The organism is Micromonospora sp. NPDC048909, assembly GCF_040649635.1.
GTDB lineage: Bacteria > Actinomycetota > Actinomycetes > Mycobacteriales > Micromonosporaceae > Micromonospora.
The window spans coordinates 288,358-382,754 of the sequence record NZ_JBEZFU010000007.1 but is presented as its reverse complement, the minus strand read 5'-3'; the positions used below and the strand labels follow the sequence as shown (position 1 = coordinate 382,754).

The window sequence follows — 94,397 nt, the reverse complement described above, 5'->3', positions numbered from 1 at the left end:
GTGACCTCGTGGCCGGCGGCGGCCAGGGCGACGGAGAGGGCGTGCACGTGCCGGCCGAGGCCACCGACGAGCACCGGCGGGTACTCCCACGACAGGATGAGCACCCGCTGGTGCCGGGCGGGGTGGATGTCGATCACGTCAGCGTCAGGTGACATGCGGCCCCCTTGGAGTTGTCCCCGGGCGCGCGCCGACCGACACCCGCGGTGGTGTCCGTCGTCGCGTCTGGATCGGGGCCAATCCTGCCGCGACCTGGATAACCAGTGGCGACGCCGCCGTTGCGGTCGTGTAAAGCGCTAGGGGCCGGTGCGGCGGACGCGTAGCAACTCGGCGACCGACCACGCCTGGAACGGGCAGCCGGTGGCGCCGTGCGGCGGCAGACCGTCGGCCGTCTCGCTGACCGACCCGAGCCCGTATTCGGTGAGGTGGGCCTCGAGCCCCACGAACAGCTCGTCGACCGGGATCTTGGCGCGCCGGGCGGCGTCCACGTACGGCCCGAACAGCCACGGCCAGACGGTGCCCTGGTGGTAGCCGCCGTCCCGCGCGGCCGGGCCGCCCCGGTGCCGGCCGACGAACTCGGGGGCGTCGGGGGAGAGGCTGCGCGGACCGAGCGGGGTGAGCAGCGCGCCGCCGATCCGGCGCAGGGTCGCCTCGTCCGGCTCCAGCGGGGCGTACGGCAGGGACCAGGCGAGCAGCTGGTTCGGGCGCAGCGAGTCGTCGTCGTGGTACGCGGCCCCACCCAGCGGGTACGCCGGGGCGGGCGCGTCCAGCACGTCGTGCAGCCAGCCCGCCGGCGCCGGGTAGCGCTCCCGGAACGAGGCGGTGGCCTGCCGGTGCAGCCGCCACAGCTCGCCGGCGTCCGCGCCGGCCAACTCGGTCAGCTCGGCCAACCCGGCCAACCCGTTGATCCAGAGCGCGTTGACCTCGACCGGCTTGCCGGTGCGCGGAGTCACCGGCACCCCGTGGACCCGGGCGTCCATCCAGGTGAGGGCGGTCTCCTCGGTGCCCTGGGTGAGCAGCCCGTCGGCCGGGTCGACGGCGATGCCGTAGCGGGTGCCGGCCCGGTGCGCGTCGATCACCGCGTGCAGCGCCGGCAGCAGCTCGTCGCCGAGGTCGGTGTCGCCGGTGACGGTCACGTGCCGGCTCACCGCGTGCAGGAACCACAGCGTCGCGTCGACCGTGTTGTACTCCACCCGGCCGGTGTCGGCGGTGTTCGCCAGCATCCCCTCCGACAGCGTCGCCGCGTACGAGCGCAGCAGCTCCCGCCCCAGCTCGGCCCGGTTGGTGCTGAGGAAGAGCCCCTCGTACGAGATCATGGTGTCGCGCGACCAGGCGCCGAACCACGGGTAGCCGGCGACCACGTCCACCGGGGCGTCCGCGGTGCGCACCACGAACGCGTCGGCGGCCAGGGCCAGCGTCGCCTCGACGTCGTCGGCGGGCTTCGCCTGCGCCACCACCTGCCGGTTACGCCGCCGGGCCACCTCGATCACCTCGGTCGCCGGCGGCGGCTCGACCTCCAGCGGCGCCGCCCAGGCCAGCACCGAGACCGTGTCGCCGGGCCGCTCCAGCGCGCCGCTGAACCGACCCGCGTACCAGAGGTCCTCCTGCGGGTGCAGCCCCCGGGCCGCCTCCTCCCGGTGGTGCACACCCAGCCACCACTGCCCCTGCGGCGTCCAGCCCGGCCCGGAGAGCCGGAACGCGCCCTCCACCACCGCGCCGCCGGCCACCTGCTCCACGGTGGGAGCCGGACCGTCGGCCCGGCGCTCGCCGTGCGCGTCGCGCCAGGTGCAGGCCGCGGACAGGTCGAGGCGCACCGGCCCGCCGGAGACCAGCCGGTGCACCACCGCCACGCACGACCGGCCGGGGAGCATGGCCAGCTCCCGCTCGATGACCACGTCGCCGATCCGCCACCGCCACCGCGGCACCCCGTCGACCAGCCTGAACTGCTCCAGCAGTTCGAACCCGCGCGGGTCGACGTTGCCGGAGGCCCACTCGTGCGCGCCGAGGCGCACCTGCGCCCCGGAGGGGAGCAGCACGGCCGGGTCGAGACTGACCAGTCCCACGCGTCGGGACGCGGGCGTGTCGCCGGCAACCACCAGCAGCCCGTGGTAGCGGCGGGTCCGCAACCCGCTGACCGTGCCCATGGCGTAGCCGCCGACGCCGTCGCAGACGAGCCACTCCCGGGTCGCTGCGCTGGTCAGCTCGGTGCAGACCTGCGGGCCGAAGCGAATGTCGATCAACTTTCCTCCACCGGCGGCGGCGTGCCACACGCCACGACGAGAATGGCTGCTGTGGTCAAGTACCCGAACGGCGTCGAAGATGTGCAGGTGATCACCGACCGTTCGTCCTCCGACGCGCCGGCCCCCGACGCCGAGCGGATCCGGCTCGCCCAAGCCGACTCCGGGGAGCAGGACTGGCGCGCATGGGGTCCCTATCTGTCCGAACGGGCGTGGGGAACGGTACGGGAGGACTACAGCGAGCACGGTACGGCCTGGGACTACTTCCCGCACGATCACGCGCGGTCCCGAGCGTACCGATGGAACGACGACGGCATGGCCGGCGTCTGCGACGACCGGCAGACCTTCTGCTTCGCGCTCGCGCTCTGGAACGGCACGGACCCGATCCTCAAGGAGCGGATGTTCGGTCTCGGCGGCGACGGCGGCAACCACGGCGAGGACGTCAAGGAGTACTGGTGGTACGAGGACTCCACCCCGACGCACTCCTGGATGCGCTGGCGCTACCACTACCCGCAGGCCGCCTTCCCCTACGACGAGCTGGTCGCGGTGAACGCGCTGCGCGGCCGGGACGACACCGAGTACGAGCTGGTGGACACCGGCATCTTCGACGACGACCGGTACTGGGCGGTGACCGTCGACTACGCGAAGGCGTCGCCGACGGACATGTGCATCGTGATCACCGTGGCCAACCGGGGCGACCAGGCAGCCACCCTGCACGTGCTGCCCACGCTCTGGTTCCGCAACACCTGGGCCTGGGGGCTGCCGGGCGCCGACCGGGTGCCGCGGCTGGTGGGCGACGGGTCGCGGCTGGTCGGCGAGCACTGGGTGCTCGGCCAGCTGCTGCTGGAGGGTGACGGGGCGCCGACCCCGCTGCTCTGTGACAACGACACCAACGCCGAGCGGCTCTGGGGCCTGCCGGGTCGCTCGCCCTACCCGAAGGACGGCATCAACGACCACGTGGTCGACGGGGCGGCGACGGTCAACCCCGACCGGGAGGGCACCAAGGGCGCGCTGCACTACGTGCTGGACGTGCCGGCCGGCGGCAAGCGTCAGATCCGGCTGCGGCTGACCCGTACCGCCGGGCCGCCGGCGGGCGACCCGCCGCCCCCCGCCGACCTGGGCGGCGGTTTCGACGCGGTGTTCTGGGCCCGCCGGGCCGAGGCGAACCGGTTCTTCGCCGGCGTGATCCCGGCCGAGGCCACCCCCGACGAGGCCCTGGTGGCCCGGCAGGCCATCGCCGGGCTGATGTGGGGCAAGCAGTTCTACCACTTCGACGTCAAGCGGTGGCTGGAGGGCGATCCCGCATCCTCGCCGCCGCCGGCCGGACGCCGGCACGGGCGCAACAGCCACTGGTGGCACATGACCAGCTTCGACGTGATCTCCATGCCGGATCCGTGGGAGTACCCCTGGTACGCGGCCTGGGACCTGGCCTTCCACTGCGTCAGCATCGCCCGGGTGGACCCGAGCTTCGCCAAGGCGCAGCTGCTGCTCCTGCTGCGCGAGTGGTACCTGCACCCCAACGGGCAGATCCCGGCGTACGAGTGGGCGTTCGGCGACGTGAACCCGCCGGTGCACGCCTGGGCGGCGCTGAAGGTGTTCGAGATCGACGGCAGCCGGGACCACGAGTTCCTCGCCCGGGTGATGCACAAGCTGCTGCTCAACTTCACCTGGTGGGTCAACCGCAAGGACACCGGGGGCAACAACGTCTTCGAGGGTGGCTTCCTCGGGCTGGACAACGTCGGGCCGTTCGACCGGTCCGCGGCGCTGCCGGTGGCCGGCGTGCTGGAGCAGTCCGACGGCACCGGCTGGATGGCGATGTACGCGCTCAACATGCTCGACATGGCCATCGTGCTGGCCGAGCACGACCGCACCTGGGTGGACACCGCCACGAAGTTCTTCGAGCACTTCACCTACATCGCCGCGGCCGCGTACTCGCAGGGGCTCTGGGACGACGAGGACGCCTTCTTCTACGACGTGCTGCGGCTCGCCGACGGCAGCAAGGTGCCGCTGAAGGTCCGCTCGGTGGTCGGCCTGCTGCCGCTGGCCGCGGTCACCCGGCTCAGCGCCCGCACCCTGCACCACCTGCCCGAGCTGGGCGCCCGGCTGCGCTGGTTCCTGACCAACCGGCCCGAGTACGCCGACGTGGTCGGCGCCCGCCGGCTGGGGCCGGACGGCCGCCAGCAGCGGCTGCTCTCAATGGTGGGGCCGGAGCAGGTGGTCCGACTGCTGGCCCGGATGCTGGACAGCGACGAGTTCCTCTCCGATTACGGCCTGCGCACGCTCTCCCGGGCGCACCTGGACAAGCCGTTCTCGGTCACCCTCGGCGGGCAGGAGTTCTGCGTCGGCTACGAGCCGGCCGAGTCCACCAGCGGCCTCTTCGGCGGTAACTCCAACTGGCGCGGCCCGATCTGGATGCCGACCAACTTCCTGCTGATCAGCGCGCTGCGCGACTACGCCGCCTTCTTCGGCGACGATCTTCTCGTCGAATACCCGACCCGGTCCGGGGTGAAGCTGACCCTCAACGAGATCGCCGACGACCTCTCCGCCCGATTGATCGCGCTGTTCACCCGCGACGGGTGGGGCCGCCGACCGATCTACGGCGCGGCGCAGCTCTTCCAGACGCACCCCGACTGGCGAGACCTGATCGCCTTTCCGGAGTACTTCCACGGCGACAACGGCGCGGGCCTGGGCGCCTGGCACCAGACCGGCTGGACGGCCCTGGTCGCCGACCTGATCCTCACCCTGCGCCGCTGACCCCGCGCTGTCCCAGTCGGCTGGTGTTGGTGGAACCCGGCGAGGCGTGACACTGCGGGGGGACGCGATCCACCGGTGTGGTCGAGAATCGACGCCGTGAAAGACGTGGATATCTCTCAGGACTGGGTCCGGTTGCTGGGCCAGCTTGACCGGCACGTGTCTTCCGGGCTGCTTTCGCCGGACACGGCGGCGTTGTCCGACCTGATGAGCATCTATCAGGTGCCGGGGGTCAGCATCGCCGTCGGGCACGTGAGCGGGCGGCTGTGGGCGGCGGGGTATGGCGTCACGGGTGGCGAGACGTCGACGCCGGTGACCGCGGGCACCGTGTTTGCGGCCTGTTCGATCAGTAAGCATGTTGCCGCCTTCGGCGCATTGCTGCTGGTCCAGGACGGTGCCCTGGATCTGGACACCGACATTCGCGAGTACCTCACCTCGTGGCAACTACTCGACCGCGAGGGTCAGCAACCAGGAGTTACGTTGCGCCAATTGCTGGCGCACACGGCGGGTTTGTCCGACACCTGGTATCGCGGCTATGCCGCGGATCGCGCCCCGTCGCTGTTGCAGGTCCTGGAAGGCAGCGGCTCGACGACTACTCCACCGGTTCGGTCGACCCTGTTGCCGGGTAGCCGTTTCCGGTACTCGGGCAGTCACTACTCCGTGCTCCAGCAGCTGATGGTGGACGCGACCGGAACCCCGTTCGAGGACCTGATGCGAACTCTGGTGCTGGAACCGTTGGCCATGGCCGACAGCAGCTTCGACCAGCAGTTTCCGCACCAGCGACCGCATCTGGTGGCTCGTGGCCATCACGGTGGCGGCACCGGGATCCCCGGCGGTTGGCGCGTGCAACCGGAGACGGCCGCAGCTGGACTGTGGGGCACCCCGACCGACCTGCTCCGGCTCGACCTCGAGATCGCCCGGGCGACCTCGGGAGACTCGAAGCTGCTCGACAGCGACCTGGCCACCGAGATGTGGACACCGCAGGTTCCGGGCGGCACCTACGGGCTGGGCACTCAGGTCGACGACCGCGCCGGGCTCCGACGTTTCGGACACACGGGGTTGAACGTTGGCTATACCTGCTTTTCCTACGTGTGGCCCGACAGCGGCACCGCGGTCGCTGCGATGACCAACTCTGAGGATGGATGGGAGCTGCTGGCCAGCATCCGCGCCGCCGCGGACCGTCGGTACGCCACCAGCACCACAGCCGCGCCGCTTGGTGACGTGGCGGGCCGCTACGTCCTACACGACGACTACCCGATCGACATCGCGATCACCGACGGCCAACTGACCTTCTCCGCCGCTGCCCAGCAACCGGTTGTACTACTGGCAGAACCAGACGGTCGCTACCTGCACCCAGGACTCGATCTGGAAGTCCGGTTCCTGCCGACCAACGACCAGCCTTACATCCTGGAACTGCGACAGGAAGGAGTCACGCAAACCGCGAAACCATCAACCAATTAACCAAGATGCACCCTGCGGAATGCGTTGTTGCCGCCGCAGCGCGCAACGCTCATGCCGCGATCCGCGCGCTACTCGGCGTTACGACGTGCCGACTCGGCCGGCACACGCACATGCCGATGTGCGAGCGCCGGTGACGGGAGACGGCTCGGCCCAGTCCTAGGGCTGACTCGATTGCGAGGAGTTGCCGAGAAGCACCTCGTAACGGAACAGGTCACCGTCGGCACCCGACTGCCGGAAACCCGCACGTTCGAGGGTGCGTTGGGAGGCGACGTTGTCTCTGTCGGTGTCGGCAACAACCCGGGGCACGCCGTGCTCGGCCGCGACGGTCAGCAGAGCGGTCAGCGCCTCTGCCGCATAGCCCTGACCACGAGCCGACGGTGCCAGGCCGTAGCCGATCTCGACACATCCGTTGTGCGGTCGGCCTTTGTAGCCGATGCCGCCGATGGCCTGCCCGTCGGCCTTGCGAGTGATCCGATAGTGCCCGAACGGCCGTGGATTCCCATGGGCTGAGGCGGTCCTCAGGAACGCTGTGACACCGATGACGTCACCGTCGAAAGGGAAGTCATCTGCCCAGACGTCCGTCGCTCCGGCATGGCGCGCGATTATGCGTTCGCCCTCTGCTGTGTCGATCGCGTGCAGGGTGAGTCGCGGCGTGTGAAGTTCGGTCACAGCCGCAGCCAAGCAGGGCGCCCCGGCTGCCACAAGCTACTTTTCGCGTCCGGCGCACCCGAGCCGGTTGGGCCGGTGGCGGAGACGACCGAGCCTGCCGTAGTCGCCAATCCGTCATGGAGCGACTACGGGCGGTGTGCGCCACTAGGCTCGTGGCGTGTCCGGACCTGAAGAAGGGGCCGCCGAACGAGATCTGCGTGACCGCATCGTCACGGCTGCCCGCGAGTTCGCCGAGGCGGAAGGCTGGGCGGGGGTGAGCATCCGGCGGTTGGCCGATCGGGCCGAGATCGACATCGGTGATCTCTACCGGCACTTCGCGGATCTGGAGGCGCTGGTCGCCGCCGTCGCGGTGTGCGCCTTCGCCGACATCGCCGCCGATCTGGCCGAGGCCCACGCCGAGGCGACCGACGGGCCGGAGGGCGCCTGGCCGGCGGTGGTGAGCGCGTACTTCGACTTCGCGTACGCGAATCCGGAGGTCTACGACGCGATGCTCGTGCTGACGCCCGACCTGGCCCTCGGCGTTGACGGCGTGCCGGCGGCGCCCCGGGCGGTCTTCGCCGAGCTGCGGGCGGCGCTCGCCCCGCTGGCCGCGGGGCGTGACCCGGACACCCTCGCCGAGGTGGGCTGGAGCCTGCTGCACGGGGTGGTCATGCTCACCCGGGGTGGCCGGCTGCGCCCCGAGGCGCAGGAGGAGCGGGAGGCGATGATCGCGGACCGGCTGCTGCGCTGGCCCTGACAAGCGACGGGCGGGCGCGACGCGCCGCTGGGCCGGAGCGGAAAGTCACTGCGCACACCGCGCCCGGTGCCCTAGAGTCCCGGACCGTTCGGGTGAGCGTGAGGAGGCGGCGGCATGACGGTCGACGGGATGGCAGGGCGGCGCGGGCAGGTGTTGGTCTTCGACGCGGACGACACGCTCTGGGAGAACAACGTCGTGTTCGAGCGAGTGATCGACGACTTCCTCGCCTGGCTCGATCACCCCACTCTCGACCGGGCCGAGACCCGGGCCATCCTCGACGACATCGAGCGGGCCAACGCGGTGGCGCACGGCTACGGCAGCAAGGTCTTCCTGCGCAGCCTGGGGGAGTGCCTGGAGCGGCTGCGCGAGCGGCCGGCCACCGACGGCGAGCGCCGGGAGATCGACCGGCTCGCGGTGGCGCTGGTGGAGCACAAGGTCGAGCTGATGCCCGGGGTGGCCGAGGCGTTGGACGAGCTGGCCGGCCGGCACGAGCTGCTGCTGCTGACCAAGGGCGAGCGGGAGGAGCAGCAGCGCAAGCTCGACGCGTCCGGGTTGCTGCACCATTTCCGGGCTGCGCACATCGTCGCGGAGAAGGACGTCGACACCTATCGGTGGCTGGTCCGCGAGCACGGCTTCGACCCCGCCCGCGCCTGGATGATCGGCAACTCCCCGCGCTCGGACATCCGCCCCGCCCGGGCGGCCGGGATGAACGCCGTGTTCATCCCGAACGAGAACACCTGGGTGCTGGAGCATGACGACCTGGACCCGACCGACCTGGGCGTGCTCCGCCTGGCCGCCTTCCCCGACCTGCTCCGGCACTTCTGAGCAGCGCCGCTCACCCGGCGTCGCCGCCGCGACGGGCGTACGGTTGTTGTGCCGGTGGCGCCGCTCCGCGCGCTCGCCGCCGGCGCAGTGGCACCCCGACGCCGACCAGCGGCACACCGAGCGCGGCACGCCCGGCGGCGAGGTCGTCTCGACCAGAAACAGCGTTCACGAGAACCGTCGTGTTACGCCGACATGCCGCTTTTCAACGTTGATATCAATCACCCTTCTCCGGCCCCGAGCCTCCTTGTCCAGCCTGGAGAAACGCGCCTAACCTGAGCCGGCGCTCGCGCCTCTTCGGGGTGAGACGGGAGCGCGCCGAAGTCCGGTCGTTGGGCACCGTGGAGCTGAGTGCAGGCGGGCCGGCTCGTCGTGTTGAGCCCGGAGTGGGCGGCGTGCCACGCCCGCACGTTCAATACGACGATGTCCGCTACCACGCCCGGACGGTGGGGGTCAGGACCGGGGAGTTGCGGACCCGGTCCTGACCCGTTATCTGTTTCCGTTTCGGCGCTGACTGATCCCGGTGGCGTCCGACTCGTCATTTCCGTTACGCCGACTCTCCGCGTGGGAAACCGACGTTCCTCACTATTTCCGGGGCACCGGAAGTGGCTGCGGCCTGTCATCATCCTTCGAATGGAACGCAGACATATCGCTGCGGTGTCGACGCGGGCGGGTCGGCCGTGAGCGGGCGGGGGCGGCCGATCCCGCCGCCGAACCGGGCCTCCGCGCTGACCACGCTGCCCGATGCGACCAACCAGGTCGTCATCGTCACCGGCAACGGCTACAGCACGACGTACGCGACGCTGGAGACGTTCGCGAAGGTGAGCGGGCACTGGACAGCGGTCTCGGCGCCCCTGCCGGCGCGCATCGGCTCCAAGGGGTTCAGCGACAACCACGTCGAGGGTGTGCCCACCACGCCGACCGGCGTCTACTCGTTCGGCCCGACCATGTACGGCATCGGCGCCGATCCGGGCGTGCGGTTTCCGTACCACCGGGTGGTGACGTACGACTGGTGGAACGAGAACGTCAATTCACCGCTGTACAACACCTTCCAGCACAGCACCACCAACCCGGGTGGCTACAGCGAGGCGCTCTGGCAGGAGATCCCGGCTTACACCCACTTCGGCGTGATCACGTACAACATGCCGCCGAACGTGGCGAAGCCGGTGCCGGGCGTCGGCAGCGGCATCTTCCTGCACGAGTTCAGCACCGCCAGCGGCAACGCGACCGCCGGTTGCGTCAGCCTCTCCCACGCCAACCTGGTCAAGGTGCTCACCTGGCTCGACCCGGCCCGCTCGCCGCGGATCGTGATGTGCCCGGTGCAGAACCTCGGCCGCTACTGACCACACCCGTCTCGACAGGGCCGTCCCGCACGTCGGGGCGGCCCTTCGTCGTGCCCGGCCGTCGATACCGTCGGGAGATAGCCGGACGATAGCTGTCGGTGTATGTCCTCTCCCTAGCTTCTACCCGACGTATTGGCCCTTGACCGGAGGGTAACGGGTGAGAAGAAAGCTACGGGGACCGCTGATCGCGGCCCTGGTGGTGGCCCTGGCGGCCACCCTGGGCGGGACGCAGGTCCTGTCCGAACAGAGACCGGAAGGCGCCGCGAGCGCCGACGACGACGGAAAGGGTCTGCTCGACCGGCTCGGGGGCGCCGCCCGCGGGTTGGTCGGCGACGGGCCGGACCGGCCCCGGCCGGAGGTCATCAGCGCCGGGCTGTCGGTGCAGGAGAACACGCCGGCGGGCAAGGCGTGGCCGGCGCAGAAGCGGGTCAAGGAGTTGACCGGCAAGCGCACGGCGAACGGCAAGACCTACCAGCTGTCCGACGGGCGCACGCAGGCGGAGATCTCCGCGGTGCCGGTGCACTACAAGGACTCGAAGGGCCGCTACCAGCCCATCGACACCACCGTCCGGCCGACCAACGACAAGGGCTACGTCCAGGGCAACCGGACGAACGCCTTCACCAGCCTCTTCGGGGACAGCTCGGATGAGCTGGCCCGGTTCGAGCAGGACGGCCGCAGCATCGAGCTGGGGCTGGCGGGCGCGCCGCAGGCGGTCACGCCGAAGGTGTCCGGCTCGACGGTGACCTACGCCGGCGTGGCCGGTGGCGCGGACGTGGTCTACGACGTGACCAGCACCGCGCTCAAGGAGAAGATCGTCCTGCGTAAGGCCCCGGCCGCGCCGGTGTCCTACACGTTCACGCTGGACACCGCGGGGCTGGTCGCGCAGCAGCGCGAGGACGGCTCGATCGCGTTCGTCGGTCGGGACGGCGGTCGGACGTACTTCGAGATGCCCGCGCCGTTCATGTTCGACGACAAGGACGACAAGGCCTCGCCGCACGGCAAGGTGTGGAGCGACAAGGTCACCCAGAAGGTGACGCAGTCCGGCGCCACCACGACGGTCACCGTCACGCCCGACGCGGGTTGGCTGGCGGACTCGGCGCGGGTGTACCCGGTGGTGGTCGACCCGACCATCAAGGTCCAGCCGGTGCCGACCGACGCGCAGGACGTCGCGATCTACTCCGGCGCCACCACCACGAACTACAACGACACGTACCAGCTGAAGGTGGGCACGGACGCCTCCCAGTCGTGGCGGTCCCTGGTCAAGTTCGACGTCAGCTCGGTCCCGGCGAACACGCCGATCGACGACGCGCGGCTGGACATGTACTACTCGCAGACCCACCACGCGTGGGGCTTCGACGTGGCGATGGAGGCCCGGCGGGTCACCCAGCCGTGGACGGAGAGCACCGCGAACTGGTCGAACATGAACGCCAACATGGCCGCACAGCCGGCCGGCAACATGGTCACCAAGGACGACGGCGACTCCGGCACGTCGATCAGCGGCACCTGGCCGTACTCGGCCAACGCCGATCTGACGCCGCTGGCGATCAACGGCGACTACCGCTACAACAGCGACACCACCGCCGGGAACACCCACACGTGGGTGCCGACGATCACCGAGTCGGGTGATTACCAGGTCGAGGTCCACTACGTCTCCGAGGCGGACCGGCCGACCAACGCCCCTTACACGGTCTACTACAACGGCGGTTCCAAGACCTACAACGTCGACCAGACCGGCAGCGGTCTCGGTGAGTGGAAGACCCTCGGCGTACACCCGTTCGTCGCCGGCACCACCGGCAAGGTCGTCCTCGGCGACGTGCTCGGTAAGTCGGTGATCGCGGACGCGGTCCGCTTCACCCGCTGGGGCGTGACGACCAAGAAGGCCGCGGTCTCCAACGTCTGGAGCTCGTTCCCGGTCCGCAACGCCGTGCAGGAGTGGGTCAACAAGTCCCAGCCGAACTACGGCTTCATGGTCAAGGCGGTCGACGAGGCGAAGAAGGGCCGCGGCGGCCCGATCTTCGAGGCCTCGGAGTTCGCCTACAACAACGCGCGGCGGGACTACAACCTGCCGAAGCTGGTGGTCACCTGGGGCACCCCGGGCATCGCGGTGAACCCGCCGACCACGATCACCTCGACCGGTGCGGTACTGGACTGGCCGGCCTACCCGGGCACGGACATCGCCGAGTACCAGGTGCACCGCAGCATCTTCCAGGAGTACACGCCGTCGGCGGCCACGCTGGTCGCGCCGGTCTCCAGCGGCACCCGCACCTACCAGGACACCACCGCGGTCCCCACACCGGCGGACAACACCGACCCGTTGGCGCGGAAGTTCTACTACTACATGGTCGCGGTCAAGACCAAGGACGGGCGGCTGATCGCGGGTCCGACGCAGTCGGCGATCCTGCCGAAGGCGGGTCAGATCACCCGGATCTACCGCACGGGCACCACGGACACCACGCTGGCGCAGAGCCGGCCGACGGAGAACGTGGACGTCTACGACGGTGACCCGTACGTCAGCCCGGGCAACAACTCGCCCTACTACGGCGACACGCACGGTCTGCTGAAGTTCCCGACGCTGACCGGGATCCCGACCGACGCCCAGGTCGTCGACGCCGACCTGCGGCTGTACAACACGTCGCTTTTCCCGGGCACGGACACCGACGAGTACGTCGACGTCTACAAGCTCAAGCGGGCGTTCACCGAGACGAAGGCGACCTGGAACACCTACGACGGTGTCAACGCGTGGACCACGGCGGGTGGCGACTACGACACCACCTGGAAGGCCGGCGCCACCGGGTTCACCAACGACCCGGAGTGGGCGAGCTGGGACATCACCGCCGCGGTGAAGGGCTGGGTGACCACCCCGACCAGCAACAACGGTCTGCTGCTGCGCCAGCGCGACGAGGTGAACCAGACCGCGCGGGCGATGCTGCTGTCGTCCGAGGCGCAGGAGCCGCTGCTGCGCCCGACGCTGGAGGTCACCTACCTCGAGCAGAATGCCGAGTCGACCTACTACGCGGCCTCGACGCCGGCGTTGACGACGCCGAACGCCACGTACACGGTGCCGGTGACCCTGTCGAACCCGACCCTGGCGGCGTGGAACCCGACCGACTGGGAGCTGGCCTACGACTGGAAGCGGCCCGACGGGATCACCGACGGCGCGGACGCCACCTTCGAGTTGAAGACGGCGCTGCCGAAGAGCGTCCCGGCCGGCGGCACGGTCGACGTGGCCGCGCAGGTGAAGACCCCGCCGTCGTCGACGGACGGGAACAAGCGCACCGACTACGTGCTGCAGTGGGATCTGCGCAACAAGCTCACCGGCAAGAAGCTGTCGGAGACCACTCCGGCGATCCAGCCGCTGCCGCAGAACGTGGCGGTGGAGGAGCCGACCTCCGACCAGCTGGGTCTGGAGAAGTTCTACTCCTACGCGGGGAAGAACACCGGCGCCGGTGGCTCGCTGATGAACAACCTCTACTCCGGCAACACGGTCTGGTCGTACAACGCGATCAACAACCCCTCGCGGGGGCTGTCGACGTTCGTGCGGCTGGCGTACAACTCGCTGGACACCAGCGACTCGGTGGCCGGCTTCGGCTGGTCGCTGCAGGCGTCGTCGATGATGCGCCTGGGCACGCCGCTGGACTTCCATCCGAACCCGAACCCGACGAAGGTCACGCTGACCGACGGTGACGGTACGAGCCACTGGTTCACCTGGGACGCGGCGGCCAACGAGTGGAAGAGCCCGAAGGGTGTGCACCTCTACCTGCAGAAGTACAGCAGCGTGGACTGCAAGCCCAACACGCAGGAGCGCAAGGCGTGGGTGCTGACCCGGCCGGACCGGACGCAGTTCTTCTACGACTGCGAGGGCTTCCTGTCCAGCATCGTGGACAACAACCAGAACGAGATGGTGTTCACCTACGAGGAACGGAAGTCGAACAACAAGCCGACGAAGTTCCTCAAGTACATCACCGACGCGACCGGCCGTAGGACTCTGACCGTCGAGTACTTCGCGAAGGGTCAGACCTACGACTACATCGACGATGTCACCTGGACCCGTAAGACCGGGACCGGCCTGACCAACCCGAAGATCATCGACCACATCTCGGCGATCACCGACATCTCCGGGCGGAAGCTGAGCTTCGCGTACACCGACAAGGGTCTGCTCGGTGAGCTGATCGACGGTGCCGGCTCGACCGACGGCACGCCGAAGACGTTCAAGTTCGCCTACGACATGACCCAGGGCAACAAGAACGTCAAGCTGGTCAAGACCACCGACCCGCGGGGCAACGCGACCAACCTGGTCTACCACTACCCGCAGGCCGGCGACGACCCGAAGTGGCACTGGACCACCAAGTCGTACACCGACCGGCTCGGCTACCTGACCCAGTTCGGCTACGTCGACCCGGACGGCCCGCAGGGCAACAACATCAACGCGACGGTCACCGACGCGGAGAACCACGCCACCGCCTACCAGATGGACGGCTACGGCCGGGCCTACCAGACCACCAATGCCAAGAACGAGACCACGAAGTTCGGCTGGGACGACGACCACAACGTGGTCCGGCTCGAGGAAGCCAACGCTGCGGTCTCCACCTGGGCGTACGACGCCAAGACCGGCTACCCGACGCTGGTCAAGGACGCCGAGGCGGTCAAGAACGGCTGGCCCGGCACCGCGCTGACCTACCAGCGCCAGCTCAACGGGTACGTGGCCGAGGTGGTCACCAAGACCAGCTCGGAGGGCCGCAAGTGGACCTTCACGTACACCGCCGAGGGTGACGTCGAGTCGGTCACCGACCCGCTGGGCAACACCACGGCGACCGCCGGCGACTACACGAGCACGAACACCTACGACGAGTGGGGCCAGCTCCTCGCCGCCAAGGACGCCAACGGCAACACCACCAAGTACCTCGACTTCCACCCCAGCGGATACCCGCGGCAGATCGAGGACGCCGGTAAGGGCCTGTCGTACTTCGCGTACGACGACCGGGGCAACACCCTAGAGGTCAAGAACGGTAAGAACGCCAAGGTCACCCAGGCGTACGACACCTTCGGTCGGCCGAAGGTGAAGGTCGAGCCGTTGGACGCAGCGAACAACCGTTTCATCACGACCAAGGCCTCGGTCTACGACGCCAACGACAACATCACCACGGCATACGCGGCCAACGGGGCGGAGTCGACCTCGGTCTACGACAAGGCCGACCAGGTCACCGAGTCGTACGCGCCGAAGGACGTGTCAACCGACCCGGAGCGCAAGACCACCACGACGTACGACAAGGTCGGCAACGTCCTGAGCGTCACGGAGCCACAGGGCAACCTGACCTCCACGGTCGGCGACTACACGACGACCACCAAGTACGACGCGATCTACCAGCCGCTCGAGGTCAGCAACGGCCTCGGCCAGAAGGTTGTCTGGGAGTACGACAACGTCGGCAACGTCACCGTCCTGTACGACGCGAAGAAGACCGCCAGCGCGGCGGACGACTTCACGTCCAAGTACGAGTACGACTGGAACCACCGGGTCGTCAAGACCACCGACGCACTGGGCAAGTTCACCACCGCCCGGTTCGACAAGGACGGCCTGACCCTCGGGACCACCGACGCGGAGGGCAACGAGTCGCTGGCGACGTACGACGCCCGTGGCGCGCTGGTCGAGTCGAAGGTGCCGCACAAGAAGGACGCCTCCGGCAACAATGTCTACCGGACGAGCAAGTACGAGTACGACCAGGTCGGCAACCAGACGAAGGCGATCACGCCACGCGGCGTGGACACCGCCGACGACGCCGACGACTTCGCGGTGGTGACCGTCTACGACGCGCTCAACCGTAAGAAGGAGGAGTGGTCGTCCTACGACAAGGACGACAGTCGGTACAACACGCCGGACAAGACCTTCTACACCTACGACGAGATCGGCAACCTGGCGAAGGTCAGCGCGCCCCCATCGGACGGGCAAACGGTCCGCAACGACACCGAGTACACCTACTACGACAACGGGTTGACGAAGACGTCCAAGGACCCGTGGGACATCGTCAACTCGTACGACTACAACGACCTGGGCCAGCAGACCAAGAACACGCTGAGCTCGGCCGGTGGGTCGACCACCCGGACGATGACCTGGGACTTCTACCCGTCGGGCAACGAGAAGGGGCGGTCGGAGGACGGCCTGCCGGTCGGCAAGGACGTGGTCCTGGTCGACAACTCCGACTCGAACAACACCGCCGCCCAGGGCAGCTGGACCAGCGGCGCCGCGACCGGGAACTACGGCTACGACGTGGCCACGGCGCCGGCGGGCAGCGGGTCGGCGCAGTTCAACTGGCAGCTGAACATCCCCCGGGACGGCAACTACGAGGTGTTCGTCCGGCACCCGCAGGTCAGCGGTGCCGCGACGGACGCGAAGTTCACCATCACCCACAACGGCGGCAGCGTCGTCAAGACGGTGAACCAGACCCAGAACACCGGTAGCTGGATCAGCCTGGGCAGCTACCCGTTCGTGGAGGACGGCGTCCAGAAGATCACCGTCACCGACCAGGCGACGGGCAGGGTGCTCGCCGACGCGGTCAAGCTGGTGCGCGACAACGCCGGTGACGTGGACAACGAGAAGAAGGAGTTCACCTACAAGTACAACCCGAGCGGGATGCTGGTCGAGGTCAAGGATCTCAGCCCGGGTGCGAAGATCGGCCGGTACGACGTCGCCTACGATCAGATCAACCAAATCTCCACGGTGAAGGAGTTTGTCGGGGCTACCGACACGACGCCGAAGAACACCACGGAGCTGACCTACGACGAGAACGGCAACCCGCTCACCTCGAAGCACGACCTCACGTGGTCGAAGATCGAGTACGACGCGCGGGACATGGTCGCCAAGGTGACCAACGCCGACTCTCCGACGGCGGGCAACCAGCAGATCTCGACGTTCACGTACACCGCTCGCGGGCAGCTGCTCAAGCAGACCAAGCCCAACGGCAACACCGTGGACCTCGAGTACTACCTCGACGGCGCCACCAAGCACCAGCTGGAGAAGACCTCCGGCGGGGCGACCGTCGCGGAGCACACGCTGGAATACCAGGCCAACGGGCACCCGTCCCGGGACGTGCTCAAGCTGATGAACGCCGACAACTCGTCGGATTACATCGACAACACGTACGTCTTCAGCTACGACCCCCAGGATCGAATCGCCAAGCTCGACAAGACCGGCGACAAGACCTCTACGGAGTCGTACGTCTACGACGCCAACGGCAACACGGTCTCGCAGACGGTCGACGGTACGACGAGCACCAGCAAGTACGACCGGAACCGGCTGCACTCCACCAGCAGCGGTGGCGTGACGTCGACGTACAACTACGACCCGTTGGGTCGACTCGACACCGTGTCGGTCGGCGGCGAGCGGGCGCAGAAGTACTACTACGACGGCTTCGACCGCACGGCGAAGACGACCGCGGGTATCGGCGCCAACGCCAAGTCGACCACCTACGTGTACGACCCGTTCGACCGGACGGTGTCGCAGACGACCGCCGGTAAGACGACCTTGTTCACGTACCTGGGGATGGACAACCAGGTGCTGCGCGAGGAGGTCGCCGGTAAGGCGACCAAGTCGTACCAGTACGCGCCGTGGGGTCAGCAGTTGACCCAGATCAAGCACAAGGACGATGGCAGCCGGGAGTACTCGCAGTTCATCTACCGGCCGCGCGGCGACGTCATCGGTATCACGAAGGATGACGGCAACACCCGGGCAACGTACGGCTACACGGCGTACGGCAAGGACGACGAGTCGCAGTTCACCGGTGTGGACAAGCCGGGTGCAACGCCGGAGGGCGAGGAGCCGTACAACGCGTTCCGGTTCAACGCCTCTCGGTGGGACGCGGGCTCGGGCACGTACGACATGGGTTTCCGCAACTACGACCCGGGCCTGAACCGGTTCCTGACGCGGGACACCTACGGCGGCGCCATGGCGGACATGGGTCTGGCCATGGATCCCTTCACCGGCAACCGGTACGCCTTCGCCGGTGGTAACCCGATCAGCTTCGTGGAGTTGGACGGGCACCTGTTCGGGATGTCGTGGTCGGACATCGGTCACGCCGCCCTGGACGTCGCCGGCATGGTGCCGGTGATCGGTGAGGTCGCCGACGTCGCGAACGGCATCTGGTACGCGGCCGAGGGCAACTACGTCGACGCGGCGATGTCGCTGGCTTCCGCTATCCCGCTGGCGGGTAACGCGGTGGCCGCGGCGAAGCTGGCGAAGACCGGTAAAAAGATCGCCGACGGAATCGACACCGCCAAGGACGTCAAGAACGGTGTCGAGGCGACCACCGATGCCACCAGGGCGGCACCGAGCAACACGCCGTCGACCACTCCGACGAAGTGCAACAGCTTCGTCCCGGGCACCAAGGTGTTGCTCGCCAGCGGTGGAACCAAGGCCATCGAGGACTTGAAGCTTGGCGACCAGGTTCTGGGTGCGGACGTCGAGTCGGGTGAGAACCAGAGCCGCAAGGTAACCAATGTCCGGAGCCACGAGGGCCGCAAGACGCTGGTAACGATCACGGTCGACGTGGACGGCAAGTCTGGTTCGAAGACCGGATCGATCACCTCCACGGCCGAGCACCTGATTTGGCTGCCCGACGCAGGTCAGTGGGTCACCGGTGGTGACCTCAAGCCTGGCATGTGGCTCGAGACCGCAACCGGCACCTGGGTGCAGATCACCGCAGTCACCAGGACGGATCGGCAGGAGCGGGTGCACAACCTCACCGTCGAGGGCATCCACACCTACTACGTCCTCGCCGGCGACAGCCCGGTTCTCGTCCACAACTGTCCTGGCGGCGTCGGCCCCGATGGCAAGCCGTGCAACTGCCAGAACACCACCGACGGTGGGGGCGGGGTGAAGCCGGTGACCAAGAAGACCCACTACACGGAGACTGAGGTGTACGGGCCGGACGGGGACCTCCTTCACACGATCAACCGAACCCGCAGTGGAGACCAGACGGGTCCGGAGCGTGTGCTGGGCTTCCCGGACAACATGAACGCCTCACACACGGAATGCCGTGTCTGTCGGGCAACCGGCGCCCCATCCCAGGTCCGGGGTAACCCGATCGTGAATGACACAATCCAGGGGACCGCGCCGGTGCCGCCTGGTGGTTACGTGATTATCAAGGGGACCAGGCCCCCGTGTGGTTCGTGCCGCACCCAGATGGAGGACGCAGCCCAGGCAACGAGCGCTACCTACGTCTACATCTGGAACAAGGGTAAGAGTTGGTGGCAGTCGGGCAGTCCGCTTGGGTGAGCCAGGGAAGGTAATGGACAATAGAGTCGATCCGATCGACATAATCGGAAGAACCGGCGGTGTCTACGCCGCGTCTGAGGATTTTGAACGAGCCCTGGACCTATGGTGTTACAAGGCTGAAAAGGAAGGTTGGTCCGTGTCGGTGCTCGACCGTGAGCGCGACTCGGGCAGAGACGGGCGATGCGGGACGGTCGAGGTCGAGGGCCTGAGATACGAAGTGCGTTACGGACCGCGGACCCGCACGACCCTTATCGACGACAGCACTGGAGAGGATGTCGAACGACCTGCCTTTGCGTACACCGTATGGGCTGAACCGGTCGTACTAGAAATATTCCTGGTCGACGAGTAACACGCACCGCAGCGGGTGCCTCTGCCGAATTGCGGCAGGGGCACCCGCCGCCTTGGAGAATCGCCGAACGCCGTCGCTACCTGGAAAAGTGGTCGTAATGCTGGACAATGCCGATCTGCATCGGTCACTCGAACACCTGACTCCCGAACAACGAGTCGCCTTCACGAGCGCCTGTCTGGAAGGACTGGTCAGGCAATTCGGTGAGTCGGCCCGGGGGAGTCAGCTCCTTCCGAAGTATCTGCTGACGCAGTCCGTTGCGCTCAGCTGGCGGTTCGTCCCGGTCGTCCCGAACGACCTGTCTGAGGTGGAGCGCTTATACAAGGAGTCCGAGAGCATCATCGAGGAGAGTGGCGACGAGGGGGGTGGACTGTTCGTAGCGGAGCATGTCCTTGCAGGTATCTGGTATGCGCTTCGTGCAGTCGAGTTGCGTAGTCCGGATTTCGGCGTCCTGGTGGCCACCAACTACTACGAAGCCGCGGATTATGCCATCACCATCGAGGATCCGAATCTGTCGGACGAGGAGATACTCGCGACGCCCTTGGTCGCAGGCGTGCTTCGAGTGATCTCCGAGATCCTCTCCGAGGTTCGGACGTTGAGCGCGACGGATCTTGACGCGGTGAAGGAATTCCGCGAGAAAGTAGCCGCTATATACGGAGATCAAATCAGTTCGTAGTGCTGAGTCCGGTAGTAGCTACGGCCTCGACTGTCGGCGGCTGACCGGATTCCCTCAAAGGAGGCCGGCCAACTGGCAGCGATTCTGACTGATCGGCGGGGTGCCACCGGATCCTCGGCCACGGGTATCTTCACGAGTCCAGGGGAGGGCATTGCCCGCTCACTGGAGACAGCGTTGCCAGGCGGGGACATCGAGAGGCGCGCCGCCAGTGGCTCGGTGAAAGGGAGGTTGCCTGTGTTGTCGCAGTCACTCGAGGCGCTGTGGGGTCACTTGGCTACAGCCGGTCGACCGGTGGTTGCCGCACGTGTTTCCGGCCCAAGCCTGGAAGACGTAAAGTCTACGTTCGACGAGCCGATCCCGGACGTGGTGGCTCAGTGGTTCAACTGGAGCAACGGAGTCGCTGACACGCCCGGGCAGACGCAGGATGACGCGTCGGTCATACCCGGTTACTGGCCGCTATCGATTGCCGAAGCGAAGTCGATCATGTCTGGGTACATCGACGACGACGCGGTGTTGGGCGATCACTGGGTGCCGCTGCTGGGTTCCGGCGGTGGTGACTTCTACGCCGCCGTCTTCGACGAGTCGCTGCACGAAGTGGGTGTCTTCAGCGTCATGTCCGGCGGCGACATAGAGATTTCCTTCCGCTCGGTCGAAGAGATGGTTGATGGGTTCCTTGAGCTCTATCAAACCGGTGTCTTCTTCGTGGATGACGACGGCACCCTCGAAGCCGACGATGACCGCTGGGTGGAATATGAGTCCAGAGTTGGTGGTGCCGCGTAGTCGATGAAGACGAAGGCAAAGTTTGAGCAATCGTTGATTGAGTGAAGGGCCATTCCTGGCGATAGGGGTGGGCCTTCACCATTTGCGGAAGCTGTGAAAGGCACCTACATCTGGGACGGGACAAGAGTTGCTGGCAATTTCAGCGTGCGCTCGGGGTGCGGCAGGGAAGCTAATGGATAAAAGAGTCGATCCGACTGACGTAATCGAAAGAACTGGCGGCATCTACGCCGCTCCTGAAGATTTTGAACGAGCCTTGAAACTTTGGTGCTACAAGGCCGAAAAGGAAGGCTGGCCCGTGTCGGTGCTCGACCGTGAGCGCGTCCCGGGCAAAGACGGACGGTGCGGGACGGTTGACGTGGAGGGCCTGAGGTACCAGGTGCGTTATGGACCCCGAACTCGCACGACTGTTATCGACGACAGCAATGGACATGATGTCGAGCGACCTGCCTTTGCGTACGCCGTATGGGCTGAACCGGTCGTGCAAGAGCTATTCCTCGTCCAAGAGTAGCGCGCACCGCAGCGGATGCCTCCGCCTAACTACGACGGGAGCACCCGCCGCTTTGGGCGTCACCACAAGCGGTAGTGGTGGGCAGGGGGCAACGCGCTCCATGCGCGCTGCGGCGTAGAGCGTCGTCGGCGTTCTAGAAGCGCCCGGTTCGAGTCGCCGTCGACCGCGTGGCTCACGCCTTCTCGTGGACGTTCTTGGCCGCGGCTTGCGACGTGCCGTGACGGGACGGGCGTCGACAAGGCGGCGTTAGTAGCGTCCGGCATCCTCGTCGGAATAGCCGCTGGCGATTACGCCCGCATAGGTCCGCGCGAACGCCTCACTACGAAGGAGTAGGACGGGGTCCCGATCCGAAGCCTCCTGCGCTGATCTCACCTCACTCAAGTCCAATAGCCGGATCTCGCCCTCCAGGCGACGAAACTCGTCTACTTGTGCATCTTCAGACGAAGATTCATCAGTCGCCATGTCTTCAGCTGCCTCTGCGAGTTCCTCGGCATGCTCGAAGACACGTCTCAACCGGTCTAGATCCTCTGGCCCGGCCAAGTAGTCGAAGACCTCCGTTGCCAACACTAGATGGTCAACGATCTCCGTCTCGAAGGGAGGGCCGTCTGGATCGCTAGACTCCAAAATACGCTCGACCACTTCCCTTACCTGTCGAAATTGCTCGGTGGGTACCTCGATGCCAGCACTCGCCCAACGGTAGACATGAGCGCCGAGGGCCCGCACCTGCGACAGTGCTTCCCGATGTTGTTCGAACCAGGGCGAGAACTTCTGATCCTGATCGAAGCCAAAGTATCGGACGAGGACGAGAGCGGCAGCACTCTGACGAGCGGCAAAGCCGAGCAGAGACGCCTGGCGCATGTGCTCCTCCAGGTTCGTCACCGGAGTTTCCTCTCGCTCATGTGGTTGAACTCCTATCGAGCTATTCGAGCATGTGCGACTTGGGTTCCATCGGCAGGGAGCCGAGATTGCTGACCACGGCGAGTGCGACGAGGTGGCGGTGCGGTAAGCGGAATACCCGCAGCAACAGCCGGACCAAGGCCGTGCCCAGCGCCGACACGGCCAGGTTCTCCGAGGATCACCAGGATTTCGGCCTCTCCCACTGGACGCACGTGGGCCGCTGCCCGCCGGACAGACAGAACTCTTTGACCGCACGGCGCAGCAGATCGATCGGAATCTCCGAATTCGCTGGGAACTCCGTCACTTGACTTACGCAAGAATAACGAACCTCAGTGCGGCCCGCTTTTGGCCCTGCGGTCGTCCAGTTTCCGCTGGCATCCATGAACTCAAGAACGCCGACCTGAAGCCTCTGGTCGGCACCGACCAACAACTCATGATCGGGAGTCCGGAAGGTAGAGGTGACCGTTCCAGGGAATGCAGCTCCGCTAGATTCTGCTGAGTCGGCCCCGCCAACAGTGAATCGATCAGCCCGTCTACATCCGCTGACGCGGTAAGCAACTCACGCTTGTCGTCATGCTGCGGGCGATAATAGGCCTCTACCCGGAACTGCATCAACAACCCTCCTGCAACAGGCGATTCTGGTATCACCGCCCCCCCCGCCCGCGAGGATCATCGGCTGCGGGCCACCCCGGACATCGGGACAGCTAGGCGGTGGGTGGAGACTTCGAGATCCGCCATTCGAAGTCCCCGCGTCGCGGATGACCGTCAAGGAGAGTGACCAACGCCGACGTCGGAGCCGCGGGGACGGTCACGGCAATCACACGTGCGGCGTGTGCGTCGATCTCGCCTCCGACCTCGGCGAGCCGCGATTCCATGTCCCTGAGGTCCTCAAGTTCCAGGTCTCGGCGGTAGTAGATCTGCAGCGCGTAGTGGTCGCCGTCGCGAACCACCTGGTAGGTCCGCCCGCCATTTTCAATGCGAATGGTATCGCCGCGAGCTACACCATCCGCCATCAGCGGTGAACGTTCCAGCACATACAAGTCCGAACCGAGGGGGGTGACGAGCAGCGATTCGAAGGAATCCTGACCCGCCCGTGTCGTGCCGATCAACACCTGAACGACTTCCGCCAAGGAACAAGTCCGTTCTTCCGTACGGGCCCCCCGCGCCTTCCCCGGTCCGCGCAGGACGGCCTGGTTTCGGAGCGCCCAGAGTTCCGAGCAGTGAGGTTACAGCCTGCACTCCGAGCGGACGTTGATCAAGGTCACGGTGCCGCGCTGGAGCCAGAAAGTGGTCAACACCTGGCCTTCGTACGGTATGCGGCCGCCCGTCGTCGTCGGGCGCCGCGCGGGACTGTACGAACACCATGGCAGGTGGTTGGGTACCTCTCGGGTGTTGGATCAAGACGTGGATGAGGCTCAACGGTGGCGACTCTGTGGGACCGGGAGGTGGCCGACGAGATCCCTCTCCTCGGACGGCTGGACTACGGTTCGCAACTCAACCTGATCGTGCGGCTGCTGGAGTGGACGGTCGAGGTTCTGCCGTCCGGGGCGCGTGAGCTGCTGGAAGGGGAAGGCCGTGGCGCCGTCGAAGCAGCGCTTGACTACGTTCGCGCGGCTGCGGCGGGGTCGCCACCGGATGTCGAGTCGGAGACGTTCGAGGAACTTGAGGACCACCTGTCAGTACTGGCCGACGAGGTCGACCTTCAAGACCTCTGGCAGCTCTTTGTCGCGCTGAGTGACTCTGTCGGAGTGCCGGCGGAGGACGTCACGGTGGACTTCACGCGGACGATCATGTCGGCCTGCTGCGACGTCGGTGACTGCGAGGACCTGCCGGAACTCCCGCTGGGAACCGCGGAACCTGTCATCCTCGACGCCGAGCGCGCTAACGCCAACTGCATGCGTGCGATCGAGTATCAGAAGCAACTCGTCCGCACTGCGGCGCAGGATTAGGTGGACGCCGACACGGGATGCTGCGGTGGGTCGGAGCCCTGGCCGATAGCCGGCACGTCGGATCGCGAGGTGTGCTTGTTCATGAACGCCGATCAGTTCGCGGGCGTTGCTTCCCTCCAGCAGGCGGCCCTGTTCGCCGCCGACTGTGCGGAGCGGGCCTGCGGGGTGCTCTTCTGGGCGGTGTCCGAGGATGATCGGCGCGATGACCTGGACCGCTACCACGAGGCGTTGGAATTGTTGTGGCGCCCGCTTTCGAGCGACGTCGCGCGGTACTCGTCGACCCGGTCCGGCCTCGAGGGGATGCGCGAGATGCGCTTCGGGGACGAGCTTGAGGGGTCTGCTGCTCATGCTCTCTACGCAGCGGTTGTCCTCCACTCGGCGTTGGGGATGCTTGCAAGGCGATCGCTTGACGGTCTGGCGGAGTGCTCCGCGGCGGCGCGGAACGGTGCCTTCAGGATCGGGGCCCGGACCGGGCATCACCTCGTGCTCGACTTGGAGGAGCGTTGTCAGGCGGAGGACGTCGAGCGTCTGCTCGACGGGGGAAGTGCAGACGAGCTTCGGGAGTCCGCCCGACTCCGCGGGCGTGAGAGGCTGCGCCTGCTGTACGAACACCATCGCCGGTGACGTCGGGGCTGTGCGGCCGATGGTTCGGCTGGCGGGACCTTCTTACCGGGTTCAACCGCGTTTGGAGGACAGCGTGCTGCTGTGGGATTACGAGATGAAGCCCTTGCGGGATGAGCTGCCGACCATCCCGCCTGCACGGAGGCTTGCTGTGGCCGTGTCGGTGCTGGACTGGACGCTTCAGGCCGCGGGCGAGATCGAGGACGCGGAGGTCCGGAGCTACCTGGCGGAGGGGCTGAGGATCGGCCATGAATCGGTCCGGGCCGGCCGTGACGAGATGATCCTCCCCGAGGACATGCTCGATGCGTACGAAGACGTCTACGACAGTTCGGATGAGCCCGGTACGGCGCACTTGATGTCGGCGATTCTGGCCTGTGCCGACGCGCTCGAGGGCCTGACCGGCGAGGTGCTCTACGGCGTTCTCTCCTCCTGCTATGAAGGCCTGCTCGACCGGGAGGGGCTGCCGATCTGGACCGTCGAGGCGGAGCGTGAGAACGCCAGATGCCTTGAAACCATCGCGTACCAGAAGAGGATCGTTGGCGAAGCGCTGGGACGCTGAGAGCGTCACGAGATGGTCGTCCCACCAGGCCGCCGTCATCCGCCACGAGCGCGCCCGCGCGTTCCTCATCCAGCAGGGGCTGCCCCGGCGGTCGCGGCTGTTCGAGGCGGCCGAGCCGACAGGTCGTAGGCAGATTCGGCGCGGTCAGGTCTGCGTGTTGCTGGGCAGCTATGACGACGGCGAGCAGTTCTTCCTCGACGTCGAGCGTGGGCAGGTTCTGTTCGGCGCGGAAGGATTCGACGAGGCCCATCCGGTCAACGCCACCGTCGAGATGTTCGCCCAGTGCCTGCTGGTGTCGGAGCGTGCGTACCCCTACTACTCGTCGGCCGAGGAGCCTTCGGCCTTCGTGTCGGTCGCGGGGCGACTGGAGGCGCTGTTCGCCGCGGTCGACCCGGCGACCTACGGGCTGGTGGGCTCGTTCTGGAAGACCTTCGTCCACGACGTGTCCGTCGGTGACTTCGCGATCGAGGACGTGGACTGGTGGAGCCCCTGACCGGGCCGGTCGTGCGGGAGCAGCTACTGCTCCCGCCACCTGAACTCGGTCAGGAGTGCCGGCACGTCGTGGGCGAGCCGCAGCGCGGCGATCCCGGTCTCCGGCCGCACCAGCGCGCCGGCCGGGACCCACGCCTCCTGCCCGCACAGCAGGATTTCCACCAGTTTCGCGGACGGTGACTCCGTGAGCCAGTACCAGGTGCGGTCGTGAAGCAGCGAAACGGTGCTGTACTCGTCGTGCAGCGAGACGATCAGCACGTCTTCGCCGCCGTCGCCGTAGCCGAACACCGGCTCGTGGTCCGGAACGTACAGGCCGGGCAACTCTTCGAGCGTGATGACGCGGGATGCCGCGTACGGCAGGTACGTCTCCATCTCGTAGCGCACGCCACCGAGGGTAGGGCCAGGTCGCCGGAGACCGACCGGTGCGGGCCGAGAAGCAGCGACAGCCGAATGCGGGTGCCGGCGGCCACACGGCGGACGAGGGCTGCGGTAGCCGCTCGGTGCCGGAGGCGACCGCGATATCGGACGGCGGGCGCGCCGCCAGGGGGAGCGCCGGCCACCCGAACGGCCAGGTCACCGGCCGGATCGGCGGTGATCACCGAGCCGTACGGGGATTGGCGGTGGGGCCGTCGGCGGTGTGTGCTGATGGGACGATCCGGCGCCGGATGTTGGTCCGGTCGTCATGGCGGGTTTCCCGCCGCTCGGGACGGGGTAGGACCGGTGCCGCGAGCCATCGATGCGGCGATGACCATCGATGTGGCAGGTCGAGGGCGAGCACCTGTGGGAGCGTTTTCCGACGGGATCCCGTTACGCTGACACGCCGTCTCAGGACATTGACTCTCGTCACAATAGCCGAGCGGTTGAATCGCTTGTTACCTGCTCCGATGTCCGTTTAGCCTGAGCGCGCTCAAGGTGCAACGGGGGAGCTACGACATGCAACTTCAGATCCGGCTACTGGGCACAGTGGAGCTGAGTGTCGACGGCCGGATCGCCACACCGGGCCCGGCGAAGCGGCGCGCGGTGCTCGCCGGGCTCGCCCTGGAGGCCAACCATCCCGTCTCGCTGGCCCGGCTGACCGGGATGGTGTGGACGGAGGAGCCGCCGGCGTCCGCGGTGGCCAACCTCCGGTCGCACGCCGCGGCCCTGCGCCGCGTGCTCGGCGACCGGCTGATCGCCCGTCCCAACGCGTACGAGCTGAGCCTGGGACCGGACGAGCTGGACATCACCGAGTTCCAGCGGCTGGCGGGGGAGGGGCGTGGCCTGCTGGCCGGCGGCGAGCCGGACGCCGCCGCGGGCCCGCTGCGCGCGGCCCTGGACTGCTGGCGTGGCGGCCAGGCCGGCGACGGCCTGCCCCGCGGGACCGCATTGGACAACCGCTGGGCGAGCCTCGACGAGCAGCGGCTCCAGGTCTTCGAGGAGCTGACCGAGGCGCGGCTGGCCGTCGGCGAGCATCGACCGCTGTTGTCGGAGGTCCGGCGGCACCTCGCGGCCCACCCGCTGCGCGAGCGGGCCTGGGGCCAGCTGATGCTGGCGCTCTACCGGTGCGGTGAGGTGCCCGCCGCGCTGGCCGCCTACCGGGACGCGCACGCCATCCTGCACGAGCAGCTCGGCATCGACCCGGGTGAGGACCTGGCCCGGTTGCACCGGGCCGTGCTCGACCGGTCACCCGACCTGGCCCACGTCCCGCCGGCCACCCCGATCGTCGTCGCCGCGGCCGCCCCGGTCACCCCGGCCGCGGTCAGGGTCCCCCGCGAGCTGCCGGCCGACCTGGTCACCTTCGTCGGTCGTACGCCCGAGGTGGCGCACGTGGTCGCGGCCGTCACCGGCGGGACGCCGGCCGCCGTGGTGGTCAGCGGGCCGGCGGGCAGCGGCAAGAGTGCGCTGGCGGTGCGCGCCGCGCACGCGGTCGCCGCTGACTTCCCGGAGGGACAGGTCTTCGTCGACCTCGGCTACCGGGCGACGGTGACGCCCGACGAGGTGCTGGCCCGGGTGCTGCGCGCGCTCGGCGTCCCGGCCGCCGAGGTACCGGCCAGCGTCGACGAACGGGCCGGCTGGGTCCGGTCCCGGATCGCCGGGCACCGTCTCCTGCTGGTGGTCGACGGGGTCACCGGGGCCGAGCAGGTGCGGCCGCTGATCCCGGCCGGGCCCGGCCCGGCGCTGATCATCGTCGGCCAGCGGCAGCTGCGCAGCCTCGACGGCGTTCGGCGGGTGGACCTCGGCCCGGTCGGCGCCGTCGGGGCGCGGGCGCTGGTCGCCGCGTTCACCGGCGCTGACCGGCTCAAGGCGGATCCGGCAGCCACGGCCGAGTTGGTGCGGCTCTGCGCCGGCTCGGTGCTGGCGCTGCGGATCACCGGCTCGCGGCTGGCCAATCGGCCGGACCTGTCGGTGGCCGCGCTGGTCGACCAGTTGCGCGACCGCCGTGATCGGCTGGACCTGCTGGTCTACGAGGACCTGTCGGTGCGGGCGAGCCTGGCCCTCGCGGTCGCCGCGCTGCGCTCCGGCGACGAGCTGCTCGGTCGTCTGCTCGAGCTGCTCGGCGAGTCACCGGACGCGCCCGCGCTGCCCGAGCGGACGGCGGCTCGGCTCGGCGTCTCCGCGCAGCGGGCGCGGCACGCCCTGGAGGAGTTGGTCGACGCGCACCTGGCCCAGCGGACCGATCCGGGCGGCTACCGCCTGCCGGCGTTGGTCCGCGACTACGCGGCGGAGCTGGCCGGCCCGCCGGCGCTGCTCGCCGCGCACCCGTTGACCGGCTGGCGGGTCGACCCGGTCGCCGCCTGAGCGCCGGTTGGCGATCAGCCGTGGTCGGCGCGGACGATCGCCACCGCAACCCGGCAGAACTCGTCCATGTCCGGGTTGAAGCCGGCCGCGATGTCGGGGTGCAGCCCCGAGCGGGTCTCGTCGAGCAGCCGCTGGCAGACCTGCTCGACGGGCTCGCCCGCGTAGCCGGCGCGGACCCGTTCGGTCGCCGCCTGGAGCGCCGAGGTCAGCTGATCCTCCAGCGGGCCGCGCAGCTTCTGCTGCACGGGATCGAGCCCGCGGGGGTCGAGCGTGACATGTGGCTCCGACATCGGCGCTCCCTTCGTCGGCGTCCGCGGTACCCCGCCGCGGTCGTCGGTCAAACCACGTTCGGTACGGCGGCCACCCGCACCTGGTACGAGAACTCCTCGGCCGGTTCCTCGGTGTACGACAGCCGGCGGATCTGCCGGTCGTCGTCGTAGAGGGCGACGTCCACCAGGACGCCGAGGTGGGCCAGGCCGATGGTGGCGACCCGCTTCTTGTCCTGGAGCACCGCGCACACCCCACCGAGCAGGGTGCTCGCGTCGGAGGTGCGGTGCCCGGGCGGACAACGGAGAACCAGGTCCACCTCGATCGGCCCGGAGAGCGGGGTCCAGCCGGTACGCTGGGCCGCCGCGCAGGCCGCCTCGAGCAGGGCGCGGACCCTCGTCGCCTGCCGGTGCCCGGCGGCGAAGATGGACAGCGCCTCGGTCTTGACCGGTGGCAGGCCGCTCACCTCGAATGTCAGGGCGAGAGCGCGGGTGTCCTGCACGACGGCACCTCCTCGTTGCGGACGATCCTGCCCAACCGATGGACCGGGGGAGGGCGTTCCCGCGAGAACCAACCGAACGGGCGGGTGGGGGTCGGCCGGAGGCGTATCGACGTCGACGGCGTACGCGCTGGCAGCGGAGCTATGAAAACGCTAATGCAACCGGCCGGCGCTGGGTAGCTCCGCTGCTCACTGGGTGGGACGCGGCGCGAAGGCGCAGAACTCGTTGCCCTCGGGGTCGGCCAGCACCCACCAGCTGATCGCGTCGTCGGGCTCGCGCAGCAGGGTCGCGCCGGCCCGGATCAGGCCGGTCGGATCCGGGTCGGTCAGGTCGACGTCCCAGTGCATCCGGTTCTTGACCGTCTTGCGCTCCGGTACCGGGTTGAAGACCCACTCGTCCCACGGGAAACCGGCCCCGCCGACCAGCGAGGCCGCGTCCCAGCCGGTCATCTCGACCTCACCGCCGAGCACGCCGGCCCACCACTGGGCCAGCCGCTGCGGCTCGACGGTGTCCACCACCAGCTCCATCGGCCCGGGCGAGGTGTCCGGTCGGGCGGCGAAGGCGCAGAACTCGTTGCCGTCCGGGTCGGCCAGCACCCACCACTCGATCTCGTCGTCGGGCTCGCGTACCACCCGGCCGCCGGCGGCGAGCAGCGCCGCGGGATCGTCGCCGGCGAGGCGCAGCTCCAGGTGGACGCGGGTCTTGACGGTACGCGGCTCGGGCACCCGGTTCACCCAGATCGACTCGGGGCCCGCGCCGTCCGGGCCGGCGTCGACCCGGGTGTCGCCGTCACCGGTGTCGACGACGCTCCCGTCGAGCACCCGGGCCCAGAAGGCCCCGAGCCGGGCGGGGTCGGCCGCGTCGATACAGAGGTCCTTGAAACGAGCGATCACCGGAACATCATGCCGCTCGAGTGCGACGTTCCGCCGGAGCCGGTGCGGCCGAGGCGCGGCCAGCGGGGCACTCGGGTCTGGTCAGAGCCAGGTAGGAGCTGGCCGAGACGAGCAACCCCACCCCCCACAGCGTGTAGCTGGCCAGCGCCACCACCAGGAACCAGTCCGGCGCGACCATCCCGGTCGCCACCGCGGTCCCGCCGCCGATGCCGAAGTAGCTGGTCAAACCCGCCCCGAGGAACAGCGCCGGACCCAGCACCAGCCAGCGCGGCACCGGCCGTCCGGCGAGCGGCCCCACCCACGCGGGCCAGATCCGGCCCCAACGGTGCACCAGCGCGAGCGGCAGTAGCGTGCCCGCCAGGACCATCAGCGCGACGAAGGTCAGCAGGAACGTGGCGGATGTGCCGGGCGACGTCCGCCACAGGGCTCCCCTCGGCACGGCCGCACCGAGGCGGACCAGGCAGGCGGCGATGGTGAGGTAGGCGGCAAGGTAGGCCCAGAGCGGCGAGGGGGCGCCGCGCTTTTCGGGGGAGCGGCCGTGGACACGACCGCAACGCGCGCAGGCAGCCCGGGCGCGGCGCTGTGCCAGGACGGCGATCGCGGACGCCAGCACCCCGGCCACCGCGCCGGCGCCTTGGGCGAGCAGGACGACCAGATCGGCCCGGCTGACCGGCTGGCCGAAGAGCGCGCCGAGCGCCATCAGGAGGCTCAGCGGAAACATGAAGGCGTAGAGCAGCAGCGCGATCCCGCACGACCAGGCCAGCACCGCCAACACCCAGCTCGCCGGCCGGGACGGAGCCGCCCTCGTGCCGGCCAGCGCCGCCACGATCGCGGCCGACGCGGCCGGCACGACCGGCGTCCAGCCCTCCGGCAGGAACGACTCACCGAGGTCGCCGAAGTCAGGCGCGTCGCCGATCGCCCAACTCGCGTGCACGATCGCGTACACCGTGCACCAGACAACCGTGAGCGGGGGCGTCCACCGTATCCATCCCGGCTCTGTCATGGCCGCAGCCTCTCCCGTGCCGAATGCCGCGCGACTCCCCGCATAGGGGGATTCGGCCCGTTCCGGTCTCCCCGGTGTGAGGGAGCGCCGGCGAATCCCGCGTCCGAGCGGCAGGTGATCCAGGGCACACCGCCGCCGTGACATCCGGTCCCGTCGCCGGCAGGTTTCGCGACTTCGCAGGTCGGGCAGTGTTGGGACCACGAAACGTCCGGGGTCCGTCACTCGCCTGTCAGAGCCCGACCGTCTCGCCGTGCGCCGGGGCACGGTGACCTTCCCCGGCTGTTGGCCGATCAGAGGGGAGGGGTGATGAGCGACCCTGACGAGGCCGGACGTCGACGTCGACCGCGGGTGCGCGCGGTCGCGGCCGCCGCCGCGGTGGCGCTGGCGGCGCCCTTGGCGGGCTGCGGTTCCGGTGGGGACGGCGGCACGCCCACGATCAACCTGTACTACCCGCCGGAGCAGAACCTGCAGAAGGTGGTGGACAACTGCAACGCGCAGGCCGGCGGTCGCTACGAGATCGTCTACCGGGTGCTGCCGCGGCAGGCCGACGACCAGCGGGTGCAGATGGTCCGCCGGCTCGCCGCCGAGGACAGTGGCATGGACGTGCTCGGTCTGGATGTGACCTGGACGCAGGAGTTCGCGAGCGCCGACTGGATCCGGGAGTGGACCGGGGCGGACAAGGCCGAGGTGGAGCAGGGCACCCTGGCCGGCCCACTGGAGACCGCCCGCTACCAGGACAAGCTCTACGCGGCGCCGAAGAACACCAACGTACAGCTGCTCTGGTACCGCAAGGACCTGGCACCGGACCCGCCGAAGACCTGGGACCAGATGATCGCCGCGGCGCAGGAGCTGAAGCGGCAGGGCAAGCCCTACCAGGTGCTCACCATGGGCGCGCAGTACGAGGGCCTGGTCGTCCTCTACAACACCCTGGCGGAGAGCGCCGGCGGGAAGATCCTCAGCGACGACGGCAAGAAGGCCCTGATGGACGAGGGCACGGTGAAGGCGCTCGACCAGCTGCAGAAGTTCGCCTCCTCCGGCGTGACGTCGCCGTCGTTCACCAACGCCACCGAGGACCCGGTCCGGTTGGAGTTCCAGTCCGGCAGCGGCGCCTTCCAGGTGAACTGGCCGTTCGTCTATCCGGCGATGCAGGAGGCCAACCCGGACCTGGCCAAGCAGGTCGGCTGGGCCCGGATCCCCGGCATCGACGAGAACACCCCGAGCAAGGTCACCATCGGCGGGGTGAACATGGCGGTCAGCGCCTACTCGAAGCACCCGGAGCTGTCCTTCGAGGCGGCGAAGTGCATCCGTAACGAGCAGAACCAGAAGTTCTCGGCGATCAACGACGGCGTGCCGCCGACGATCGAGTCGATCTACGCCGATCCGGAGATGGAGGAGGCGTACCCGATGAAGGAGACCATCCTCGAGGAGCTGAAGGAGCCGGCGGTGCGTCCGCTCACCCCGGCGTACCAGAGCATCTCCACGGTCATGTCGGCGATCCTGTCGCCGCCGTCGGGGATCCGCCCACAGCAGACCGCGGACGAGCTGCGCGGCGCCATCGCCGACGCGCTCCAGTCGAAGGGGGTGCTGCCGTGAGCCTGCCCGCCACGCCCACCGGCGCCGAGGCGACCGCCGCCGAGACCGCGAGCGGCACCGGCCGGCACGCCGCCGTGCCCGCGCAGCGCAGCCGGCGCGGACGGCCGCCGCTGAGTGAGAACAAGAAGGCCGAGCGCCGGCTCGGGTGGCTACTCTGCGCGCCGGCCGCGCTGGTCATGCTGGCGGTGACCGCGTACCCGATCATCTACTCGGTCTGGCTGTCGCTGCAGCGCTTCGACCTGCGCTTCCCCGATGAGCGCGAGTTCATCGGGTTGGAGAACTACGCCACCGTGCTGAGCAACGAGTTCTGGTGGACCGCTTTCGGGGTGACCGCGCTGATCACCGTGGTCACCGTCGCGGTCGAACTGGTGCTCGGCATGGGGCTGGCCCTGATCATGCACCGGACCCTGGTCGGGCGCGGCATCGTGCGGACCGCGGCGTTGATCCCGTACGGGATCGTCACGGTGGTCGCCGCGTTCTCCTGGCGGTACGCCTGGACGCCCGGCACCGGCTACCTGGCCAACGTGTTCAGCGACGGCGCCCCGCTCACCGAGCGGGCCAGCTCGCTGGCGATCATCATGCTGGCCGAGATCTGGAAGACCACGCCGTTCATGGCGCTGCTGCTGATGGCCGGGCTGGCCCTGGTGCCGGAGGACCTGCTCAAGGCGGCCTCCACCGACGGGGCGACGTCCTGGCAGCGGTTCACCAAGGTGATGCTGCCGGTGATGAAGCCGGCGATCCTGGTCGCGCTGCTGTTCCGCATGCTCGATGCGTTCCGCGTGTTCGACAACATCTTCGTGCTGACCGCCGGCGCGAACGAGACCTCGTCGGTGTCGATGCTCGCCTACAACAACCTGATCCGGGGCCTGAACCTCGGCATCGGGTCGACCATGTCGGTGCTGATCTTCATCACCGTGGCGATCATCGCGTTCGTCTTCGTGAAGCTCTTCGGCACCGCTGCCCCCGGCAGCTCGGACGACGAGAGGCGTTGAGATGGCTACCGAAACCACCACCCGGGCGAGACTGCGGTGGGGCCTGCTGGACGTCATCGTGGTCGTCTTCGCGCTGATCCCGGTGCTCTGGATCGCCTCGCTGTCGTTCAAGACCCCGGCCACTCTCACCGACGGGAAGTTCATCCCGCGGGAGTGGACGCTGGAGAACTACCGGACGATCTTCGACACCGACCAGTTCGTCCGCGCCCTGGTCAACTCGATCGGCATCGCCCTGATCGCCACCCTGATCGCGGTGGTGCTCGGCGCGATGGCCGCGTACGCGATCTCCCGGCTGGACTTCCCCGGCAAGAAGCTGCTGGTCGGCGTCTCCCTGCTGATCGCGATGTTCCCACAGGTGTCGCTGGTGTCACCGCTGTTCGAGATCGAGCGGCAGTTGGGGCTCTTCGACACCTGGCCGGGGCTGATCCTGCCGTACATCACCTTCGCCCTGCCGCTGGCGATCTACACGCTGTCGGCGTTCTTCAAGCAGATCCCGTGGGACCTGGAGAAGGCGGCGAAGATGGACGGCGCCACCCAGGGCCAGGCGTTCCGGCGGGTGATCGCGCCGCTGGCCGCTCCCGGCCTGTTCACCACGGCGATCCTGGTCTTCATCTTCTGCTGGAACGACTTCCTCTTCGCCATCTCGCTGACCTCCACCGAGCGGTCCCGCACGGTGCCGGTGGCGCTGTCGTTCTTCACCGGCGAGTCGCAGTTCGAGGACCCCACCGGGGCGATCTGCGCCGCCGCCGTGGTGATCACCATTCCGATCATCCTGTTCGTGCTCTTCTTCCAGCGCCGCATCGTCTCCGGCCTGACCTCCGGCGCAGTCAAGGGATAGGTGACAACAATGGCTGACATCGTGCTGGACAAGGTGAGCAAGCGGTTCCCGGACGGGACCGTCGCGGTGCAGGACGTCGACCTGGAGATCGCCGACGGCGAGTTCGTGATCCTGGTCGGCCCGTCCGGCTGCGGCAAGTCCACCACCCTCAACATGATCGCCGGGTTGGAGGACATCAGCTCCGGCGAGCTGCGCATCGGTGGCGACCGGGTGAACGACAAGGCGCCCCGCGACCGGGACATCGCCATGGTCTTCCAGTCGTACGCCCTGTATCCGAACATGACCGTGCGGGAGAACATGGCGTTCCCCCTGCGCCTGCAGAAGCTGGACCGGGAGACCATCAACGCCAAGGTCGACGAGGCGGCCAAGGTGCTGGAGCTGACCGCGCTGCTGGACCGCAAGCCGGCCAACCTCTCCGGCGGGCAGCGGCAGCGGGTGGCCATGGGCCGGGCGATCGTGCGGCAGCCGAAGGCCTTCCTGATGGACGAGCCGCTGTCCAACCTGGATGCCAAGCTGCGGGTGCAGATGCGCACGGTGGTGTCTCGGTTGCAGAAGCAGCTCGGCACCACCACCGTCTACGTCACCCACGACCAGACCGAGGCGATGACCCTCGGCGACCGGGTGGTCATCATGCGCGGCGGCGCGGTGCAGCAGGTCGGCCCGCCGCAGGAGCTCTACGACCACCCGCGCAACCTCTTCGTGGCCGGGTTCATCGGTTCGCCGTCGATGAACTTCCTGCACGCCGCCGTCGAGGACGGCCGGCTGCGGACCGCGCTGGGTGACGTGCCCGTCGGCGACCGGCTCCGCCGCGAGCTGGAGGCCGCCGACGCCCCTCGGGAGCTGATCCTCGGCATCCGCCCGGAGCACTTCGAGGACGCCGAGCTGGTCGACGAGGAGACCCGGCGCCGGGGCATGGAGTTCGAGGCGCCGGCGGAGATCGTCGAGTCGATGGGCTCGGACAAGTACGTCTACTTCACCGTGGAGGGGGAGCGGGCCAGCGCCGCCGAGCTGGAGGAGCTGGCCGCCGACGCGGGCGCGGCCGACCTGACCGGGGCGGGCGCCAACCTGGTGACCCGGTTGTCGGCGGAGTCCCCGGTGGCCGAGGGGCAGCACCGTCGGGTCTGGTTCAACCTGGAGAAGATCCACCTCTTCGACCCGGCCAACGGCCGCAACCTCACGCTGCACGAGGGTCGGGCCGCCGGCGCGCTCGCCGACTGAGAACCTCCACACGCGGGGCCGGCGGGGCACGAAGCCCCACCGGCCCCACGCGTTGCCCCCGTCGCGCTGTCACCGTGAACCATGAGATCGAGTCGGGCGGGGTCAGGCCGGCCAGTCGACCCGCAGCTCCAGGCCGAGGAACTCGGCGTAGCGGCCGAGGGCGTGCTCGACCCGGGGCCGGTCGACCGGTGCCAGCGGGCGCACCACGACGGTGACCCGATCACGCCCGACGCTGCGCTTCCAGGTGCCCACCACCCGGCCGTCGAGCACCACCGTGGCCTGGAAGACGCCGTTGCCGCCCGGCACGATCGCGTCCCGGTGCGCCGGGTCGAGCATGAGCCCGCGGTCCTTGTAGCCGAGCAGGTATTCGTCGAACCCGGGCAGCGCCAGCAGGTCGTCGACCGGCGCCCGGGGCGCGTCCAGCAGAGCGGCGTCGACCAGCATCTCGACCTCGTCGACCCGCACGGCGGCGAGGGCGTCGCCGGCCGCGGCCAGGCCCCGCCGCGCGTCGGTGAGGGTCAGCCCCGTCCAGCCGGCGAACTCGCGGTCGGTGACCGGGCCGTGCGAACGCACATAGCGGTGGGCGAGGGTGGCGAGCGCGGCATCACGCTCGGGCCGGTGCGGCTCGGGCGCCCACTCGTCGAGCAGCGCGAAGGTCTGCTCGGTGCCGATGCTCGGCGCCAGACAGGTCACCCCACGCACGCTCGCGTACCAGAGGAGGTGGTAGCCCCGCTGCCCGCTGGTGCCGATGCCGGCGGCGTCCAGGGTGGCCAGGCACTGGGCCCGGGTGAGCCGGCCCCCGCCGGCCAGCGCGCTGCCGAGCAACTCCACCGCCCGCTCCGCGTCGGTGTCGCTGAGGCCGAGTTGCGCGCGGCGGGTGGCGGCGGGGGCCAGCGACCGTACGCCGGTGAGCTCCAGCATCCAGCGCGCGTCGCGGGGCGGGACGAGGTGCACGGTGCCCCGCATCGGCCAGGTGCGCAGCGCCTCCCGCCGTTCCAGCGCGGCCTGCACGTCGACCTGGGTGATGGTGGGCAGTCGGGCGCCCAGTGACCAGAGCCCGCTGGCCAGATCCTGGGCCTGCATGGCGCCGAACCACTCGACCACCTCGGCCACCGTGCCCGGCCCGGCGGTGGGATGGGGGCGCAACAGCAGGCTGGTCATCCGCAGGGCGAGCGCCTCGCTCGCCGTGAGCTGCACGGGCATTGGCCGCCTCTCCCCGGTGGTGCCGCCAGCCTAGGCCTGCCCACCGACACTGCTGGGGAGGCATATCGGCCGGGGGAGTGGGGATGCCGCGGCGGAATGCGCGCGTCGCGCGTGCGGAAGGGAGAGCCATGACTGCGTCCAGCGAACCGATGCGGGGCGGCGCGCCGGCCCGTTCCCGGGCCGATCGGGGCACCCCGGCCAAGACCAGTGCAGCTGCCACCTTTTCCCTGGTCTTCGGGGTGGCCGCCCTGGTGTGCACGCTGACGGCCATCCTGGCGTGGGCAGGGATCATCCTCGGCATCATCGGGATCATCGTCGGCATCTTCGGGCTCCGGATGGCCGCCCGGCCGGGTGTGACCGGGCGGGGGGTGACCATCGGGGGTCTCGTGCTCAGCGTTCTCGCGCTGATCCTCGGTCTGGTGTTCATCGCGGGGGTGGCCACGTTCCTCAACAACGAGGGGGCCGTGGACCGGTTGCAGCAGCAGGTCGACGACCTGCGCGGCCGGGTCACCTGATCCGTGGGGGAAGTGCGTGACGGGACCGGACGTCCCGGACGGGTGCGCGGGTGGCGGCGCCTATCCGTCGCCGCCCCGCAGCCCCTGATCGCGCTACGCCGGCCTGATCGCCGGCGGAGCGCGATCCCCCGTTCAGGTTCACCGGCGCGGGGCGGCGGGCGGCTCCCACCGGCGCCGGTGCGATCAGGATCCCCGAGTGCCGGGCGCCCGAGACCCGGCACACATCGGAACTTGCGGAAATCTTGAGTAACAGCAAGCAACGCTCGCGTGACGGAGGGCGACGTCGTGCGGCGTTTGTCGGGGCAGGTGACGGGTAGTCGCGGGAGCTGACCGAGTCGGAAGGGGACACATCTGATGGCTGCCCAGACCAAGGTGGCGGTGATCTACTACAGCGCCACCGGCATCACCTACCAGATGGCGCAGGCCGCCTGCGAGGCCGCCGGCGACGCGGGCGCGGACGTCCGGCTGCGAAAGGTGCGCGAGCTGGCGCCCGCCGAGGCGATCCGCTCCAACTCCGGCTGGCAGTCGCACCATCTGGAGACCCAGGACGTGCCGGAGGCGCAGATCGACGACGTGGCCTGGGCCGACGTGGTGATCTTCGGCTCGCCGACCCGGTACGGCATGGTCGCCGCCCAGCTCAAGCAGTTCATCGACACGACCGGGCCGCTCTGGGCGCAGGGCGCGCTGGTCAACAAGGTCTACTCCGCCTTCACCTCGACGGCGACGTCGCACGGCGGCCAGGAGACGACCCTGACCTCGCTCTTCTCGGTCTTCTACCACTGGGGCGGGATCGTGGTCACCCCCGGCTACACCGACACCAGCCAGTTCATCGCCGGCAACCCGTACGGCGCGTCGCACACCAGCAACAACGGCGAGATCGCGCCGGACGACATCGCGCTGACCGCCACCACGCTCACCGCCCGGCGGGCGGTGCAGATCGGCGCGGCGCTGAAGAAGGGCCTCGCCGGCTGAGCAGCCGCTGGCCCGGCGGCGCCAACCGGCGACCCGCCGGCACGTCGACCCGGTGACCGGACGGGGGCTCTCGACCCGTCCGGCCACCGGTCGACCCAGCCGTACCCGCGTTCGGGCCGGACTATGCCGCCCCGGGCACCGACGGACCGGCGCCGGTGAACCCCGTCGGCACCGGCGTGGGCGCCGCCGGCAGCAACCGCCCCAGCAGTTCGGCCAGCACGGCCAACCCGTCCGGGCTGAGCACCGACTCGGGATGGAACTGCACCCCGGCGAAACCCGCACCGCGCAGCGCGTGCACCGCACCGTCCGTGGCGTCGCGGGCCAGCTCGACCGGGCCGTACCCACTCTCCAGCCGGTCGCTGTCGGCGCGAGCCGTGAAGGTGGCGTAGAAGCCCACCCGGCGCGGCGTGCCGAAGACCTGCACCTCCCGCTGCAAGCCCTGATACGGCGCCGCACGCCGGTGCAGGGGCAGGCCGAGCAGCCCGGCGAGCAGCTGGTGCCCGAGGCAGACCGCGAGGACCGGGCGTCCCGCCGTGAGCAGCCCGGCGAGCAGCCCGCGCAGCGCCAGCATCTTCGGCTCGGTCCCGCTGCCCGGGTCGCCCGGCCCCGGGCCGACCACCACCAGGTCGTGGTCGTCCGGCTGGCCGGGCGCCGACCACGGCCGTACCGTCACGGCGAGGCCGAGCGCCCGCAGCTGGTGGGCCAGCATGCCGGTGAAGGTGTCCTCACCGTCGACGATCAGCGCCGTGCGGCCGGCCAGCCCGGGCAGCGCGGCGGCGCCCGGCGCCCGCTGGTCCAGCCAGAAGCGGGACAGCGGCGCGTTGCGGGCGGCGAGCGCGGCGCGTACCGCCGGATCGTCGGCGAGGCGGACCGTCGTCCCCCGGCCGGCGCCGTGCGCCTGCGGGCCGAGCCCGAGCGCGGCCAGCACCCCGGCGGCCTTGGCGTGCGTCTCCGCCACCTCGCCCGCAGCGGTCGAGTGCCGGACCAGGGTGGCCCCCACCGGCACCCGCAGCGCGCCGGTGAGAGAGATCTCCGCGGTGCGGATCAGGATCGGCGCGTCCAGGGTCTGCCGCCCGGCGTCGTCGTGGCCGAGCAGGGCCAGCACTCCGGCGTAGTAGCGCCGCCCGGTGTGCTCGTGCCGGGCGATCACCCGGCAGGCGTTCTCCATCGGGCTGCCGGTGACGGTGGGCGCGAACATCGTCTCGCGCAGCACCTCCCGCACGTCCCGCGAGCCCCGACCGGCGAGCAGGTACTCGGTGTGCGCCAGGTGGGACATCTCCTTGAGGTACGGGCCCACCACCTGGCCGCCGTGCTCGGCGACCGTGGCCATCATCTTCAGCTCCTCGTCGAGCACCATGTACAGCTCCTCGACCTCCTTCTGGTCGGCGAGGAAACGCAGCAGCGCGGCGCGGTCCGGCGCCGCGCCGGCGTGCCGGAAGGTCCCACTGATCGGGTTCATCATCACCAGGCCGTCGTCGACGCTGACGTGCCGCTCCGGGCTCGCTCCGACCAGCACCCGGTCGCCGGTGTACACCACGAAGGTCCAGTACGCGCCGCGCTCGCGCAGCAGCAGTCGGCGCAGCGCGGCGAGCGCCGCCGCCAGCGGCGAGCCCTGCACGGTCGCGGTCAACGTCCGGTGGATGACGAAGTTGGCGCCCTCGCCCCGGCCGATCTCCTCGGCCAGCACCCGGCCGACCGTGGCGGCGTACTCGTCGTCACTGACGTCGAACGCCGCGTCGACCGTACGCACCGGGGCGTCCGGCAGCGCGGCCAGTGCCTCGGTCAGGCCGACGCGCTCATGCCCGGTCACCAGCAGGCACTGCAGCGGCGCACCGTCGTCGACGCAGGCGAAGCCGCGTTCGGTGATCTGCCGGTAGGGCACCAGGGCCAGCGTCCGGGGCCCCGGTGCGTCGTCGGGCAGCGGGATCTCGGCCAGCCGGTCGACCGTGCGAACCGGGCCGGTGAACAGTTCCACCTGGTCGGCTTCGGCGCGGCGGACCAGCGCGAACGGGCCAGGGTCGGTGCCGCCGGACACGGCGGCGAGCAGGTCGGAAAAATGGTTCATCGGAGTCTCCTGAGGCCGGGCGCCGCCGGCGGGGCGGCCCCGGGGCCGGGAGATCCGGCGACCGCCTCGACGGGCGGCCGCGTGGGAAAGCTACGCGCGGAGGGTGGCCGCCGGGTCGGCGGGCCACCAGCAGGTCAGATGCGCGAGCATGCGACCAGCCTACGCGGCGGACCGGCCGCGGGGAAGCCGATCCGGCGTACCCCGGGGCGGACGCGGCTTGGGCGCGGCGCGCAGCGGGTAACTTGACCGGCGATGAACACTCTCGCGCTCGACCTGGGCACCTCCTCGGTACGCGGGCTGGTGCTGGACGAGGACACCCAGCCGTTGCCGGGTGCCCTGGCGCGGCGCAAGGTGAGCCTGGCCATCGGCGACGACGGCACCGGCACCCTGAACGCCCGCGCCTACTTCGCCTGCCTGCTGGAGTGCCTGGACGAGTTGGCCGACGCCGGGCACCTGCGCGACGTGACGCTGGTGGCGGTCTCCGGGCAGTGGCACTCGGTGATCCCGCTGGACGGCGGGGGGCAGCCGCTCGGCCCGGTGCTCACCTGGCTGGACACCCGCCCTGAGCCGCTGCCGTCGGCCACCGGCCCGGCCGACCCCGACGACTACCACCAGCGCACCGGCACCTGGTGGCACCGCACGTACTGGTCGGTTCGGCTGCCCTGGCTGCGCGAGCGCGCCGGCAGCCGGGTGACCCGCTTCGCCGGCCTGGTCGAGTACGTGCTGGGTGAGCTGCTCGAGGCGGCGCCGATGTCCATCTCGCAGGCCTCCGGGACCGGCCTGCTCGACCTGTGCACCCTCGACTGGGACGACGAGGCGCTCGCGTTGGCCGGCGCCGGCCTTGGCGAGCTGCCCGAACTGGCCCCGCTGGACTGGCACGGGCGGCTGCGCAAGGAACACGCGAAGCGCTGGCCCGGGCTGGCCGAGGCCCGCTGGTCGGCGCCGGTGGGCGACGGCGCGGCGTCGAATGTCGGCTCGGGGTGTGTCGACCCGACCCGGGCGGCGGTCACCGTCGGCACGTCCGCGGCGGTGCGGCTGATGCAACGGCTGCCGGCCGGCCAGGCGCAGCCCCGGCTGCCCGAGCGGCTCTGGCGCTACCGGGTCGACCACGACCACGTGGTGACCGGCGCCGCGTACTCCTCCGGCGGCAACCTGTTCGCGTGGGCGAAGCGGGAGCTGCGGCTGCCCGCCGGCGCCGAGTTGGACGCGGCGTTGGCGCTGGTGCCGGCCGGCGGGGGCCTGCCGGCCGACCCCCGTCTGGGCGGTGACCGCCCGCCGGGGCTGGCCCCGGCCGGCTCCGGTGAGCTGCGCCGGCTGAGTTTCGGCACCACGGCGGTGGACATCCTGGCCGGGCTCATGCAGGGCCTGTGCGAGATGGTCGCCGAGGACCTGCGGGTGATGGAGTCCACCATCGACCGGCAGGTCGCGGTGGTGCTGGGCGGCGGCGCGGTGGCCGCGTCGGTGTGGTGGCGGCAGGCGTTCGCCACGGCGCTCGCGCCGCGGGCCGTGTCGCACCAGCGCAACCCGGAGATCGGTGCGACCGGTGCGGCTTTGGTGGCGCTCGGACGGTTGGGAGCGGCGGTCGACCTAGCCGACATCGGCCGGACGGATGAGCTGGTCCTGCCGACCACGACAGGACCGTCCCGCCCGCAGTATCCTTCCTGAACACCTGCCTCGGTCGAGCCGTTGACACGGCCTCCCGGCCTGGTTGGATGGACTCCGCTCCCCAGGCGCGGCGGACGCGAGGGGCGGAGGAGGCAGGTGTGGGCGTAGGTGCGGACCCGGCGCGCGGCGCGGTGTCCAACCATCGCCGGCGTCGCTTCGACGTCCGGGTCGTACCGCACCGGCGCCGCTCGCCCTTGCGACTGCGCGACTGGCGGATGCGGACGAAGCTGGCCACCGTCCTGATCGTCCCCTCGGTGGCGTTCCTGGTCCTGGCCGGTGTGCAGACGCAGGCCCTGGTGGGGCGGACCACCGCGCTCGGCGACTTCGCCGAGCAGGTGGGCATCGGTCGGCAGATCACCGTGGCGGTGCACCGGATCCAGCAGGAGCGCGACCGCTCGGCGGGCGAGCTGGCCGAGCTGCGCCGGGTGGGCGGCGTGGCCGACCGCGACGCCGCGATCGACGCGCTGGAGCCGCTGCAGACCGCCTCCGATCAGGCCATTCAGGACCTGCGTCGGGCGGCCGTGCCGTTGGCCGACGCGGATGCGTCCTGGCGGGTCGCGTACTCGGAGGTGCTCGAGGCGTACGACCAGGTCATCTACATCCGGCCCACGGTGCCGCCGGCGGTGCTGAGCAGCGACACGATCCTGAGCAACTACCACCGGGCCATCGACGCGCTGCTGAACCTGCTGGCCGAGCCGACGCCCGGGCCGGACCGCCCCGCGCTCAGCGACGCGGTGCTGCGCTACGTGCAGCTGGCCCGGGTCAAGGAGCTCTCCTCCCGGATCCGCGCCGAGCTCTACGCGGCCGCCCGGGCCGGCCGGTACGGCCCGGAGGACCAGGTCGTCCTCTCCGATCTGCGCGCCCAGCAGCTCACCGCGATCGGCGCGTTCCGGGTCGCCGCCAGCAGCGACCAGATCCGCCGCTACGACCAGACCTCGGTGAACCCGGCGTTCGTCGCCGCCGCCCGGCTCGAGGAGCAGAGCCTGCCGACCGGTGACGCCGCGCCGGCGGTGCTGCCCGCCTCGCAGTGGTGGACGGCGAGCGAGGAGCGGCAGGAGCTGCTCCAGCAGGTCGAGGCGGGGGTTCTGGACGACGCGGTCCGGCAGGCCGACGAGGCCAGCTCCGGCCAGCTGCGCGCCACCCTGCTGGTGGTGGGCGGGATCGTCGCGGTGCTGCTGGTCGCCCTGCTCATCTCCATCCTCATCGGCCGATCGCTGGCCCGTTCGATGCGGCTGCTGCGCAGCCAGGCCCTGCGCATCGCCCAGGTCGAGCTGCCGGACGCCCTGGACCAGCTGCGCACCGTCACCGGCGGGGTGCCCGACATCGAGGTCGCGCCGGCGGTGGTCCGCTCGCTCGACGAGATCGGTGAGCTGGCCGAGGCGTTCGTCGCGGTGCACCGCAGCGCGGTCAGCGTCGCCGTCGAGCAGGCGATGATGCGGCGCAACGTCAACGCCATGTTCGTCAACCTGGCCCGGCGCAGCCAGGTGCTGGTGGAGCGGCAATTGGAGCTGCTGGACGACCTGGAGCGCGAGGAGAGCAACCCGGACCAGCTGGAGAACCTGTTCAAACTGGACCACCTGGCCGCGCGCATGCGCCGCAACGACGAGAGCCTGCTGGTGCTGGCCGGCACCGAGTCCACCCGACGGTGGCAGCAGCCGGTCGGCCTCGGCACGATGCTGCTCGCGGCCGCCGCCGAGATCGAGCAGTACCAGCGGGTCCGCCACGAGTCCGTGGCCGAGCTGCACATCGTCGGTCACGCGGTGGGGGAGCTGGTGCACCTCCTGGCGGAGCTGCTGGAGAACGCGACCGCCTTCTCCCGGCCGGACACCACGGTCTCGGTCACGGCCCGCTCCGTAGGGGCCGGCGCGGTCATCGAGATCGTCGACCGGGGCCTGGGCATGAGCCCGGCGGCCCTGGCCGAGGCGAACGCGGTCCTCGCCAGCCCGCCGGCCGCCGACGTGGCGACCGTCGAGCGGATGGGCCACTTCGTGGTCAGCCACCTGGCGGCGCGGCTCGGCGTACGGGTGCGGCTCGACGGCGGGCAGGACGGGTTGGTGGCCGTGCTCAGGCTGCCCGCGCAGTTGCTGGCACCGGCTCCACCGATGTCGTTGGACCAGCCGGTGCCGGCGCGGATGCTGGCCACCGCGGCGGAGACCGCCACCCAGTCCGACCTGCCGGTGGCGGGTCGCCGACCGGCGGTGCCCCGCCAGGTCCGACCGGTGCCGGTGCGGGCCGAGAACGTGCTCGCCCCGGCCGCCGAACCGGCGGGCGGCAGCGGCTGGTGGTCCCGGCAGGGCACGGCCGCGGCGGCGCAGCCGGCACCGGCCACGCCGCCGTCGACCCCGGTGACCGGCGGCACCAACGCGCGCGGTCTGCCGGTCCGGGTACCGATGGCGCAGCTCGCCACGGTCACCCGGTCGGCCCGCCCGGAGCCGGCGCCGTCCCGGCACGAACCGGACCCGGAGGCGGTCGGCGGCATGCTCTCCCGCCTCTACGGCGGGGTGCGGCGCGCCGAGGCCGAGGACACCACCGAATTACCCGTGCCGCCGCTGGGCGAGCACAGTGAAGGAGGACGACGACAGTGACGACGTTGAGTCAGGAGGCGCGGGACCTCAGCTGGCTGGTCAGCGGCTTCGCCGAGCGGGTGCCCGGCGTGGCGCACGCGGTGGTGGTCTCCTCCGACGGACTGCTGGTGGCGATCTCCGATCACCTGCCCCGGGACAACGCGGACAAGCTCGCCGCGGTGACCTCCGGGCTGATGAGCATCACCTCGGGTGCCGCGCAGATGTTCGACGGGGACGTGGTCAAGCAGACGGTGGTCGAGATGGGCCGCGGCTACTTCCTGGTCATGCAGGTGCGCGACGGTTCGATCCTGGCCACGCTCGCCGCGGCCGACGCCGACATCGGCGTGGTCGGCTACGAGATGGCCCGGCTGGCCAAGCAGGCGGGGGAGATGCTCACCCCGGCGCTGCGCGCGGAGTTGCAGCAGGCGCTGCCCCGCTGACCGGAGCCGGTCCCGGGTCGGTCGGACCCGGGACCGGGCAGCGCTCTCTCAGACGCTGCTTGATCCGTACGTGCATGTTGTCTGCCGATGAGAGTGCGTGTGACGGCGGTCCTGCCGTGAGGCGAATCGCGGTTTGGGCTACGCCGGGTCCCGGCTGAACAGTTGCACCCAGGCGCGGTGGGTGAAGCGCCAGCCGGTGTCGGTGCGGACGAACTTGTCGTGATCCTCGCCGACGAGCCAGGGCGTGCTGATCGGCCGGCCGTGGGCGTCGTCGAGGTACACGGTGAGCACCGTGAGCCCTTCGGCAGTGTCACGTCCGTCGGTGTCGACGCCGGTGGCGACGAAGCGCATGTTGGACGCCAGGTGCCGGATGCCCGGGTAGGGGTTGTTCCGGTCGAGTTCCTGGCCCCAGGCGCGGATCGCGTCACGGCCCCGGTAGGGCTTACCGATGTCGAGCACGCCGTCTTCGGTGAAGAGTTCGAACAGGGTGCCGGCCTGGCCGGCGTCGACCCGCCAGCCGCTTTCGCCGACGAGGCGGGACAGGCTCAGATGGTCGGCGTCACCGACGAGACCGGGCAGGAGGGATCGCTGGTCGCTCATGTCGCTCACCACGTCTGCTCCGCTGCCCAGACGAGCATCTCGTTGACCGCGAGGTGTCGTTTGCGGGTGACCAGGTAGGCGACGGCGTCGGCGATGTCCTGTGGGCGTAGCAACACCATGTCTCCGATCTGCCGCACGACCGCCTCCCGTACGCCATCGCGTAGCTGCGAGGTCAACTCGGAGTCCACCGTTCCGGGCGCCACCAGGCCGACGCGTACCTGGTCATTTCGGCATCCTCCGACAACACTCTAGAAGCGGAGGGCCGTCCGCATACACGTCAAGCACAAGCGGAGCGTGCTCCGGTAGTAGGGCACGGTGGAGGACCGGGTGATCGAAGAAGCAGGGGGTCGCCTGCGACGCGAAGATCAGACATCGGCGACGCGGGTCAGCGCGGGGCATTCGGTGCCACCCCGCACCAATCCGCAGGTCGCCAGGCTGGACGCTCGCGCCCTTGCCTCTCAGCAATGGGGCGACGATGTTCTCAGAGACCGTTGTCGGCGATCACCGCGCGGTACCAGTGGGCGCTGCGCTTGAGGATTCGGCGCTGGGTCGGGTAGTCCACGTACACGAGGCCCCAGCGCTGGTCGTAGCCCTCGGCCCACTCGAAGTTGTCCAGCAGCGACCAGACGTGGTAGCTCTCCAACGGCACCCCGGCGGTCAGAGCCCGGTGCACGGCGGCCAGGTGGTCGCGCAGGAAACTGATCCGCCCGGCGTCGTCCACCGTGCCGTCGGCGTCGAGGGTGTCCGGGGTGGGCAGACCGTTCTCGGTGACGGTGAGCGGCACCGGCCCGTAGTCGCGGGTGACCCGGGTCAGGATGTCGTACATGCCGTCGGGGTAGATCTGCTGCCATTCGGCTTCCGAGGTCGGCCAGCGTGGCAGCGTGCCGCCGTCGGCGGTCACGTAGATCGGGGTGTAGTACTGCACCGCGAGCAGGTCGACCGGGGAGGCGATGACGGCCAGGTCCCCGTCGGCGATGCCGCGGGCCAGCCGGCTCTGCGGCCCGAGGTCGGCCAGCACGTCCTCCGGGTAGCGGCCGGTGAAGACGGGGTCGAGGTAGAGGCGGTTCTCGTAGCCGTCATAGAGCCGGCTGGCGGCGGCGGCCTCGGGCGAGTCGTCGGCCGGGTAGCAGGGGTGCAGGTTCAGCGCGGGCCCGATCCGGGCGCCAGTGGCGGTGGCTCGCAGCGCCCGTACGGCCAGCCCGTGGGCGAGCTGGAGATGGTGGGCGACCAGGTAGGCCGCGTCGGGGTCCTGCCGGCCCGGGGCGTGGTGCCCCTGCAGGTAGCCGTTCTGCACCACCGTCTTCGGCTCGTTGATGGTCAGCCAGTTCGGCACCTGGTCGCCGAGGGCGCGGAACACGGCGTCGGCGTAGTCGGCGAACCGGTACGCGGTGTCGCGCGCCTCCCAGCCGCCGGCGTCCTGCAACGCCTGCGGCAGGTCCCAGTGGAAGAGCGTGGCCATCGGGGTGATGCCCCGGTCGTGCAGACCGTCGACGAGCCGGCGGTAGAAGTCCAGGCCGCGCTGGTTGGGGGCGCCGGTGCCGTCGGCCTGGATGCGGGGCCAGGAGATGGAGAACCGGTAGCTGCGCAGCCCGAGGTCGCGCATCAGGTCGAGATCCTCGCGGTACCGGTGGTAGTGATCGGCGGCCACGTCGCCGGTGTCGCCGTTGCGGGTACGCCCCGGCGTGCGGCTGAAGGTGTCCCAGATGGACTCACCCCGGCCGTCCTCCTTGGCCGCCCCCTCGATCTGGTAGGCCGAGGTGGCCGCACCCCAGCCGAAGCCGGGCGGAAAGCTCAGGACCGTCATGGTTCTCCTCGTGGTTACGGGCCCCCCGCCCGAGGGCCGGGAGCGCTCCCATCATAGGGCAGCCGCCGCCGGCCGGGCACCCGGCGGGGGCTGGGCGGGTGCGGCGGCGCGCTAGGAGGTCGGGAGCCCGGACAGCGAGCGAGGCCGGCCGGGCGGCGCGGTGCGCCTGTCCCGTCGGCCTCTTTTCCCATCGTGTACGGGCGGTTAGTGTGGGGACGGGGGAGGGCAACCCCCGTCCCCACCATTGCTGCACACGCACGGGCGGAATTGGCGTCCTGCCGTACGTGTCGCGCGGGAGCCGGGCCACGCGAGTGGCTTCGGATCCACCTCCCTCCGGTTGGCGGGATGATGGCTGACGGCGGTGTCCGGGCTGGCCCGCCGTCGGCCTTCGGGCTGGTCCCCGAGCCCGTCAGAGACGAACTCGACAATCTTCCAGTTGGACCGTCATCGATGGAAGCGCTCCCATCGATGATGCTGCGACTGTAACGCCCGTCACGGCTTTGTGAAAGACCCAAAACGAGATCGAAACATGGAGCTGGTGGAGAGCCTCTGCGGCTTGTTGTGGGAGCGCTTCCATGCAACACTGTCGATTCAGCGCGACAGGGAGCCAGTTCGCGCGCAAAGGCGGGTTCGCCGAGGGCAGCCGGCAGATCCGGTACGGCAACCACGCAGCCGGCGGGACCGGTGTCCCGGTGAGGGCCGCCCCCGCCGCACCCCCGACCGGGCCGGGGCGACCACCTACCCGGGCGACCGTGACCCCACCGCACGCCACCACCCGCGCGGCACGGCGCCCCGCCGGGGCAGCACCCCGGCCTGGCCCGAGGAGACACCGCGCACATGAGAAACCTGGCCCACCGCCGCCGGCTGGCGATGCTCGCCGCCGCCGCGCTGGCCGTCGTCGGGGTGACCGTCCCCGCCGGCGCCGCCCAGGCCGCACCGGCCTGCGACGTGGTCTACGCGACCAACGACTGGAACAACGGCTTCACCGCGAACGTGACCATCAGGAACCTCGGCGACCCGATCAACGGGTGGACGCTGCAGTTCGCCTTCCCTGGCGACCAGCGGGTCACCCAGGGCTGGTCGGCGCGGTGGAGCCAGACGGGCAACCAGGTCACCGCCACCAGTGAATCCTGGAACGGCAACCTCGGCACCGGCGCCAGCACCAGCGTCGGCTTCAACGGGTCGTACACCGGCAGCAACCCCAAGCCGACCTCGTTCTCGGTCAACGGCGTGACCTGCGGCGGCACTGCCCAGCAGCCACCGACGGTCGGGCTCACCGTGCCGGCCGGCCCCTTCGAGGCCCCCGCCGACGTGCCGCTGACCGCCACCGCGAGCGACCCCGACGGAAGCATCGGCAAGGTCGAGTTCTACCGCAACGGCCTGCTGGTCAACACCGACACCACCGCCCCCTACGGCTACACCCTGGAAGACCTGCCGGCCGGGTCGTACACCGTGCAGGCGAAGGCGTACGACAACGCCAACCTCAGCGCCACGGCCGAGCGGTCGTTCGCGGTGTCGCCGGCGTCCGGCCCGGTTCTGGTCGCCACCCCGTCGGCGGTGAGCGTCACCGAGGGCGGCACCAGCACCGTCACCCTGAAGCTCAGCGCCGCGCCGCCGGCCAACGTCCCGGTCTCGCTGACCCGCACCGGTGACGCCGACCTCAGCGTCTCGCCGGCGAGCGTGACGTTGACGCCGGCCAACTGGAGCACCGGGGCCACGGTGAGCGTCGCCGCGGCCGAGGACGCCGACACCATGGGCGGCACCGCCACCCTCACCGCCTCGGCCACCGGGTACGCGCCGCTCGCGATCACCGCCACCGAGATCGACAACGACACCCCGGGTGGTGGCGACAACGAGTACACCGAGCGGTTCCTCGACCAGTACGGAAAGATCAAGAACTCCGGCTACTTCAGCCCCGAGGGGGTGCCGTACCACTCGGTGGAGACGCTGATCGTCGAGGCGCCCGACCACGGGCACGAGACCACGTCCGAGGCGTTCAGCTTCTGGCTCTGGCTGGAGGCCCAGTACGGGCGGGTGACCCAGAACTGGGCACCGTTCAACAACGCCTGGACGGTCATGGAAAAGTACATAATTCCGACGCACGCCGATCAGCCGACTGCCGGCGCGGCGGGCACCCCGCAGTACGCCGCCGAGCACGACCTGCCCAGCCAGTACCCGTCGGCGCTGGAGGCGTCGGTGCCTGTCGGCCAGGACCCGCTGCGCGGCGAGCTGCAGTCCACCTACGGCACCGGCGACATCTACGGCATGCACTGGCTGATCGACGTCGACAACACCTACGGCTTTGGTCGCTGCGGCGACAAGACCACCCGTCCGGCGTACATCAACACCTTCCAGCGCGGCACCCAGGAGTCGGTCTGGGAGACCGTTCCGCAGCCGTCCTGCGACACCTTCACCGCCGGCGGCCGGTACGGCTACCTCGACCTCTTCGTCAAGGAGTCGGCCGCGCCGGCCAAGCAGTGGAAGTACACCAACGCCCCGGACGCCGACGCCCGCGCCGTGCAGGCCGCGTACTGGGCGCTGACCTGGGCCAAGGCGCAGGGCCGGCAGGCCGACGTGGCGGCCACCGTGGCCAAGGCCGCGAAGATGGGTGACTACCTGCGGTACGCCATGTTCGACAAGTACTTCAAGAAGATCGGCAACTGCGTCGGGGCCAGCAGCTGCCCCGCCGGCAGCGGCCGGGACTCCGCGCACTACCTGCTCTCCTGGTACTACGCCTGGGGCGGCGCGTACGAGACCAGCCAGAACTGGTCCTGGCGGATCGGCTCCAGCCACAACCACTTCGGCTACCAGAACCCGTTCGCGGCCTGGGCGCTGACCAACACCCCGGAGCTGAAACCGCAGTCGCCGACCGCGGTCACCGACTGGACCAAGAGCTTCGAGCGGCAGCTGGAGTTCTACACCTGGCTGCAGTCCGCCGAGGGCGGCATCGCCGGTGGCGCCACCAACAGCTGGGGCGGCAACTACGGCCAGCCGCCGGCCGGCACGTCCACCTTCTACGGCATGTACTACGACGTCGACCCGGTCTACAACGACCCGCCGTCCAACCAGTGGTTCGGCATGCAGGCCTGGTCGATGCAGCGGATCGCCGAGCTGTACCTGCAGACCGGCAACACCCGGGCCAAGGCGCTGCTGGACAAGTGGGTGCCCTGGGCCATCACCAACACCACCCTGGGCGCCAACTGGTCGATCCCGTCCGACATGCGCTGGACCGGCCAGCCGACCACCTGGAACCCGACCAACCCGCAACCGAACACCAACCTGCACGTCGAGGTCATCAGCAAGGGCCAGGACGTCGGCGTCGCCGCCGCGTACGCCCGGACCCTTATCGCGTACGCGGCGAAGTCCGGTGACGCGGCGGCGAAGACCACCGCCAAGGGGCTGCTCGACGCCCTGCACGCGGCGAGCGACGCCGAGGGCGTCTCGACGGTGGAGAAGCGCGGCGACTACCGGCGCTTCGACGACGTCTACGACGCGGGCACCGGGCAGGGCCTCTACGTCCCGCCGGGCTGGACCGGGACGATGCCCAACGGCGACGCCATCGCCGCCGGCAAGAGCTTCCTCGACATCCGCTCCTTCTACAAGAACGATCCGCAGTGGCCCAAGGTGCAGGCGTATCTGAACGGTGGGCCGGAGCCGGAGTTCAGCTACCACCGGTTCTGGGCCCAGGCCGACGTCGCCATGGCGTACGCCGACTACGGGGCCCTGTTCCCCAACGGCTGACCCCCGAGCCGGGGTGGGCGGCCCAGGCGCCCGCCCCGGCACCGGTCGGGGCCCCGGGGCACGCCGGGCCCGACCGGCGGGCGGCCTGACACCCACGGTCAGGCCGGGGTGGGCCGGCCATCCGGCCGACGCAGCGGGTCGGCCGGCCCACCCCACCGCCCGGACATGAACCCGGCGCGAAAAAGCCCGCAAAAAGAGGCCGTCACGGGATCACGCGTCGGACCGTGACGGAGTAACGTACGTCACCGGAGAGGCCGCTCCCCCCGTGGCGGCCTCTCCCTTTATGTGCTGGTCCCCGCGCTGTTCTCCCCGTGACGCCCGCGCAGCCGGGTCGACGGCCGGCCGTCCGCCGTCAGCGGCTTTCCGCCGCCTGCTGGTCGCCGTCGGTGGCGGTGACCGGGTGCCGCAGCCCGGGATGGCCGGGCGGCAGCGACCGCCGCACCACCACCCAGCTCAGCGCCAGCGCCGCCGCCACCAGCGGCCAGGTCAACGCGACCCGGGCGACCACCAGCGCGACCACCTGACCGCCGAGGTAGAGCGGCACGAACACGGCCACCCGCAGCAGGTACGTCGCGGTCCACACCCAACTGCCCCGCCCGTACGCGCGCAGCAGCGCCGGATCCCGCCGCCACCGGCTGCGCTGGCCGAGCGCTGCGCCCACCACCACCCCCAGCAGCGGCCAGCGCAGCACGATGCTGACCGCCCAGGCCAACGCGCTCGCCGCGTTGGAGAGCAACTGGAGCAGGAAGAAGTCGGCGGCCCGACCGGTCCGCAGGGCGATCAGCGCGGCCACGCAGACGGCGAGCAGCCCGATCAGCACCGAGCGCGGCCGGTCGCCCCGGCGCAGCCGCCAGCCGGCAACCGCGGCGCCGGTGACCACCGCCGCGCCCACCCCGGCCCAGATCGACTCACCGCCGAGCAGCCAGCCGGCGGCGAACGCCACCGGCGGCAGGGTCGCGTCGATCGCGCCGCCCCGGCCGCCGAGCAGATCCGCGAGCGACTCCGGCCGGCCGGTATCCGGCTCCGGCGGGCGGGCATCGTGCTCCGGTGTGGCGCCCACGTCACCTCCTCACGTCGCCTAAAATTTAGCGGTCGGCCCACTGGCCGGTCCGGGCCGGCCAATCGCTACGGTGTGCGGGTGCGAGCGACGGCGCGGGGTTGGACAGCGGTCTGGTTGGTCCTGTTCGCCCTGATCCAGGCGGCCGCCTTCCTCGCCGTGTGGCGGGTGGCCATGCACACCGGCGTCGGGCAGTGGCTCGACACGGTGGCGCTGACCGGCAACCGGATCGGGCAGGACCGCATCGACGGTCCGGTCGACCAGCTCCTCAACGCCATGTCGGTCGTCTCGCTGCTGGCCGCGACCGCGGTGATCGGCTTCATCGCGCTGATGCGCGGCCGGATCGCGTTGGCGATCACCGCGACCCTGCTGATCGCCGGCGCCAACGTCACCACCCAACTGCTCAAATGGGGCCTCTCCCGCCCCGACTTCGGCATCGACCTGGAACGCGTGTACGCGGGCAACAGCCTGCCCAGCGGGCACACCACGGTCGCGGCGTCGGTGGCGGTGGCCCTGGTGCTCGTCCTACCGGCCAAGATCCGGGCGGTCGGCGCCTTCATCGGCGCCGGCTACGCGGCCGTCGCCGGGGTGGCGACCCTCTCCGCCGGATGGCACCGGCCCAGCGACGCCGTCGCCGCCTTCCTGGTGGTCGGCGTCTGGGCGGCGCTGGCCGGGCTGGTGCTGCTGATCACCCAGCGCGAACAGGCCCAGTTCTCCGCCGGCGACGCACACCGGGCGGCCGCGACGGTGCTCGGCGTGGGCGGCGTGCTCGCCCTGGTCGCCTCGGGGGTCGCCCTGGCCTGGCTGGTGGACCTGCGCGGGGTCGACCCGGACGAGCTGGGCCGACGCGCGCTCTTCGCCGGCTACGCCGGCAGCGCCACCGGCATCGCCGGAACGATGGCCGTGGTGATGGCACTGGTCCTCGCCGTGGTGCACCGGCTGGTGCCCCGCCACAAGGGTTGAGGCTGCTCAGCGGGCGTACAACCCCACCACGGTCCCGCTGGCGAACTCGTGGCCGGTGATGGCCTGGTGCACGTCCGCCGCCTGCGGCGCGTCCGGCAGTTCCAGCGGGCGGTTCAGCGCCCAGAGCCGGAAGAAGTAGCGGTGCGGGTCGTCGCCGCGCGGCGGCTGCGGCCCGCCCCAGCCGATTTCCCCGAAGCCGTTGGGCCACTCCCGGCCGCCCGAGGGCACCACGCCCTCGCCAATCCCGCCGGAGACCGGCCGGATGCCGGTGACCAGCCAGTGCAGGAACGGCTCACGCCCGGCGTCGCGATCCTCCACCAGCAGGAGCAGCTCGTTCGCTCCCTCGGGCACCTGCCCCCACTCCAGCGGCGGCGACACGTTGCCGCCGTCGCGGGCGAAGCGGTCCGGCAGCAGGTCGTGGTCGTTGAACGCGGTGCTGCGCATCATGATCCCGGCCATCGGTGGCGCCCCCTCACTCGGTCCCGGTCGCGCGTACCCGCCGGATCGGCGCCGAAACGGCCGGAGCGCGGGGCGCGGCGTCGTGAGAGGGTACGGGCGGCAGCCGGACGGGGGGAGCAACGGTGGAGACGGTACGGGCGGCGTTCCGGGACGAGTGCGCGCGACTCGGCGAGGTGCTGCGTGGTCTCGCCGAGGCGGACCTGGACCGGCCCACCGACTGCCGGCCCTGGACCGTACGAGAGCTGCTCGCCCACGTCCGCACCGGCGCCGGCCGACTCACCGACATGCTCGCCGCGCCCGCCCCGGACCGGGCGGAGGTAAACGCCGCCGGCTACTTCGGCGCACCGAAGTTCACCTCCGACGTCGACGCGGCCCGGATCGACAGCGGGCGGCGGGAGGCGCGACAGCTCGACGGCCCCGCGCTGGTGGCCGACTTCGACCGGGCCTGGCGGGCCGCCGACGCGGCGGTCGCCGTCGCGCCTGCCGACCGGGTGGTCCGCACCCGGCACGGCGACGCGATGAGCCTCACCGAGTTCCTGCGTACCCGGGTGGTGGAGGTCGGTGTGCACGGCCTGGACCTCGCCGCGGCGCTGCACCGCGAGCCCTGGTTCACCCCGGCCGCCGCGGAGGTGGTCGCCGACCTGCTCGCCGGAGGGCGACCGGTCCCGGTCGAGCTGGGTTGGGACCGGCTGACGCTGATCCGCAAGGCGACCGGGCGGGCGCCGCTCACCGACCGGGAACGGGCGGTGGTCGACGCCGCCGGCTTCCGCTGGCTCTCCTTCGGCGGCTGAGCGGTTTCTGTCCGCCCCGGACGACGGACGTCCGTCCGCGCCCAGGTCGAGGCAGGCCCGGGGCGAAGCCATTGATCAGGTGGGGTTCGACTTGATCACCCCGGTATCGCTAATCGCCTATTCGGTATGTAAGCTCGCTGACCGAGACCTACCCCTCCAGCTCATGCCATCTCGCCCAATAGCCCCGGGTGACGCTGGCCAGATCGGAGCAACATGGGCTGCTCACACGCTCAGGGCTGTCCGCTCTTCCCGCTGCTCAACGCAAGCTTGCGTAACTGGCGCGACCACTACTGCGACAGTGCCGAGGGTTGGCAGACGTGCGCTCGGTACCAGCTGTCCAGGACGGGCCGGCTCGTGCCGATCACCCTCCTCCCGAACGGTTCCGACGCGTTGCACCTGCGAGGCGCCGCCGCCGCTGGCTCGGCGGGGACCAAGACGCCGCAGACACCGACGTCACGGCTCGGTCCGGGCTCCTCGCAACGGTTCGAATCGCCGGCGGTGCCGGCCCGGCAGCCCGACCCGGTACCGGTACCCACCCAAGGCCTGAACACCGGACCAGCCCCGCAGGGCCCCCACCCCGCCGGAACCCCATCGACCCCACCGGCGCCTCGGCGGGTCCGGTGGTGGACCCGACTAACAGATTGGCTGGCGACCTCCGCATGACTGGATACTGGCCGTGGTGGGCGGGGGCCGCCGGGCTCGCCCTCACCACCATCAACTACGCCGTGACGACCGATCGATCCTTCGGGGTGTCCGGCGCGTGGGACCGTGTGCTGCACTGGCGCGCCGAACGCCGTGTCGAACGGGTGAACGCCCAGTTCGCCGACGAACGTGTCCTCGCCGACGCTCTCGCCGTGGCCACCGCCGACCAGTTCGGAGCGGGTTCGCCTGCGCCTGCCGCGCCTCCCGCTCCGCACGGAGACGCGCGGACACCGGGACAGGAGGTGCGACCGCCGACGGCGGTGAGCTCCTCGATGGCGAGCATGCTCCCGGCGCCCTTGGTCAGCCAGGCCGCCCTGCTTCTGTCAATCTTCGTCGGCGGGTGGGTAGCGGCCGTTACCGCCGGCAGATTCCAGCTCCGCCTCGACATGGGCGACGCCTTCGGCCGGATCGTGACCGACAAGCCGATCGCAATGATCGGCACACTGTTCGTCGGCGGTGTGCTCGTCGGCTTCGGCACCCGTCTCGCCGGAGGGTGCAGCAGCGGTCACGGGCTCAACGGCTGCGGCCGACTACAGCCGGTCAGCATCGTCGCCACCGCCGTCTTCTTCGGCACCGGCGTCCTCGTGTCATTTCTGCTGTGGAAGGTGATCTGATGCGTACCCGGGGCGGGATACTCGTCGCCAACATCATCGCCGGGCTTGCCCTCGGCTTCACCGTCACGAACATCGGCTTCGCTGACTACGCCGAACTGAACCGCATGTTCACCTTCCAGGATCCTCGCATGTTCCTGGCCTTCGCCGGCGCCGTAGCGATCATCGTCGTGGTGTTCGCCGTACTGCGTGTCCGCCGCAACCCGGGACGCATCCACGCCGGCGTGATCCCCGGCGCGGTGCTGTTCGGTACCGGCTGGGCGATCTCGGGTGGCTGTCCGGCGATCCCGATCGTGCAGGTCGCCAGCGGGTACCTACCCGCCCTGGTCACGATCGCCGGCGTTGTCGTCGGCATCCGGCTCTGCCGCTGGGCCAACACGAGGTACTTCCACCTCGACAGCGGGTCCTGCGAGCGGTAGCCGGCAGGGGCTACTCGACCGACACCGCCATCGCGGCCGAGTCGCGCCGCTCGGGCTAGGATCCAGCCGTGCCCCTGATGGCGAACGACGTCGACCGGTTCGAGGCCTTCCGGCCCCGCCTGGAGGCCATCGCCTACCGCCTCCTCGGCTCCGCCGCGGAGGCCGAGGACGCCGTGCAGGAGACGTTCCTGCGCTGGCAGGCCGTCGACGTCGACCGCATCGAGGTCCCCGAGGCCTGGCTGACGAAGGCCCTCACCAACCTGTGCCTCAACCAGCTCACCTCCGCGCGGGCGCGCCGCGAGACCTATGTGGGCGAGTGGCTCCCCGAGCCGCTGCTCGGCGGGGACCCGATGCTCGGCCCGGCCGACTCCGCCGAGCAGCGCGAATCGGTCTCGTACGCGGTCCTCACCCTCATGGAGCGCCTCTCGCCCAACGAGCGGGCGGTGTACGTGCTGCGGGAGGCCTTCGACTACCCGCACCGGGAGATCGCCGAGATCCTCGACATCAGCGAGGCCGGCAGCCAGCAGATCCTGCACCGTGCCAAGAAGCGCATCGCGGACGGCAAGGCCCGCGCCGAGATCGACAAGGCCGCCGCCCGGCGGATCGTCGAGGAGTTCATGGCGGCCACCACCAGCGGCCAGATCGAGCCGCTCGTACGCCTGCTCACCGCGGACGCCGTTTCGGTCGGCGACGGCGGTGGAAAGGTCCCGGCCCGCGCCAGGGCGATCGAGGGCGCCGTCGCGGTCGCGAAGTTCCTGCGGGGCCTGTTCAAGCCCGGCGAGGCCAAGCGCGTCCTGCTCGGCGGCGCGGTCGAGATCTACGCCTGGACCGCCAACGGCGACCCCGCCGTCGTGGCCGTCGTGGACGGCCGGGTCATCGGCGTCATGTGCCTGGAGGTCACCGCCGAGGGAATCGCGGCGTGCCGCAACCAGGTCAACCCTGACAAGCTCGAACGCGCGACCGCGCACTGGGCGGCCGCCGAGCACGGGGAGCCCCTGTTCCGGGCCTTCTGACCCGTACGTGAGCTGCTTCACATCGCGCTGCTGTCAGGAAACGGCGGGCCGCCCGGTTCATAGGGCAAGCCCGCGCAGACAGGAGCAGCGAAATGCAGCACCGGATCATCGTCCTCGGAGCCGGATACACCGGAGCCATCGCCGCCGGCCGTCTCGCCAAGCGGCTCCGCCGCGAGGACGTCGCCATCACGCTCGTCAACGCCGAGCCCGACTTCGTCGAACGCGTCCGCATGCACCAGCTGGCGACCGGCCAGGACCTCAAGCCCCGGCCATTCCGCGAGATGTTCGCGGGCACCGGCGTCGAACTGCGGCTCGGAAAGATCACCGGCGTCGACGTCGACCGCAGGACCGTCGCCGTCGTCGACGCGAACGGCGCCGAGGAACTCGCCTACGACACGCTCGTCTACGCCCTCGGCAGCGGCTGGAACGCCCAGGGCGTCCCCGGGACCGCCGAGCACGCCTACGAGATCGCCAGCCGCCCCGGAGCGCTCCGGCTGCGCGAGCGCCTGGCCCGACTCGACGCCGGGCAGAGCGTGGTCGTCGTCGGCGGCGGGCTCACCGGCGTGGAAGCCGCGACCGAGATCGCCGAGGCTCGCCCGGACCTCGACGTCGCCCTCGCCGCCCGCGGCGGCCTCGGCGACTGGCTCTCGCCCAGGGGCCGCGCGCACCTGCGGAAGGTCTTCGGCAGGCTCGGGATCACCGCGCACGAGCACACCGCCGTCACCGGCGTCGAAGCCGGCCGCGTCACCACCGCCGACGGCAAGGCCATCCCGGCCGCGGTCACCGTCTGGACTACCGGCTTCGCGGTCCACCCGATCGCGAAGGCGACCGCCCTGGAGGTCACCGGCACCGGCCAGATCGTGGTCGACGGCACCATGCGCTCGGTCTCGCACCCGGACGTGTACGCCATCGGCGACGCGGCCATGGCGATGGGCCCCGGAGACAAGCCGCTGCGGATGTCGTGCGCCTCGGGAACTCCGGCCGCGTGGCAGGCCGCCGACGCGATCGCGGCGCGTCTGACCGGCGGGAAGATCCCGAACGCGCCGATCCGCTACTTCAACCAGTGCATCTCGCTGGGCCGCAAGGAGGGCCTGATCCAGTACGTCACCGCCGACGACCGCGCCGTGCAGGCGGTCCTGACCGGACGGCTCGCCGCCGTCTACAAGGAGCTGGTCTGCAAGGGTGCCGCCTGGGGCGTGGCCAACCCGACGCTCGGGTTGCCGACCCGGCGCCGCCGCGTCACGGGGGAGCGGACGGCGGGCCCGGCCGTCCGGGCATCGGCCTGACGCACCGAGCGAAGCGGGTGCCCTCGACGCGAGGGCGCCCGCGGTTCCGGGTTCGAATGCCGGGCGGCGGGCCGGTGGCGAAGGCCCTGACCTGGTGTTCTGCGTCGGTCCGGCGCCTCTCACATTCCGGGTCGGAGCGCCGGGCCCTCGGGATGCCGACCAGAATGAGGGCATGCGAGCCGCGTACATCGAGCGTCCCGGGTCCGCCGCCGACATCCGGTTCGGCGAGCTGCCGGCACCCCGCCCGGGCCCGACCGACGTCCTGGTCGACGTGGTCGCCACCACCGTCAACCCCGTCGACACCTTCGTACGTTCCGGGGCCTATCCCACGCCGCTGCCGTGGCCCTTCGTGGTCGGCCGCGACCTGGTCGGCCGGGTGGCCGAGGTGGGCCCGGGCGTCGCCGGCTTCCGCTCCGGCGACCTGGTCTGGTGCAACAGCCTGGGGCACGACGGACGGCAGGGCAGCGCCGCCGAGCAGGCCGTGGTCGCGGTGGACCGGCTCTACCGGCTGCCCGCCGGCGTCGAGCCGGCCACCGCGGTGACCGTGGTGCACCCGGCCGCCACGGCGTACCTGGCGTTGTTCGTCCACGGCCGGCTCCGGCCCGGTGAGACCGTGGTCGTCGCGGGTGGCGCCGGCAACGTCGGGGTGGCGCTGGTGGCCCTCGCCGCCACGGCCGGTGCCCGCGTCGTGGCGACCGCCTCGGCGGCGGACGCCGACTACTGCCGGCGCACCGGCGCCAGCGAGGTGCTCGACTATCGCGCCCCGGACCTCGTCGACCGGCTGAGATCGGCCTGCCCCGACGGCGTCGACGTGTTCCTGGACACGGCCGGGCGTAACGAGGTGGAGTCGGTGCTCGACCTGCTCGCCCCACGCGGACGGATCGTGCTGTTCGCCGGGGGCGCCTCCCGGCCGGTGCTGCCGGCCGGCGCGCTCTATCAGTACGACCGCGCCGTCATCGGCTTCGCGATCTCCCGCGCCACCGTCGCGGAGTTGGCCGAAGCCGCCGGCATGGTGAACCGGCTGCTCGTCGACGGGCGGGTGGCCCCGCGCGAGATCCTGCCGCTGCCGTTGTCGGCGACGGGCGAGGCGCACCGCATGCTCGAGCGGGGTGAGCTGCGCGGCAGGCGGGCGGTGATCCGCCCGTGACCGCGGCGCGCGGTGGCGGGCAGCACCGGGCGATGATCGGCAGCGGGCCGCTGTGACGCGCTGGGGGACCAGGCGGCCCCGTGGTCATTCAGTTGTCACGCAGAACTCGTTGCCGTCGGGGTCGGCCAGCATGACGGCGCCGTCCGCACCGATCCCGAGCTGAGTGGCCCCGAGGGAGACCAGTCGATCGACCTCCGCCTGCTGGCCGCCACCGACCGAGGCAAGATCGAAGTGCTGCCGGTTCCGCACCTCTTTCGGAGTGACGGGCGGGCCTCCCCACGCGACCTTGGTGCCGCCGTGCGGCGACTGGATCGCGGTTTCCTGGTCCTGGTCCCACACCAGTGGCCAGCCCAGCGCCCGGCTCCAGAAGAGGCCGACCTCCCGGGTGCCGTCGCAGGCGATCTCCCCGAGAAAGCCGCACCCGGCGAGGAAGGTGTTGCCATGCTCGATCACGCAGAATGGGTTGCCTTCGGGGTCGGCCAGGACTACGTGTTCCTCTTCCGGGCGCTGCCCGACGTCGAGGTGGCCGGCGCCGAGCTCCAGTGCCGTCGCCACCGTTTGGTGCTGATCGGTCTGGCCGGCGCTGGTCAGGTGCAGGTGCATGGTGCGGCTCGGCCCTCCCTGCTCCGCGCGGCTCGGGACGAACCGGAGGCTGAGCTGGGTGTCCGTGCCAGGCAGGAACACCCCATGAGCGTCCTCGACGATCCGCCGGCCGAGCATGTCGGCCCAGAACTTCGCCAGGAGAGCCGGGTCGTGCGCGTCGTAGGTCACCGTCAGCAGTCGCGAGCGCATCACCGCACAGTAGACACGGGCCGAAAGGACGACAAGGCGAATTGGGTCGGACGTATCGCGAGTTGTGAGGACATGGTGACAGCGGCGCGTCGGATCTCCGCTTACAGATGTTGAGAGCTAAGCACCGGCGGCCACCCGGTGCTGTCGAGGGCTCACCCCGCGGCGGCGTTTGAAGGCGGTGCTCAGGGCGAAGGAGCTGCCGTAGCCGACGCGGTGGGCGACCGCACCGACGGTGGCGTCCGGCTCGCGGAGCAGGTCGGCTGCGAGGGCCAGCCGCCACTCGGTGAGGTACGACATGGGCGGTTCACCGACCAGCGCGGTGAACCGGCGGGCCAGCGCGGCCCGGGAGACCCCGGTCTGGGCAGCCAGGGACGCCACGGTCCAGGGCTGGGCGGGGTTGTTGTGGAGCAGTTGCAGGGCCTTGCCGACCACGGGGTCGCCGTGTGCCGTGTACCAGGCAGGGGCCTTGGCCCCGGGTTGGGCGAACCACTCCCGCAACGTGGCGATCAGCAGCAGGTCGAGTAGGCGGTCGAGCACCGCTTCCTGACCGGGGTCGTCCTTCACGATCTCGGTGGCCAGCAGCGCGACCAACGGGGAGTCCCAGGAATCGCGTCGCACGACCACCAGCGGCGGCAGCGCGCCCAGCAGCCGCTGGCCGACCGCACCCTGCATCGTGTACGTGCCGGTGAGCAGGATCGTCGGACCGTCCAGGCCATTGCCCCAGGTCCGTACGCCCAGCTGGGTCATCTCGAACAGTTCCTGGCCGTCCGGGGTGGTGCAGCGCTGGCCCGGATGGACGATCACTTGCGGCGCCGTGGCCGGGTCGTCGGCGACGGTGTACGGGCCGGTGCCCCGGATGATCGCCACGTCCCCGGGGCCGAGCCGTACGGCCGCGCCCTCATCGGGAACGGTCCAGGCGTCGCCCCGGACGACGGCCACCAGGGTGAGCGGCGCCTCGTCCCTGATGGCCATCGACCAGGGCGGGGTCAGGATCGAGCGGAGCAGGAACGCGCCCTGCGCCCGGGGTCCGTCGAGCAGACCGGAGACAGCATCCACGTAGACGATTGAACACAAAGGTGCGCGTCCTGGCTATGTGCAGTCTCACCGGCCCGCCCTTCAATGGTTCCTATGACGAACGCGCGAGAGCAGAAGACGATCCTGGTCCTGGGCGGCACCGGCAAGACCGGCCGTCGCGTCGTACAGCGACTGCGGGGCGGGGGAGTGCCGGTCCGGGTGGGTTCCCGGTCCGCCGCGCAGCCCTTCGACTGGACGGACCGGACGACCTGGGCGCCGGCCGTCCGCGACGTCGGCGCCGTGTACGTGTCCTTCTACCCGGACCTCGCCGTGCCGGGCGCCCCCGAGACCGTCGGCGCGTTCGCCGATCTCGCGGTGGCCTCCGGGGTCTCCCGGCTGGTGCTGCTGTCCGGGCGGGGTGAGGAGGAGGCCCGGGCCGCCGAGAAGCTGATCGAGTCCGCGGGGGTCGAGTGGACGATCCTGCGGTCGAGCTGGTTCAACCAGAACTTCAGCGAGGACTACCTGCGGGAGCCGGTGTCGGGTGGTGAGGTGGTTCTCCCGGTCGGGACCGTGCCCGAGCCGTTCGTGGACGCCGACGACATCGCCGAGGTGGCGGTGGCGGCACTGACGGGGCGCGGCCACGCGGGGCAGCTCTACGAGTTGACCGGCCCGCGGCTGCTCACCTTCGCCGACGCGGTCGACGAGATCGCCCGGGCGACGGGCCGGCGTATCGCCTTCGTTCCGGTCTCCGTCGAGGAGTACACGGGGGCGTTGGCCGCCGAGGGTGTGCCGGCGGAGGTCGTCGAGTTGCTGACGTACCTGTTCACGACCGTCCTGGACGGTCGCAACGCCCAGGTGGCCGACGGGGTGCGGCGCGCACTGGGCCGGCCGCCGCGCGACTTCGCCGACTACGCCAAGGACGCCGCCGCCACCGGCGTCTGGGACAGGGCGTAGTCGGCGACTCCGTCGTCGCCGCGAGAGTGCGGCACGGCGACGACGGGTCGTCGCGCGGGTCACCGCGCCTCGGCCGCCAGCCCCTCGACGAGGTCGCGGGGGAGGCCGTGCGTGTCGTGCAGGTAGCGGTAGTCGTCCTCGGTGAGCGGCCCGCCGGACAGCTGACGGGCGACGACCTGGCGACCGCGACGCAGCAGCTCGCGGAACCGCCGCTCCTCGTCGCGCAGCAGGGCGCGTAGCTCGCCGACGTCGACGCCCAGCCGGAACCAGTCCAGCGTGTGCGTGATCGGCTCGGTCGGCAGGTCCGACAGGGTACGCGTGGGGTCGTCCCGCCACAGGGTGGTGAGCACCCGCCGGACCAGCCGGCGCAGCACGTAGCCGTGTCGGGTGTTCGACGGCCGTACCCCGTCGGCCACGACGACGACGCTGGACCGGAGGTGGTCGCAGACGCGGCGCAGCGACTGCTCGTCCGGACGCCACAGGTCCGTGACGGTGCGGACCCACGGACGGAAGCCCTCGCCCTCGAAGACCGAGCGTCCGCCCCGCAGCACCATCTCCATGCGCTCCAGGCCCATCCCGGTGTCGACGTTGGGCTGGACCAGCGGGGTCAACCTGCCGTCGTCGTGGCGGTGGTAGCGCATCTGGACGTGGTTCCACACCTCCATCCACCGGTCGTCGGTGGTGGGGGTGCCGCTCGGTGGGGTGTCGCCGGTCCAGACGAAGATCTCCGAGTCGGGCCCGCACGGTCCGGTGGGTCCGTTGGACCACCAGTTCTCCGGCCCGGTCAGCTCCACCGGCACGCCGAGCTCCTGCCAGACCGCCAGCGAGCCGTCGTCCGGTCCCACCTGCTCGTCACCGCCGAACACGGTCGCGTACAGCCGGTCCCGGTTCACGCCGAAGCCGTCGCGCAGCAGGTGGTAGCCCCACCGCAGGCTCTGCGGGCCGTCGTAGTCACCCAGCGACCACGAGCCGAGCATCTGGAACACGGTCAGGTGCGTGGGGTCGCCGACCTCGTCCAGGTCGGTGGTGCGCAGGCAGCGCTGGACGTTGACCAGGCGGTCGCCCAGCGGGTGCGGGCGTCCCTCCAGGTACGGGGTCAGTGGGTGCATCCCGGAGCTGGTGAAGAGCACCGGATCGTCGGACGGGCGGATCAGCGAGCTCTCGGGCAGCAGCAGGTGTCCGCGCTCGCGGTAGAAGTCCATGAAGGTGTCGATGATCGTTTGCGGGTTCACGGCAGGAGGGCCTTTCGGGTCAGGAAGACCGGAAAGGTCCGCGTGGGCGCGGGAGGTGACAAAGAGGACGTACGGCGCCGGCGGACCGTTTCCGGTCGCCGGCGGGAGTCAGGAGATCAGGCGGCGGCGGCGACCGTCGAGCGGGTAGCTCGCGCGGTCGCGGCGATGGACAACCTGGTGATCTCCATGGCTGCACTATATCTCGCGGTGCGGCCCGCACCCACCGCGTTCCGGGCCGGGCCGGTCGCCGGTCACGGCACGGGATCGGCCCCCGACGCCACCGCTTCGGGGGCCGTGGTGGCTAAGCCCCGCCACCCTGCCCGGCGCCGTGGTCGCCCTGCGAGGCGCCACCGTCGGTCTGCCCTTCAGCGCGGTTCCGGGTCGCGCCGAAGGCGATCGCGAAGGCGATGCCGATGGCGACGCCGAAGGCCACCCCGCCTGCCGGACCGAGCAGGGGAATGCCGATCACCAGACCGAGCAGGATGCCGACCGGCCACGCCCAGGCCTTGGACTGGCTCATTTCCGTCTTCGGTTCTGCTGCCATCCCTCGATGTTATTCGGCCACCGCTGCGGTCGAGCGGACGGCGAACGGCAGCCACCGAAGGCGGTGGCCACCGTCGCCGGGCGGTCACGCCTGCGGCGTCGCCTCGGCGGCCTCGTCGGTGTCCTTCGCCTCGGCCACGTCGTCGTCCTTCGCCGCCTTCTCCTCCTCGTCCGCCGCCTTCACGGGCACGGGCTGGGTCCAGGAGAACTCGATCTCGACGGAGAACTCCGTCTCGCTCTCGCGTTCGATCTCCAGTTCGCATCGCACCTTGTCCGCGACCGCGACCGCGCCGGCGGCGCCGTAGTAGACCCGTCCGTCAGAGTCCAACTGGTTGGCCAGTTGGCGCAGCCAGGCGGCCAGGTCGGCCCGCGACACCGTGCGGGCGTCCTCGTAGATGTCCATGCGGGCCATGCTCGCACTCCACAAAGGAGGGTCGGGGGACGGGCCCGCTCACGTGAGGATCGGTGGCGAATGATATGGATCTTGTAGGTCGCCGGCGGTCAGCTGGCGGTGCGCGGCGCCGGCACGTGCGGGGCGGCACGGCGCAGGTGCTCCAGCACCACCGGGTCGATGCGCCCCGGCACCAGCCGCTCCTCCAGGTTCTCCATGCCGGCCCAGGAGGCCAGCGCCTGCTCCGGGCCGGCCGGGTCCTGGTGGCCGAGGGCGGCGAGCAGCGCGCCCACCTCGGCGGCGAGCGCGCCGGTGAGGTCGAGCAGGGTGGCCGGGTCGGGCCGGGTGAAGAGCAGGCTGTGCACGGCCAGCAGCCGGTCGAGCTCGGCGACCGGGTCCGGGTGGTCGTCTACGCGCAGGTCGACCACGACGTCGCTGCCGCTGCCGCCGCCGTAGCCGCCGCCGCGCCGCACCACCAGCAGGCCGGCGCTCTGCCGGCCGCGCCGGTCGCCGCCGGCCTCGTCGCCGGCGCGCAGGGCGGCCAGCAGCCGCTGCGGGAACGGCAGCGTCGAGCCGGCCAGCCAGGTGTCGCGCAGCGCGTCGACCACCTGCGGCCCGGTGAGGATGTTGCCCTGCGCCGCCCAGCCGTCGCCGGCCTGGCCACCGGCCCAGTCGTGACACTTCGGGCCGGTCCAGGTGGCGCCCGGGCCGGTCGCGGCGACCACGCCGAGCTGCCGGTGGTCGCGCTCGCCGTCGGCGGCGACCAGACCGGCCACCACGTCGGCAGCGGCCACTCCGGTACGCAGCATGGTCAGCCCCTGCGGGCGGTAGGCGAGGTTCGCGTTGGCCTGGGTGGCCAGCGCGCCGACGTCGGCCTCGGCGGCCGGGACCAGCGCGCCAGCGGCGAGGAACTTGCTGGCGACAGCGACGCCGTGCAGCTGGCCGTCATCGGAGCGGGCGACGATCGAGAAGGTCACCGGCAGAGAGTATCCGGGCGGCGCCGCGATCGTCTCACCTCGATGCTCAGCGCGGTGGGGCGGCGGCCTCCGGCGGCCGGCCGTGCGCCCGGCGGGTGTCGGCCACCGCGACCGCGATCAGCACCACGAGGGCGGTGGCGGCGGCGACCAACCCCGGCACGCGCACCACCAGCGGGGTCGACGCCAGCAGCACCAGGATGGCGATCCACCGCGACGGTGAGACCCGGCTGAAGACCTCGTACTCGAAGCGGGCCCGGCCGGCCAGGAAGAGCATCGGTCCGCCGATCACCATTGCCACCCAGGCCATGGGGAGCCGCTCGATCGGATGGTCGATGACCAGTTCGTACCCGATCGCCACGGCGGTCAGGCCGATAACCATCACCAGATGGGTGTCCGCCGAGGACCGGCCGACCGTCGCCGGGTGGCGGGCCTTGCCCACCGCCTCGGCGAGGATCTGCCCGGCCCGCTGCATGTAGATGCGCCACAGCACGATCGACGTGGCCAGCGCCAGCCCGAACGCGGCAGCGTGGCCGGCATCGTACGGCCCCTTGCTGTACGCGAAACCGGCGACCAGGATCGTCTCACCGAGCGCGACCAGGAAGAACTGCTGGTACCGGTCGGACAGGTGTTCCGGAGCGATGTCCCAGCGGGAGACGGTGGACCGGCCGAGCCCAGGCACCGGCCAGCCGCAGCGGGCCGCGAGATATTCGGCGAAGAGCGCGGCCGTCCAGAGCACCACCTTCGAATTGGTGGACAGCAGCGCGCCGCCGATCCAGAGCGCCCCGGTGGCGGCGTAGATGATGGTCATCCGCAGCTTGAGCCGCCGGTACGGGTGCGGGCCGAGGGCGATCATCAGGATCAGCGGCCGGGACACCTGCGCGACCACGTACGCCACCGCGAACATCACGCCCGTGGCGGTGAACGCCCGCGGGATCGCCACTCCCATCACCATGCTGCACGCCAGCGCGGTGATCACGATGACCTGCAACCAGGTGTGCTGCGGGTCGTACCGGCTGGTGGTCCAGGCGGTGCCCTGCCAGACCGCCCAGAGCGCGAGGAGCAGCAGCAGCGTCTTGCCGCCTCCGGTGACCGCGGTCCAGCCATGCGCCATGCCCTTCTCGACGGCGAGGTCCTCGAAGGCACGCGCCGAGATCCGGGTCAGCGCGAAGACGTAGACCAGATCGAAGAAGAGCTCCAGAAAAGTGGCCCGCCCCGGATCGCCCGACGTCGGTGCCAGGCGGGTCCTGCCCCCGTTGGCCACGGTCAGCGCGTTCCGGCGTCGGCCCAGCTCACCTGGCATTCGTAACACCGGCGGCGGCGCCGCCCACCGGCAACCGGGAAACCGGGTTCCGTCCGGGTCCGCCCGGCTTGGCCGCGGCCGGGATCTTGCTCCGGGCCGAGGTTACCGGGCAGTATCGACGGGTGACGACGCGATGGGGCATGACGGTGCCGCTGGGCGGCATCCCGCTCGCCGACCACGCCGCGGTCTACGCGACCCTCGACCGGGCCGGTTTCACCGACGTCTGGTCCGCCGAGGTCGCCGGGACCGACGCGTTCACCCCGCTGGCGCTCGCCGCCGCCTGGCAGCCGGAGCTGCGGCTCGGTACCGCGGTGGCGCCGGTCTTCACCAGGGGGCCGGGGCTGCTCGCGATGAGCGCGGCGGCGCTGGCCGAGACCGCGCCGGGCCGGTTCGCCCTCGGCATCGGCGCCTCCTCACCGGTGGTGGTGGGGGACTGGAACGCGGTGCCGTTCGCCGAGCCGTTCCGGCGCAGCCGGGACATGCTGCGCTTCCTGCGCGCCGCGCTGGCCGGGCAGACCGTGGACCAGGCGTACGACACCTTCACCGTCCGCCGGTTCACGCTGGAACGCCCGCCGGCGTTGCCGCCGCCGATCCTGCTCGGCGCGCTGCGTCCGGGCATGCTGCGGCTCGCCGGCGCGGAGGCCGACGGGGTCATCCTCAACTGGCTGGCCGCCGAGGACGTGCCGCGCGCCCTGACCGAGCTCGGCGAGCGCCGCCCCGGCTTCGAGGTCACCGCCCGGATCTTCGTCTGCCCCACCGAGGACGCCGGGCACGCCCGCGCGCTGGGCCGCCGCATGATCACCAGCTACCTCACCGTGCCGGCGTACGCGGCGTTCCACCGGTGGCTCGGCCGCGACGAGGTGCTGGGGCCGATGTGGGCGGCCTGGGCGGCCGGCGACCGGCGCGGCGCCCTCGCCGCCGTGCCCGACGAGGTCGTCGACACGCTGATCCTGCACGGTTCGCCGGAGCAGTGCCGGGCGCAGGTGCGCCGCTACGCCGACGCCGGCGTCGACGTGCCGGTGCTGGCGCTGCTGCCCACCCCCGAGCTGACCGCCGGCGGGCCGGCGGCGCTGAGCGCGCTCATCGCCCGGCTGGGCCCCGACGGAGCGGAGGCCTGATGGTGAACCTCACCGACCGGGTTGTCGTGATCACCGGTGGCGCCGGCGGTATCGGCGCGGCGCTGGCCCGCCGGTTCACCGCCGAGGGCGCCGCCGCCGTCGTCCTGGCCGACCTGGACGCCGACGCGGCCCGCGCCGTCGCCGCCGGCATCGGCCCCACCGTGCACCCGACGGCCGTCGACGTCACCGACGAGGAGCAGGTCCGGGCCCTGGTCGACGACGCCGAGCGGCGCTACGGCCGCATCGACCTGTTCTGCGCCAACGCGGGCGTGGCCAGCGGCGGCGGGCTCGAGATCGACGACGCGGGTTGGGACCGCGCCTGGCGGGTGAACGTGCTGGCGCACGTCTACTCGGCCCGCGCGGTGCTGCCGGGGATGCTCGCCCGCGGCGGCGGGCACCTGCTGCACACCTGCTCGGCGGCGGGTGTGCTGACCGCCGTCGGGGACGCCCCCTACACCGCGACCAAGCACGCCGCGGTGGGCTTCGCCGAGTGGCTGTCGATCACCTACCGGGACCGGGGGATCCGGGTGAGCGCGCTCTGCCCGCAGGGCGTGGACACCCCGATGCTCGCCGACGGGATGGCCGCCGGCCACCTGGGCGCCCGGGTGATCGCCGCCTCCGGTGACGTGCTCACCCCGGACCAGGTCGCCGAGGCGACCGTCGCGGGGCTGGCCGAGGAGCGGTTCCTGATCCTGCCGCACCCCGAGGTCGCCGGGTACGCCCGCCGCCGCGCCGAGGACCCCGACGGCTGGCAGGCCGGCCTGCGCAAACTCGTCCGCCGCCTCACCAGTTGATCCACCGCCGCCGCATGTGGTGAGCTAGGTCGACGGCCGCCCGGACCAGATCCACTTCACCGGATTCTCGGGCGACTGACGACACCACGCCCCCTGGCCGATCGGCGGGCTCAGCGGCGCCAGCGCAGCGGGCCGGGGTGGATCGCCCAGAGCAGGCGGCGCCAGCGTGGACGCGTCCCGCGCAGGGCGGCGGTGTAGCGCCGGGCGATGCCGACGGCCTGGGTGGCCTGGTCAGGGGTGGCGGTGCCCGGTGCGAACCCGACCTGGTTGAGCAGGCCGGCCAACTCGTCCACGGCGGGCGCCGGCCTGCTGGTGGCGGGATCGTCCGCATCGGCCGTCGGCGGGGCGGCAGGTGCGACGGCACGGCGGGCATGCGACGCCACCTCGGTGGCGGCCAGGTCGTCGCCGACCGGCTGGCCGGCCAGCCGCAGGGCGTCGGTGACCTCCCGCCAGGCGCCGGCGATGCGCTGGCCGGGGTCGCCCCGTTCCAGCCGGGCCCGGGTCAGCGTCCGGCGCATCGCGAGCAGGGTGAGCAGCAGCGCCCCGACGAGCAGCAGCAGGCCGCCGGTTCCGCCGCCGACCAGCACCGTGGTCGACAGCCCGCCCGAGTCGGCCGACCCGTCGGGCGCGGCGGCCGGCTCCGGTGACGCGGTCGGTTCCAGCGTCGGCTCCGCCACCTCCGACGGCGGTGGCTCCGACGGAGCGGGACGGAAGTCCTCCTCGACCGGCCGGGGCTCCTGGTCGGGTTGGGGCAGCGGGTTGAACGGCACCCAGCCCAGCCCGTCGAAGAGCACCTCCGGCCAGGCGTACGCGTCGCCGGCCCGGACCGGACCGTCCCCGGTGGACTCGAATCCCACCACCACCCGGGTCGGCAGGCCGGTCAGCCGCCCGAGCACCGCGAAGGCGGCGGCGAACTGCTCAGACGTGCCGCGCTGCCCGCCGCCGTTGCGCGGCCCGAAGAGGAAGAAGTTCAGGTTGGGGTAGGCGTGCCCGCTCGGCGCGTCGGCGACCATCCGGTAGTGCTCGGCGAGGAACTGCTCGATCGCGGCGGCCCGGGCGTACGGGGCGCCGTTCTCCTCGGCGAGCTGGCCGGCGAGACGGGTCAGCGGCTCGGGCACCCCGTCGGTGACCCGCAACACCCGGGCGACCGCCTCGCCGGCCGGCACGTTCGCGGTGGCGAGCAGGTTGTTGTCCGGGCGTTCCTGGGCGGAGGTCACGGTGTAGCTCAGCCCGGGGGTGAGCCCTTCGGGACGGATCAGGGTGCCGGTCGCCGGGTCGTACGCCACCCGGGCGCCGCTGACCTCGCGGGGGGTGGCGACCGCGGGCAGCAGCCGGCCGGTCAGCTCGGCGATGGTGATCCGCTGCTGGACGGTCTCGACGCGGCTGTCCGGTGCCGGGGTGGCGGCCGGCAGGATCCGCCCGGCGTTGCGGTACGTCGCGCCCACCCGCCAGGTGACCCCGTCGTAGTCGCTGAGCACCGCCAGCCGGATCCGCACGCTGTCTTCGGCGGGGGCTTCGGGCCCACCGTCCGCCGGGCCGGCGCTCGGGTCGGCCGACGCCGGCCCGGCCGGGTCGCCGCTCGCGCCCGGCACCGCGCCGGACCGGTCCGTGCGTACCTCCAGCAGTTGCTGCTCCGGGTGCAGCGCCCAACCGGAGATCCGGATCAGCGGGTTCTCGTCCAGCGTCTCCACCTGCGGCGGCTCGACGTAGCGGCGCGGGTCCACCGGCCGGCCGTCGACCTGCCCGACGATCGCCGGTCCGAGCAGCGCGACCAGGCCGACCACCACCGCGACCCCGACCGCCGCGCCGCCGGCGAGCCGCAGCCGCACGGCCGTCCGCACGCCCGGCGCCAGCCCGGCCACCGGGTCACCGGCGCCCGGAGCGGGCCGGGCGGAGACCGCCAGCCCCAGCGTCGCCGCGGCGACGAAGAGCACCGTCGGCCAGAGCGCCGGTCCGGCGTTCGGCCCGACCACGTAGAGCGCGCCGGCGAAGAGCGCCACCGGTGGCAGGTAGCCGGCGAGCACCCGTCCGGCCCGCAGCGCCACCTCCGAGCCGGTCAGCCCGGCCAGCCAGGTCGCCACCAGCGGCACCAGCACCGTGTCCGGGGTCGGCTCCACCGGGATCATCGCGGTGAGCAGCCGGGGGATGCCGTTGCGCGCCGCGTCCGCGGTCACCTCGGCGAGGCTGCCGGGCAGCTCGGCGTGCGCGGCGGCCAGCCGCAGCGACCACGCCGTCCAGGCCGCCATGGCCAGCACCGACACCGGCGCGACCAGCCACGAGGGCAGCCGGCGGGCGGCCACGCTGACCAGCACCGCACCCACCGCCGCGCCGGCCAGCAGCCGGGGCAGCAGCGGCCCGGCGTACACCCGGCCGAGCACCACGCCGGCCAGCGCGGTCATCGTGACCAGCGCCAGCGGCACCGGCAGTGCCCACAGCACGCCGGTGACCCGCCGACGCCCGCCGCCGCCCCCCGCACCGGACACGGCAGCGTCGCCGGCTGTGCCCGCGGTGGCGTCGGCCTCGGGCCGTCCGTCGCGCAAACTCACCACCGCCGGACCCCGTCCCACTCGGCGGCGAACTGTTCCCCGTCGGCCGCGTCGATGACCACCAGGCCGGCCGCGTCGGACGGCACCGGATCGGCCGCGCCGAACACCCCGACCACCACTGACGGGTACCCGCCGCGCAGTGCGCCGACGTGCCCGAGATCGCCGCGACCGCCCGGCCCGGTGAGGAAGATCAGCGTGTCGCCGAGCCGGTCGCGGCGCAGCCGGGTCACCGTCGCGGGCAGCGCGTCGTCCTCCTTCTCGGCCAGCTCGACGGCGGCCAGCCGGTCCAGCGGCCCGCCGACGGGTTGGCCACCCGGGCGTGCGCCCGCGTCGTCCGCAACTGCCCGCCGCCGGCCGCGCAGCGCCGCCCAGATCCGCGCCACGGCACCCCGGCCCGCGCCCGCGCCGCCGTCCGGCCCGCCCGAGGCCGACGGACCCGCAGCCTCCGGTACGACCAGCAGCAGGAGCACCGGCAGGTCCGCCTGGTGCGCCGCGGTCACGATCGACGCCGCCGCCTCGCAGCTCGACTCGAACGACCCGGCCACCCCGCCGTCGCGCGCCGGGTGCGCGGCCGCCCGGTTGTCCAGCAGCACCACGATCTGCGGCAGGCTGGTGTCCACGTTCTCCCGCACCATCAACTGACCGACGCGGGCGCTGGTGCGCCAATGAACCCGGCGCAGCTCGTCGCCGACCACGTACTCCCGCAGGGAGTCGAAGGTGATCGAACCGTGCGGCACGGCGTCGACCCGACCGTCCAGGCTGCGCCCGGCGCCGGTGGGCACCGCGCCCATCCGGTGGATCCGCGGGTGCACCCAGACCGGCACCGTCTCTCCGTAGGGGCGGGCCAGCGCGACCAGACCGAGCGGGTCGCGGCGGGTCACCCGCAGCGGCCCGACCGTGACGATGCCCCGCCGCCGGGTCGGCACGTCGTAGCGGACGGTGGTGTCCCGCCCGGGTCGCAGCCGCAGCAACGGCACGGGCACCGTCTCGTCGCCACAGCGGTCCTCGGCGAGCAGGTTCGCCGCCCGCAGCCGCCCGGTGTTGCGCACGGTCAGCGTCATGCTGGCCGGCTCGCCGCGGGCCACCCGGTCCGGGTCGGCGTGCCGTCCCACCGCCAGCCGGGGCCGCCACGCCGCGACCAGCGCGGCATAGCCGACCGCGGTCGCGGCCGCCGCGCCGAGCAACGTCAGCTCCGGGTACGCGAAGCGCAGGCCGGCGCCGAGCAGCAGCACAGCCGCGACGAGCAGCCCGACCCCGCGGGCGGTGATCCCCATGCCGGTGCTGCCGGTCAGCCCTGCACCGGGGCCGGTTGCCCCGACGGCAGCGGCACCGGCACCGAGGCGATGGCCTGGCGCAGCACCTCTCCGGCGGTCACCCCGCGCACCTGCGCGTCCGGGGTGAGCAGCAGCCGGTGCGCGAAGACCGGTTCGGCGAGCGCCTTCAGATCCTCCGGCATGATCCACCCCCGCCCGTCGATCAGCGCGTACGCGCACGCGGCGCGGGTCAGCGCGATCACGCCCCGGGGGCTGACCCCGACCCGGACCTGTGGATGGGTGCGGGTGGCCGCGGCGAGGCGCACCGCGTACGCGTAGAGCGGCTCGGCGATGTGCACCCGCAGCGCCATCCGGACCATCTCCCCGACGGTGGCGGTGTCGGTGACCGCGGTCAGCGCCTCGGGGGAGCGGACGGTCGCGCCGCGCAGCACCTCCACCTCGACCGCCTCGTCCGGGTAGCCGACGGAGAGCTTCACCAGGAACCGGTCCAGCTGGGCCTCCGGCAGCCGGTAGGTGCCGTCCATCTCCACCGGGTTCTGGGTGGCCACCACCAGGAACGGCTGCGGCACCGGATGGCGGACGCCGTCCACGGTGACGGTGCGCTCCTCCATCACCTCCAGCAGCGCCGACTGGGTCTTCGGTGAGGCCCGGTTGATCTCGTCGGCGATGACGATGTTGGCGAAGACCGGGCCCGGGTGGAACTCGAAGCCGCGGGTGGCCTGGTTGAAGATGGTCACCCCGGAGACGTCCGAGGGGAGCAGGTCGGGCGTGAACTGGATCCGCCGCCACTGGCCCTTGACGGTGGCGGCGATCGCCCGGGCCAGGGTGGTCTTGCCGACGCCGGGCACGTCCTCCAGCAGCACATGCCCCTGGGCGAAGAGCGCGGTGAGCGCCAGCCGCACCACCTGCGGCTTGCCCAGCACGACCGCGTTGACGTTCTCCGCCAGCCGGGCGGCGAGGGCGGCGAAGCCCTGCACCTCCGCCTGGGTTAGCGGCTCCTGGGTGTTCACGTGGTGGTGCTCCTTGCTTGCCTGAGGGTGGATCAGCAGGTCGGCAGGACGTTGATGTTGTCGCCACCCTCAAGGTTCAACCAGGCCCACGGGATGTAGTTCTTCCCGCTGTACTCGACCTGCACCCACCAGGTGCTGCGCTTCTCGTTGTTGTAGATGTAGGCGTACACCTCCTCGCCCGACTTCTTGCAGTACGCCTTCAGCCGCGTGCCGGGCTTCGCCCAGCCGACCTGACGGTCGTTGTCCTGCCGGGCCACCGAGAAGACCTCGTTGCCGTTGCGGCCGCTCACGTCCCTGTCGCAGTAGGTGGCGGTCTCTCCGGCCGCCCCGTTGCGGCAGGTGGCGATGCCGTAGAGGGCGTCGGTGCTCTGCGCCCTGGTGACGGTGTCCTTGCCGGCGGCGTTGCTCGCGGTCACCGTGAACGTGTACGCCGTCCCCGGCGTCAGGCCGCTCATCGTGATGCTGGAGCAGGCTCCGGTCTTCGCCGGCTCACCCGGGGTGCTCAACGAGCAGGCCGCCTGCCCGCCGCCGGCGTCCACGGTGAAACTCACCGTCGCCGCGGTCGCGGTCGCCGACGAGCCGGTCACCGTGATCCGCGGCTCGGCCACCGTCCGCGCGGTCGCGGTGGCCTCCGGGCCGGGCCCGGCCTCGTTGACCGCCTTCACCTTGACCGTGACGTTCTGCCCGTTGCCCAGGCCGCTCACGGTGGCCTGGGTGTCGGTCACCTCGCTGCTGCGCCCGCCCACGTCGAGCAGGTACTTCGTCACCGGGCGGCCGTTCGGCTCGGCCGGCGACCACTGCACCGCGACCGTGCCCGGCTGGTTGGGCACCGTGCTCGCCCGCAGGTCCGCCGGCCGCTGCGGGGCGGTGTAGGGCACCACCGTGTTGCTCACCGGGGAGGCCGCCGAGCCGGCGCCCTTGTTGTTGACCGACACCACGGTGAACGCGTACTGGGTGCCGTACTCCAGCTCGCCGGCGGGCACCACCAGCTCGGTCTTGGCCGACTCGCCCACCGGGGCGTTGGCGCCGGCCGAGGTGGCGGTGACCGCGTACTTCGCGATGGTGTTGCCCTGACCGTTCGCCGCGGGCCAGCGCACCAGCACCGTGCCGTCCGGCCGCTCCTGCGCGGTGACGCTGGCCGGCGGGTCGGGCACCGCAGCGGTCGGCGTCACCGGGTTGCTGCTGCGCGACGGCCCCGCGCCCTTGGCGTTGACCGCGTGCACCGAGAACCGGTACGTCTCGCCGTTGGTCAGGCCCTTGATCTCCACGGCCCGCTGGTTGGCGCCCACCTCGTGCCGCTGACCGCCGCCCTCCACCACGTAGCGGATGATCGCCGCGCCGTTCGCGGCGGCCGGCCGCCAGCTCACCCGGGCCTGCGCGTTGCCGGCTGCCGCGGTGACGGAGCGCGGCGCACTCGGCTTGCCCACCTTCGGCTTCTTCGGCGGAGGCGGCGGCGGGGGAGTCGGCGGCGGGTCACCACCGAGCACGTCGTTGGCGTACTTGTCGACCTCGCGTACCTGGTGCTTGTCGTCGACCACCCGTGCGGTCGCCGAGTCCGGGGAGTTGATGAAGAGGTGGTTCTCCCGCACCTCCAGCTCCAGCGGGCCGGGCCGCTTGCCGCGGATGGTGTCGACCAGCTTGCCGTCGGCGTCGAAGGAGTAGACGGTGCCGGTCGCCTCGTCGGCGCAGTAGAACCGAGCCCCCCACGCGACCGCCGGGGTGAGCCGGTCACCGGCGCCCGGCACGCTGAACGCCCGCACCTCGCCGCCGCCCTCGGCCACCACGTGCACCCGCCGCTCGCCGGGCACCGTGACCGGCACCCTCGGCCCGGTGGTGCGCGCCGGCAGCGCGCCCGGCGAGGTGAGCGTCAGCGGCGTCGGCTTGACGGCGCCCCGCTGCACCGTGACCAGCGCGCCGGCGGTGCGGTCGAGCACCGCGACGCCGTCGTCCAGGGTGGAGACCACCAGCTCGTGGCTGGGTTCGGCCACGTCGTACGTCTCGACCTGCTTCGGGCTGAGCCCGCCGCCTGCGGCGGGCGACGCCGGCGTGGCCGGCAGTACCGCGGCGGTGATCGCCGAAACGGTGCCCTCGCTCGGCACCGCGATCCAGAGTCGACCCTCGCCGTCGAACGCCCCGCCGGTGATGCCCGGCGGGTAGCGCACCGGCTCGCCCACCGGCGAGAGGGAACGCGGGTCGAGCTGCCGGACGACCCCCTGCACCGCGTCGACCACGAAGGCCGCGTCCTCGTGCAGGGCCACGTTCACGCCCAGCCCGGGTGTGGTGCGGGTGGTCGCGGTGATCTGCAGGGTGGCCAGGTCGAGCGAGCTGACCTGGCCGGTGTTGAAGTCGCGCAGGATCAGCAGCCGGTCGGTCTGGGTGACCTGCATCGGGTGCCGTCGCGCGCCCGGGACCTCGGTGCGGGTGTCGACCCGCGCGGTGACCCCGTTGACCCGGGCCAGCTCGCTGCGCGCCGCGCTCCACAGCCAGGAACTCGCGTCGTAGCTGGCGACGGCGTTGTCGGCAGCGCCGAGCCCGAGCACCGTGAGCCCCATCGCGGCGAGCAGGGCCGTCACCGTCCCGATCGTGACCAGACCGCCGCGCAGCCGCGACCGGGGACGGGAGGTGCCGGGCCCGGACTTCACGGCATCGTCGATGGTGGCCACAGCCGGCTGCCTCCAGTGTCGTCAAGCCAGGTGGCGCGCCCTACCGGCGACCCTCCCCTGAGCCGGGTGCCATCATATGGGCCCGGTCCAGGCCGGGGGAACCCGTACCGTCCCGCTGTGGACACCGAGCGTGTGCGGTGTGGATCCGCAGGTCAGCTCGTCGGAGTGGCGCGTCCGCGCTCGGTGCAGACCTGGCCGGAGGTGGCGAACGTGTCCGTCGACCAGACCGCGAGCACGGTGAAGCAGTAGTCCACCCGCGAGTTCAGCCCGTTGACCGTGTAGCTGGTCTGCCCCGGGTCCACGGTGGCCAGCACCCCCAGCGCCTGACCGGCCCGACCGCCGGCGACCATGAACGGCACCGCCCCGTCGGCCGGATCGGTCCAGCTCAACGTGATCGTCGTCGAGTCGTCGCGCAGCCGCAGGTCACCCGGGGGTGGCCCGCTCGCCGTCGGCGCCGCGGCGCCCGACGCCGTCGGACCGGCCGCCGGCGGCGGCGCGTCCCGCCCCAACGCCAGCACCCCCACCGTGGCCACCGCCGCGACCGCCACCCCCGCGGCGGTCACCGCCACGGCCACCGCCGTCCGGCTCCGGCCGCGTGGCTCGGGCTCCTCGATCAGCGGGTACGCCGGCGGCGCCGCGACCGGGTGTGCCGGCGACGGGTGGTACGGAGCGGACTCCGGCCGGGGCGGCGCCACCGGGTGGGGATGGACGGGCGCCTCCGGCGCGACGGACACGCTGGGCGGCGTCGCCGTGGTGACCGGATCGGCCGGCAACGGTGCCGGCGTGACCGCCAGCGGACCCGGCGGATCCGTCGGGGTGGCGTCGGGCCAGCCCTCCGGTATCGGCTCCATCGCCAGCTCCCGCGGGACCGAAGCCGGCCGGGCAGCCGCGCGCTCGTCGCCGTCCGGGTCCGGCAGGTCCGGCGCGGGCACCGCCGCCGGGCCGGTCTCCTCGGCCGCCCGCACCGCCTGCGGCGGCGCCGAGGTGCTCCACGGCGGCGCGGTGAGCCCCCACGGCGGCGCCGGCGGGGCACTCACCGGTGGCGGCGCCACCGGCGGGGCGCTGGTCGGATGCGGGTACCCGGGCAGACCGCTGACGGGTTGCGGGTACCCGGGCGGGGCGCTGACGGGTTGCGGGTGCCCAGGCGGACCGCTGACGGGTTGCGGGTGCCCGGGCGGGGCGTTCACCGGCTGGCCGGGCGACCCGCTGACCGGTGCCCGACGCCCCGGCGGGGCGCTGACCGGGTGGGGATAGGCGGGCGCGGCGCTCACCGGAGAACCCGGTGGGGCGCTGACCGGCGGTGGGATGACTGGCGGGGCGCTGATTGGCGGCGCGCTGACTGGCGGGGCGCTGACCGGGGCCGGGTGCTCGGGTGCTGGCGGGGTCGGCCTGACCACCGGCCCGCGCGCCGGTGGCATGCTGACCGGCGACGGCGACGGCGACGGCGACGGCGACGGCGACGGCGACGGGCCGGCCTGAGCAGGCGAGACCGGAGCGGCGGACGCGGGCGGCCCACCGTCGCGTCGTACCCCGCCTTCGGCGCGCTCCCGCTGCTCGGCCTTGACCCGCGCCACCTCCTCCTCCAGTAGCGGTCCGATCTGCTGGACCTGGACGGTCGGCTTGTCCCAGCCCGGGCCGTTGCCGCCCGGTGCCGGCGCGGCGGTGGCCTTCCCGCCCGCCTCCGGTGCCGCTTCGGGGGCGGGCGGGATCGCGGTTGACCGCGCGGGCGCGGTCGCGTCACCGGCGGGCTGTCGCTGTGGTACACCCGGCTGCGGCTGCGACGCGGCGACGGGCTGCGGTGCCGGCACGGCCGGCGGCGGCGCTGGCACGGCCGGCGCCGGCGGCACCCGCGGCGGCACTGTCGGGGCGACCGGGGACGTGTGCGCCACCGGCGGCGATGGCGTGGGAATGTGCGCGGCCGGCGGTGCGGACGGCGGCGTGAGGGCGCGGGCGGCTGGCGGTACCGGCGGTGGCGGTGGCGCGGAGGTATGCACCGCTGGTGGCGGTGGCGGGGGGACCTGCGTAGTCGGCGGTACGGGCGGTGGCGTGGCGGCGTGCGCGGCTGGCCGTGGCATGGCGGCGTGCGTGGCCGGCCGTGGCACGGCGGTCTGCGCGGCCGGCGGTGCGGGCGGCGGGGGCGTGGGCGCGTGCGTGGGCGCGTGCGACCGGGGGGCGTGTGAAGTGTGCCCCGGCGGTGCTGACACGGGCATGCCGCCCGTCGGGAACGCGGAGGCGCGGGCCGCCGGGGGAGTGGGGGGCGGTGGCACGGGCGGCCGGGCCGCCGGTACGGCGGGCGGCGGCGGCACCTGGGGGGCCACCGGCGGAGGTGGCGGCGGTGGGATCGGCGCCGCCGGTGGGGCTACCGGCGGCTGCGGCGGCGCCCACGGTGACGTCGGCGGGGGTGGTACCGGAGCTGCCGCGCTCGGCTGCGGCGGGGGCGGCACTGCGGCCGGCGGGGTGCTGCTCGCCGCCGGCGGGGTCCGGCTCGGCTGCGGCGGGGCCCACGGCGACGCGGGCCGGCCCGGTGGGGCGGACGGCGCGGAATGGCCGGGCGATACCGACGGCGCCTGCTGGCCCTGCCGTGCGGGCGTCGGCTGTTGGCCCGGCGACGCCGTACGGCTTCGCGGAGTCGGCGGCGCCTGCTGGGCCGGCGGTGGCGGCGGCGCTGGACGGGCGAACGGCGCCGGTGCGGCCGGCGCGTGCCCGTTCGGGGCCGGCGGGGGCGGCACGGCACGTGGTGCGGCGGGCGGTTGCCCGGCGGGGGAAGGCGTGGGCTGAGGTGGCCGTCGGACCGGCGGTAGCGTCGCGAACGCCATCGTCGGCCCGGACAGCGCGCCCAGTGCGCCGGCCTGCTCGGGCGCGGTCGGATGAGGCGTCGTCGGCGCGGGCTGGGCAGTGGGCTGCCCGAGGTAACGGCGTGCGGTGCGTACCGCCGGATGGTCCGCGCCGAGCACGGCGGCGCCGGCGGTCGCGACCCGGCTGTAGTTGCGGCGGGCCTCGTGGCGGTTGCCGAGTTCCTCGGCGACGCCGGCCAGGTCGTAGGAGAGGGCCAGCATCAGCGGGTCGGCCGGGTCCCACCGGCGCTCGCCGGCCGTGTAGGCCTCCTCCAGCAGTCGCCGGGCGGCGAGCGGGTCGTCGGCTTCCCGGTGCAGCCGGGCCAGCAGGTGCGCGGTGTTGAGCACGTCCGGGTGGTCCTCGCCGTACTGGGGGCGGGCGGACCCGATGGCCTCGGCCAGCAGATGACGGGCGGCGCTCAACTCGCCCGCGGCGCGCAGGGCGAGCGCCTGCTGCGCGACGACGGCCAGGGGGGAGGGATGGGGCACGTGGCAATGCTGCCGGTAGACCGCGTCCGGACGCTACCTGGACCCGCCCCTACGGGCGGTACGTCCGGGTCTGAGCAGGAGGTCAATGCTCCCAACGGCGCCCGGGAACGCGATGTGCATGATCCACCGCGGCCGTGTACAGTAACTCCCCGTGCGGCCCGCCGGGCCGGCTTCGGGTGTGAGATCACGTGAAGCCGGCGAGGTAGGCTGGACACACCCAGGTCCGGGTGGCGGAATGGCAGACGCGCTAGCTTGAGGTGCTAGTGCCCGTATAGGGCGTGGGGGTTCAAGTCCCCCCTCGGACACAAACCATTGCCCCACGGTGCGCGCTGAGATCCACTGCAGCGCGCACCGTTTGCGTTTCCGGTTGGTAGTTCAGCCGGAGGCCTAGCTGCCGGTAGACCTCGGCCTTGTCGGAGGGGTCGGCGTCGCGCAGCACGGTGGTGATGTCGCCGAGTGCGGTCACCAGGGCTGTGATCTCTGCTCGGCTCATCCGGCGTGGGGTGGCACCCGCGATGGCGTGCAGTTCGGCTTCTGCGCGGGTGCGTTCGGCCTGGGTTTGGGCGATCCAGCCGGTGACCACGGCCGGGTCGGCGCCGGCGTCGAGGGCGCCGCGGTAGCGCTCCAGCTTGGCGTCGCACTCGGTGATGATCGCTTGGGCTGCGGTGCCCGTTGTGGGCGAATGGTTGAGGGGTTGGGCGTCGGCCATCGCGGTGATCGTCTGCGCGATGTGGTCGGGTGCGAAGGCGGAGGCCAGCCAGGTGTCGAGCGGGTCGGTGAGTGCGTCCTCGCGCAGGTACACGTTGCGGGGGTGGGGGACCTGGTTGGCGAGGGCGTATTCCTGCGGGAAGCGGCAGCGGTAGTAGGCGTCGCCGTGGTTGTACTGGCCCTGCATGCGCCGGTCGCAGGCGGCGCAGTAGATGAGGCCTCGGAAGACGTAGGGGTTGCGGGTGCGCTGCCGGACGTGTTGTCCGCCGGTTCCCCGGCCCCGCCGTTGCAGGATGGCTTGGGCCTGTTCGAAGGTCGCGTCGTCGATGAGTGGTTCGTGGGTGATCTCTTTGGAGACGACCCACTTGTCGCGGGGGTTCCAGCGCATGACGCCGGTGTGGCCCATGGCCACGTCGTCGACGTCCAGCAGCACCTCGTCGGTACGTTGCTTGTTCCAGATCTGCCGGCCGGTGTAGCGGGGGTTGGTGAGGATGACGCGGACGGCGCTCTTGGACCAGGCGATGCCGCTGCGGTGCCGGTTGCGGGCGCGGTCGTGCGCTGACGGGCAGGGCACGTGATTGGCGGTGAGCCCCTCGGCGATGGCGAACAGGCCGATACCGGCGAGGAACTCGGCGAAGATCCGCTGCACGATCGGGGCGGTCTGCTCGTCGGGGATGAGGCCCTTGAGGTGTTTGCCGTCGGCGGCCTTGGCCGGGTTGGGGTGGGGTCCGAGGTCGCGAAGTGTGTAGCCGTAGGGCGGGCGACCGCCGAGGTAGCGGCCCTCGAGGAGGGTCTGGGCGGCCATGGCAGTGCGGACGCGCAGCTTGATGCGGTTGCGTTCGCCCTTGCTCATGCCGCCGAAGACGGACATGACCAGTTCGTGGGCCTCGTTGTCCGGGTCGATGGGGCCGCTGATCTCGGGCACCCACAGTTCGACGCCGTAGTGAGCGAACAGCGGCACCGTGAGACCGAACTGGTTGCCGTAGAAGGCGCGGTGGGGTTCGCCGACGACGACGTCGGAGAACCCCCGCCGGGGATCGCGCAGCGCCGCGAGAAGAAGGCTGGCCTGGACTCTGCGTTGCCAGGGGAGGGAGGGGCTCTGGCCGACGTCGAAGTATTCGGTGACGATGCGTCCACCGTGAGGCTGGATGAGTGTGGTTGCTCGGGTGAGTTGCCAGCTTCGGGACGATTCAGGGTCCTGGTTGTCCTCGGTCGACACGCGGCCGTAGAAGGCAAAGGGTTTCGGTTGAGGGGCGGTCATCGGTTCTCCAGGTTCGAGTTGTCGGTGCGGCGCTCGTTCACGTGTCTGAGTAGCTTCAGCAGGGCGGCAGCCGCGCCGGGGTTCAGCTCAGGTGGCTGGCCGGGTACTACCACGCTGGTGACGCTGGGCGGTGCGCTGCTGTCGATGGTCTCGACCGTCCATGAACGGTCGTCTTCGCTCGGCTGGTCAAGTCGCTCGTCGGCCGGCGCGGTCGAATCCGGCTGTTGATGATGTTCAGATTGGCGGTCGGGCGGCAGCGTCATGCGCCCCCGTCCGGCGGTCGCCCCGGCCGGCGCACGCTGCGGTGGGCGTGCGACGTTCGCTCCTTGACCTCCGTCAGCTCGCTGTGTAAGGGGGCGGATTGGAGGGCGATGGCAGCATCGGCCGCGTGCTTGGGCGCGATCGTGGCGCTGTCGCTCGTAGCGCTGGTCACTCGGGCCGCGGCAGGTGGGTGGGTTGTCATGGGAGATGTCCTTCGGGTTGGTCGGTGCCGGTTGCTCCGGCGGGCATGAAGAAGCGGCCGGTGCCGTCAGGCACCGGCCGCTCGTGGGGCAGTGGGGGCGTTACGTCTCTGCAGTTGTCAGGTTGGTTGGCGGCGGCCGTTGAGGTGGGGGCAAGCGCATACGGCGCGGCGCGCCGCGCGCCGGGGTGGATCACCGTCGAGCTCGACGGCCGCCCCTGGCAGCCACGCCGCATCCGCTACCTGGAGGCCGAAATCCACGCCCGCCGACTGGCAACGGCCTGCTTCATCGTCATTGCCTATTGTCCGGAATGTGGCCTGGTGAGGTGCTGTCCATCGAGCGCGAATGCGTGGTCCACGACCCACCACCGGCCTCTGGACGTTGCAAGGACCACCTGGAAAAACGCCAAGACGACGACGGCAACAAGATCCCCGAAGGGCAGATCCGCAGGGACCCATGGGTGGTCATTCGACTTGTCGCTGGCGCCGTCCAGGTTCTCGAGCAGCTGCACGACCCCCGCTGCTGTTCCCGACTCTGCTCGACGAGGGCCGTTACCCTGCGAAGCGTCTAATCCGTCGTCTGCGGGTTTCGGTCGGTGTCGCGGTGCGGCACACTGGTCCATCGGCAAGTCGAACGGCACCTATGACACGGGGAACGGCCGATGCACCTCAGCAAGGTAGTGATCACCGGGTTCCGAGCCAGCGCCAACGGCGTCCTTGAATGCACCATCCCAGGACGGTTCTCGGTGTTGCTCGGCGCCAACAACGCCGGCAAGTCGACGATCTGCGATGCGGTCTTTTTGGGCCACCGACTGCGCTTCCCCCGCCTTCCCAACCCTCCGTCGGCAACTCTCGGCCCCGGCGGTCGCAGCATCATGGTGGAGTACTCATACGCGGCGAGCCCCACGGACGAGGGACCGCTGGGCACCAAACTGCAACTGGCAGCGGGAACGGTTAGCACCGGCATCGCGGGAACCTGGACGTACGGGCTGCGCCGGGACCTCGGGCGTGTCGCCACCAACCTGGAACACGCCACCGACCTGATCAACGACGTCCGGGTGATCTATCTGCCGGCGTGGCGAAATCCAGTCGACGACCTCGCCCGCCGAGAGGCCCGTGTTCTGGTGGAACTGCTGCGCGCACAACAGCAGCGGCTGACCGGCACCCGTAACTTGCGGACGCTGCGGGGCATGGCGGCAGGCTTGCTGGACACATTGGCCCAGCACGAAATCTTGCAAAGTATCGAGCAGCGTGTCGGTGAACATTTGCGGCATCTGACCGCCGGGGTCTCGCGGCAGTGGCCGTTCGTGCGGGGCCAAGCGGTCAACGACGAGTACCTGGCCCGGGTGCTGGAGCTGATGCTCGCCACCGTTGCGGACCGGGCCGAGGCCCGTCAGCTCGAAATCAGCGGGCTCGGATACGTCAACTTGTTGCACATTGCGGTGACCTTGGCCGCTATCCCGGATTCGACAGCCCTGCACGCGGCCGACACGGCCGCAGACGTCGACGCCATGGCATTCGGCACCGCACCCGGCGGTGAAACCGTCACGCCGGGCATCGATGAACTGATGGTCGATCAGCCGGAGGGAGTCGTCTCGGGCCTGCAGGAACCCGGGGATGATCTGGACGCGCAAGTGAGGGCTGCCACAGCCAGATTGGCACAGGCCAAAGCCGAGCGAGACTCGGAGGACGACTCGTTCTTCCCGTCGACGCCGTTCCACGCCACCGTCGTGATCGAGGAACCAGAGGCGCACCTGCACCCGCAGCTGCAGCACGCCCTGGCCCGGTATCTTCGCCAGGTGGTCGACCAGCGTCCGGAGCTGCAGGTAATTCTGTCGAGCCACGCCACCGACATTGTCACCTCCTGCCTGCCCGAGGAACTGGTCGTGGTGCGCCGTACCGCCAGCGGTGCTCACGTGACGCGGCCGGTCGGGCTCCTGCCCCGCGCGGACCGTGACAAGGTACTGCGGTTCGCCCGGCTGCACATGGACGCGACCCGATCAGCAGCGCTGTTCTCCGAACGGGTCGTGTTCGTCGAAGGCGTCACCGAGGCCGCGGTGCTACGACTGTTTGGCCGGGTCTGGGCCGGCGACGATACCGACAAGGCCGCCTTCGTCGACGCGCTCACGATCACGGTGATGGGCTGGAAAGTCGGCGAATGGCCGGCCCAGCTGCTCGCTACACCCGGCTACGAACTCGCGACTCGAGTCGCGGTCCTCGCCGACAGCGACAAGCAGCCGGACGCGTCCTACGGCCCGCCCGCGTGGGTCGGTAGTTACGACCAGGACACGCTGAGATATTTCATCAGCCATCCCACACTCGAACCATCACTCCTCACCGGCAACGAGGACCTGTTCACCGCCGCACTGCACGACACCGGCCTAGACGTGCCCGAGCCGCTCGACGTGGCCGGCGTCTACCGACTGTTCGCCAGCAGAAGCTCCGACGGCACCCGCCCGGAGGGTCCCGGCAAGGGGCTGAAGGCGCAGTTCTCCCTCAACCTGGCCCAACTGCTGGAACACCGCGTCCGCACCGACCCGGCGACGATCACCGTCCCCGGGCACATCGCAGCGCTCTACGACTTCCTGTCCGATCCGAACGCTGCCCTGGCCGACCCGGTCACCACCGACCTGCCGTTCTAACCCAGCGGCGACCTATGAGCGCATCAGCGACCGGATCCGCGACATCCGCAACGCCGGCGGCCACCGGTAAAGGACTGACCAGCGAACAGCTGCTCGCCGCGGCCGCGACTGAACCGGCTGTGTTCATCGAGGCGGGGCCCGGCTCGGGTAAAACAACGGTGGCCGCCGAGCGGTACGGATTCCTGCACTACAGCGCCCTGGCCGACCCTCGGGCGATCGTCGCAGTCAGCTTCACCCGCGCCGCAACCTGGGAACTTCGCCAGCGCATCGTGCGCACCTGGGGCCCCGGAGCTCTGCGGCCACCGAACCGGGTCGTCACCATCGACACCCTGCTGCTAGAACTACTCCATCAGCTCCTCCGTCGTGGGGAGCTGACATGGCCGCGAGGACACGCCGACCTGCGGGTCCTCGACAAGTGGAGCACCGCCCACCCTCACACCCGTACCACCATTAAACAGACGCTGACGGTAAGTGACCGGACCATAGTCCGGACCCGGGTTAGAGACTCCCTCGAAGCGCGGATAAGCGGCCCGGCGTACTGGGAGAACATCCTCGCTGGCACCTGCACCCACGACGACGTACGTGCCGTCGTTGCCGCGGTGTTGAGTGACCGGCACCTCGCTGCGCTCCTCGGCGGCTATTTGGCGGCCACCGTCCGCAGCCTCCTCATCGACGAGGTCTTCGACGCAAACCCGCTCGACCTCGACCTGATCCGCCTAGCCAGGCACCACGGCGTTACAGTGACCCTGATCGGCGATCCGTGGCAGGCACTGTACGAGTTCCGAGGTGCCCGCACCCACCTGATCAACGGTTTCGTCGCTGCCCAAGGACTACGCACCTATCGACTCACCCGCTCGTTCCGGTTCCGCAGCCCGCACTGCGTCGCTCTCACTCGGGATCTGCGCGACCGGAAACCGGTCGCCGTGCCACCTCGTGACGGCGCTGCCCTCGACGTTGTCCTGGCCCACGAGTGGAAGACCCTGTGGACCGCTGGCGGCGATGTCCTGCCGATGTCGTTCAACAGCCCCAACACCGTCGAGCGGGCCGCCGCTACCCTGCTGGCGGATCTGGTGACCAGCGCCGCGTTCGGTCAGCATGCCGTGTTCGCCGAGGAGTCCTATCGGCTGCTCGGCATAACCGATCCGGCAACCCGTGACCGGCTGCGCCCACACCTTATCGACGTACTGGACATCCTGCGTTCGCACGCGACGACAGCTGTCAATGACACCTGGGACGCCCTCGTGACAGCGATCGGCACCGAGTCCACCCGCCACTTCCGGCCCCGACACCACGCCTACACCGAACCACTCAAGTGGCTGCGGGCGTTCCTGCACCGCAACGTCACACATCCTGTCCCCGGCCTCACAGTTCACCAGGCCAAGGGCCGCGAATGGGAGGCTGTCGGAGTCTGCCTGACCGGCACGGAGAAGGCAGCACTCGCTGGCGGTCTCGACCCGCTCAATAGCAGTCACCGCATCCTCTACGTCGCGCTGACCCGCGCGAAGTCAACCATCGTCGCGCTGTGACCTCGTCCGCCGCCGGCACCGGGCACCGCCCATGCACGGCCACCGCGAAGGGCACGGCTCGCCGAGCCTGCAAGATCAACTCGTGCAATCCCGTGGGCGCGCACGTTCCCTGATCGCGAAGTGAGACATGGCGGGCGCGCAACTGTATGGCGAAACGGCCGGAATCCCGCAGTAGCCAGACGCGGCAGTCGACGGGAGTCGAGGCGGAGGCTGGATCGTCCCGGTCTTCAGCGCGCGTACCTCAGCGTCGACCAATCGGGCCGTGGACGTCCAGACCCTGATGGCAGCGATTTCCACGCGCGCCAGAAGATCGCAGAGGTGTCGCAGCACCGATTCAGCCGGAGATAGCGATGGCCTCGTCGAACAGCTCGAGGATCAGATCCGCCGTCGCCGCTTCTCGCATAATGGGACGTTTTCCCTTAAGGAGTACGGTATCGTCGGCCCATTCGACTTGGTGGCAGTCGACGCCAATACCCGCCATCTTGTTCGGTCCAGGCCTGGTCGCCGCTCGAAGCATGAGCCACTCAGGTTGCTCGTCGATCCAGAGGCAGGCGAGATTCGCTGGTACGGCGTCACCCGGGTAATCTCGCATCGTGGCCACCAGCTGGCCCACCATCAGCAGCGGCGACAGCGGCACCTGGGGCGCTTGCAGGCGTACCAGAAGTCGTGCGTCACCAACGATCAAGAACGGCTCGCCATTCGCCGCCTCGCCTGCCCCGGCGTCCGGCACGGCGGCGAATGCGTGGCGCACGACGGTCTTCCAAAGATGGTCCCACCGCAGACCAGCCTGGCGCTGCTGCTCGGCGTACTCGTCCACGCGGATGGCTGCGGCTTCCCGGGCGAGCCGCGCACGAGCCGAGTGTGCCCGCATTGCTTGCAGACCACGCTGACCTCGGCCTAGCCACGGTCGAGGTCGCAGGATATCGATGACCGCGCGTGCATCCGGGGGGCGCGACGCTGGCTCCTTAGCCAGCAGATCCATGATGGCTCCGCGAAGTTGAGCCGGCGTGCCAGCTGGCAGCTCGGGCACGGCACCGAGGTGTTGGTCACGAAAGTGTGGCCCCGGGAACGCCTTCACGCCGGTCAACAACTCGTAACCAATGCACCCGAGTGCGTAGAGGTCGCTACCGACGCTCTCGTCCCCCCCACGCCACAGCTCGGGTGCCCGATACTCGCTTGTCCCGCCACCGCGAAACGTCAGGGTGCTGGCCGCGGCTGTCATCAGCCGAGAGATTCCGAAGTCGGCGAGATGCCACCGCCCATCCAGCTCCAGGATGTTTGCAGGCTTGATGTCGCGGTGCAGCACGCTCGCGGCTGCGAGGCCTTGCAAGGCGGTGGCAACTTGCAGCAAGATCTCGCTGGTTCCTTCGGGATCCAGCGGCGCCTCGGCCGCAATCAGGTCGGCAAGGCTTCGGCTGGCACGTGGCATGACCAGAATCAACTGGTCGCGGCGGTGAGCGACGTCGAGCAAGGGCAGTAGATGCCCCTCAGCGGCCGCTGGCAGCGATCGCCCGATGGTGACCTCGCGTTCGGCCAGCTTCGCGTCCGCGGCGCTGCCGCTGAGCGCGACAACCTTGACCGCGACCGGGGAACCGTCCGCGGCTAGAGCCTCGAATGCCGTGCCGTAGCTGCCCGGCCCGCCCAGCGGCCGGTTGGGATCGTAGCGGTACGCCCGAGCGCCATCCGATTTGAAGTCGATCATGGCATGGCTCGCCAGGATCTCCGGCTCGCGCGGCACACGATGCGCGTCTGTCCAACTGACACGAAAATCTATTCTTCCGTTCGTCAAGGAGCGCCGCCAGGCAGGGTGACCGCCAAACGCCGTCAAGGCCGGAACAGGTCATGTGACCCCTCAGGGCACGGCGCCGCCACCCATACCAGAGTTCGACACGCCTCCGTGCCGCACCCTTCCTGATCCCTGACGAAGTCGTTAGCGGTAGGCAAATCAGCCGCTGAGTCGAGGATAAGCGCCGGGCATCACGTACAGCGATGGCATTCTCTGCAATGGGTGAGTGGGCGGCTCCGCTTCGGCTTCCTTGCGCCCTCAAAGTTCCCGTGTCCCTCCTGAATACTTCGCAACACGCCCAAGTGGGCCAGAGAACGGCGCGGGTTCGTTGGCTTGTGGTGGGACTGGTTGTGGTTGGCCGGGCGTGTGATGGCGCGGGTTTCGGCGCATGGTGCTCAGGGTCGGGCCTTCGGGCAGGTTGATGGTCGGTTGTGGTGTGTAGCCGTGACGGATGTGGATGTTCTGGGCGTCGGTGGTGGTGCTGGTCCAGGACAGGACGTTCACGTGGTCGAGTCGGCTGCGGTGGTGGTTGAGCAAGGCCGTGGCGCGTCCGGAGCGTCTGGCGGTGGGATGTACGGCAAGGAACGCGAGGTGGTAGTGGGGTTCGGTGGGTCGTTCCTTGGCGAGCAGTCGGTCGAGTAGGTCGAAGCGGTCGGCGTGGGGGCCTGCGGCGTCGCTGAGGCGGGTGGGGTAGTTCGCGGGGGGTGGGATGGGCCGGTATCGGTGGAAGCCGACGGTGGCGGCGGTGGCGTCGTCGGTGAGGTAGATGTCGCCGTAGAACATGGCGTGTTCGATCCAGATAGCGAGGACGTCGGTGAGGATCCGGCGCCGTGGGTGTGGGTCGGGGATGAGCCATGTGGCGAGAGGGCTGGGATGGAGGGCGTCGGCGATGAGTGCGGCGACGTGGTCCTTGTCTGCCCAGCGGGCGGCGCGGATGCGCGGGACAGTGTCCATGGCGGGAATCCCTTTAATTGGTTGGGCGAGGTCAGGAGTTGTCGCTGCTCGTGGTGTGGGTGTGAACGAGGAACAGGTGGTAGTCGTCGACGAAGGCGCCGTGCCGGTCGCTGTCGGCTGGCGGTGTGAGTACGGCTCTTTCGTAGGCGAGTAGTTCGCAGGTGCTGGGGCCGAGGATCAGCAGGAAGCGGGTGTCCTCGGCGGTGGCGCTGATGCCGGTTCGGCCTGCCCGGTCGGTCACCGATGGGTGGTAGGTGATTCCGGGGGTGTCGCGTAGGACGGTGAGGATCGCGGTGCGGGCGGCTTGGTTGGGGGTGCGCCAGCCGAGCAGGCTCGCGAGGCCGCGGATGACGGCGGTGGGTCCGAGGAATCGGGGTTGCGTGGTGTCGATCTGCGCGGTGAGTGCCGTCGGGTCGGCGGTGGTCGATCCGATGGGTCCGTCCATCTGGCCGGGGTAGTAGGTGCTGTCGTCGGTGGGCTGGTTGCCGCCGGGGTAGCGGCTGCGGATGACGCGGCCGGAGGCGTCGTCGGCACGCCAGCGTTGCTCTTCGAACAGCACGATCCGCGCGGTCGTGCTGTTGCCTGCGAGCGTGGTGTCCGTGGCCCATTGGAGTAGATGGACGTAGGCGAACCCGCCTGGGAGGGCATCAGAGCCGGACGGTCCCGCTTCTACCGTTTTGAGGCCCTGCCATGTCGGAGTCGACGCCGGCAGACGCGTCGCCACCTGGTCGACTTTCTGTTCGGTACGAGTGTTGAGCTGTGCCGCGGTCAGGGCGGCGGGCGATGGACACGGTGCCACGGTCGGCCGGGACGCGGCGGTGCTTGGCAGCGAGGGTGGGGATTGCACCGGCCGGGAGATGCCCGTCCAGGTCGGGATAGCGGTGGCGGCAGCGAGCAGACCGAGTACACAGGCGGCGGCCATAACCTTTATGGCTCCCTGGCCGACCGGGCGGGACTTGCCGGTCGGAGGTCGCACAGGGGATTGGTTGGTCACGGTGAGGTTCCTCGAGATGAGCGGACAGGGCTAGCGGTAGGCGGCGGTGGCCAAGTCACCGACGGCGGCGTCAACGGCGGCGATGATGTCGCGCACCGGCTGGTAGTGCTGCGCGGCGATGGCCTTCAGGCGGCTGGTCATGGCTGGGGTGTCGTCGTCGAGGTAGAGGTGGTAGGTGAGGCCGAGGTCGGCGACGAGGCCGGCGAGGGCGGCGGTGTGGTTGTCGGGTTGTTCGTGACCGGCGGCGAGGTAGCGCAGGCGGGAGCGGGCGATGACCGCCCATTTGCTGTCAGAGAGCAGGTAGGTGTCGGCGCGCATGAGGCCGCCGAGGCGCCGTCGGGTGTGCTGGCGCAGGATCCCGCCGGCGAACAGGCCGGCGCGGGTGCGGTCGTAGAGGTCGGCGGAAAACCCCCGCAACCATCCGCGCAGCGGTGGGTGGGCGTGGCGGATGGAGGCAGTCGCGGCGTCGGCGATCAGATCCCCGACCGGCCGGTCGATGTGCTGGTGTATCCGTTGGCGGCTGGCCGGGCAAGTGTCGTCGTTCGGGTCGAGGGTCACCCGCCCGGCCAGGTACAGGTCGATCAGGACCGCGCCCGCGAGTCCCAGGGCGAGGGTCTGCCGGTGCACGTGGGGGCGTCCCGTGTCGTCGTCGTGGCCGAGGAGGAACAGGTCATCGCGCAGCGGCAGGCGCGGGATCGACGCGGTCATCGGCGGGGCTCCTACCGCAGCCCGGCGATGAGTCGCCGTAGCCGCTCGTGCGCCCCGCCGTAGGCGGGTCCAGGGGCGGGGAGCAGGGTTTTGTCGATGGCGGCGAGGACGGTGTAGTTGGGGTCGCACACGTTGCCGATCGGTGCCCGTCCCGCCTGCGACACGAGTTGGTAGGCGTCCAGGGTTTCCAGGCCGGTCAGGGTGCTGGCCCAGCCGACGAGGTCGTGCTGGGCGATGCGGTAGGCGTCCTCCAGGGGCCTCGCGCAGCCGATCGTCAGGATGTCCCGGTCAGTCTCCAACCGCGGCCACCGTGTGGTGACGCCTTTGATGACGTCGATGGCGAGGGTGGTGGTCGTGGCGATCTCCACGCCGACGCCGCAGGCCTCGCCCTCGCCCTGGCGGGCGTGCCCGTCGCCGAGGGCCAGCATCGCCCCGTGAACGTTCACCCCGAGGTAGAGGGTGGTGGCGGGGCGCAGGTGTGGGGTGTCGAGGTTCCCGCCGTGGGTGTCGGGCACGAGTGTGGATCGGGCTTCGAACGCGCCGGGGGCGACACCGATCGTGCCGATCATCGGGTCCAGCGGCAGGTCCACGCTGTGGTCGCTGCGCGTGGCCTCGAACCGGACGGTCCCGGCCTGCCGGTCGATGCCGTACACCCACACCCGCTCCTCCAACGGAGGCTGCAACGTGGCGGTGCGGGAGGTAGACGTCAGAGCCCCGAAGTGCGGGAACGTCGAGGACACACCCCAGTCCCGCGCCGGGGTGATGGCGGCGAGGTGGACGGCGAGGGTGTCGCCGGGCTCGGCGTCCTCGACGAAAAACGGCCCGGACACCGGATTGAGGTACGGCATGCGGCACACCTGCGACGGCAGGTCCGCCGGCCTCCTCATGAGACCACCGAAGCAGTCCTCCGTCACCACGGTGAACACGTCCCCGCCGCGCACGTGCGCGACCGGCATCCGACCACCGAAGGCGTAGGCCAACTCGTCTCGGGCGGGCCGGTAGGTGAACCTGTCCACGCCGGTCACACCCGCTCCACGTGACGCGCCTGCGGCTGCGCGGGCGCCAACCCCGACAGCGCAGGCCGGCGGCCCGACAGGTACAAGCCAGCCAGAACGACCATCCCGAGGGCGAGCCACGCCAGGCCGAGACGCTGGGCGGCGATATTGGCGTTGACCACCACCCACACCAAGATGGCGAAGCCGACGGCGGGCATGACCAGGTGCGCCCACCAGTTCCCGCTGCGCTCCCGGATGAGGTGATGCACCACGACCGAGACGTGCAGGACCAGGAACGCGACCATCGCCCCGAAGTTGATCAGCGACGACAGCAGCGTGATCCCATCCGCACGGGTCGCCATGTACAGGCCCAGCGCCAGTGACACGGCACCGGTGAGCAGCGTGGCGTTGATCGGCACGTTGCGTCGGATCGACACCCTCGCCAAAAACGCCGGCAATTGTCGGTCGCGGGCCATCGCGTACAGCAGCCGAGACGTGGCGACCTGCGCGACCATCGAGTTCGGCAACCCCCAAGCGATCGCCGTGGCCACAGCGCACGTCGTCGTCAGCCAACCCCCGCCGGCCACGGCGGCAGCGTCGTAGAAGGCAGTGCCGTTTGGATCGCCCTCCGCAAGAAGGCTGCCGGGGTCGGGGACGAGCATCGCGGCCAGCCACGTCTGCGCGATGAACAGCACCCCGGCCAGGATCAGGACGGCGGCCATGGCGCGGCCGATCTGCCGGGAGCCGCCCTTGGTCTCCTCCGCCAGCATGGAGATCCCGTCGAAGCCGAGGAAGGACAGGACTGCGATGGACACTGCCCCCGCCACCAGCGACCAGGTGAAGGTGTCGGAGTTGTAGAAGGCGTCCCAGCTGAACCGGCCCCTACCCGAGGCGAGTGCCCATCCGGCGACGGCCAGGAAGACCGCCAAGACGATCAGCTCGCCGACGAGCATCACCCGGGTGACGGCCGCCGTCATGCGGATCCCCACCGAGTTGACGATCGTGTTGACCGCGACGAAACCGAGGAGCCACAGCCACACCGGCACCGACGGAACCGTGGCGTGCATCGCCACCGACGCCACCAGGTACAACAGCCCCGGAACGAGCACGTAGTCGAGAAGGATCACCCAGCCGGCGAGGAACCCGACCGGCGGGCTGATGCCGCGGCCCGCGTAGTTGTAGACGCTGCCCGACATCGGGAACGCCCGCACCATTTGCGCATACGAAAACGCCGTGAACACCAACGCCACCACACCGACCGCGTACGCGAGGGCCACCATCCCGCCGGAGCCGGCGTAGACACTGCCGAAGATCGCCATCGGCGCGATCGGCACCATGTACACCAGCCCATAAGCCAGGAGGTCCCGGAACCGGAGCCGGCGCTCCAACTCCTGCCGGTAGCCGTAGCGACTTAGGTCGTCCATCCCGGATCCTTTCTCAAAGTTCAGCAACGATCCGTCGCTATGAAGTTCCCGCTGTTGCGGCTTAACCGCGACGTATCCAGGTCAGGGCCCCGCACTTGTTAGCGGCGACGACAATGATTAAAAGCGAAATGACACGATGTCGGTAAGGTTCGTCCGTCACGTCCGACAATCCGCCGACAAAGCCCTCTTCAGGCGACGACTCCAAATGTGTTGGAGTATGGCGGACACCGCATTACTAGAATTCGCACTGAGGGTCGCGGCCACAAAGGGCTGCTCAATGGTGCGGGCCGGTGAAGGTGGGAGCTTGCCAGTGCCGACACAGCCAGTTATCGACATCCGGGCACTCAGCTGTCGGTATGTCTCAGTCTGAGTGCTGACGATACGAGAATTGCGTGGCATGGCGGGCGACCTGGCCCGCCGGCCGGTTACGCCGTCCTGCGCCCAGGTTCCCGTAGCAGAGGTGCGCAGCGGCTCCACAAAGCATGCGCGGATCCGAGACAACGCAGGGCGATGTTGGAACTTTGTCGGAGATTCTGGGAAGAGGCCGCTGGTTAGCCAACAGCATCACAGACCTGCACTACAGTCCTCTCACGCCACAGCGTCTCGCATCGCGCGAGCGTTCACCGTCGGGAGGTGCTGATGTCAGGCGTTCCACCGCAAGACGTAGCCACAGCATGGATCGGCCTTGGTCACATGCTTGCCCGCAGCCGAAAAGCTGCTGGTTACACACAAGAGACCTTTGCGCTTCGTGTTAACTATGGACGGAGCACGATCGCCAACGTGGAGACCGGCCGGCAACG

At 70.8% G+C, this 94,397-nt stretch carries 74 protein-coding genes and 1 tRNA gene (1 of these 75 running past the window's edge); 37 read left to right on the top strand and 38 right to left on the bottom strand.

Annotated features, from left to right (window positions below; all coding sequences use genetic code 11):
* Both AB0C04_RS21520 and AB0C04_RS21515 read right to left on the bottom strand, forming a co-directional pair.
* On the bottom strand, positions 1-155 hold a 155-nt coding region (locus AB0C04_RS21520; protein ID WP_357057303.1), incomplete at its 3' end, for a glycogen/starch synthase.
* Positions 156-293: 138 nt separating this feature from the next.
* Positions 294-2,237 (bottom strand): amylo-alpha-1,6-glucosidase, encoded by a 1,944-nt coding sequence (locus AB0C04_RS21515; protein WP_357057265.1) that lies wholly within the window; start codon positions 2,235-2,237, stop codon positions 294-296.
* 42 nt (positions 2,238-2,279) lie between these two features.
* Here AB0C04_RS21515 and AB0C04_RS21510 point away from each other — a divergent pair, with 42 nt between their 5' ends.
* Both AB0C04_RS21510 and AB0C04_RS21505 read left to right on the top strand, forming a co-directional pair.
* Complete coding sequence (locus tag AB0C04_RS21510) at positions 2,280-4,988, top strand: glucosidase (protein ID WP_357057263.1); 2,709 nt, start codon at positions 2,280-2,282, stop codon at positions 4,986-4,988.
* Between the two features lie 96 nt (positions 4,989-5,084).
* A complete protein-coding gene (locus AB0C04_RS21505; RefSeq protein ID WP_357057261.1) occupies positions 5,085-6,446 on the top strand; it encodes a serine hydrolase domain-containing protein in 1,362 nt (453 codons plus the stop codon).
* 156 nt (positions 6,447-6,602) lie between these two features.
* On the opposite strand, the gene AB0C04_RS21500 is transcribed toward AB0C04_RS21505, so the two are convergent.
* Positions 6,603-7,115, bottom strand: a complete 513-nt coding sequence (locus tag AB0C04_RS21500) for a GNAT family N-acetyltransferase (RefSeq protein ID WP_357057259.1) — start codon at positions 7,113-7,115, stop codon at positions 6,603-6,605.
* Positions 7,116-7,272: 157 nt separating this feature from the next.
* Here AB0C04_RS21500 and AB0C04_RS21495 point away from each other — a divergent pair, with 157 nt between their 5' ends.
* The 6 genes from AB0C04_RS21495 (at position 7,273) to AB0C04_RS21470 (ending at position 21,083) form a co-directional block, all read left to right on the top strand.
* On the top strand, positions 7,273-7,851 hold the full coding sequence (locus AB0C04_RS21495; RefSeq protein WP_357057257.1) for a TetR/AcrR family transcriptional regulator: 579 nt from the start codon (positions 7,273-7,275) through the stop codon (positions 7,849-7,851).
* Between the two features lie 129 nt (positions 7,852-7,980).
* Positions 7,981-8,676: an HAD family hydrolase gene (locus AB0C04_RS21490; RefSeq protein ID WP_357057301.1), complete on the top strand. Its 696-nt coding sequence runs from the start codon at positions 7,981-7,983 to the stop codon at positions 8,674-8,676.
* A gap of 677 nt (positions 8,677-9,353) precedes the next feature.
* Positions 9,354-10,016, top strand: a complete 663-nt coding sequence (locus AB0C04_RS21485) for a L,D-transpeptidase family protein (RefSeq protein ID WP_357057255.1) — start codon at positions 9,354-9,356, stop codon at positions 10,014-10,016.
* 157 nt (positions 10,017-10,173) lie between these two features.
* Positions 10,174-19,281: a DNRLRE domain-containing protein gene (locus tag AB0C04_RS21480; RefSeq protein WP_357057253.1), complete on the top strand. Its 9,108-nt coding sequence runs from the start codon at positions 10,174-10,176 to the stop codon at positions 19,279-19,281.
* 446 nt (positions 19,282-19,727) lie between these two features.
* On the top strand, positions 19,728-20,303 hold the full coding sequence (locus AB0C04_RS21475; protein WP_357057251.1) for a hypothetical protein: 576 nt from the start codon (positions 19,728-19,730) through the stop codon (positions 20,301-20,303).
* Between the two features lie 234 nt (positions 20,304-20,537).
* Positions 20,538-21,083: a hypothetical protein gene (locus AB0C04_RS21470; protein WP_357057249.1), complete on the top strand. Its 546-nt coding sequence runs from the start codon at positions 20,538-20,540 to the stop codon at positions 21,081-21,083.
* Between the two features lie 754 nt (positions 21,084-21,837).
* On the opposite strand, the gene AB0C04_RS21465 is transcribed toward AB0C04_RS21470, so the two are convergent.
* The 3 genes from AB0C04_RS21465 to AB0C04_RS21455 all read right to left on the bottom strand — a co-directional run bounded on the left by AB0C04_RS21465 (position 21,838) and on the right by AB0C04_RS21455 (position 23,618).
* A complete protein-coding gene (locus tag AB0C04_RS21465) occupies positions 21,838-22,470 on the bottom strand; it encodes a hypothetical protein (RefSeq protein ID WP_357057247.1) in 633 nt (210 codons plus the stop codon).
* Between the two features lie 196 nt (positions 22,471-22,666).
* Entirely contained in the window at positions 22,667-22,915 is a 249-nt protein-coding gene (locus AB0C04_RS21460) for an Imm1 family immunity protein (RefSeq protein WP_357057245.1), read from the bottom strand.
* A gap of 277 nt (positions 22,916-23,192) precedes the next feature.
* A complete protein-coding gene (locus AB0C04_RS21455) occupies positions 23,193-23,618 on the bottom strand; it encodes a DUF4265 domain-containing protein (protein ID WP_357057243.1) in 426 nt (141 codons plus the stop codon).
* 315 nt (positions 23,619-23,933) lie between these two features.
* Between AB0C04_RS21455 and AB0C04_RS21450 the strand changes: the two genes are divergently transcribed.
* The 4 genes from AB0C04_RS21450 to AB0C04_RS21435 all read left to right on the top strand — a co-directional run bounded on the left by AB0C04_RS21450 (position 23,934) and on the right by AB0C04_RS21435 (position 26,110).
* The gene (locus AB0C04_RS21450) at positions 23,934-24,437 is read left to right on the top strand and encodes a hypothetical protein (protein WP_357057241.1); all 504 of its coding nucleotides are present in this window, start codon (positions 23,934-23,936) and stop codon (positions 24,435-24,437) included.
* 81 nt (positions 24,438-24,518) lie between these two features.
* On the top strand, positions 24,519-25,061 hold the full coding sequence (locus AB0C04_RS21445) for a hypothetical protein (protein ID WP_357057239.1): 543 nt from the start codon (positions 24,519-24,521) through the stop codon (positions 25,059-25,061).
* A gap of 73 nt (positions 25,062-25,134) precedes the next feature.
* Positions 25,135-25,617, top strand: coding sequence for a hypothetical protein (locus AB0C04_RS21440; protein WP_357057237.1), 483 nt, complete (start codon positions 25,135-25,137; stop codon positions 25,615-25,617).
* Positions 25,595-26,110: an SUKH-4 family immunity protein gene (locus AB0C04_RS21435; RefSeq protein WP_357057235.1), complete on the top strand. Its 516-nt coding sequence runs from the start codon at positions 25,595-25,597 to the stop codon at positions 26,108-26,110. Before AB0C04_RS21440 ends, AB0C04_RS21435 begins: the two co-directional genes overlap by 23 nt.
* Positions 26,111-26,133: 23 nt before the next feature.
* On the opposite strand, the gene AB0C04_RS21430 is transcribed toward AB0C04_RS21435, so the two are convergent.
* Positions 26,134-26,493 (bottom strand): hypothetical protein, encoded by a 360-nt coding sequence (locus AB0C04_RS21430; RefSeq protein WP_357057233.1) that lies wholly within the window; start codon positions 26,491-26,493, stop codon positions 26,134-26,136.
* Positions 26,494-27,042: 549 nt separating this feature from the next.
* On the opposite strand from AB0C04_RS21430, the gene AB0C04_RS21425 reads away from it, so the two are divergent.
* Complete coding sequence (locus AB0C04_RS21425; protein ID WP_357057231.1) at positions 27,043-28,887, top strand: AfsR/SARP family transcriptional regulator; 1,845 nt, start codon at positions 27,043-27,045, stop codon at positions 28,885-28,887.
* A 14-nt stretch (positions 28,888-28,901) separates the two neighbouring features.
* Here the strand turns inward: AB0C04_RS21425 and AB0C04_RS21420 are convergent, their stop codons facing one another.
* From AB0C04_RS21420 to AB0C04_RS21405, 4 genes are all read right to left on the bottom strand, one after another.
* Complete coding sequence (locus tag AB0C04_RS21420) at positions 28,902-29,177, bottom strand: hypothetical protein (protein ID WP_357057229.1); 276 nt, start codon at positions 29,175-29,177, stop codon at positions 28,902-28,904.
* Between the two features lie 47 nt (positions 29,178-29,224).
* Positions 29,225-29,656: a hypothetical protein gene (locus AB0C04_RS21415; RefSeq protein WP_357057227.1), complete on the bottom strand. Its 432-nt coding sequence runs from the start codon at positions 29,654-29,656 to the stop codon at positions 29,225-29,227.
* 186 nt (positions 29,657-29,842) lie between these two features.
* Entirely contained in the window at positions 29,843-30,547 is a 705-nt protein-coding gene (locus AB0C04_RS21410; protein ID WP_357057225.1) for a VOC family protein, read from the bottom strand.
* A gap of 7 nt (positions 30,548-30,554) precedes the next feature.
* Positions 30,555-31,550, bottom strand: coding sequence for a hypothetical protein (locus AB0C04_RS21405; RefSeq protein WP_357057223.1), 996 nt, complete (start codon positions 31,548-31,550; stop codon positions 30,555-30,557).
* Between the two features lie 306 nt (positions 31,551-31,856).
* On the opposite strand from AB0C04_RS21405, the gene AB0C04_RS21400 reads away from it, so the two are divergent.
* The 4 genes from AB0C04_RS21400 to ugpC are packed head-to-tail and all read left to right on the top strand — an operon-like array spanning position 31,857 to position 36,191.
* Positions 31,857-33,143: an ABC transporter substrate-binding protein gene (locus AB0C04_RS21400; protein WP_350872923.1), complete on the top strand. Its 1,287-nt coding sequence runs from the start codon at positions 31,857-31,859 to the stop codon at positions 33,141-33,143.
* Positions 33,140-34,135, top strand: a complete 996-nt coding sequence (locus AB0C04_RS21395) for a sugar ABC transporter permease (protein WP_357057220.1) — start codon at positions 33,140-33,142, stop codon at positions 34,133-34,135. Before AB0C04_RS21400 ends, AB0C04_RS21395 begins: the two co-directional genes overlap by 4 nt.
* Before the next feature lies 1 nt (position 34,136).
* Complete coding sequence (locus tag AB0C04_RS21390; protein WP_357057218.1) at positions 34,137-34,973, top strand: carbohydrate ABC transporter permease; 837 nt, start codon at positions 34,137-34,139, stop codon at positions 34,971-34,973.
* Between the two features lie 9 nt (positions 34,974-34,982).
* A complete protein-coding gene (gene ugpC / locus AB0C04_RS21385; RefSeq protein WP_357057216.1) occupies positions 34,983-36,191 on the top strand; it encodes a sn-glycerol-3-phosphate ABC transporter ATP-binding protein UgpC in 1,209 nt (402 codons plus the stop codon).
* A 102-nt stretch (positions 36,192-36,293) separates the two neighbouring features.
* Here the strand turns inward: ugpC and AB0C04_RS21380 are convergent, their stop codons facing one another.
* Positions 36,294-37,394, bottom strand: coding sequence for a winged helix DNA-binding domain-containing protein (locus tag AB0C04_RS21380; protein WP_357057214.1), 1,101 nt, complete (start codon positions 37,392-37,394; stop codon positions 36,294-36,296).
* Between the two features lie 128 nt (positions 37,395-37,522).
* Here AB0C04_RS21380 and AB0C04_RS21375 point away from each other — a divergent pair, with 128 nt between their 5' ends.
* Together AB0C04_RS21375 and wrbA are read left to right on the top strand one after the other, a co-directional pair.
* Positions 37,523-37,909, top strand: coding sequence for a hypothetical protein (locus tag AB0C04_RS21375; protein WP_350872928.1), 387 nt, complete (start codon positions 37,523-37,525; stop codon positions 37,907-37,909).
* Positions 37,910-38,263: 354 nt separating this feature from the next.
* Positions 38,264-38,881, top strand: a complete 618-nt coding sequence (gene wrbA / locus AB0C04_RS21370; RefSeq protein WP_357057211.1) for an NAD(P)H:quinone oxidoreductase — start codon at positions 38,264-38,266, stop codon at positions 38,879-38,881.
* A 121-nt stretch (positions 38,882-39,002) separates the two neighbouring features.
* Here the strand turns inward: wrbA and AB0C04_RS21365 are convergent, their stop codons facing one another.
* The gene (locus AB0C04_RS21365; protein WP_357057209.1) at positions 39,003-40,946 is read right to left on the bottom strand and encodes a chorismate-binding protein; all 1,944 of its coding nucleotides are present in this window, start codon (positions 40,944-40,946) and stop codon (positions 39,003-39,005) included.
* Between the two features lie 252 nt (positions 40,947-41,198).
* On the opposite strand from AB0C04_RS21365, the gene AB0C04_RS21360 reads away from it, so the two are divergent.
* From AB0C04_RS21360 to AB0C04_RS21350, 3 genes are all read left to right on the top strand, one after another.
* Complete coding sequence (locus AB0C04_RS21360) at positions 41,199-42,611, top strand: FGGY family carbohydrate kinase (protein ID WP_357057207.1); 1,413 nt, start codon at positions 41,199-41,201, stop codon at positions 42,609-42,611.
* A 98-nt stretch (positions 42,612-42,709) separates the two neighbouring features.
* Positions 42,710-45,196, top strand: coding sequence for a nitrate- and nitrite sensing domain-containing protein (locus AB0C04_RS21355; RefSeq protein ID WP_357057205.1), 2,487 nt, complete (start codon positions 42,710-42,712; stop codon positions 45,194-45,196).
* 5 nt (positions 45,197-45,201) lie between these two features.
* The gene (locus tag AB0C04_RS21350) at positions 45,202-45,615 is read left to right on the top strand and encodes a roadblock/LC7 domain-containing protein (RefSeq protein WP_350872965.1); all 414 of its coding nucleotides are present in this window, start codon (positions 45,202-45,204) and stop codon (positions 45,613-45,615) included.
* A gap of 138 nt (positions 45,616-45,753) precedes the next feature.
* On the opposite strand, the gene AB0C04_RS21345 is transcribed toward AB0C04_RS21350, so the two are convergent.
* From AB0C04_RS21345 to AB0C04_RS21335, 3 genes are all read right to left on the bottom strand, one after another.
* A complete protein-coding gene (locus AB0C04_RS21345; RefSeq protein WP_357057203.1) occupies positions 45,754-46,215 on the bottom strand; it encodes a nuclear transport factor 2 family protein in 462 nt (153 codons plus the stop codon).
* Positions 46,216-46,220: 5 nt separating this feature from the next.
* Positions 46,221-46,352, bottom strand: coding sequence for a hypothetical protein (locus AB0C04_RS21340; protein ID WP_357057201.1), 132 nt, complete (start codon positions 46,350-46,352; stop codon positions 46,221-46,223).
* Between the two features lie 344 nt (positions 46,353-46,696).
* Positions 46,697-48,019, bottom strand: a complete 1,323-nt coding sequence (locus tag AB0C04_RS21335; protein WP_357057199.1) for a GH1 family beta-glucosidase — start codon at positions 48,017-48,019, stop codon at positions 46,697-46,699.
* Between the two features lie 846 nt (positions 48,020-48,865).
* Here AB0C04_RS21335 and AB0C04_RS21330 point away from each other — a divergent pair.
* Positions 48,866-51,760 carry a glycoside hydrolase family 48 protein gene (locus AB0C04_RS21330; RefSeq protein WP_357057299.1) on the top strand — a complete coding sequence of 965 codons (2,895 nt, stop codon included), beginning with the start codon at positions 48,866-48,868 and terminating at the stop codon, positions 51,758-51,760.
* Positions 51,761-52,112: 352 nt separating this feature from the next.
* Here AB0C04_RS21330 and AB0C04_RS21325 read toward each other — a convergent pair whose 3' ends face one another.
* The gene (locus tag AB0C04_RS21325; RefSeq protein WP_357057197.1) at positions 52,113-52,820 is read right to left on the bottom strand and encodes a DUF3159 domain-containing protein; all 708 of its coding nucleotides are present in this window, start codon (positions 52,818-52,820) and stop codon (positions 52,113-52,115) included.
* 72 nt (positions 52,821-52,892) lie between these two features.
* Between AB0C04_RS21325 and AB0C04_RS21320 the strand changes: the two genes are divergently transcribed.
* Positions 52,893-53,780 (top strand): phosphatase PAP2 family protein, encoded by an 888-nt coding sequence (locus AB0C04_RS21320; protein WP_357057195.1) that lies wholly within the window; start codon positions 52,893-52,895, stop codon positions 53,778-53,780.
* A gap of 6 nt (positions 53,781-53,786) precedes the next feature.
* Here the strand turns inward: AB0C04_RS21320 and AB0C04_RS21315 are convergent, their stop codons facing one another.
* A complete protein-coding gene (locus AB0C04_RS21315) occupies positions 53,787-54,239 on the bottom strand; it encodes a YbhB/YbcL family Raf kinase inhibitor-like protein (RefSeq protein WP_357057193.1) in 453 nt (150 codons plus the stop codon).
* Between the two features lie 122 nt (positions 54,240-54,361).
* On the opposite strand from AB0C04_RS21315, the gene AB0C04_RS21310 reads away from it, so the two are divergent.
* From AB0C04_RS21310 to AB0C04_RS21285, 6 genes are all read left to right on the top strand, one after another.
* Positions 54,362-55,030 (top strand): maleylpyruvate isomerase N-terminal domain-containing protein, encoded by a 669-nt coding sequence (locus tag AB0C04_RS21310; RefSeq protein ID WP_357057191.1) that lies wholly within the window; start codon positions 54,362-54,364, stop codon positions 55,028-55,030.
* Between the two features lie 725 nt (positions 55,031-55,755).
* Positions 55,756-56,346: a YeeE/YedE thiosulfate transporter family protein gene (locus AB0C04_RS21305; RefSeq protein ID WP_357057189.1), complete on the top strand. Its 591-nt coding sequence runs from the start codon at positions 55,756-55,758 to the stop codon at positions 56,344-56,346.
* The gene (locus tag AB0C04_RS21300) at positions 56,346-56,762 is read left to right on the top strand and encodes a YeeE/YedE thiosulfate transporter family protein (RefSeq protein ID WP_357057187.1); all 417 of its coding nucleotides are present in this window, start codon (positions 56,346-56,348) and stop codon (positions 56,760-56,762) included. Before AB0C04_RS21305 ends, AB0C04_RS21300 begins: the two co-directional genes overlap by 1 nt.
* A gap of 68 nt (positions 56,763-56,830) precedes the next feature.
* Positions 56,831-57,775, top strand: coding sequence for an RNA polymerase sigma-70 factor (locus tag AB0C04_RS21295; RefSeq protein ID WP_357057185.1), 945 nt, complete (start codon positions 56,831-56,833; stop codon positions 57,773-57,775).
* Positions 57,776-57,867: 92 nt separating this feature from the next.
* Complete coding sequence (locus tag AB0C04_RS21290) at positions 57,868-59,061, top strand: FAD-dependent oxidoreductase (protein ID WP_357057183.1); 1,194 nt, start codon at positions 57,868-57,870, stop codon at positions 59,059-59,061.
* A 172-nt stretch (positions 59,062-59,233) separates the two neighbouring features.
* Positions 59,234-60,208, top strand: a complete 975-nt coding sequence (locus tag AB0C04_RS21285; RefSeq protein ID WP_357057181.1) for an NADPH:quinone reductase — start codon at positions 59,234-59,236, stop codon at positions 60,206-60,208.
* A gap of 84 nt (positions 60,209-60,292) precedes the next feature.
* Here AB0C04_RS21285 and AB0C04_RS21280 read toward each other — a convergent pair whose 3' ends face one another.
* On the bottom strand, positions 60,293-60,979 hold the full coding sequence (locus AB0C04_RS21280) for a VOC family protein (protein ID WP_357057179.1): 687 nt from the start codon (positions 60,977-60,979) through the stop codon (positions 60,293-60,295).
* 138 nt (positions 60,980-61,117) lie between these two features.
* A complete protein-coding gene (locus AB0C04_RS21275; protein ID WP_357057177.1) occupies positions 61,118-62,056 on the bottom strand; it encodes an AraC family transcriptional regulator in 939 nt (312 codons plus the stop codon).
* A gap of 72 nt (positions 62,057-62,128) precedes the next feature.
* On the opposite strand from AB0C04_RS21275, the gene AB0C04_RS21270 reads away from it, so the two are divergent.
* Positions 62,129-62,968 (top strand): NAD(P)H-binding protein, encoded by an 840-nt coding sequence (locus AB0C04_RS21270; protein WP_357057175.1) that lies wholly within the window; start codon positions 62,129-62,131, stop codon positions 62,966-62,968.
* A gap of 59 nt (positions 62,969-63,027) precedes the next feature.
* Here AB0C04_RS21270 and AB0C04_RS21265 read toward each other — a convergent pair whose 3' ends face one another.
* The 5 genes from AB0C04_RS21265 to AB0C04_RS21245 form a co-directional block, all read right to left on the bottom strand.
* On the bottom strand, positions 63,028-64,200 hold the full coding sequence (locus AB0C04_RS21265) for an alanine--tRNA ligase-related protein (RefSeq protein ID WP_357057173.1): 1,173 nt from the start codon (positions 64,198-64,200) through the stop codon (positions 63,028-63,030).
* A gap of 301 nt (positions 64,201-64,501) precedes the next feature.
* Positions 64,502-64,744 carry a hypothetical protein gene (locus AB0C04_RS21260; RefSeq protein WP_357057171.1) on the bottom strand — a complete coding sequence of 81 codons (243 nt, stop codon included), beginning with the start codon at positions 64,742-64,744 and terminating at the stop codon, positions 64,502-64,504.
* Between the two features lie 84 nt (positions 64,745-64,828).
* Positions 64,829-65,146: an amphi-Trp domain-containing protein gene (locus AB0C04_RS21255; protein ID WP_357057169.1), complete on the bottom strand. Its 318-nt coding sequence runs from the start codon at positions 65,144-65,146 to the stop codon at positions 64,829-64,831.
* Between the two features lie 98 nt (positions 65,147-65,244).
* Positions 65,245-66,111 (bottom strand): DUF1028 domain-containing protein, encoded by an 867-nt coding sequence (locus tag AB0C04_RS21250; RefSeq protein ID WP_357057167.1) that lies wholly within the window; start codon positions 66,109-66,111, stop codon positions 65,245-65,247.
* A gap of 46 nt (positions 66,112-66,157) precedes the next feature.
* Entirely contained in the window at positions 66,158-67,411 is a 1,254-nt protein-coding gene (locus AB0C04_RS21245) for a low temperature requirement protein A (RefSeq protein WP_357057165.1), read from the bottom strand.
* Between the two features lie 140 nt (positions 67,412-67,551).
* Here AB0C04_RS21245 and AB0C04_RS21240 point away from each other — a divergent pair, with 140 nt between their 5' ends.
* Both AB0C04_RS21240 and AB0C04_RS21235 read left to right on the top strand, forming a co-directional pair.
* Positions 67,552-68,529, top strand: a complete 978-nt coding sequence (locus AB0C04_RS21240; RefSeq protein WP_357057297.1) for an LLM class F420-dependent oxidoreductase — start codon at positions 67,552-67,554, stop codon at positions 68,527-68,529.
* Positions 68,530-68,531: 2 nt separating this feature from the next.
* A complete protein-coding gene (locus AB0C04_RS21235) occupies positions 68,532-69,323 on the top strand; it encodes an SDR family oxidoreductase (protein WP_357057295.1) in 792 nt (263 codons plus the stop codon).
* Positions 69,324-69,433: 110 nt separating this feature from the next.
* Here the strand turns inward: AB0C04_RS21235 and AB0C04_RS21230 are convergent, their stop codons facing one another.
* The 5 genes from AB0C04_RS21230 to AB0C04_RS21210 all read right to left on the bottom strand — a co-directional run bounded on the left by AB0C04_RS21230 (position 69,434) and on the right by AB0C04_RS21210 (position 80,139).
* Positions 69,434-71,890: a transglutaminaseTgpA domain-containing protein gene (locus tag AB0C04_RS21230; RefSeq protein WP_357057163.1), complete on the bottom strand. Its 2,457-nt coding sequence runs from the start codon at positions 71,888-71,890 to the stop codon at positions 69,434-69,436.
* Positions 71,866-73,143, bottom strand: a complete 1,278-nt coding sequence (locus tag AB0C04_RS21225) for a DUF58 domain-containing protein (RefSeq protein WP_357057161.1) — start codon at positions 73,141-73,143, stop codon at positions 71,866-71,868. The genes AB0C04_RS21230 and AB0C04_RS21225 overlap by 25 nt, the downstream gene beginning before the upstream one ends.
* Before the next feature lie 14 nt (positions 73,144-73,157).
* The gene (locus AB0C04_RS21220) at positions 73,158-74,153 is read right to left on the bottom strand and encodes a MoxR family ATPase (protein ID WP_357057159.1); all 996 of its coding nucleotides are present in this window, start codon (positions 74,151-74,153) and stop codon (positions 73,158-73,160) included.
* Positions 74,154-74,185: 32 nt separating this feature from the next.
* Positions 74,186-76,816 (bottom strand): fibronectin type III domain-containing protein, encoded by a 2,631-nt coding sequence (locus AB0C04_RS21215; protein ID WP_357057157.1) that lies wholly within the window; start codon positions 76,814-76,816, stop codon positions 74,186-74,188.
* Between the two features lie 152 nt (positions 76,817-76,968).
* Positions 76,969-80,139, bottom strand: a complete 3,171-nt coding sequence (locus tag AB0C04_RS21210) for a tetratricopeptide repeat protein (protein ID WP_357057155.1) — start codon at positions 80,137-80,139, stop codon at positions 76,969-76,971.
* 221 nt (positions 80,140-80,360) lie between these two features.
* Here AB0C04_RS21210 and AB0C04_RS21205 point away from each other — a divergent pair.
* Positions 80,361-80,444 (top strand) — tRNA-Leu (locus tag AB0C04_RS21205).
* Here the strand turns inward: AB0C04_RS21205 and AB0C04_RS21200 are convergent.
* Both AB0C04_RS21200 and AB0C04_RS21195 read right to left on the bottom strand, forming a co-directional pair.
* On the bottom strand, positions 80,426-82,108 hold the full coding sequence (locus AB0C04_RS21200) for a recombinase family protein (RefSeq protein WP_357057153.1): 1,683 nt from the start codon (positions 82,106-82,108) through the stop codon (positions 80,426-80,428). The genes AB0C04_RS21205 and AB0C04_RS21200 overlap by 19 nt on opposite strands.
* Complete coding sequence (locus AB0C04_RS21195; protein ID WP_357057152.1) at positions 82,105-82,371, bottom strand: hypothetical protein; 267 nt, start codon at positions 82,369-82,371, stop codon at positions 82,105-82,107. The genes AB0C04_RS21200 and AB0C04_RS21195 overlap by 4 nt, the downstream gene beginning before the upstream one ends.
* A gap of 859 nt (positions 82,372-83,230) precedes the next feature.
* Here AB0C04_RS21195 and AB0C04_RS21190 point away from each other — a divergent pair.
* Together AB0C04_RS21190 and AB0C04_RS21185 are read left to right on the top strand one after the other, a co-directional pair.
* Positions 83,231-85,210 carry an AAA family ATPase gene (locus AB0C04_RS21190; RefSeq protein ID WP_357057150.1) on the top strand — a complete coding sequence of 660 codons (1,980 nt, stop codon included), beginning with the start codon at positions 83,231-83,233 and terminating at the stop codon, positions 85,208-85,210.
* A gap of 14 nt (positions 85,211-85,224) precedes the next feature.
* Positions 85,225-86,736 carry an ATP-dependent helicase gene (locus AB0C04_RS21185; RefSeq protein WP_357057148.1) on the top strand — a complete coding sequence of 504 codons (1,512 nt, stop codon included), beginning with the start codon at positions 85,225-85,227 and terminating at the stop codon, positions 86,734-86,736.
* A gap of 334 nt (positions 86,737-87,070) precedes the next feature.
* Here the strand turns inward: AB0C04_RS21185 and AB0C04_RS21180 are convergent, their stop codons facing one another.
* The 6 genes from AB0C04_RS21180 to AB0C04_RS21155 all read right to left on the bottom strand — a co-directional run bounded on the left by AB0C04_RS21180 (position 87,071) and on the right by AB0C04_RS21155 (position 93,597).
* Positions 87,071-88,438 (bottom strand): serine/threonine-protein kinase, encoded by a 1,368-nt coding sequence (locus AB0C04_RS21180; protein ID WP_357057145.1) that lies wholly within the window; start codon positions 88,436-88,438, stop codon positions 87,071-87,073.
* Positions 88,439-88,780: 342 nt separating this feature from the next.
* On the bottom strand, positions 88,781-89,476 hold the full coding sequence (locus AB0C04_RS21175; protein ID WP_357057143.1) for a GNAT family N-acetyltransferase: 696 nt from the start codon (positions 89,474-89,476) through the stop codon (positions 88,781-88,783).
* Positions 89,477-89,507: 31 nt separating this feature from the next.
* Complete coding sequence (locus AB0C04_RS21170) at positions 89,508-90,470, bottom strand: hypothetical protein (protein ID WP_357057141.1); 963 nt, start codon at positions 90,468-90,470, stop codon at positions 89,508-89,510.
* A 30-nt stretch (positions 90,471-90,500) separates the two neighbouring features.
* A complete protein-coding gene (locus AB0C04_RS21165) occupies positions 90,501-91,178 on the bottom strand; it encodes a GPP34 family phosphoprotein (RefSeq protein WP_357057139.1) in 678 nt (225 codons plus the stop codon).
* A gap of 11 nt (positions 91,179-91,189) precedes the next feature.
* A complete protein-coding gene (locus AB0C04_RS21160) occupies positions 91,190-92,203 on the bottom strand; it encodes an acetamidase/formamidase family protein (protein WP_357057137.1) in 1,014 nt (337 codons plus the stop codon).
* Positions 92,200-93,597, bottom strand: a complete 1,398-nt coding sequence (locus tag AB0C04_RS21155; protein WP_357057135.1) for an APC family permease — start codon at positions 93,595-93,597, stop codon at positions 92,200-92,202. Before AB0C04_RS21155 ends, AB0C04_RS21160 begins: the two co-directional genes overlap by 4 nt.
* A gap of 639 nt (positions 93,598-94,236) precedes the next feature.
* Here AB0C04_RS21155 and AB0C04_RS21150 point away from each other — a divergent pair.
* A protein-coding gene (locus AB0C04_RS21150) for a helix-turn-helix transcriptional regulator (RefSeq protein ID WP_357057293.1) crosses the window boundary here: on the top strand, positions 94,237-94,397 show its start. 1,105 nt of this gene lie beyond the right edge of the window; only the first 161 of its 1,266 coding nucleotides appear in the window; its start codon is at positions 94,237-94,239; its stop codon lies beyond the right edge, outside the window.

Bases quoted from the DNA above. Each gene is read 5' to 3' on its own strand.
- AB0C04_RS21420 (WP_357057229.1), bottom strand. From the start codon at position 29,177: ATGTCGGAGCCACATGTCACGCTCGACCCCCGCGGGCTCGATCCCGTG.
- AB0C04_RS21185 (WP_357057148.1), top strand. From the start codon at position 85,225: ATGAGCGCATCAGCGACCGGATCCGCGACATCCGCAACGCCGGCGGCC.
- AB0C04_RS21400 (WP_350872923.1), top strand. From the start codon at position 31,857: ATGAGCGACCCTGACGAGGCCGGACGTCGACGTCGACCGCGGGTGCGC.
- AB0C04_RS21380 (WP_357057214.1), bottom strand. From the start codon at position 37,394: ATGCCCGTGCAGCTCACGGCGAGCGAGGCGCTCGCCCTGCGGATGACC.
- AB0C04_RS21175 (WP_357057143.1), bottom strand. From the start codon at position 89,476: ATGGACACTGTCCCGCGCATCCGCGCCGCCCGCTGGGCAGACAAGGAC.
- AB0C04_RS21425 (WP_357057231.1), top strand. From the start codon at position 27,043: ATGCAACTTCAGATCCGGCTACTGGGCACAGTGGAGCTGAGTGTCGAC.
- AB0C04_RS21240 (WP_357057297.1), top strand. From the start codon at position 67,552: ATGACGGTGCCGCTGGGCGGCATCCCGCTCGCCGACCACGCCGCGGTC.
- AB0C04_RS21300 (WP_357057187.1), top strand. From the start codon at position 56,346: ATGCGTACCCGGGGCGGGATACTCGTCGCCAACATCATCGCCGGGCTT.
- AB0C04_RS21510 (WP_357057263.1), top strand. From the start codon at position 2,280: ATGGCTGCTGTGGTCAAGTACCCGAACGGCGTCGAAGATGTGCAGGTG.
- wrbA (WP_357057211.1), top strand. From the start codon at position 38,264: ATGGCTGCCCAGACCAAGGTGGCGGTGATCTACTACAGCGCCACCGGC.
- AB0C04_RS21290 (WP_357057183.1), top strand. From the start codon at position 57,868: ATGCAGCACCGGATCATCGTCCTCGGAGCCGGATACACCGGAGCCATC.
- AB0C04_RS21180 (WP_357057145.1), bottom strand. From the start codon at position 88,438: ATGATCGACTTCAAATCGGATGGCGCTCGGGCGTACCGCTACGATCCC.
- AB0C04_RS21360 (WP_357057207.1), top strand. From the start codon at position 41,199: ATGAACACTCTCGCGCTCGACCTGGGCACCTCCTCGGTACGCGGGCTG.
- AB0C04_RS21260 (WP_357057171.1), bottom strand. From the start codon at position 64,744: ATGGCAGCAGAACCGAAGACGGAAATGAGCCAGTCCAAGGCCTGGGCG.
- AB0C04_RS21245 (WP_357057165.1), bottom strand. From the start codon at position 67,411: ATGCCAGGTGAGCTGGGCCGACGCCGGAACGCGCTGACCGTGGCCAAC.
- AB0C04_RS21190 (WP_357057150.1), top strand. From the start codon at position 83,231: ATGCACCTCAGCAAGGTAGTGATCACCGGGTTCCGAGCCAGCGCCAAC.
- AB0C04_RS21165 (WP_357057139.1), bottom strand. From the start codon at position 91,178: ATGACCGCGTCGATCCCGCGCCTGCCGCTGCGCGATGACCTGTTCCTC.
- ugpC (WP_357057216.1), top strand. From the start codon at position 34,983: ATGGCTGACATCGTGCTGGACAAGGTGAGCAAGCGGTTCCCGGACGGG.
- AB0C04_RS21225 (WP_357057161.1), bottom strand. From the start codon at position 73,143: ATGGGGATCACCGCCCGCGGGGTCGGGCTGCTCGTCGCGGCTGTGCTG.
- AB0C04_RS21195 (WP_357057152.1), bottom strand. From the start codon at position 82,371: ATGACGCTGCCGCCCGACCGCCAATCTGAACATCATCAACAGCCGGAT.
- AB0C04_RS21365 (WP_357057209.1), bottom strand. From the start codon at position 40,946: ATGAACCATTTTTCCGACCTGCTCGCCGCCGTGTCCGGCGGCACCGAC.
- AB0C04_RS21475 (WP_357057251.1), top strand. From the start codon at position 19,728: ATGCTGGACAATGCCGATCTGCATCGGTCACTCGAACACCTGACTCCC.
- AB0C04_RS21375 (WP_350872928.1), top strand. From the start codon at position 37,523: ATGACTGCGTCCAGCGAACCGATGCGGGGCGGCGCGCCGGCCCGTTCC.
- AB0C04_RS21255 (WP_357057169.1), bottom strand. From the start codon at position 65,146: ATGGACATCTACGAGGACGCCCGCACGGTGTCGCGGGCCGACCTGGCC.
- AB0C04_RS21345 (WP_357057203.1), bottom strand. From the start codon at position 46,215: ATGAGCGACCAGCGATCCCTCCTGCCCGGTCTCGTCGGTGACGCCGAC.
- AB0C04_RS21335 (WP_357057199.1), bottom strand. From the start codon at position 48,019: ATGACGGTCCTGAGCTTTCCGCCCGGCTTCGGCTGGGGTGCGGCCACC.
- AB0C04_RS21155 (WP_357057135.1), bottom strand. From the start codon at position 93,597: ATGGACGACCTAAGTCGCTACGGCTACCGGCAGGAGTTGGAGCGCCGG.
- AB0C04_RS21285 (WP_357057181.1), top strand. From the start codon at position 59,234: ATGCGAGCCGCGTACATCGAGCGTCCCGGGTCCGCCGCCGACATCCGG.
- AB0C04_RS21405 (WP_357057223.1), bottom strand. From the start codon at position 31,550: ATGACAGAGCCGGGATGGATACGGTGGACGCCCCCGCTCACGGTTGTC.
- AB0C04_RS21390 (WP_357057218.1), top strand. From the start codon at position 34,137: ATGGCTACCGAAACCACCACCCGGGCGAGACTGCGGTGGGGCCTGCTG.
- AB0C04_RS21200 (WP_357057153.1), bottom strand. From the start codon at position 82,108: ATGACCGCCCCTCAACCGAAACCCTTTGCCTTCTACGGCCGCGTGTCG.
- AB0C04_RS21445 (WP_357057239.1), top strand. From the start codon at position 24,519: ATGAACGCCGATCAGTTCGCGGGCGTTGCTTCCCTCCAGCAGGCGGCC.
- AB0C04_RS21270 (WP_357057175.1), top strand. From the start codon at position 62,129: ATGACGAACGCGCGAGAGCAGAAGACGATCCTGGTCCTGGGCGGCACC.
- AB0C04_RS21490 (WP_357057301.1), top strand. From the start codon at position 7,981: ATGGCAGGGCGGCGCGGGCAGGTGTTGGTCTTCGACGCGGACGACACG.
- AB0C04_RS21315 (WP_357057193.1), bottom strand. From the start codon at position 54,239: ATGGCCGGGATCATGATGCGCAGCACCGCGTTCAACGACCACGACCTG.